The sequence below is a fragment of the Pseudokordiimonas caeni genome, from assembly GCF_026719705.1.
Classification (GTDB): domain Bacteria; phylum Pseudomonadota; class Alphaproteobacteria; order Sphingomonadales; family Kordiimonadaceae; genus Gimibacter; species Gimibacter caeni.
In genome coordinates, this window is record NZ_JAPPRR010000001.1 from 1,634,536 (window position 1) to 1,749,878 (window position 115,343).

At 59.6% G+C, this 115,343-nt stretch carries 103 protein-coding genes (2 of these 103 only partly in view); 44 read left to right on the forward strand and 59 right to left on the reverse strand.

Annotated features, from left to right (window positions below; translation table 11 throughout):
- The 3 genes in view from OU694_RS07410 to OU694_RS07420 are tightly spaced (each overlapping or abutting the next) and all read left to right on the forward strand, a layout consistent with a single transcriptional unit that may run on beyond the window.
- Positions 1 to 2,526, forward strand: the 3' portion of a protein-coding gene (locus OU694_RS07410; RefSeq protein ID WP_308910341.1) for an efflux RND transporter permease subunit. Its footprint begins 564 nt before the window's first position; the window shows 2,526 of its 3,090 coding nt (coding positions 565-3,090); its start codon lies beyond the left edge, outside the window; the stop codon is at positions 2,524 to 2,526.
- On the forward strand, positions 2,523 to 2,834 hold the full coding sequence (locus tag OU694_RS07415) for a DUF3240 family protein (RefSeq protein WP_308910342.1): 312 nt from the start codon (positions 2,523 to 2,525) through the stop codon (positions 2,832 to 2,834). The genes OU694_RS07410 and OU694_RS07415 overlap by 4 nt, the downstream gene beginning before the upstream one ends.
- Positions 2,831 to 4,078 (forward strand): TolC family protein, encoded by a 1,248-nt coding sequence (locus OU694_RS07420; protein ID WP_308910343.1) that lies wholly within the window; start codon positions 2,831 to 2,833, stop codon positions 4,076 to 4,078. The genes OU694_RS07415 and OU694_RS07420 overlap by 4 nt, the downstream gene beginning before the upstream one ends.
- Positions 4,079 to 4,499: 421 nt before the next feature.
- Here OU694_RS07420 and OU694_RS07425 read toward each other — a convergent pair whose 3' ends face one another.
- Complete coding sequence (locus tag OU694_RS07425; RefSeq protein WP_308910344.1) at positions 4,500 to 6,977, reverse strand: ABC transporter permease; 2,478 nt, start codon at positions 6,975 to 6,977, stop codon at positions 4,500 to 4,502.
- On the reverse strand, positions 6,974 to 7,633 hold the full coding sequence (locus OU694_RS07430) for an ABC transporter ATP-binding protein (protein WP_308910345.1): 660 nt from the start codon (positions 7,631 to 7,633) through the stop codon (positions 6,974 to 6,976). Before OU694_RS07430 ends, OU694_RS07425 begins: the two co-directional genes overlap by 4 nt.
- A gap of 138 nt (positions 7,634 to 7,771) precedes the next feature.
- On the opposite strand from OU694_RS07430, the gene OU694_RS07435 reads away from it, so the two are divergent.
- Genes OU694_RS07435 through OU694_RS07445 form a run of 3 tightly spaced genes read left to right on the forward strand, consistent with a single transcriptional unit; the run spans position 7,772 to position 10,513 of the window.
- On the forward strand, positions 7,772 to 8,443 hold the full coding sequence (locus OU694_RS07435; protein ID WP_308910346.1) for a response regulator transcription factor: 672 nt from the start codon (positions 7,772 to 7,774) through the stop codon (positions 8,441 to 8,443).
- On the forward strand, positions 8,440 to 9,675 hold the full coding sequence (locus OU694_RS07440; protein WP_308910347.1) for a sensor histidine kinase: 1,236 nt from the start codon (positions 8,440 to 8,442) through the stop codon (positions 9,673 to 9,675). Before OU694_RS07435 ends, OU694_RS07440 begins: the two co-directional genes overlap by 4 nt.
- Before the next feature lie 52 nt (positions 9,676 to 9,727).
- Positions 9,728 to 10,513, forward strand: coding sequence for an alpha/beta hydrolase (locus OU694_RS07445; protein ID WP_308910348.1), 786 nt, complete (start codon positions 9,728 to 9,730; stop codon positions 10,511 to 10,513).
- Between the two features lie 239 nt (positions 10,514 to 10,752).
- Here OU694_RS07445 and OU694_RS07450 read toward each other — a convergent pair whose 3' ends face one another.
- The 5 genes from OU694_RS07450 to OU694_RS07470 all read right to left on the reverse strand — a co-directional run bounded on the left by OU694_RS07450 (position 10,753) and on the right by OU694_RS07470 (position 19,451).
- The gene (locus OU694_RS07450; protein ID WP_308910349.1) at positions 10,753 to 12,411 is read right to left on the reverse strand and encodes a carboxylesterase/lipase family protein; all 1,659 of its coding nucleotides are present in this window, start codon (positions 12,409 to 12,411) and stop codon (positions 10,753 to 10,755) included.
- Entirely contained in the window at positions 12,408 to 13,730 is a 1,323-nt protein-coding gene (locus OU694_RS07455; RefSeq protein ID WP_308910350.1) for a spinster family MFS transporter, read from the reverse strand. The genes OU694_RS07450 and OU694_RS07455 overlap by 4 nt, the downstream gene beginning before the upstream one ends.
- A 24-nt stretch (positions 13,731 to 13,754) precedes the next feature.
- Positions 13,755 to 15,752: an acetoacetate--CoA ligase gene (locus tag OU694_RS07460; RefSeq protein ID WP_373460274.1), complete on the reverse strand. Its 1,998-nt coding sequence runs from the start codon at positions 15,750 to 15,752 to the stop codon at positions 13,755 to 13,757.
- A 209-nt stretch (positions 15,753 to 15,961) separates the two neighbouring features.
- Positions 15,962 to 18,199, reverse strand: a complete 2,238-nt coding sequence (locus tag OU694_RS07465) for a TonB-dependent receptor (RefSeq protein ID WP_308910352.1) — start codon at positions 18,197 to 18,199, stop codon at positions 15,962 to 15,964.
- Positions 18,200 to 18,353: 154 nt separating this feature from the next.
- Positions 18,354 to 19,451, reverse strand: coding sequence for an AraC family transcriptional regulator ligand-binding domain-containing protein (locus OU694_RS07470; RefSeq protein ID WP_308910353.1), 1,098 nt, complete (start codon positions 19,449 to 19,451; stop codon positions 18,354 to 18,356).
- Positions 19,452 to 19,618: 167 nt separating this feature from the next.
- Here OU694_RS07470 and agaR point away from each other — a divergent pair, with 167 nt between their 5' ends.
- Positions 19,619 to 20,404, forward strand: coding sequence for a transcriptional repressor AgaR (agaR, locus tag OU694_RS07475; protein ID WP_308910354.1), 786 nt, complete (start codon positions 19,619 to 19,621; stop codon positions 20,402 to 20,404).
- Positions 20,405 to 20,415: 11 nt separating this feature from the next.
- On the opposite strand, the gene OU694_RS07480 is transcribed toward agaR, so the two are convergent.
- From OU694_RS07480 to OU694_RS07510, 7 genes are all read right to left on the reverse strand, one after another.
- A complete protein-coding gene (locus OU694_RS07480; protein WP_308910355.1) occupies positions 20,416 to 21,396 on the reverse strand; it encodes a BadF/BadG/BcrA/BcrD ATPase family protein in 981 nt (326 codons plus the stop codon).
- A 9-nt stretch (positions 21,397 to 21,405) separates the two neighbouring features.
- A complete protein-coding gene (locus OU694_RS07485) occupies positions 21,406 to 22,599 on the reverse strand; it encodes an SIS domain-containing protein (protein WP_308910356.1) in 1,194 nt (397 codons plus the stop codon).
- Entirely contained in the window at positions 22,596 to 23,888 is a 1,293-nt protein-coding gene (locus OU694_RS07490; RefSeq protein ID WP_308910357.1) for a D-tagatose-bisphosphate aldolase, class II, non-catalytic subunit, read from the reverse strand. Before OU694_RS07490 ends, OU694_RS07485 begins: the two co-directional genes overlap by 4 nt.
- A 2-nt stretch (positions 23,889 to 23,890) precedes the next feature.
- Positions 23,891 to 25,246, reverse strand: coding sequence for a Gfo/Idh/MocA family protein (locus tag OU694_RS07495; RefSeq protein ID WP_308910358.1), 1,356 nt, complete (start codon positions 25,244 to 25,246; stop codon positions 23,891 to 23,893).
- Positions 25,243 to 26,157 (reverse strand): EamA family transporter, encoded by a 915-nt coding sequence (locus OU694_RS07500; RefSeq protein WP_308910359.1) that lies wholly within the window; start codon positions 26,155 to 26,157, stop codon positions 25,243 to 25,245. The genes OU694_RS07495 and OU694_RS07500 overlap by 4 nt, the downstream gene beginning before the upstream one ends.
- A gap of 20 nt (positions 26,158 to 26,177) precedes the next feature.
- Positions 26,178 to 27,473, reverse strand: a complete 1,296-nt coding sequence (locus OU694_RS07505) for a glycoside hydrolase family 27 protein (RefSeq protein ID WP_308910360.1) — start codon at positions 27,471 to 27,473, stop codon at positions 26,178 to 26,180.
- A gap of 102 nt (positions 27,474 to 27,575) precedes the next feature.
- A complete protein-coding gene (locus tag OU694_RS07510; protein WP_308910361.1) occupies positions 27,576 to 30,320 on the reverse strand; it encodes a TonB-dependent receptor in 2,745 nt (914 codons plus the stop codon).
- 237 nt (positions 30,321 to 30,557) lie between these two features.
- Between OU694_RS07510 and OU694_RS07515 the strand changes: the two genes are divergently transcribed.
- Complete coding sequence (locus tag OU694_RS07515; protein WP_308910362.1) at positions 30,558 to 31,319, forward strand: M15 family metallopeptidase; 762 nt, start codon at positions 30,558 to 30,560, stop codon at positions 31,317 to 31,319.
- 218 nt (positions 31,320 to 31,537) lie between these two features.
- On the opposite strand, the gene OU694_RS07520 is transcribed toward OU694_RS07515, so the two are convergent.
- On the reverse strand, positions 31,538 to 31,735 hold the full coding sequence (locus OU694_RS07520) for a hypothetical protein (protein ID WP_308910363.1): 198 nt from the start codon (positions 31,733 to 31,735) through the stop codon (positions 31,538 to 31,540).
- Between the two features lie 140 nt (positions 31,736 to 31,875).
- Between OU694_RS07520 and OU694_RS07525 the strand changes: the two genes are divergently transcribed.
- Together OU694_RS07525 and OU694_RS07530 are read left to right on the forward strand one after the other, a co-directional pair.
- Positions 31,876 to 32,196, forward strand: a complete 321-nt coding sequence (locus OU694_RS07525) for a hypothetical protein (protein ID WP_308910364.1) — start codon at positions 31,876 to 31,878, stop codon at positions 32,194 to 32,196.
- A 37-nt stretch (positions 32,197 to 32,233) separates the two neighbouring features.
- Positions 32,234 to 33,340 carry a baeRF3 domain-containing protein gene (locus tag OU694_RS07530; RefSeq protein WP_308910365.1) on the forward strand — a complete coding sequence of 369 codons (1,107 nt, stop codon included), beginning with the start codon at positions 32,234 to 32,236 and terminating at the stop codon, positions 33,338 to 33,340.
- Between the two features lie 35 nt (positions 33,341 to 33,375).
- On the opposite strand, the gene OU694_RS07535 is transcribed toward OU694_RS07530, so the two are convergent.
- The 5 genes from OU694_RS07535 to OU694_RS07555 all read right to left on the reverse strand — a co-directional run bounded on the left by OU694_RS07535 (position 33,376) and on the right by OU694_RS07555 (position 36,711).
- The gene (locus OU694_RS07535; RefSeq protein WP_308910366.1) at positions 33,376 to 33,639 is read right to left on the reverse strand and encodes a hypothetical protein; all 264 of its coding nucleotides are present in this window, start codon (positions 33,637 to 33,639) and stop codon (positions 33,376 to 33,378) included.
- 39 nt (positions 33,640 to 33,678) lie between these two features.
- Positions 33,679 to 34,191, reverse strand: a complete 513-nt coding sequence (locus tag OU694_RS07540; RefSeq protein ID WP_308910367.1) for a Dps family protein — start codon at positions 34,189 to 34,191, stop codon at positions 33,679 to 33,681.
- 58 nt (positions 34,192 to 34,249) lie between these two features.
- Complete coding sequence (locus OU694_RS07545) at positions 34,250 to 35,503, reverse strand: Glu/Leu/Phe/Val family dehydrogenase (protein ID WP_308910368.1); 1,254 nt, start codon at positions 35,501 to 35,503, stop codon at positions 34,250 to 34,252.
- 103 nt (positions 35,504 to 35,606) lie between these two features.
- The gene (locus OU694_RS07550) at positions 35,607 to 36,206 is read right to left on the reverse strand and encodes a response regulator (RefSeq protein WP_308910369.1); all 600 of its coding nucleotides are present in this window, start codon (positions 36,204 to 36,206) and stop codon (positions 35,607 to 35,609) included.
- A 166-nt stretch (positions 36,207 to 36,372) separates the two neighbouring features.
- Positions 36,373 to 36,711, reverse strand: coding sequence for a CBS domain-containing protein (locus tag OU694_RS07555; protein WP_308910370.1), 339 nt, complete (start codon positions 36,709 to 36,711; stop codon positions 36,373 to 36,375).
- A 166-nt stretch (positions 36,712 to 36,877) separates the two neighbouring features.
- Here OU694_RS07555 and pdhA point away from each other — a divergent pair, with 166 nt between their 5' ends.
- The 7 genes from pdhA (at position 36,878) to OU694_RS07590 (ending at position 43,556) form a co-directional block, all read left to right on the forward strand.
- Positions 36,878 to 37,978 carry a pyruvate dehydrogenase (acetyl-transferring) E1 component subunit alpha gene (pdhA, locus tag OU694_RS07560; RefSeq protein WP_308910371.1) on the forward strand — a complete coding sequence of 367 codons (1,101 nt, stop codon included), beginning with the start codon at positions 36,878 to 36,880 and terminating at the stop codon, positions 37,976 to 37,978.
- Positions 37,971 to 38,954 (forward strand): alpha-ketoacid dehydrogenase subunit beta, encoded by a 984-nt coding sequence (locus OU694_RS07565; protein ID WP_308910372.1) that lies wholly within the window; start codon positions 37,971 to 37,973, stop codon positions 38,952 to 38,954. The genes pdhA and OU694_RS07565 overlap by 8 nt, the downstream gene beginning before the upstream one ends.
- Positions 38,955 to 38,963: 9 nt before the next feature.
- Positions 38,964 to 40,304 (forward strand): dihydrolipoamide acetyltransferase family protein, encoded by a 1,341-nt coding sequence (locus OU694_RS07570; protein WP_308910373.1) that lies wholly within the window; start codon positions 38,964 to 38,966, stop codon positions 40,302 to 40,304.
- Between the two features lie 10 nt (positions 40,305 to 40,314).
- A complete protein-coding gene (locus tag OU694_RS07575) occupies positions 40,315 to 41,001 on the forward strand; it encodes a cysteine hydrolase family protein (protein WP_308910374.1) in 687 nt (228 codons plus the stop codon).
- A 96-nt stretch (positions 41,002 to 41,097) separates the two neighbouring features.
- Positions 41,098 to 41,772 carry a DUF4136 domain-containing protein gene (locus tag OU694_RS07580; protein WP_308910375.1) on the forward strand — a complete coding sequence of 225 codons (675 nt, stop codon included), beginning with the start codon at positions 41,098 to 41,100 and terminating at the stop codon, positions 41,770 to 41,772.
- Complete coding sequence (locus OU694_RS07585; protein WP_308910376.1) at positions 41,772 to 41,918, forward strand: hypothetical protein; 147 nt, start codon at positions 41,772 to 41,774, stop codon at positions 41,916 to 41,918. Before OU694_RS07580 ends, OU694_RS07585 begins: the two co-directional genes overlap by 1 nt.
- Positions 41,919 to 42,011: 93 nt before the next feature.
- A complete protein-coding gene (locus OU694_RS07590) occupies positions 42,012 to 43,556 on the forward strand; it encodes a BON domain-containing protein (protein WP_308910377.1) in 1,545 nt (514 codons plus the stop codon).
- Positions 43,557 to 43,585: 29 nt separating this feature from the next.
- Here the strand turns inward: OU694_RS07590 and OU694_RS07595 are convergent, their stop codons facing one another.
- Positions 43,586 to 44,065 carry an MgtC/SapB family protein gene (locus tag OU694_RS07595; protein WP_308910378.1) on the reverse strand — a complete coding sequence of 160 codons (480 nt, stop codon included), beginning with the start codon at positions 44,063 to 44,065 and terminating at the stop codon, positions 43,586 to 43,588.
- Complete coding sequence (locus OU694_RS07600; RefSeq protein WP_308910379.1) at positions 44,058 to 44,522, reverse strand: hypothetical protein; 465 nt, start codon at positions 44,520 to 44,522, stop codon at positions 44,058 to 44,060. Before OU694_RS07600 ends, OU694_RS07595 begins: the two co-directional genes overlap by 8 nt.
- Before the next feature lie 146 nt (positions 44,523 to 44,668).
- Between OU694_RS07600 and OU694_RS07605 the strand changes: the two genes are divergently transcribed.
- Positions 44,669 to 45,250, forward strand: coding sequence for a DNA polymerase ligase N-terminal domain-containing protein (locus tag OU694_RS07605; protein WP_308910380.1), 582 nt, complete (start codon positions 44,669 to 44,671; stop codon positions 45,248 to 45,250).
- Positions 45,247 to 46,143, forward strand: coding sequence for a non-homologous end-joining DNA ligase (ligD, locus tag OU694_RS07610; RefSeq protein ID WP_308910381.1), 897 nt, complete (start codon positions 45,247 to 45,249; stop codon positions 46,141 to 46,143). Before OU694_RS07605 ends, ligD begins: the two co-directional genes overlap by 4 nt.
- Here ligD and OU694_RS07615 read toward each other — a convergent pair.
- Complete coding sequence (locus OU694_RS07615; protein ID WP_308910382.1) at positions 46,113 to 46,643, reverse strand: pyridoxamine 5'-phosphate oxidase family protein; 531 nt, start codon at positions 46,641 to 46,643, stop codon at positions 46,113 to 46,115. The two genes, ligD and OU694_RS07615, sit on opposite strands and share 31 nt — an antisense overlap.
- 134 nt (positions 46,644 to 46,777) lie before the next feature.
- On the opposite strand from OU694_RS07615, the gene OU694_RS07620 reads away from it, so the two are divergent.
- Positions 46,778 to 47,380, forward strand: a complete 603-nt coding sequence (locus tag OU694_RS07620) for an HdeD family acid-resistance protein (RefSeq protein ID WP_308910383.1) — start codon at positions 46,778 to 46,780, stop codon at positions 47,378 to 47,380.
- Between the two features lie 9 nt (positions 47,381 to 47,389).
- Here OU694_RS07620 and OU694_RS07625 read toward each other — a convergent pair whose 3' ends face one another.
- The gene (locus OU694_RS07625; RefSeq protein WP_308910384.1) at positions 47,390 to 48,001 is read right to left on the reverse strand and encodes a superoxide dismutase; all 612 of its coding nucleotides are present in this window, start codon (positions 47,999 to 48,001) and stop codon (positions 47,390 to 47,392) included.
- A 71-nt stretch (positions 48,002 to 48,072) separates the two neighbouring features.
- Positions 48,073 to 48,555 carry an RNA polymerase sigma factor gene (locus OU694_RS07630; RefSeq protein ID WP_308910385.1) on the reverse strand — a complete coding sequence of 161 codons (483 nt, stop codon included), beginning with the start codon at positions 48,553 to 48,555 and terminating at the stop codon, positions 48,073 to 48,075.
- 236 nt (positions 48,556 to 48,791) lie between these two features.
- Here OU694_RS07630 and OU694_RS07635 point away from each other — a divergent pair, with 236 nt between their 5' ends.
- Both OU694_RS07635 and OU694_RS07640 read left to right on the forward strand, forming a co-directional pair.
- Complete coding sequence (locus OU694_RS07635) at positions 48,792 to 49,259, forward strand: CBS domain-containing protein (protein ID WP_308910386.1); 468 nt, start codon at positions 48,792 to 48,794, stop codon at positions 49,257 to 49,259.
- A 167-nt stretch (positions 49,260 to 49,426) separates the two neighbouring features.
- Positions 49,427 to 49,837 carry a CBS domain-containing protein gene (locus tag OU694_RS07640; RefSeq protein ID WP_308910387.1) on the forward strand — a complete coding sequence of 137 codons (411 nt, stop codon included), beginning with the start codon at positions 49,427 to 49,429 and terminating at the stop codon, positions 49,835 to 49,837.
- A gap of 83 nt (positions 49,838 to 49,920) precedes the next feature.
- Here the strand turns inward: OU694_RS07640 and OU694_RS07645 are convergent, their stop codons facing one another.
- The 6 genes from OU694_RS07645 to OU694_RS07670 all read right to left on the reverse strand — a co-directional run bounded on the left by OU694_RS07645 (position 49,921) and on the right by OU694_RS07670 (position 52,693).
- The gene (locus tag OU694_RS07645) at positions 49,921 to 50,316 is read right to left on the reverse strand and encodes a hypothetical protein (protein WP_308910388.1); all 396 of its coding nucleotides are present in this window, start codon (positions 50,314 to 50,316) and stop codon (positions 49,921 to 49,923) included.
- The gene (locus OU694_RS07650) at positions 50,267 to 50,638 is read right to left on the reverse strand and encodes a phage holin family protein (RefSeq protein WP_308910389.1); all 372 of its coding nucleotides are present in this window, start codon (positions 50,636 to 50,638) and stop codon (positions 50,267 to 50,269) included. The genes OU694_RS07645 and OU694_RS07650 overlap by 50 nt, the downstream gene beginning before the upstream one ends.
- 58 nt (positions 50,639 to 50,696) lie before the next feature.
- Positions 50,697 to 51,086, reverse strand: a complete 390-nt coding sequence (locus OU694_RS07655; protein WP_308910390.1) for a hypothetical protein — start codon at positions 51,084 to 51,086, stop codon at positions 50,697 to 50,699.
- 54 nt (positions 51,087 to 51,140) lie between these two features.
- Positions 51,141 to 51,323, reverse strand: a complete 183-nt coding sequence (locus tag OU694_RS07660; RefSeq protein ID WP_308910391.1) for a DUF1328 domain-containing protein — start codon at positions 51,321 to 51,323, stop codon at positions 51,141 to 51,143.
- Positions 51,324 to 51,414: 91 nt separating this feature from the next.
- Positions 51,415 to 51,981: a type 1 glutamine amidotransferase domain-containing protein gene (locus tag OU694_RS07665; protein WP_373460276.1), complete on the reverse strand. Its 567-nt coding sequence runs from the start codon at positions 51,979 to 51,981 to the stop codon at positions 51,415 to 51,417.
- 16 nt (positions 51,982 to 51,997) lie between these two features.
- Positions 51,998 to 52,693 carry a gamma-glutamyl-gamma-aminobutyrate hydrolase family protein gene (locus OU694_RS07670; RefSeq protein WP_308910393.1) on the reverse strand — a complete coding sequence of 232 codons (696 nt, stop codon included), beginning with the start codon at positions 52,691 to 52,693 and terminating at the stop codon, positions 51,998 to 52,000.
- A gap of 165 nt (positions 52,694 to 52,858) precedes the next feature.
- On the opposite strand from OU694_RS07670, the gene OU694_RS07675 reads away from it, so the two are divergent.
- Together OU694_RS07675 and OU694_RS07680 are read left to right on the forward strand one after the other, a co-directional pair.
- The gene (locus OU694_RS07675) at positions 52,859 to 53,845 is read left to right on the forward strand and encodes an amidoligase family protein (RefSeq protein ID WP_308910394.1); all 987 of its coding nucleotides are present in this window, start codon (positions 52,859 to 52,861) and stop codon (positions 53,843 to 53,845) included.
- Between the two features lie 35 nt (positions 53,846 to 53,880).
- On the forward strand, positions 53,881 to 54,498 hold the full coding sequence (locus OU694_RS07680) for a malonic semialdehyde reductase (protein ID WP_308910395.1): 618 nt from the start codon (positions 53,881 to 53,883) through the stop codon (positions 54,496 to 54,498).
- Between the two features lie 3 nt (positions 54,499 to 54,501).
- Here OU694_RS07680 and OU694_RS07685 read toward each other — a convergent pair whose 3' ends face one another.
- On the reverse strand, positions 54,502 to 55,269 hold the full coding sequence (locus OU694_RS07685) for a glutaredoxin family protein (RefSeq protein ID WP_308910396.1): 768 nt from the start codon (positions 55,267 to 55,269) through the stop codon (positions 54,502 to 54,504).
- 193 nt (positions 55,270 to 55,462) lie between these two features.
- The gene (locus OU694_RS07690) at positions 55,463 to 57,244 is read right to left on the reverse strand and encodes an SLC13 family permease (RefSeq protein WP_308910397.1); all 1,782 of its coding nucleotides are present in this window, start codon (positions 57,242 to 57,244) and stop codon (positions 55,463 to 55,465) included.
- A gap of 858 nt (positions 57,245 to 58,102) precedes the next feature.
- On the opposite strand from OU694_RS07690, the gene OU694_RS07695 reads away from it, so the two are divergent.
- The 3 genes from OU694_RS07695 to OU694_RS07705 all read left to right on the forward strand — a co-directional run bounded on the left by OU694_RS07695 (position 58,103) and on the right by OU694_RS07705 (position 64,793).
- A complete protein-coding gene (locus tag OU694_RS07695; RefSeq protein WP_308910398.1) occupies positions 58,103 to 59,368 on the forward strand; it encodes an efflux RND transporter periplasmic adaptor subunit in 1,266 nt (421 codons plus the stop codon).
- A complete protein-coding gene (locus OU694_RS07700; protein ID WP_308910399.1) occupies positions 59,365 to 62,478 on the forward strand; it encodes an efflux RND transporter permease subunit in 3,114 nt (1,037 codons plus the stop codon). The genes OU694_RS07695 and OU694_RS07700 overlap by 4 nt, the downstream gene beginning before the upstream one ends.
- A gap of 140 nt (positions 62,479 to 62,618) precedes the next feature.
- Complete coding sequence (locus OU694_RS07705; RefSeq protein WP_373460278.1) at positions 62,619 to 64,793, forward strand: copper-transporting P-type ATPase; 2,175 nt, start codon at positions 62,619 to 62,621, stop codon at positions 64,791 to 64,793.
- 256 nt (positions 64,794 to 65,049) lie between these two features.
- On the opposite strand, the gene OU694_RS07710 is transcribed toward OU694_RS07705, so the two are convergent.
- The 13 genes from OU694_RS07710 to OU694_RS07770 all read right to left on the reverse strand — a co-directional run bounded on the left by OU694_RS07710 (position 65,050) and on the right by OU694_RS07770 (position 79,433).
- Positions 65,050 to 65,970: a sulfotransferase family protein gene (locus OU694_RS07710; RefSeq protein WP_308910401.1), complete on the reverse strand. Its 921-nt coding sequence runs from the start codon at positions 65,968 to 65,970 to the stop codon at positions 65,050 to 65,052.
- On the reverse strand, positions 65,967 to 66,806 hold the full coding sequence (locus OU694_RS07715) for a glycosyltransferase family 2 protein (protein ID WP_308910402.1): 840 nt from the start codon (positions 66,804 to 66,806) through the stop codon (positions 65,967 to 65,969). Before OU694_RS07715 ends, OU694_RS07710 begins: the two co-directional genes overlap by 4 nt.
- Entirely contained in the window at positions 66,803 to 67,933 is a 1,131-nt protein-coding gene (locus OU694_RS07720) for a glycosyltransferase (RefSeq protein WP_308910403.1), read from the reverse strand. Before OU694_RS07720 ends, OU694_RS07715 begins: the two co-directional genes overlap by 4 nt.
- Positions 67,930 to 69,204, reverse strand: a complete 1,275-nt coding sequence (locus OU694_RS07725; protein WP_308910404.1) for an O-antigen ligase family protein — start codon at positions 69,202 to 69,204, stop codon at positions 67,930 to 67,932. The genes OU694_RS07720 and OU694_RS07725 overlap by 4 nt, the downstream gene beginning before the upstream one ends.
- Positions 69,201 to 69,842, reverse strand: coding sequence for an acyltransferase (locus OU694_RS07730; protein WP_308910405.1), 642 nt, complete (start codon positions 69,840 to 69,842; stop codon positions 69,201 to 69,203). Before OU694_RS07730 ends, OU694_RS07725 begins: the two co-directional genes overlap by 4 nt.
- 55 nt (positions 69,843 to 69,897) lie before the next feature.
- Positions 69,898 to 71,151, reverse strand: coding sequence for an oligosaccharide flippase family protein (locus tag OU694_RS07735; RefSeq protein ID WP_308910406.1), 1,254 nt, complete (start codon positions 71,149 to 71,151; stop codon positions 69,898 to 69,900).
- A 31-nt stretch (positions 71,152 to 71,182) separates the two neighbouring features.
- Positions 71,183 to 71,947 (reverse strand): metallophosphoesterase, encoded by a 765-nt coding sequence (locus tag OU694_RS07740; RefSeq protein ID WP_308910407.1) that lies wholly within the window; start codon positions 71,945 to 71,947, stop codon positions 71,183 to 71,185.
- A 148-nt stretch (positions 71,948 to 72,095) separates the two neighbouring features.
- Positions 72,096 to 72,761: a hypothetical protein gene (locus OU694_RS07745; protein WP_308910408.1), complete on the reverse strand. Its 666-nt coding sequence runs from the start codon at positions 72,759 to 72,761 to the stop codon at positions 72,096 to 72,098.
- A 130-nt stretch (positions 72,762 to 72,891) separates the two neighbouring features.
- Complete coding sequence (locus OU694_RS07750) at positions 72,892 to 73,674, reverse strand: hypothetical protein (protein ID WP_308910409.1); 783 nt, start codon at positions 73,672 to 73,674, stop codon at positions 72,892 to 72,894.
- Positions 73,643 to 75,883, reverse strand: a complete 2,241-nt coding sequence (locus OU694_RS07755) for a GumC family protein (protein WP_308910410.1) — start codon at positions 75,881 to 75,883, stop codon at positions 73,643 to 73,645. Before OU694_RS07755 ends, OU694_RS07750 begins: the two co-directional genes overlap by 32 nt.
- A gap of 64 nt (positions 75,884 to 75,947) precedes the next feature.
- Positions 75,948 to 76,520, reverse strand: coding sequence for a polysaccharide biosynthesis/export family protein (locus OU694_RS07760; protein WP_308910411.1), 573 nt, complete (start codon positions 76,518 to 76,520; stop codon positions 75,948 to 75,950).
- Between the two features lie 76 nt (positions 76,521 to 76,596).
- Positions 76,597 to 77,877 (reverse strand): outer membrane beta-barrel protein, encoded by a 1,281-nt coding sequence (locus tag OU694_RS07765; RefSeq protein WP_308910412.1) that lies wholly within the window; start codon positions 77,875 to 77,877, stop codon positions 76,597 to 76,599.
- Between the two features lie 377 nt (positions 77,878 to 78,254).
- Positions 78,255 to 79,433 (reverse strand): DUF1972 domain-containing protein, encoded by a 1,179-nt coding sequence (locus OU694_RS07770; protein ID WP_308910413.1) that lies wholly within the window; start codon positions 79,431 to 79,433, stop codon positions 78,255 to 78,257.
- Between the two features lie 132 nt (positions 79,434 to 79,565).
- Here OU694_RS07770 and OU694_RS07775 point away from each other — a divergent pair, with 132 nt between their 5' ends.
- Both OU694_RS07775 and OU694_RS07780 read left to right on the forward strand, forming a co-directional pair.
- Complete coding sequence (locus OU694_RS07775; RefSeq protein WP_308910414.1) at positions 79,566 to 80,588, forward strand: MraY family glycosyltransferase; 1,023 nt, start codon at positions 79,566 to 79,568, stop codon at positions 80,586 to 80,588.
- 109 nt (positions 80,589 to 80,697) lie between these two features.
- Positions 80,698 to 82,092, forward strand: coding sequence for an O-antigen ligase family protein (locus tag OU694_RS07780; protein ID WP_308910415.1), 1,395 nt, complete (start codon positions 80,698 to 80,700; stop codon positions 82,090 to 82,092).
- A gap of 460 nt (positions 82,093 to 82,552) precedes the next feature.
- On the opposite strand, the gene OU694_RS07785 is transcribed toward OU694_RS07780, so the two are convergent.
- Genes OU694_RS07785 through ligK form a run of 3 tightly spaced genes read right to left on the reverse strand, consistent with a single transcriptional unit; the run spans position 82,553 to position 85,153 of the window.
- Positions 82,553 to 83,434 carry an amidohydrolase family protein gene (locus tag OU694_RS07785; RefSeq protein WP_308910416.1) on the reverse strand — a complete coding sequence of 294 codons (882 nt, stop codon included), beginning with the start codon at positions 83,432 to 83,434 and terminating at the stop codon, positions 82,553 to 82,555.
- Positions 83,431 to 84,486, reverse strand: a complete 1,056-nt coding sequence (locus tag OU694_RS07790; protein ID WP_308910417.1) for a 4-oxalomesaconate tautomerase — start codon at positions 84,484 to 84,486, stop codon at positions 83,431 to 83,433. Before OU694_RS07790 ends, OU694_RS07785 begins: the two co-directional genes overlap by 4 nt.
- Complete coding sequence (gene ligK, locus OU694_RS07795) at positions 84,479 to 85,153, reverse strand: 4-carboxy-4-hydroxy-2-oxoadipate aldolase/oxaloacetate decarboxylase (RefSeq protein WP_308910418.1); 675 nt, start codon at positions 85,151 to 85,153, stop codon at positions 84,479 to 84,481. Before ligK ends, OU694_RS07790 begins: the two co-directional genes overlap by 8 nt.
- Positions 85,154 to 85,256: 103 nt before the next feature.
- Here ligK and OU694_RS07800 point away from each other — a divergent pair, with 103 nt between their 5' ends.
- The 8 genes from OU694_RS07800 (at position 85,257) to OU694_RS07835 (ending at position 92,764) form a co-directional block, all read left to right on the forward strand.
- A complete protein-coding gene (locus OU694_RS07800; protein ID WP_308910419.1) occupies positions 85,257 to 86,417 on the forward strand; it encodes a LysR substrate-binding domain-containing protein in 1,161 nt (386 codons plus the stop codon).
- A 61-nt stretch (positions 86,418 to 86,478) separates the two neighbouring features.
- Positions 86,479 to 87,342 (forward strand): NAD(P)-dependent oxidoreductase, encoded by an 864-nt coding sequence (locus OU694_RS07805; RefSeq protein WP_308910420.1) that lies wholly within the window; start codon positions 86,479 to 86,481, stop codon positions 87,340 to 87,342.
- On the forward strand, positions 87,339 to 88,364 hold the full coding sequence (locus OU694_RS07810) for an amidohydrolase family protein (protein WP_308910421.1): 1,026 nt from the start codon (positions 87,339 to 87,341) through the stop codon (positions 88,362 to 88,364). Before OU694_RS07805 ends, OU694_RS07810 begins: the two co-directional genes overlap by 4 nt.
- Positions 88,361 to 88,765, forward strand: a complete 405-nt coding sequence (gene ligA / locus OU694_RS07815; RefSeq protein WP_308910422.1) for a protocatechuate 4,5-dioxygenase subunit alpha — start codon at positions 88,361 to 88,363, stop codon at positions 88,763 to 88,765. Before OU694_RS07810 ends, ligA begins: the two co-directional genes overlap by 4 nt.
- Entirely contained in the window at positions 88,765 to 89,613 is an 849-nt protein-coding gene (locus tag OU694_RS07820) for a class III extradiol dioxygenase subunit beta (RefSeq protein WP_308910423.1), read from the forward strand. Before ligA ends, OU694_RS07820 begins: the two co-directional genes overlap by 1 nt.
- Positions 89,614 to 89,615: 2 nt before the next feature.
- Positions 89,616 to 90,563, forward strand: coding sequence for a Gfo/Idh/MocA family oxidoreductase (locus OU694_RS07825; RefSeq protein ID WP_308910424.1), 948 nt, complete (start codon positions 89,616 to 89,618; stop codon positions 90,561 to 90,563).
- Between the two features lie 2 nt (positions 90,564 to 90,565).
- Positions 90,566 to 91,744, forward strand: a complete 1,179-nt coding sequence (pobA, locus tag OU694_RS07830; RefSeq protein ID WP_308910425.1) for a 4-hydroxybenzoate 3-monooxygenase — start codon at positions 90,566 to 90,568, stop codon at positions 91,742 to 91,744.
- Between the two features lie 12 nt (positions 91,745 to 91,756).
- Complete coding sequence (locus OU694_RS07835; protein ID WP_308910426.1) at positions 91,757 to 92,764, forward strand: aldo/keto reductase; 1,008 nt, start codon at positions 91,757 to 91,759, stop codon at positions 92,762 to 92,764.
- A 48-nt stretch (positions 92,765 to 92,812) separates the two neighbouring features.
- Here the strand turns inward: OU694_RS07835 and OU694_RS07840 are convergent, their stop codons facing one another.
- The 7 genes from OU694_RS07840 to OU694_RS07870 form a co-directional block, all read right to left on the reverse strand.
- The gene (locus OU694_RS07840) at positions 92,813 to 94,954 is read right to left on the reverse strand and encodes an acetate--CoA ligase family protein (protein ID WP_308910427.1); all 2,142 of its coding nucleotides are present in this window, start codon (positions 94,952 to 94,954) and stop codon (positions 92,813 to 92,815) included.
- A 4-nt stretch (positions 94,955 to 94,958) separates the two neighbouring features.
- Positions 94,959 to 95,789, reverse strand: a complete 831-nt coding sequence (locus OU694_RS07845; protein ID WP_308910428.1) for a p-hydroxycinnamoyl CoA hydratase/lyase — start codon at positions 95,787 to 95,789, stop codon at positions 94,959 to 94,961.
- 26 nt (positions 95,790 to 95,815) lie between these two features.
- On the reverse strand, positions 95,816 to 97,234 hold the full coding sequence (locus tag OU694_RS07850; protein ID WP_308910429.1) for an aldehyde dehydrogenase: 1,419 nt from the start codon (positions 97,232 to 97,234) through the stop codon (positions 95,816 to 95,818).
- Between the two features lie 52 nt (positions 97,235 to 97,286).
- Positions 97,287 to 98,609 (reverse strand): MFS transporter, encoded by a 1,323-nt coding sequence (locus OU694_RS07855; protein ID WP_308910430.1) that lies wholly within the window; start codon positions 98,607 to 98,609, stop codon positions 97,287 to 97,289.
- Between the two features lie 142 nt (positions 98,610 to 98,751).
- Positions 98,752 to 99,204, reverse strand: a complete 453-nt coding sequence (locus tag OU694_RS07860; protein ID WP_289502946.1) for a MarR family winged helix-turn-helix transcriptional regulator — start codon at positions 99,202 to 99,204, stop codon at positions 98,752 to 98,754.
- Between the two features lie 163 nt (positions 99,205 to 99,367).
- Positions 99,368 to 101,710, reverse strand: a complete 2,343-nt coding sequence (locus OU694_RS07865; RefSeq protein WP_308910431.1) for a TonB-dependent receptor — start codon at positions 101,708 to 101,710, stop codon at positions 99,368 to 99,370.
- Between the two features lie 321 nt (positions 101,711 to 102,031).
- Positions 102,032 to 103,093, reverse strand: coding sequence for a Rieske 2Fe-2S domain-containing protein (locus OU694_RS07870; RefSeq protein ID WP_308910432.1), 1,062 nt, complete (start codon positions 103,091 to 103,093; stop codon positions 102,032 to 102,034).
- 154 nt (positions 103,094 to 103,247) lie between these two features.
- On the opposite strand from OU694_RS07870, the gene OU694_RS07875 reads away from it, so the two are divergent.
- Positions 103,248 to 103,940, forward strand: a complete 693-nt coding sequence (locus OU694_RS07875; RefSeq protein WP_308910433.1) for a GntR family transcriptional regulator — start codon at positions 103,248 to 103,250, stop codon at positions 103,938 to 103,940.
- A 160-nt stretch (positions 103,941 to 104,100) separates the two neighbouring features.
- The gene (locus OU694_RS07880; protein ID WP_308910434.1) at positions 104,101 to 105,099 is read left to right on the forward strand and encodes a LacI family DNA-binding transcriptional regulator; all 999 of its coding nucleotides are present in this window, start codon (positions 104,101 to 104,103) and stop codon (positions 105,097 to 105,099) included.
- Between the two features lie 5 nt (positions 105,100 to 105,104).
- On the opposite strand, the gene OU694_RS07885 is transcribed toward OU694_RS07880, so the two are convergent.
- On the reverse strand, positions 105,105 to 106,007 hold the full coding sequence (locus OU694_RS07885) for an ROK family protein (RefSeq protein WP_308910435.1): 903 nt from the start codon (positions 106,005 to 106,007) through the stop codon (positions 105,105 to 105,107).
- 118 nt (positions 106,008 to 106,125) lie between these two features.
- Between OU694_RS07885 and OU694_RS07890 the strand changes: the two genes are divergently transcribed.
- The 5 genes from OU694_RS07890 to OU694_RS07910 all read left to right on the forward strand — a co-directional run bounded on the left by OU694_RS07890 (position 106,126) and on the right by OU694_RS07910 (position 112,110).
- Positions 106,126 to 107,370, forward strand: a complete 1,245-nt coding sequence (locus tag OU694_RS07890; RefSeq protein ID WP_308910436.1) for an MFS transporter — start codon at positions 106,126 to 106,128, stop codon at positions 107,368 to 107,370.
- A gap of 15 nt (positions 107,371 to 107,385) precedes the next feature.
- Positions 107,386 to 108,465: a glycoside hydrolase family protein gene (locus OU694_RS07895; protein WP_308910437.1), complete on the forward strand. Its 1,080-nt coding sequence runs from the start codon at positions 107,386 to 107,388 to the stop codon at positions 108,463 to 108,465.
- Positions 108,466 to 108,495: 30 nt separating this feature from the next.
- A complete protein-coding gene (locus OU694_RS07900; RefSeq protein WP_308910438.1) occupies positions 108,496 to 109,512 on the forward strand; it encodes an alpha/beta hydrolase in 1,017 nt (338 codons plus the stop codon).
- A 70-nt stretch (positions 109,513 to 109,582) separates the two neighbouring features.
- On the forward strand, positions 109,583 to 110,677 hold the full coding sequence (locus OU694_RS07905; RefSeq protein ID WP_308910439.1) for an alpha/beta hydrolase: 1,095 nt from the start codon (positions 109,583 to 109,585) through the stop codon (positions 110,675 to 110,677).
- Between the two features lie 77 nt (positions 110,678 to 110,754).
- Positions 110,755 to 112,110: a hypothetical protein gene (locus OU694_RS07910; protein WP_308910440.1), complete on the forward strand. Its 1,356-nt coding sequence runs from the start codon at positions 110,755 to 110,757 to the stop codon at positions 112,108 to 112,110.
- Positions 112,111 to 112,119: 9 nt separating this feature from the next.
- Here OU694_RS07910 and OU694_RS07915 read toward each other — a convergent pair whose 3' ends face one another.
- Together OU694_RS07915 and OU694_RS07920 are read right to left on the reverse strand one after the other, a co-directional pair.
- On the reverse strand, positions 112,120 to 113,841 hold the full coding sequence (locus OU694_RS07915; protein ID WP_308910441.1) for a carboxylesterase/lipase family protein: 1,722 nt from the start codon (positions 113,839 to 113,841) through the stop codon (positions 112,120 to 112,122).
- 131 nt (positions 113,842 to 113,972) lie between these two features.
- On the reverse strand, positions 113,973 to 115,343 hold the 3' portion of the coding sequence (locus tag OU694_RS07920) for a TonB-dependent receptor (RefSeq protein WP_308910442.1). The gene runs 843 nt beyond the window's last position; 1,371 of the gene's 2,214 nt are visible here — the last part of the coding sequence; the start codon falls outside the window, past its right edge — the gene reads right to left on this strand; it ends in the stop codon at positions 113,973 to 113,975.

Below are 115,343 nucleotides of genomic sequence, written 5' to 3' on the forward strand. Positions count from 1 at the left end.
CCTGATAATGACGCCCTCGTGGCCGCCGGCCTGTCCGCATCCGACCTCCGGCGTGCGATCGAGGCAGCCAATAGCAATGACGGCGCCGGCCGCATCAGTGAAGGCGAGGAAGGCCTGATCGTTCGCTCGGTCGGGGCCATTGCCTCACTCGAGGACCTCGGGGCAATCGTTGTTGCCGCCGACGAACATCGCACACTGCGGGTGGCAGACCTCGCATTGGTACGCACCGGTGCGCTTACCCGCTACGGGGCCGTCACGCGAGACGGCAAGGGTGAAGCGGTTGAAGGGCTGGTGATTGCCCTGCGCGGCGCCGATGCCCGTCAGGTGGTGGATGGCGTCAAGGCGCGCCTTGCAGAACTGGCCCCGAGCCTGCCCGAGGGCGTGACGATCGACGTTTTCTACGACCGCTCGGAACTGATCGACCGTGCGGTTGGAACGGTGACGAAAGCACTGATGGAAGCCACGGTCCTTGTCGTCCTGCTGCTGCTCGTATTCCTTGGCAATGTGAGGGCCGCTGTCGTGGTGGCCGTGACCCTGCCCTTCGCTGCCCTCATCACCTTCCTGATGATGAAGGCCACCGGGCTGACGGCCAATCTCATGAGCCTTGGCGGACTGGCAATTGCCATTGGCATGCTCGTGGACGCTGCTGTTGTCGTGGTTGAAAACACGGTGGAACAACTGGCCCATCATGACGAAAACAGCCGGGTGCCCGTCCTGCACCGCGTATACCGTGCCGCCAGCGAAGTGGCGTTGCCCGTGGCTTCCGGCATCGCGATCATCTGCCTTGTCTTCGTTCCGCTCCTCACCCTGCAAGGCCTTGAAGGCAAGCTGTTCGCGCCGGTAGCCCTCACCATCGTTTTCGCGCTTGCAGGATCGCTTCTGTTGTCCTTCACGCTGATCCCGGTCCTGTCGTCGTTTGCCCTGAAGGCAGGTGCTCATGCCGATCCATGGCTGATGCGCAAACTGCTGCCCCTATACCGCAAGCTGCTTGACCGGGTGCTGGACCGTCCGCTGCCGATCTATATCGTGGCGGGCGCGGCCATCCTGTCTGCCGTGCTGGCTTACGGCGCTGTCGGCAAGACCTTCATGCCGACCATGGACGAAGGCGCCATCCTGTTGCAGACAGCCAAGTTGCCATCGGTGAATGTCGACAAAAGCACACGAGGCGATCTTGCGGTCCAGCAAGCCCTGCTTGCCAACGTCCCGGAGATTGACAGTATGATTTCGCGACTTGGATCGGACGAGCTTGGCCTCGACCCGATGGGCCTGAATGAAACCGATGCCTTCCTTTCACTCAAACCGCGCGAGGAATGGCGGGTGCAGGACAAAGCATGGCTGACCGACCAGATCCGTGCCGTGATGCACGACTTCCCGGGCTTCGACATTGCCTTCACCCAACCCATCGAGATGCGCGTATCGGAGATGTTGACGGGCAGTCGCGGTGATCTGGCGATCAAGATTTTCGGCCCCGATCTCGACACGCTTGGTGCACTTGCCGAGAAGATCAGTGCGATTGTCACAGGCGTGCCCGGTGCCGCTGAAGTGATCACCGTCGCCAACGACAGTGTCGAATATCTCGAAGTCGACCTCGACCGGATTGCCGCCGGCAGCCTTGGCCTCGGCCTTGCCGACATTCAGGAAGAAATGCGCGCCCAACTGGAAGGCGTCCCGGCCGGGTATGTGATCGAACCCGGCCGCCGCACGCCAATTGTCATCCGCGGGGACGACAGCCTGACTGAACGCCCCGAACTTTTCGGCGAACACCGGCTGGCCACCCCGGATGGTGGCTCCGTCCGACTGGCGGATATTGCCGCAATCACCATGCCCGAAGGCAAGGTGAAGATCGACCGCGAGAACGCATCCCGCTTTGCCGTCATTCAGGCCTATGTCAGTGGCCGCGACCTCGTCGGCTTCGTAGAGGAGGCGCAGGCCGCGGTCGCGAGCGGGGTTGAACTCCCCGCCGGATACCGGCTCGTATGGGGTGGGCAGTTTGAAAACCAGGCGCGGGCGGCGGCCCGGCTTGCCATTGTGATACCACTGGCCCTAGCCCTGATCTTCTTCGTGCTTTTTGCCACGCTGCGGTCGGTACGCCAATCCGCCCTTATCCTTGCGAACATCCCGTTCGCCCTCGTCGGCGGGATTTTCGGCCTCTGGGTTGCTGGTGAATATCTTTCTGTCCCCGCATCGGTCGGTTTTATCGCTCTCCTCGGCATTGCGGTGCTGAACGGGCTGGTGCTGGTCGCCCATTTCAACCAGCTTTCGGCCCTTGGTCTTGGGGCGCGCGATGTTGTGTTCGAAGGCGCCCAGCGCCGCCTCCGGCCCGTACTGATGACAGCCAGCATCACGGCATTCGGCCTTATCCCGCTTCTCTTTGCCACGGGGCCGGGCTCTGAAATCCAGCGGCCGCTCGCCATCGTGGTGATCGGCGGGCTCCTGACCTCGACCCTTCTCACCCTTTTCCTGCTGCCGGTCCTGTTCCGCCGGTTCGGTCAGGAAAAAACCAAGCCGGAAGGAGGCGCAGCATGAGCACCAAGCTGCTGAAACTCGTTCTCGTATGCCCGGCAGAGCTTGGCGATGCGATGGCGGAAACACTGCTCGACCATCAACCCGCCCTGCCCGGCTTCACCACCTTCACAGCGGACGGCCACGGCCTGACCTTCGATACCGCCAGCATGGCCGAACGGGTTCGGGGCCGTGTCGAGCGCCGCGTTTTCTGGCTGGTCCTGAAAGCCGACGACGTGCCCGCCCTCATCGAATGGCTTTCCGGCCGCATCCGCCATCCGCAGCTTATTCACTGGACCGAACCGGTTCTGGATTTCGGACATCTGTCATGAAACGCATCGCGCTTATCCTCGCCCTCGCAGCATCCACCAGCCCCGCCTTTGGTGACGACCGGCTGGTCGCACCCTTCCTGCCACCCGAACATCTCGTCCTCGAGGTCATCGCCAACCATCCCATGGTCACGGCAGCGGAAGCCCGCTTCACCGAATCACGGGCCGAAGCCAAGCTCAGGAAGGTGGGCGATCACGATACGCTGGTGTCGGCGTCCTTCGCGCGGCGTGATACGAGATACGACGGCAATTTCACCGAGTGGGACAGCACGATCAGCCGCGGCATCCGCCTGCCCGGCAAAGCGAAGCTGGACCGCGAGATCGGCGCGCTCGGCATCGAGGTTGCCGACAACAATCTGGATGACGCCCGGCACCAGACAGCGCTTCTCCTGAAGAACCACTGGTTCGAGTGGCTGGAGGCTGCTTCAATGGAAGCAATCGACCGCGCAGCCCTTGCAACATGGCAGCAGGAGCTTGCTGCCGTTCGGCGCAAGGCTGAAGTCCGGGAAGCAGCGATGCTCGACATTCAGGAGATAAGTGCGGCCTTGGCCGGCGCGGAGGCCGAACTGCTGGCAAGCAGCGCCCGGCTTGAGGAAACCCGTTCGGCCCTTCTGTTGATGTTCCCGAACCTGCCACTTCCAGCGACCGCACCTGAACTTACCTCGCCCCAGGCTGTTCCTCTTGATAGCGGCTACTGGCGCGACCTTATCCTCAGCCGCAGTCACGAACTCAAGGCCGCGGAGCGGGAAGCAGCCCGCCAGATGACGGTGGCGCGCCGCAGCAAGCAGGACCGGCTGCCCGATCCCACCGTCGGCGTCCGGCTGTTCAGCGAGCGCGGCGGCGAGGAAAGCGGTGTTGGGCTCGTCGTCTCCATGCCCTTCGGCTTTGGCCGCCGGGCGGCGATCAGCGACATCGACCGGGCTCGCGCCCTGACGGCGGAGGCACAATCACTCCAGGTCCGGCGGGAAATCGAGCTCGTGGCTGACCGCGATGTAAGGCAAGCGGCCTCGGCTTTCACCGTTTGGGAACGCGCAGCAGAATCGCTCGGCATGGCGCAGGCCGTGACCGCCAAGATACGCCGGGCCCGCGAACTCGGCGACCGCTCGCTCACGGATGTCCTACGAACCGTCCGCCAGGAGCAGATGGCCGCCCGCACCGAACTTCTCGCCCGCGCCCGCGCCCACGACACCCGCACCCAACTGATGATAGACGCCCACGAACTCTGGATTACGCCACACGAGGAATGACAGAAAAGAAACGCAGGAAATGCCCGTTGACCATGGTCCACCCCGCCTCGTCAAAGGCTCACGAAAGAAGAATGCCTCAACAAAATTAGTAATTTAAATTGATTGACGCCCGCGGCCAGCGCCGGATTCTTAATGATATCAATGCATTACAAGCGATTGGCACAAGTTTGGCGCCAGAATTTTGTAACTATTTGCGCGACATCTGAGACAACGACGCACCACATACTATCCTTTATGAGATATGTCAGTTCAGTTCGCGGGCCAGCTATCAGCGTTAGAAGCACAATATCCTCCCCAAGCAGGCTGCCTTGCAGTGGAGTAACCTAATCCCAGGCTCATCGGCTGACGCGAGTTTTGGTCTGATCTGACAGGACCACAACTTCTTGAATCTGATCATGCGGTCGCTGCCACCCAACAAGATTCAACCGCCCAGAAGATCGCGCACCGATGCTTTCAGGCTTTGGCGGCAGGCCAAATAGCCCACCAGGCACACGATTGCCACCATCAGCACAATCGTGCCCGCCACCCACAGCAGATCTGGCCGGTAGGTCATGCCGAATTGCCCCTCATAGATCATCAGACCGGCGGCCCATGTGCCGGCGATTGCCCCAACGGCTGAGATCAGTGCGGTCACGACCCAGTCGTGGAAATTCAGCCACAGGCAATCTCCGTCCTTCAGTCCCATGCTCATCAACAGGCCGTTCTTCTGACGGTCATCGGCGCGGAACCCGCTGACACTGGCCGCAAGTACAAAAAGCGCCAGCAACAGGATCATGCCTGCATATCCGCTGGTAACTTTGGTGACGATGGCAAGGGTTTCGTCAAATCGCTCGGTCAGTTCCCGCAGTGGCGCCAGCTCCAGCGTCGGGTGCTGTTGCCAGAGCAGCGCCAGCTTGTCCCACGCGGCCTCCGGCAGTTCCATGCTGCCCATGAAACGGCTCGGGGCTTCAATATGCGCGCGGGCTGACATCGGCATCTGGAACCAGAAGGTGATCGACCCGCCGCCGGCCTGGAAAGCATGGCTTGCGACCAGCGTGAAATCATGCCGCTGCTCACCGATCTGATATGTCAGCGTATCGCTGTAGCTGAAACCCATATCCGTCATCACTTCCGGCTCCACCGAAATCTGGTGCCAGTCATCGGTGCCGGGTTGCCAGAAGGTGCCACCCGCCAGGCGATTGTTGGCGGGCAGCCTGTCGGTCCATGTAAGACGAATGGGTTCCTGCAACGTGGCGAGCGTATCGCTGGGTTTCTGCATATAGTCGTTCAGGCGCTTGCCGTTCACCGAGATAAGCTTCGCATAGATGAAGGGCCTGAGAGCGAGGACCTTTGCACCGTTTTCCCTGGCCCAGACATGAAGGGCTTCCACATGGCTTTCCTGTGCCTCGCTAACAATCAGGTTGCCGTCATGCGTGCGGGCATAGCCTTCCATCATCGTGCCCAGATCGCGCATCAGCATCAGGGTGAACAGAAGCAGAAGCCCGCACAGGCCCAATCCCATCACCTGCGCCGACTTGGTGAAAAGCCGCTGGCGCATCATGAAAAAGGCGAAGGGCAACAGCCCCGCCCTGCGACGCCCCCACACATCGCCCAGCCGAACCGCGCCCCAGGTAAGCACCATCATCAGAATGAGCGCCACACCGATGGCAGCGAGCGTCATACCGGTCAGGAGCCAGTTATCGGAATAAACTGCCGCCAAAATCGACACCGGAAGCAGCCCGCACAGGAGGCGCAGCCAGACATAGCGGCCTTCGCCAACATGTCGGATCAACGCCAACAGGGACGCACGGGAAAGCTGCAGGATGCTTGGCAGCTGAAGCGCCAGCAAAAGCACGAGGAGCAGCCCGACAGTCTTCAGCATTGCCGCCATGTCCCAGCTTACCTGCGCGCCGGGGAACACCGTTTGCAGCTCCGCGATGATGGCGACATGCGCAATAGCCGCGGCGATGATTGCCACCAAAACAGCGATCACGAACATCATAAACCAGCCGCCGAGCGCCATGGCGATGCCTGTGCAGAGCGGTGTACCAAGGCTGCTGTAGATAGCTAGACGGTAGCGCATTTTCGCCAGCCAGCGGCGGTTGGTCATATCAAGCGCAACGGCACCAAGGAAGAAGAGGATCACTGACGCCAGCCCGAGGAAGTTTTCCGTACGCTGCCAGAAGGTCGCCAGCGGATGCCGGCCGCCGTATTTTTTGATAATGCGGGCAGCAGGCAGGGCTTCCCCTGCCCAGGCTTCAAGCTCCGCCAGTTCTTCGGGCGTGCCGGAGACCAGATAGCGCGTACGATCCTTGCCGCCGACGGGCATGGTGTGGCTCAGGCTGTCTTCATGCACCATGGCGCGCAGCGCCACGCTATGGCCTTCCATCAGGCGGTCAGGCTCATGCAGCAGGATCGCCGAAACCACAAGCGGTGCCTCGTGAAGCGTCAGCGTTTCACCAACGCGGGCCTGCAGCTTGGTGGCAAGACGTGCGTCCAGCCAGATTTCGCCCGCCGCAGGCCCCCGGCTGGCCGCATGCTCGGGCGCTGCCGGGTTCTCTCCAATCCCGAGCGTTCCCTCAAGCGGATATCGGTCGTCCACAGATTTGAGCTGAACCCTCGCCCAGACGTCCCCATGCGTCAGCGTGATGCCGGACAGGCGAGTTCTGGACACGCCGTCTACTAGGCTTCGCAGGCTGCCCTCCTCGGCAATCGTAAGGGGCGCGTGGGTTTCCAGCACCATGTCCGCGCCCAGCATCTGATCCAGATTGGTGGCCAGAAATTTCTGGATAGACGCACTGGTGAGCGTCAGGGTGATCAGGAACACCAGAAGCGCTGCCTGTGTTGCCAAGCTGATACGGCCATCACCGTCTTTCAGGTCATTCAGGCTGTTTTCAAGCGTGAGGCGAAGCTTGCTCATGCGGCCACCTCCAGCCGTCCGGCTTCCAGATGCAGGCGGTTGTCGGCAAATGCTGCCAGACGCCTGCTATGGGTGACGATCACGAGGCCGCAACCGGTTTCTTTCGCGCAGTCGAACATCAGGGACGTCACGCCTTCCGATGTGCGGGCGTCCAGGTTGCCCGTGGGTTCGTCGGCAAAGATGAAGTCGGGGCTGGATATGAAGGCGCGTGCCACGGCGATGCGCTGCTGCTCACCCCCGCTCAACTGATGCGGCCAGTGCCGGGCACGATCCTTCAGGCCCATTTTTTCAAGCCAGTCCGCTGCCACGTCGAACGCGCGCCGATCACCCTTGAGCCGAAGCGGCAGTGCCAGATTGCCGATGGCATCCAGTTCCGGCATCAGATGGAAGTGCTGAAAGATGAACCCGCTGTGGGCTCGAAGCGTGCGGGCATCAACAGCCGTGCCTTTCAGGAAGAAACGCACACTACCACCCGTGGGCGCCTCAAGCCCCGCCGCGATGGACAGCAGGCTGGATTTCCCGGCACCCGACGGGCCGACAATGGCCAGACTGTGGCCTGTGCGGATGGTCAGGCTCAGATTGTCAAATAGCCGGATGCTTTCCCCGTGCGCGGCAAATTCATGGCTGATGCTCTCCAGCTCGATGGCGGTTTTCATGGTCCTCTCCTGCCGTTATTTTTGCGGACAATGCCTCCTCGAGTGTCAAACGAAGGTGAAATGGCAGGATGGGGTGGCTTGACGTCTGTTTGACATTGGCGGTGCGATACTCTCTGATCGCCGAATGAAGGGCCCGCAATGCGCATTCTGATCGTGGAAGACAATCTGGATATTCAGGCCAATATCGCCGAGTACCTGGAAGATAGTTACAGCCTGGATTTTGCCTATAGCGGTGATCAGGGGCTGTCGCTTGCCCTGCGGAATGAATATGACGTCATCGTGCTGGACCTGATGTTGCCGGGCCGGGACGGGCTGGACGTATGCGCGTCCTACCGCCGCGCGGCAGGCTTGCAGGCGCCCATTATCATGCTGACGGCTCGCGACACGATCGATGACAAGGAAGCCGGTTTCGACTCCGGTGCCGATGACTATCTGGTAAAGCCATTTTCGCTGCGCGAACTGAAGATGCGGATCGAGGCACTCGGCCGCCGCCCGAAGGTCCGCCGGTGTGCCCCGCAGGCGTTCGCGGGGCTCAGCCTTGATATCGAGGCGTTCACTGTTTCAGCAGGGGGGCAAGCGGTCGTGCTGCATGAAAAGGAAGCCCACATCCTGGGCCTGTTGCTGGAGGCAGCACCCGCCCTCGTCACGTCATCCACCATCAGCTATGCTCTGTGGGGTGACGAGCCGCCCGAATCCGGCGCGCTCAGAACCCATATCTACAACCTGCGCAAAGCCTTGGCGACGCTTGGCATGGAGGCGATTCTGCAAACCCGCCGGGGCAAAGGCTATGCGCTGGAGCCCATATCATGACCCGGTCTTCGCGCCGTGTCCGCAGTATGGTCATGCGCCTTTTCATTGGCGCGATGGTGACAAGCTTTGTCGTCTTCACCCTGATGGTGGTGATATTCGGCTTTTCGCTGGAAGACGAGATTTTCGATTTTCAGGTGCGGGAAGCCGCCGAAGCCTTTCTGGCTGAAAACCCGCCCCCCACCGAAGCCAGTGGCACGATTACCGGCCTGAAGATGACCTACTATATCGGCACCGAGGCGATGCCGGCCTGGCTTCGGGACAAGATAGACCCCGATTACCGCAACAGAATGTTTGAGGTATTCGGGGAAGAGCACGGCCATTTCCACGCGATGGTTCAGACATTGGAGGACGGTCAAAACCTGTATGTTTTCTTCAATGCCCGGCGCTTCATCCGGTCAACGCCCCAGATAAAGGGGTTTCTGGCGGTGATCGGCGGCATGGCGCTGCCGGGACTGTTGATATCGCTTTTCTTCCTGGCGCGCATGAGCCGCAAACTATCCGGCCCACTCGAACATATGGTGGAAATCCTGGGTGACGGCGGCAGCGTGGCGGGCCGGATGACGATCCCCAGAAGCGCGCCGCGGGAATTGCAGGCGCTGGCTAAGGCGATTGAAGACAGGGACGCCCGCATCCAAGAACTGATCGAACGGGAACGCCAGTTCAACCGTGACGCCAGCCATGAACTGCGCACTCCGCTTGCAGTGGCATATGGCGCAGTGGAAGTTCTGGAAGACAAGGAAGGCGGCAACAGCCGGACCCTGAGGCGGCTGAAGGCTGCGATCAAGGATATGCAGCAGTTGACAGAGGGCATTCTGTGGCTCGGGCGCGACCCTGGGCGCAGGCAGGCTTGCGACGTCAGCGCTGTTTGTGCGAGCAGCATCCGCGCTTACGAACATCTTGTCGGCGACCGGCCCGTGACCATCCGGCAGGAAGGAACGGGTGTGTCCATGCCAGTGCCGGAGGCCGTTGCCCATGTGATGGTCGGCAATATCCTCAGGAACGCCCTTTCCTACACGGAACAGGGGGTGGTTATGGTGTCCGCAACTGCGGGAAAGCTGGAAATCATCGATACAGGCGTGGGCTTTGGCCATGCCGATCCGGCACGCGAGGGCTTCGGTGTCGGGCTGACGCTGGTGTCGCGCCTCTGTCACCATTTCGGTATCACTTTCGAGGTTGCCGCGCGACCGGATGGCGGCACTTCGGCCCGCCTGACATGGCGGGCCCCGGTTTGACGCAAGTTTGACATCCGCCTTGTTAGAAGCGCTCCAACAAAGGAGACTTCTGATGAAACCGGCCATTTCAAAAATTTTCGCCCTGCTTCTGGTGATCACGACAGCCACAGCGTCAGGCGTGGCTGAAACCCATGTCCAGCAGTTTGGCTATGACGCGCCGGACGGCAACCGCATCACAGGCTTCCTGTATCAATCGGAAAGTGCGGCCAAAGACGCGCCGCTGGCGGTATTGATGCATGGCCTGATGGGCTCCAGCCTGTATTGGCTGGCGAACGACAACCCCATGAACGGCGATGACGTGACAGCAGGACTGATTGCGCGCGGCTATCGGATACTGGCGCTGGATGCCCGGTTTCACGGTGGCCGCATTGTGGACGTGAAACCGATCGAACATGTGCTGAATGCGCGCAAGGGAAATGCCGCCGCCTATGAAGGCATGATCCAGAAAACCGTGGATGACTATCGCTTCGTACTGGACAAGGTGCTGGCAACCTATGCCGACACGTCGCAGGTACTTGTGGTGGGTTATAGCATGGGCGCACAGATGGGCACCTTGCTCGCAGCCCAGGATCCCCGGGTGACCCACCTGGTGACAATGGTGCCGCCCGCTGTGCGAAACGTACCGACGGTATCGCCTATCGCCTTCGCCCCCAAGGTGATTGTACCTTGGCTCCTTCTGATGGCTGAGAACGATCAGTATTCGACCAAGGCGCAAAATGCCGAACTCGTCGCCGCTGCCGGCCGCACGCCGGAGACGCACCGTTTCGACAGCGGTCATGTTTTACCGGAAAGCTATGTCGGTGCCATAGAAAGCTGGCTTGATCGGCCGGCCAATTAACAGGGCAAAGCGATTAAAATCGCTCGACCCCTACATTCTAAAATATAACAACAAAATCAATAAGTTAAACCAATTTGCGCCCGCTGCCGGCACCAGAGTTATAATTATATCAACCAGTTACAAGATCTTGGCGCAAATTTGGCGCACGGAAATCCATCATTTTGAGGCCCCGCTTCTCGCTGCCCTTCCCCACCAGAATGCATGCATCTGTCATCAGCGATGACAGATGCAGCCGTCTTTCAACGGGGCAAAGTGCACCCCGGCACTGGTGTTGGCAGGACGGGTGCTATCCAGCCTATCCGCCAGTTCCATGTTTGCACACCACTGTGCCGACGACGGCACATGACTTCCTCATGCAATTCATACATGCCGGAGAAAAGGTTCCGGGAAAGTTCGGGTTTGTCGCCGAATTCCATATAGGCCTTCTCTTCTCCAAATGCCTTCCATGCCGGTCCGTTTGCCGTTTTCGGTTCTGCGTTGCGGGCAAAGCTTGTCCAGTAATCGAGCATGGCATCCGCGAGCGCCCGTTCTTGTGTCGTATCGGGGATTGCCGGCCAATAGGCCGGTGTGTTTTCAAAGGTGCCGAACACGAAGGGCACCTCGCTCGCATGGAAGGCAGCAAGGCCCGCTTCTGTCGCAGCTGGGTATGTATGACTGAAGAGATAGAGGAAGGAGGGCTGCCCAAGCGCGGCCTGCTTGCGCACCAGTCGCTCGGACGCCCAGCCGAACACGGCGTCACGGGTGCCGTCAAGGAGCGTCTGTTCAAAGTCCTTTGGCGGATAGAGCCTGAGGTAAGCATCGGCCAGATTGCCGTAGCGCGACTTGATATCCGCCACATAAGCCTCGGGCGATACCGGCATCGGCGGCATCAGGAAGCGCAGGCTGCGGATTTCGCCGCTGTTGAAGCCTACCATCAGGGGAACAGGCGCCTGTTCGCCCCTGTCGAATGTATCAACAAGCTGACGGGGCAGGATCTTGCCATCGATCGTGCCATAGGGCGCATAGCCGGTCGTGGCCGAAAGGTCGATCAGACTGCGCGCGTCCAGCGCCCGCATGCCGGCGATATCGAGCGCTCCGAGTTTGGCCGCAAGCGCCAGACCATTTTCCTCGGCCGATCGTTCCTCGTACCGGGCTTCCCTGAGTTCCGGCATGGTGAACAGATAGCCGCTCTGGACAATTGCCTTATCGAAAAGCCCCCGGGCTTTCGGTGAGGCAAGAAGATATTCAACGCTCAGCGCCCCGGCAGACTCCCCGAAGATCGTCACGTTTTTCGGATCTCCCCCGAACGAGGCGATATTCCTGCGAACCCATTCGAGCGCCGCGACCTGATCAAGCAGGCCATAGTTGCCGGAAATATTATCCGGCGATTCCGCGCTGAGCTCGGGATGGGCGAGATAGCCCAGGACCCCGAGCCGGTAATTGATCGAGACAAGAACGATCCCGCGTTTGGCAAATTCGCGGCCGTCATACATTTTGGACTGCGCCGTCCCCCATATCAGGGTGCCGCCGTGGATCCAGACCATCACCGGGGCGTTCTCGGCGTTCACCGGGGCAGTCACATCCAGAGTCAAACAGTCCTCATTCATTTTCTGCTGGCCGCGATTATAGGGTCCGGCAGCCATCGGCGGCTGCATGCAGGCCACGCCGGCTGTTTGCACATCGCGCACACCGCTCCATGCCGGCATCGGGGTCGGCGGGCGCCAGCGAAGGTCACCTGTCGGCGGCAGGGCATAGGGAACAGCGCGGAACACATGCGCACCGCCTTCCTGCACCCCGCGCATGATACCGGCAGGGGCTTTCACAACAGGCGCGTCACTGGCTGCCACAGTTGCCGACATGCCGATGGCGAGGACGCAGGCAGCCACACGGGCTGCAATGAGACGGGCAAGAGTTTTCATTTCGCAGGTCCTCCCTTGGTGGCTTGCGAGCGGTGGATAAAACGTGAAAGGCCGAAGTAGAGAAGTGCGGCAATCCCATACATCGGTGCCAGCGCATAGAAGGCGGCCTGCAACGAGTGCGCCCCGTGGCTGGCGCGGAAGAAGTCGCTGGCCATACCCACATAGGTGGGCCCGAGGCCAAGCCCGATGAAATTCATCACAAGCAGCAACAATGCCCCTGAAATCACCCGCTGATCCGGGCGCACTTCCCCCTGAACGAAGGTGACGGTGGCCGACAAGAAGAAGGAATTCAGGAACATCGGGACGATCAGGAAAAGCAGCGCGGCTTCCCACCGGGCGGCCCACACAAAACCAAGGAAGAAGGGCAGCGCCACCACAAGCGAGATGGCAGGGATAAGGGCATAGGCCGAACGGCTGCGCGCCCCGAACCTGTCAATCAGCCGACCGGATACAAAAATGCCCGCACTCATCCCGATGCCGACAACAAGCGCATACCAGACCGCCACATCGCCAAGCGCCATACCCTTCTCGCGCATCAGGAAGAGCGTGGCGAAGTTGGCGAGGCCATAGGTGATGAAGTTGGCAGCACCGCTGGCAACAGACGCCAGCAACAGGACCGGGTTGGCGAAAAAGCGCGTGATAATGGTGAAAAAGCCCTCAGGCGCCGACGTCGGCGATGGAATATCTGCCGCATCATGCCCGCCTTTTTCCGGTTCAGGGATGAGGCGATACACTGCAACTGCCGCGAGGATGCCGATCGCGCCGATCACATAAAAGGGCACCCGCCAATCAAAGGCCGTGGCAAGGGACGCACCGAAGGCCACCCCGAGCGCGGAGCCAAGCGGTGGCCCCAGATTGAAAATTGCCATGGCCGTGCCACGCCGTTCTCGCGGGAAATAGTCCGAAATAATCGCGTATGAGGGGGGCACGCCGCCCGCCTCACCAACGCCGACCGCCATGCGGGCGACGACAAGCTGGCCATAATTGTTGGCCATGCCGCAGGCGGCCGTTGCCGCGCTCCAGATCGCGCAAGCGCATGACAGCACTTTCACGCGGTTTGTCCGATCCGCCAACCAGCCAATCGGAATGGCGATGAAGCAGTAGAAAAGCGCGAAGTAGAAACCGGTGATCAGGCCAAGCTGCCCGTCACTGATCCCCAGCTCGTCCTGCACCGGCTTCGCAAGGATGGACAGGAGCTGCCTGTCCAGAAAATTGAGGACATAAACAAAGCACAGCATCCCGAGCACCAGTCCCGTGCGAACCGGTGTCGACGCGGCATGGACCGGCGCCTTTCCCTCGACTGAAGTCTCACCATTCATCCGCATTACCCCCTATGTTTCCCATCATGCCAGCGTCCCCTGCCCGCCCGGCGCACCATCCAGCCAGCTTTTCGCGCAGGCCAGATACCAAGGCAGGATATCGGGGTTTGCGATGACGTCCGGGTTGACGACTTTGGCCGCCGGCCACCCCTGGAAGAGCCGCTTGACCGGCAATTCCTGCTTCTTGCCGGACAGGGTTCGCGGGATGCCGGGCGCCTGAAGGAAAAGGTCGGGGATGAACCGCGGCGACAGGCTGCTGCGGATGGCGGCGGCCAAGGCGGCTTTCAACGCTTCGTCCAGCTCGCGCCCCTCAGCCGGCACCACAAACATCAGAAGCTTGCTATCCCCTTCCCCATCGTCAAGGTCGATGACAAGGCTGTCAGCAACATCCGCAAGCCGCTCGACAGCGGCATAAATATCCGCCGTTCCCATCCGCAAGCCGTGGCGATTGATCGTCGCGTCGCTGCGGCCGGTGATCGTGCAACTGCCATCCTCATCGATGCGCAACCAGTCGCCGTGTCGCCATATCCCCGGCCATTCGCTAAAATAGGATCCCCTGTACCGGCTGCCGTCCGCATCCCCCCAGAAATAGAGGGGCATGCTGGGCATCGGGCGCGTACAGACAAGCTCGCCAACCTTGCCGACAACCGGCTTGCCGTCCTCGCCCCACGCCTCGACGGCCGCACCGAGATGACGGCACTGAAGCCGTCCGGGCGTGGCGGCGAGATCGCGGTTGCCCGCCATGAAGCCGGCAAAAAGGTCTGTCCCGCCACTGATATTGCACCACCAGATGTCCGGCCTGCCAAAAAAGGCAAACTCGTCATTCCCCCACAGCTGCACATCGGGCGGCAGCGGTGACCCCGTGCTGCCAAGGGCGCGGACGGCGCTCAAATCCCCGATCTCAGAAAGCGATATCCCCGCCTTGCGGCAGCTGATGAAGAAGGCGGCACCGCCCCCGAACCATGTGATCCGGTGCCGGGCGGCAAATGCCCACATCACGCCCCAGTCAGGCGTCTCCTTCGGGCCGCTCGGCGAGCCGTCGTAAAGACAGATGGTTGTCCCGGAAAGGAGCCCGCAAACCTGCTGGTTCCACATCACCCAGCCCGTCGCACTGTACCAGTGGAAACGTTCGCCAAAGCTGTTTGGCGCATAGCTGGCGCCGATATCGAGATGCAGGTGCCCCGCGCAGGCAAGCGCAATGATGCCGCCATGGCCATGGACAATGGCTTTGGGCAGGCCGGTTGTGCCGCTGGAATACAGGATCCATAGCGGATGGTCGAAGGACACCCAGTCGGGCTCGAACGCCGCCACCGCGTCATCATCGCGGGTCAGGATGCCGGCGAAATCGATGGCCCCTGCGACAGGTGCGTCACCATAGCCGCTTTTAACAACAAGAAGCGCCTCAACACTTGGAAGGGCGGCACGCATGTCTTTCACCACCGTGCAGCGATCCATGGCCTTGCCGGCATAGAAAATCCCGTCAACAGCAATCAGCACCTTCGGCGACGTTTGCTGGAACCGGTCCAGAAGGGCCGGTGTGCCCATATCGGGCGAACACAGGGTCCAGACGGCACCGATACTGGCGCAGGCGATGAAGGCGATCGTGGCCTCCGGAATATTCGGCAGATAGGCCGCCACCCGATCCCCCGGCTTCACACCCAGGCGCCGCAGTTCAAGCGCGAGGGATGCGCTCTTGCGCCGAAGCTCGCTCCAGCTGATTTCGGTGATTTCGCCCTTTTCATTCTCGGCGATGATGGCCAGCTGGCCGGCCGCTTCCGCCGGGGCTATATGCCGGAAGATATGGCGGGCGAAATTGACCTGTGCGCCTTCAAACCATGCAACGTCGGGCATGCCATTGTCGCGCACCACCGCCCTGAAAGGTGTTGGCGATTCAATACGGTAATAGTCCCAGATACTGCGCCAGAATGCATCAAGATCGGTCGTCGACCATTCCCAGAGCGCCGCATAGTCCTCGAATGCCAGACCCCGTTCGCGCTTCAGCCATTCCTGATACAGCCGCATCTGCGGGACAGGTTCGTCATAGGCGCGCCTGGGCTGCCGGGAGGATTTATGTCGACTGAGGCTGGTCAATTTGTATTCCTTGCTCTTCCCCGGTGGCCTGCACTGCCATAGCCGGGCTGGTGGGAGAAGCCAGAGCCATGCTCGGCTTCTCCGCGATTGCTTTCCAGATTGACGGCAAGGTCATCACCGTCAGATTGGAGGGGATGGCTTCAGAAGCGGTGCAGCAGCGTTACACCATACATGCGCGGCGCCCCCAGCTGCCCGACCCGCGAAGGAGTCGTGTCGCTCGCCGCCGTCAGCGATTGTCCCACATAGCGCTTGTCAAATGCGTTGCGGGCATAGGCCGTGAGCGACCATTTCGCGTCCGTCGTGCCAAGCGTGAGCGAGGCATTCAGGAGACCATAGGACTTCTGGGTATTGAGCTCGTTATTGAAGAGGTCGAAATACACATCGTCCTGCCATTTGTAGTCGGCACGGGCGATAAGCTCGAGATTACCCGAAAGCTCGTAGGTATATTCGCCGGACGCGCTGAACTGCCAGTTGGGGGCCTGCGGCAGGCGGTTGCCCGTCAGGTCCTTGATACCGAGCTCCGGATAGATCGGGTCGATACTGGTGAACTCACCAAACTTGGCAAAGAGGCGGGTTCCCGAGAAAACAACCCGCAAACCGGCCGTCGGAATTGCCTCAAGCTCCAGCTCGATACCCTTGATCGTGGCGGTTGCCGCATTCTCCACCCGGGGATAACGCACCCCGGTTTGCGGGTTGATGCGGAACAGGGTTTGTTGCAGGTTCGAATAGTCGGACGCAAAGCCCGTTACGCCCATCCGAAGCTTCCTGTCGTAGAACATCCCCTTGAAGCCCGCTTCATAGTTCCAGACAAATTCGGGATCAAACAGGTTCACAGGCTGGGACACGTCGCCGAATGTATTGAAGCCGCCCGACTTGAAGCCGCGGGAGGCGCTGGCATACAGGAGGATTCTGTCATCCGGGATATAGTCGATCGCAAACCGTGGCGTGAATGCCCCCCATGAGCCGGACGCTTCATTGTTGAAAGGCGTGCCGATAATCGACGCCGCCATCGTGAAGTCCTTGTCGTCATAGGTATAGCGGCCGCCGGCGGTGATACGCAGCCGGTCTGTCAACTTGTAGCGCATCTGGCCATAAAACGCATACGAATCAAGCCCTTCATACGGATCGTAATTGAAGGCATTGATAAGCGTCGGCGGCACGCTGAGAATGAGCGGCTGGGTGGACTCGCCGTTCATATAAAAGGCGCCCGCTACGATGTCGGTCCGACTGCTGAGATCGGCAGCGAGCGTTAACTCCTGCGTGAACTGCTTCACATGGATGGCAACGAGCGGGAAGTCGGAGAAATCTCCGCTAGTGCCGTCGTTATCGGTGTCGGTCAGCACCAGATCGTGCTTGATATAGCCTGTCGTCGAGGTGAGCGAGACATCCGGGCTGATGTCCCAACGCGCAATCCCGATCGCCTTGAGATTTTCGGCGTCGCGCTGGTCCGTGTGGTTCATATAGACAGTCAGATTCTCGATGTCATTCTTCGGCAGGTCGAGCACGTCAATGATCGTCGGCTTGTCCGGGCGCGCCTGACCAAGCACGGTGGCAAAAGCCGGATCGGATTTGTTTTTCGTATATTCAAGGATAGTCCGGACCGAGAAATTCTCGGTTACTTCTCCCAGAAGCGATGCCCGCACCTGCGTCAGGTTGGTGTCGTTCTTGTCGGTATCGAGAAACGCATTCTTCATCCAGCCGTCAGCGCGGTCGGCCTGGAACGCGATACGCCCCTTCAGGCGGTCGGACCCGAGCGGGCTATTGACGAAGCCCCTGATGCCGTACCGTGAATAATTGCCGAAGGTCAGGGCAACTTCGCCCTCCGGTGTGTCGGTCGGCAGGTTGCTGTGCACATTGATCGCACCACCGGTGGCGTTACGCCCTTCAATGGTGCCCTGCGGCCCGCGCAGCACTTCAACACGCGACACATCAAGGAAAGTGCCATCCATCATGAAGTGGTTCAGGAAGGGCACGCCGTCCTGAGAAACGGTGATGCCCGCCTGGCTTCCGATGTCCTGCCCTGCCTGCCCGATGCCGCGCAGGGCAATGAAGATGTTCCCGAAGCGCTCGCCGAACTGGAGGCTCGGCGTGATCTGCACGAGGTCACCCACACTTTTCAGGCCGGCCTTCTGCAGCGTTTCGCCCGACAGCGCCGTGATCGCAATCGGCACGTTCTGAAGGCCTTCGCGGCGCTTCTGTGCGGTGACGATAATGTCTTCGATCTCACCGATGTCAGCCGGTTCGTCGGCCTCGGCGGCACCCGCCGGCGGCTGGCTTTGTGCGACCGCTTCGGCGCTCATCAACCAACCCGAAATCAGCGCAGACGCGCCAAGCAGCATGCGTGCACGAACGATGCGTGCCTTACTATTCTCTAGCATTTCCCTCCCCTTCCCAAAATCGAGGTCACGCCCGGCCGGTTCCCCAACCGGCGGGCATGAAGGGAAATTATCACCCGCCCAAATGGACTCCATGACGGGACTGACACACAGATTTGGCAGAAGTGACAAGGGCGCCTCAGCGCGTCAAAATCGCCTAGGATGCACGCCGGTCATTGAGCAATGCCGTCGCTGCCGCGACCATTGCCGCATCGGAAACATGGGTCGACCGGTATACCGAGGGCGCCACGCCGGCCCATGAAATGAAGTGGCGAGAGAAGCTGCCGGGTTCGCTGAAGCCCAGTTCAAATCCGATAGCCGTCACGGGCAGATCGCTTGCCAGCAGATAGGCACTTGCCAGCTCGCCGCGCAGGCGCGTCTTGATATCCTGAAAGCTCTCGCCCTCAAGCGCCAGATCATGGCGCAGCCGCCGGGGCCGGGTACGCAGACGTGCAGCCACGACCTCAATCGGCGCCGACCACATGCCTGCTTTCTGCAGTTCGATCAGGACCTGCTGGGTGCGCTCACGCCAGCTCTGGCTTTGGCCGAGCGGTACATACCAGTCGGGCTCGCTGGCATAATAGTCGTCATATTCCTTGATCGAATTGTGCACGAGACGAACCGTCAGGTCGTTACGGTCATAGCTCAGGGCATCGACTGGCGCGTCATATTTCACCGGGCAATGAAACAGGCCAAACCGGTCAAATCCGTTCAGCTGCACCGGCCGCGGGCCGCGAACCGAAATTTCGCGCAGCGCCAAAGGGCGACCGATCAACCAGCTGAAAAGATGATAGATCCAGACAAACCTGATCCAGACGAAAATGTCCCGGTCGACACCCGGGATCGTCGTATATTTGCAGATATGCTGCAGTCCGGTGCCATGCTCCTCGGAGATGCGGGGGCCTGCGTCGATCGACATGGCATCGGTGAAACGGATGCTCACCCGCAGCGCCTCGCCGAAGCTGCTGCAGCTCAGGAACGAGAGAAGCCGTTCGGTTTCAAGCGCCAGACGACAGCCCTGCGCAAAGAAACCGAGATAGACATCATCAAGCGCAAACTGGATGGCCCGGACGAGCCGAACCAGCGACGGCCCGTCAATCGCGGCATGCGGATTGCCATACACATCCGGCGCAATGCCGGCCTTTTGCATGATGGCCTGCGGGTCGTGGCCCTTGAGGACTGCCCCCTGAAGCAACCCTTGCACGACCAGGCCGTCAACGCCCTCTGCAGCTTTGCCCTCCCCGAACACCGCCACAACACTCCCTGATTCCCGATCCTTTTTTCATGGGATAACGTAAAGCGTATGGATTGCCAATGAGGAGCATGCCTTCGCGCGACAGATTGAAGGAAGCTGCCCTTTATCTGTTGAACTGGCGCAGGAAAACCGTACCGTGGCAGATGATTGAACGAGGGGATTTCAACTTGCGCGACACAAGCAGCAGACGCGAACGCATCATCGATATGTTGCGTCGTCAGGGGAGCGTTCAGGTCCTGACGCTGTCAGAAACCTTTGCCGTTTCAACGCAAACCATCCGCAAGGATCTGGAGTTTCTGGCCAAACGTGGAATTGCAACCCGGTCATACGGCGGCGCACTCCTGAATGACCGGCACGGCCCCCATAGCGAAGCGGCGCTTGAACTGAAACAGCAACGTCATACCGATGAAAAGGGCATGATCGGCAAACTGGCCGCGAGTTACATCAATGCTGGCGAAAGCGTGATCCTCGATTCCGGCACCACGACCTTCCAGATCGCCGCGAATATCGACAGCGATATGGAGATCGTGGTGGTGACAAATGATTTCGGCATCCTGTCGGAATTGACGCGCTGCGAGAAATTGCAGCTGATCATGCTGGGCGGCAGCCTGCGTCGCAAGAACATGGCCTTCTATGGCGCGCAGGCCGAATATGCGATGAAGAACATACTGATCGACAAGCTGTTTCTGGGCGTTGACGGCTTCCACATGGAAAAGGGTATCACCACCCATTTCGAGCCCGAAGCCTCGCTTAACCGCATGATGTGCCAGGCTGCGAACGAGGTGATCGTGGTGACCGACAGCTCGAAATTCGGTCGCATCTGCCTGCACAAGATCGCGGACCCCATCGGCATCACAAGGCTGATCACGGATTCGAACATCCCGCCAGAAATGGCGAGCCACCTGCGATCGCTCGGTGTTGATGTGGTGACAATCGACCGGCAAGAGGAATGACGAAACGCGCTTCAGCCCACCAGACGCTCGCTATCGTAGGCGAGAAACGATAATGCACTTTCATCCAACCGGACACCCGCGAGCCGGGCTGCATAGATTGCGGCACCAAGTGCTGGCGAGAAGCGCGGCACCGCAAGTTCATAGTGGCCGTAACGTTCAGCAAGGGCCAATTTGAACGGCTTGAAGACAATCTCGCCCGCCGCAAATACGCCGCCGGAATAGGAAACCGCCACCACCTGCCCTTCTTTGAACGCAAGGGTGCGGCGGGTGCTGTCCACGATATCGGCAAGCTCTGCCGCCGCTTCGTTGAAGATTCCCTGTGCGAGCAGGTCACCGGCCTCGGCTGCGATTGAAACTTCCTGACAAAGGGCCGCAATCCTGTTGCGCTCCCCCTTCCATTCGCCAAGCACCACGCCGGAGATATCGAGATCGCTCGCGCGGCCGAAATAGTCCCGAAAAATGGTGTAAAGCTGGGAGCGCGGCACGCGCCCGTCGCTCATCTTGGAGAAAAGCGCCAGGCCCGCCCGGCCAATCCAGTAGGCCGAACCTTCATCGCCGAAAAGCTCGCCCCAACCGCCGCAACGAGCCCCACGACCGGCGTTTTCGCCGTAGGTCATCGAGCCCGTACCCGCGATAATGTTGATCCCGTCCTGGCAGCAAAGCGAGCCCGCCCAGGCGTTGATCATGTCGTTGTCGCAGCGGTAATTGCCAAGCGGAAAGAGATCAATCGGCAGTGCATCAAGAAGCGGCGTCACCGCGCTGTCTTCGCCGTAGGTCGGTAGGCCAAAGAAGGCGTGGGTCACTTTGGCGAGCGGCACATGGGCACGCGCCAGCAAGGCCTTCACCCCCTGCTCCAGCACGGCCTTGGCACCGTCGAGCCCCACGCTCAGGTGCGAGCATGTGGCCGCCGTATGGGTGGCCAGAAGCCGGCCTTCGGCGCTTACCAGCGCAAAGGCCGTTTTCGTGCCGCCGCCATCAACACCAATATACACGCGCAACCCCTACCCGGCTTTGGAGACAGGCTTTGCCTCGCCCTTGCCGCGATGGTCGTGGATTGTGACGCCCTTGACAACCCGGTTCACAGTACCGGATGCGCTTGGGCTGTCCGGCGCATTGCCAAGCCGCAGCGCGCGGTAGAAAGCGTAAACCTGCGCGAACATGATGTAGGGGAAGAGAAGCAGCGAATCCTTTGCGCCTTCAAGGCCTTCAACCAGCATATAATCGCCGTTCGTCACCCGCGAGCAGGCCTCTGCCGTGACCGCGACAATCCGGCCGACCTCGCCGTCGCGGCGCAGCTCTTCCAGAAGGTCGAGATCATACTGCCGGGTGTAGGGGTCCGCCGACACGAACATCATCACCAGCGTCTGGTCGTTGATGATGGTCTTGGGGCCATGGCGGAAGCCAAGCGGGCTATCGTAGGTGGTGACAACCTCGCCGTCCGTCAGCTCCAGAAGCTTCAGTGATGCTTCGCGCGCCAACCCCTTGAAGCCTTTGCTGCCAAGATAGACGACCCGGGCGAAATCGTCGCCCGCCAGCGCCTCAAGACGGCCCGTGAAGGTTTCAAGCACAAAGCGACCGGCATCCGCCACCTGTGCGGCGGCACCCGCTTCCCGCACCAGCGGCGTGAAGGCATCAAGAGCTGCCAGCATCATTGAGGAGAAGCTCGAGGTCATCGCAAAGCTGCGGTCATGCGTTTGCTCAGGCAGCGCCAGCGCGAAGCAATTGTCACGTTTTTCGCACAGGGTGTAGAGCTCGCCCGAGGCATTACAGGTAATGACCAGATGATAGCTCTGGTTCAGGCACTGGTCAGCGAGCGCAACCGCTGCGACGCTTTCAGGACTGCTGCCCGATCGCCCGAAGGAAACAAGAAGGGTCGGCACGTCAGCCTGGAAATAGTCCTCGGGGCCGGAGACGAGATCAGTCGTCGCAATCGCCTCCACCCGCTTGCCAAGGGTTGAGGTCAATACCGGCTCGAGGCATTCACCGATGAAGGCAGAGGTGCCAGCACCTGTCAGGATGATGCGCAGGCGCGGATCGGCATGGAGCGGCTTCAGGAACGCATCCAAAGCGCCACGATTGGCAGCAAGCAGCGCGGCAGTTTCGAGCCACGCTTCGGGCTGCTGGGCAATTTCCTTCGCTGTCCAGAAGCCGTTTCGGTCCTTCAGCACGGATTCCGCGATATTCAGATACATCATGATTCAATGGTCTCCCCGACCTGGGCAGCGCCCGAATACATTTTCAGAACCGCTTCGATGCGGTGGATGATGAGATCTTCTGCCGAGTTGCGGATGCGCCCCTCGCGCACGGCCCAATATTCCTCGGGCATATACTGGCTGAGCATGGTCAAGGGCGGCGGCGAGGCCTTGAGATTGGCGATCAGGCGGCTGACGGCTTCCTCGACCTGCGGCTGCGCCCAGTAATAACGGATGCGGTCGCTGTAGGAATATTCGAGGTCCAGCCGCTGCTGCAGGCCGCTTTCGGCATAATATTTCCGCCAGTGAACGGGATTATCCTGCATGGCCTGCTGCACCGTGCGACGCACATGTGAGGCACCATTATCGCCGAGGAGCTCCCGTTCGATCGTATCGAGCGCAAGGATCGCCTCGCGCAGGGCATAGGTCAGCCCCGGCCCCACCTTCAGGATCGCGAAATGATCGCGCACCAAAGCCTTCAGAGCGGAGGGCGTCTGATAGTCGGTCGAGTGCGCCTCGAACACCATCGTGGGGTAACGCTCGATAAAGCGGCTGAGGCTGGTGGCGGCTTCCGGCACATAGTCGACCACCTTGTGATGGTCGAACTCGACACCCGGCTGCACCACAAGGCCGATCACACGAGGCCAGACAGCACCGAGGCCCGCGGCCTCGAACGCCCGCTGATGCTCCAGAATGGTGGCCTCTGCCGCCTCGGGCGAGGTAACCGCAAGGGTCTCAAGGTCTTCGGTCGCACCGCCCGGCACCGGCACTTCGGTGCCGATGATATAAACCGGCGGTTCGCCGCCCACATCCTTCCACGCCGCTTCCGCCACCGCGCACAGTCGCACGGCGCGGGACGCCACGATGGCATCGGTCAGCGGCACCGGGTCATCCGCGCAGGACATGGAGCAATCCAGATGGATCTTGCGGAAACCGGCGCGAACATACTGATCGATCATCACGTCAGATTTGGCCATGGCCTCGTCCGCCGCCAGATGCTGCCAGCAATTGGGGCCAAGGTGATCGCCGCCAAAGAGGATATCGGCCCGTTTGAAGCCAACCTGATCGGCAATCGCATGGACGCGCGCCACGAAATCAGCAGGGCGCATACCCGTATAGCCGCCGTCCTGATTGACCTGATTGGAAGTGGCCTCGATCAGTACCATGCTGTCGGTTGCCTCGCCGTGGCGAAGCGAGGCTTCGATCACCAGCGGATGGGCGGAACAGACGGAATAGATCCCGACCGGCGCCCCTTTCTTATGCGCGGACACAATATCCTGCATGACTTGCATTCTTAAACTCCTGCGACACCGAGCGGTGCGGCCGTCTGCCAGCCACCACGGGTGAAATCCGGTATATCGATACTGTTGCTGCGTGCCGCGACACTGGCGGCAGACAGGGGCCCGATGGCCGACCATGCAGCAGCGTCGTAAACGCTCTGGTCCAGCGGCTCGCCGTTCCGAAGGCACCAGATGAGCCGCCACATCATCACGAAATCCATGCCGCCATGCCCGCCGTGCTCGCTTGCGAGATCGGCTGTGGCACTCCAGAGCGGATGATCGAACCGCGCCTGCCACGGCGCCATGTCGGTTTGCCATTCGGGATGCTCGCCCTCCTCCCGCTCGAACGCATCAAGGGCGATGCGGTCGGGGAAACCGGCGAAGACGCCGGCCGTGCCCTGAATGAGATTGAGGCGGCTGTAGGGGCGCGCGGTTGTGGTGTCATGCTGCACCATGATGCTGCGGCCCTTCACCGTCTTGATCAGAGTGGTGTTTATGTCGCCCGCAATATAGTGCGCCTTGTTGCGGGCATGCGCGGGCCGGAATTCCGCCCTCGCATAGGCCGCACGGCCAAGGGCGGGCGAACTGACGGATGTCAGGTAATCGAACCGGTCACCCCGGTTGATATTCATATATTGCGCGATGGGGCCAAGCCCGTGGGTCGGATAGAGGTTCCCGTCCCGCGTGGTGTGCCACGGCGTGCGCCATGAGCCAGTGCCACGCTCGATATCCTTCATTTGCCAGCGCAGATCGTGGATATAGGCGCCTTCGCCGTGGGTCAGTTCGCCAAAGAGGCCCTGACGCACCATATTCAGCACCATCAGCTCCGACCGGCCATAGCAGCAGTTCTCTAACATCATGCAGTGCTTGCCGGTCGCCTCGGCGGTCTCCACCAGCTGCCAGCAGCCTTCCACTGTTTGCGCGGCGGGGACTTCAACAAAGGCATGTTTGCCGCTTTGCATCGTCTCCACCGCCATCGGCACGTGCCAGCGCCACGGCGTGGAAATAACTACGGCATCGATATCGTCCCGCGCGAGCAGGTCACGGTAGGCTTCCTCGCTGCCGGTGATCAGCACGGGGCGGTATCCCCGTGCGGCTTTGACGTGGGCCGCAGATTTCTCAAGCGCATCTTCATAGAGGTCGGCAATCGCCACGATGCGAACGCCATCAATCATTGTGAGGCTGCGGACATGTTCATAACCGCGGTCGCCCACGCCGATGAGCCCGATGCGCACTTCATCAAGCGACTTGGTTCGAAGGGCCGAGACATCCGTTCCCTTGGCGCGAGCCGGCATTGCCGTGGCCGCGACGGCACCGGCTGCCGCCACGCCCGCCAGAAACTGGCGGCGATTGGGCGAAAGGCGGGTCATGCCTTTTTCCCTTCAGGCAAGGATACAGCTTCGTCTTCAGGTTCTGCCGCCAGCAAGCCTGCGGCGAGAAGCGCAAGTACGATACCGGCCAGCCGGTAACCACCCGGCACCACACCGAGAAGAGCGAGCGAGAGGATCGCTGTTGTAAGCGGCGCGCCCGCGTTCGTCATGGGGGAGACGACCATTGCCTTGCCGAAACGGAAGGCATAGACGAGACACAGCGCACCGATGGAATTCAAGATCTGGATCATCGCGGCGAAGTACGGCCCGCCCATACCCCAGCCCCAGTCGATGGGGGCCGAGAAATCGGTCATCATCAGGGCGACGGGGATAAGCGCGAGGCCCGTGATCATCATGTAGAAGAAGATGCTTTCGGCATGCATGCTCTCGTTCGAAAGCTTCATGAAGAAGGCCTGCACACCCCACGCCCCAAGCACGATGAGCGCCATGGCATACCAGCCGCTGCCATAATCGCCCGCGCCTGCAGTGCCCGAATAATCGAAAAGCGGCAGGGCAACGAGCGCGAGGATGATGCCCAGAAGCCCGAGCTTCGTGGTGCGTTCTTTCAGGAAGAAGAAGGACAGCACGATGGTCACGATGGGCGACAGCGAGATCACCGGGAAGATCAGGTAAGCCGGGCCCGTTTTCACGGCATGGAACAGCACCATCTGCCCTCCGCTGCCCAGAAACCCGATGATGCAACCATAGACAATCGACCTTGCATCATACTGCAGTTGCCAGTTGATGCGGGAAAGCGCCCAAATCGCCGGGGGCACCATGGTCACCGCCCACACGCAGTATACGAGCGTTTCAGGGAAGCCATGCTCCGATGAGACACCGGCGAAGGCGCCCCACAGGCCCCAGAAAACCATGGTGACAAGCGCATAAAGGAGCCAGGGTTTGGAAGTCATCGTCAATCGTCTCCGCTGGCTTATTCAGCCGGCTTGCTGATACGCAGCACTTTGGCTTCGTGGCCGATCACTTCGACCGTGTAGGGGATGTCGTAGGTGCCTTTGTCCTCGTGATCCCAAAGGTCGCGGATAGCAGCCTTTGCCCAAGGCAGTCCCAGATCGCGCTTCCAGTTGATCGTCATGTCAGCCGTCGTGCCGTTGCGGTTGAGAAGGGCTACCGCCCAGCTGCCATCGGAAAGCTCGCGGGCATAAATCTCATAGTCGCCTTCATCGCGGACCTTCTCGGCCTGAAGCCCGAGCGGGTCCTGACTGATGGCGATCACCTCAGCGTTCGTGAGCGTTTCAAGCGTGTAAGGGTCGAGGTTGCGCACATCCGAGCCCACCAGAAGCGGCGACGCCAGCATGGCCCACAGGGAGAAGTGGGTGCGATATTCAACGTTCGACGCCCCCGCCCCGACAAGCTCCTTGCTCTTGCCGTCAAGACCGACGATCAGCATGTCGAAATCGTTCCACTGGCCCGGCTTGGCATAGCGGGAAAGCTCCACCCCGCGGTCGATCATGTCGAGCACATCGAAATAATATTGTTCACGGTTTTCGGGATAATCGAAATCGTCCGAAATATCCTGCCCGATGCGCCAGTGGTTGGCGCCGATGTCCCCGGCCCACTCCCAGATGTTGGTCCAGCCGCAATGGCAGGTGTGATAAACGATATCGCGTTTCTCGCTGATCAGTGCTTTCGACATTTTCAGGAAGTCGCGGCGCACCACGTCGGCCGGTTCCTTCACATGCGAGCAGCAGGCGTCGTATTTCAGGTGATCGATGCCCCACGAGGCGAACATGTCGGCGTCTTCGGCTTCATGGCCCGCACTGCCGGTGTAGCCCGCGCAAGTATCCTTGCCAGGGCCGGAATAGATGCCGAGCTTCATGCCATTCTTGTGAGCATAATCAGCCAGATACTTGATCCCGCGCGGGAATTTCTCAGGGTCATATTCAAGCGGATGATCCGCCCGGCTGCCCTTATAGCGCTGCCAGCCGTCATCCAGATTGACATAGACATAGCCCGCGTCGCGCATGCCGTTCTTGACCATCGCATCGATGGTCTCGATCACCAGCTGCTCGTTGATTTCCACACCAAAGCCGTTCCAGCTGCTCCAGCCCATGGGCGGGGTCTTGGCGAGGCCGTTGCTCATATTGAGCGCTTCGAAATGCGTCACCTTTTCAGGCGAAGCGGGCTCCGTGGCCGCAGACGGCAGCGCGCAAGCCAGCGCCATCAGCCCGGCCATGGTTCCTGCCTGTACTGCTTTCAGAAATGTCATCCTGTTGCTCCTGCTGATCTTTCAACGGGCGAACCGGCGCCGGGGCGCCGGTTCGGGAATTGGAAGGCGGCAGGCGTGAGGGTGGCTGCCACCGCGCGAGCCCTAGAAATTATAGCTCGCACCCAGGAAGAAGCTGCGCCCCCAGCTTTCAAAGCCGGAAACAAGACGCGGGTCGCCAAGATAGGAGCGTTCCTTCGCGTTCGTCAGGTTGTTGCCCTTGGCATAAATGTCGATATGGTCGGTCAGATGATAGCTGAGCGATGCGGACACCCAGGTGACAGCCTCACCCGTTGACGGCACGCCCTCAATCGGGCTGAACAGCGACACAATCGTCTTGCCGCTATAATCTGCCGAAATCATCGCCTCGAACTTGTCGTTCGCATAGATACCGGCAAGCGAATAGGCGTGCTTCGATACACCCTCGAGCCCTTCTTCAACCCCGCCGATCTTCGCCTTCGTATCCGTGTAGGTATAGTTGGCGATGATACCAAAACCGTTGTCGAAGAAATATTGAAGGCCGACCTCGAAGCCCTTCACCTTGGCGCTTTCGCCGTTCACCGGTGCTTCAACGTAAAACTCCTGACCGGCAATCGGCACGTCATAGCTTGCCTGTGATGTCACGAACCCGCTGATATCCTTCCAGAAGAGGGCACCGGTAAGGGCCGAACCTTCCTTGAAATACCATTCTACAGCCAGATCCATCTGGTTGGCCTTGATCGGCTTGAGGTCGACGTTGCCGTCCACATAAATCGAGAAGTCGCCGTCATAAGCATAGTCTTCGCGGGTGGGTGCCAACTGGTTGAGCGAGGGCCGCGCCATCGTTTTCGCGGCGGCGAAACGCAGGATCAGGTCTTCGCGCATCCAGTAACCGAAATTCATGCTGGGCAGGAACTTGGTGTAGCTGCCGCTGCCCGATTTCGGCACCGCTTCACTGTAGGTCACGTCATAGTGGCTAGTTGCCCCGCCGCTATCGACGAAGACAATGCTGGTGATTTCGTTCACCGCATAGTCGACGCTTGTTTTGGAGTGGATGAGCCGACCGCCGACGTTGGCAAACCAGTTGTCGCCTTCAAAATCGGCCTGCACATAACCGGCCCAGGTTTCTTCCTTTACGCCGTAGGATTTGACCGGGTTGCGCACCGGGGTCATCAGGTCCGAGTAATTTTCAGGATAGGTGATGCCGTTGATCGTCTGGCCGTCCGAGGCACGAAGGGCTGCCCAATAGGCATCCAGATCGAAGACAACAAATTCGCGCGGGAAATCACCGTCCACGCCGGACATGAAATTGTCGACCGGCAGCGGGCGCACCACATCCACCCCCACATCCCCGAAGGTGAAGGGATAATCGCAATAGTTACAGGCATTGTCGAGGTTATCGACGGTGTCGCGCTTCTTCGTGCGCTTGGTGTAAGCGCCGCCGAACTTGATGGCTGAAACCAGCCCCATATCCGGATTCGCTTCAAAATCGAGCGTCGAGCCGAAGACTTCATCATGCACATCGGTGCCGCCAAGCTCGGCCCAATGGACGCCGTAATCGTCGTTGCCAAGGTCGGCAAGGGAGCGGCCGTCTTCCAGTTCAATCGTAATGTTGGGCAGGCCATTCTCATTCAGGCTGAAATGGCCGGTATGATCGCCGGCAGCACCTGCCACCACCCAGCTATCCTTCCCGCCGGACAGGCGCTTGGCCTTGGAGTAGTAAATATCACCGACGGCGCGGAAGGATTCGTTGAAATCGTATTTGCCGTTCCAACCAACCTGATAGGTATCGACCACACGATGCTCCACCCGCGTGACCTGTTCAGGGACCAGCCCGTGTACGGTCATGCCGGTGACAAGGCCGTTGTCGATAACGATGTCGCTCCAGTTCCCGAACTCACCGGCGTCGCTTTCATCGTAATATTCTACATAGAAGGCTTCATTATAGCCGGATGCCGGGGAATCGAGCCGGGTAAAAAGGCCGTCCAGCGTCATTTCGAATTTGTCGTTCGGGCGGAACTGCAAGGCACCGGAGACCGCCCAGCGCTTTTTCTGCTCAAGCCAGGTCCCGATGGAGTAGCAGCACGGCGAGGTCAGCACGTCAGCGGAGCCAAGCTGGCCCTCCGCACCGATATCCGCGGCAGACGGCCAGTCCTGATTGAAATGCATTTCACCAAGGCCATCCGACCGCACGCTGCGGTCAGCGTAAGTGACGCCGAGCTGGACGCCCACCGTATCATCCTTGAAGGTCTGGCTGATCACGCCCGAAAACTTGTAGCCAAGGTCTTCCGACAGGCTGTTGTAATCGCCCTCGCCACGCACGGACGCGTTGAAGCCGGGACGATCCAGCGGGCGGGCAGAACGCAGGTTCACAGAGCCACCGATGCTGCCTTCAAGCGCGCTCGCAACCGGCGACTTGAGGACATCCGCTCCCGAAATCACTTCGGAGGGCAACACATCAAAGGCGAAGTCCCGGCCATCATCGTCCGTGGCCAGGATGCGGTTGTTCAGCGTTACAATGCTATATTGCGGCGGCAGGCCGCGCACGGTGACATATTGCCCTTCCCCACCGTGCCCGCGCGAGATGGTGATCCCGGTAATATGCTGCAGAGAGTCGGCGACGTTGGCATCCGGAAACTTGCCCAGTTCTTCCGCCGAAATGGAATCAAGCACACTGCGCGCTTCGCGCTTGGTCGCCAGCGACCGCTCAAGACTGGCGCGTTTGCCGGTTACGACGATTTCGTCAAAAACGGCATCCTCACCCCCACTGGCGGCTGGCGCATCCTGCGCCAGCAACGCCTGACTGAAAGCACCCATACCAAGGATGCCGCACAGGGCAGTCCTAGAAGCAAAAATCAAAGCTCGGTTCATCGCAATCCCCACCTGTTTCCGGTGTTTCCTGACATGGAGACCCTCTGACGTGCATTTGACCGTCTAACACGGCCCGCACAGCGCCTCCTCCCAGAAACGAATGGTAATGAAACATTCACGGAGCACAAACATTATCGCAATGAAACGTTATGAAATTTTAAAATGATACAAAATGAAATATTCATGCCTGCGATTGAAACACCGACACCACAAAAGCGCAATCGGAGGGTATGCAGAATGCCAGAGAATCAGCGGGTGCCCAAAGGCGGTCCTTCCTATATCCTTCCCGCAGCTAATTCACGAAACCGGACTTTGGGGACTGACTATATGAAACGATTGCTTTCCGGCATTCCTGTGCTTTTGATATCGGCAACGGTCGGGGCCGGAGCAGAACGGTCTCCCATGATTGATTTGCAACGCGATGTGCCCGGGATTGTCTGCGACGCGCGATACGCGGGCACGGAAAATTTCACCGGTCGGCCGCTGACCGGATATGAGAAGCCCGTGTGTCTCGGAACACCCGAACTCGCATCAGGCCTCGCTCATGCGCAGGCGTCGCTCGCCCCTTACGGCCTTAAACTGGTTATTTTCGATGCCTATCGGCCGCAGTCTGCGGTGGATGGGCTGGTCAAATGGGCGGCCGAAGAAAAAGACACCCTGCGCAAGGCCGACTATTATCCCGAGGTTTCGAAAGATCGCCTCATTCCGGACGGCTACATTGCCGCCAGATCAGGCCATTCCCGCGGCGGCACTGTGGACCTTTCCATCTCCGACAGCAAGACAGGCGCCTTGCTGGACATGGGCACGGGCTTCGACTTCTTCGGCCCCGCATCGGGCATTTCGGCGACAGGTCTTTCTGCACAGCAAAAGGCCAACAGGGCTTTGCTGGCCTCCGTGATGCAGGCTGCAGGCTTTGTCCCCTACGAGGCCGAGTGGTGGCACTTCCGCCTGAAAGACGAACCCTGGCCCGATACCTATTTCGATACGCCGGTAAGGTAGAAGGCTACGCCAGGCGTCAAAAGCATGACCTCACAATCGCCTCAAATGGAACACAAAAACCAGATGCCACAAAATTCGAAGGTCAAATAATATTGTGCGATATCAATTAAATAATTGAATCTTACTCACCATTGAATCCGAGAAATTTTTCACGAGAACTTGGCGCACAAATTCTCTGTCACGTATTCTGCATAAAAGCAGGCATTGAACTTTTCACCCTAGGACGGTGCTGCATACAGATAGGCAAGGACGAACACCAGCAGCGCCGCGCCGACCACCCAGTAATAGCGCCGCCGCTTTTTCTTCGTATCGAACACCACCTCAGCTTGCCGGGCTTCGGTTGGCTGCAGTTTCGGCGCGCCTTCACTGGTGGTTTCGAAGGGCTTCTTGTCGGGCTTGTGCTCTGGTGTGGTCATGGCCGGTCACTGCTCCTGATTGCTGAACCGGATTAACGCCTGACCCGCGTGCCAGTTCCCCGGCGAAAGGGAACCGGGCCCGGCCCCGCAGCGTTATTTTCAGCTAGAAATGCCTGGTTCGAGGCGGGAGCTGAAATCCGATGCCCACATTCTCCATACTGCCCTTCTTGCCGCTGCTGCTGTTGCTGGCGTGGCCGTATGTGCAGAAGGTGAAACACGAGGATACCAAGCCCCTCGCTGCTTTTCTGGTATTCACCAGCATCCTGATCCTGATCACCTCGGCCATCTATTATGTCGCCCTCTGGGTCACGATATGGATGGCCCCTGCCGAAGCGCAGCAAGTACCTGCCTTTGGTGGATGGCTGCTCGCCCTGATCAGCCTGATGGGCTTCCTTTTCGCCTTCTGGATTGCTGATCGCATCGTGCGCCGCCGGCCACGGCATAGAAGGCCGCCGAACTGAGCATCAAACCCTTGCAAACGCACTGAGGAGTGAAGCCATGATTTCCCGATCCGACCTGCAATCCATCATCCTTGCAACGCCTGACGCTGCCGTTTCGCTTTTCATGCCGGTTTATCAGGCACCACCCGAGGACAGGCAGAATCCCATTCGCCTGCAGAATCTCATGCGGGAAGCCGAGAAAAAACTGAAGGAACGGGACGTCAATCCTGACGCCCTGATCGCCCCGGCAATGAAAAGGATCAAGGACGACAACATACTGGCCGAGCCTGACACACGCGGCCTCGCCCTCTTCTTCTCGCGGTCGGATTTCCAGCATTTTTCCGTCCCCCGGGAAGTGGGGGAGCGGGTGTTTGTCTGCGAACGCTATGTCATCCGCCCGCTGCTGCCGTTTCTGGAGCAAGGCGGGCAATATTTCCTGATCGGCGTCACCCAGCAGAATTCCACCCTTTATTGCGGTGACAATAGCGGTATCGCCGTCTGGAAACGTGACGTACGGGAAGAGACGTTGAAGGAAATTCGCGAACGGACCGAACTGCCCGCTGATGTGGGTTTCCACCCGTCCGGCACCGCAACCCGCGGCGGCAAACCGGCCGCCCGGTTCCACGCACAAGGCGACAGCCCCGAGGACTATAAGCAGATCCAGCTTGACCAGTTTGTGGCCGGTGTCGCCCGCCAGACGGACCGTATCCTGAAGGACGAAACCGCGCCGCTTGTGGTCATTGCCGATCCGACCATGCTCGGGCTCTTCCGCAAGCATTGCACCTATCAGGGCCTGGAAAACGAAGGCATCGACAAATCCCCTGAAGACAAGAGCCTTGCCGAATTGCACGCGGAAGCATGGCCCATCGCCGACAAAGCCATCAACTGGCAGAAGCGCGAGGAGATTTCACGTGTTCTCGCCAATGTCGGGCGCGGCGACGACAGGGCCATTCTCAATCAGGATGAAATCTTGAAACGAGCCCGCGAAGGCCGGGTCGACACCCTGCTGCTGGCGGCCGACCGGCTGGAATCAATGGACCGGGCCAACCGGGATATGGGTGACCTTCTGGCGCGCGAGACACTCTCGCACGGTGGCAATACATTTCTTGTGAAAGCGGCGGACCTGCCGGGCAAGGCCGCGGTTGCGGCCCTTGTCCGGCACTAGGTCAGGTCGATCATTAGCCAAAACGGAAAGAAGTGTCAGGCGAGTTTGCTGCCGCCCTTGTGTCTGGCGCTTTCTTCCACCAGTTCAGGATCAAGTTCGCGCAGCGCCTCCAGAATATCGTGAAGATCAAGCTGTTCGCCGTCACCGAGATTTTCCTCGGTGGCGACGGCAAGGTCTCGGGCATCATGCTCCATGGTGCGCAGTACACGGATTTTTTCATCCTTGCTGAGGATAGGACTGCGAACCACATCGATCGGCGCCTTGAAATAAAGTGCGGGGTCACGAAGAACGTCCGCCATTTTCTCTTTCGTAAATTTCCCGGACATCGGCCCGTCCGTTCATTTCGCAAGCAGTGATCGAAGCATCCAGGCTGCTTCTTCATGCGCACCGACGCGGGCAATCAGCATGTCCGCCGTATAGACATCGTCCACTTCCTCGGCGGCCGCAACGGCGCGGCGCATGCGATCAGCGATCTTTTCATTCGCGGTGACGAGATCCTGCAGCATCTTTTCAGCGGAAGATGCTACGGGTGCACTCGTCAGGATCGACAGCTCCTCGAATTCCTTGAAGCTTGCGGGGGCAACGTGGCCGATGGCGCGGATGCGCTCGGCGATGCTGTCGGTTGCCTTGGCAAGGGCCTTATACTGCTTGTCGGTCAGCTTATGCAGGCTGTAGAAAAGCGGCCCGACCACGTTCCAGTGGGCGCCTTGCGTCTGCAAATACAGGATATAGGTGTCCGCAATCGCATGCGAAAGATAGCGCGCGAGCTTCCCGGTATCCCGGTCGGCAATACCGGAGCCGATCGTTTCTTCATGCGGTTTGGGTTTGAGGACCGTCGGTGTCTTGCTCATCTCTACAGCTCCTTTTCTGTCTTCCATCAGACAACGTCCATCCCCGGCAGCGGTTCCCTCAATTTGACAGGCTATGCCCGCGCAGGCGGGCGACGCGCTCAAGCTCGCGGATCGCCAGGGCGTGGCAAGCAACCCTCAGATCCACTTCACTTTTCTCGTGAAGGCGCCAGGCGCGCTCGCTTGCCTGCTCGATGATTTCGTCGAGGCGCTGTTCGACAATTGTGGCGATCACTTCCTTGCCCGCCTTCCCGGCAAGCCATTCATGATAGGACGCAACCACCCCGCCCGCATTGGCGAGGATATCCGGAATAACCCTGATCCCGCGCTTGGCCAGCAGCTTGTCGGCATCATCGCAGACCGCCGAGTTGGCGAGTTCCAGGATGACCTTCGCCTCGACCTTGCCTGCCACTTCCTTCGTCACCTGATGGCCGGTTGCTGCAGGGACAAGAAGATCGCAGTCAACGCCGAGAATAACGTCGCGGTCGTGCCACTCGGCGTCCATTTCGCCTTTGAAGTTGCTGAGCCTGCCACGTTCGGGCTTCAGCTCCAGAAGCTTGTCGACATCGAGGCCTTTCTTGTTCAGAAGGCAACCCGAAGAGTCGCTGACTGCCACGATCTGGAATCCGTTCTTGCCGAGCCGCCTCGCCATTTCGCCGCCAACCTTGCCAAGCCCCTGAATGGCGATACGCATCCCGTCTATATCAAGGCCGCATTTCGTCCCGAGCGTTTCGAGAACGCGCATGCCGCCTCGCGCAGTGGCACCCTCGCGGAGCTTCAGGCCGCCAAAAAGCGGCGGCTTGCCCGTCACGATATGGGGTACCGAACGGCCTTTGATCATTTCATATTCGTCCCGGAATAGCGCCATTTCAGCTTCGCCATTGCCCATGTCCGGGGCAGGGATATCTTTGTCAGGGCCGATATAATCAGCGTAAGCCTTGACCCATTCGCGGCAAAGCCGTTCGCGTTCCTTGTCAGACAGGGTCGAAGGATCAACCTGCACGCCGCCTTTGGCGCCCCCCATGGGCAGCGCGACAAGGGCAGACTTCAGCGTCATCAGAAACGCCAGGTTCTTCACTTCCTCCTCGCCCACTTTCGGGTGAAAGCGCACGCCGCCCTTGGCCGGACCCAGCAGGAAGGAGTGCTGGCAACGCCAGCTTGGCAGATACTCGAAAGTGCCGTCGTCACGATCAAGCCGCAGCCGTCGCGCGATCAAGACTTCAGGAATTTTCAGTCCATCAAGGAAGGTGGGGTCGATATCGAAAAGCGAAGCAACCGCTTTCAGGCGGCTGTGGTCGGGGAAAGGGCCTTTCATCCAGTGTCTCCTGTCGAGGATCAAACGGACGACACGGCGCGCCCGGGTTTCGAACCATCAACGATTTCAGGAGACTAGAGGTTCCGGCAGGGACTGTGCCCAATCACCCGAGCCGCTCTTTGGCGCCTTGGGCAACGGTGGCAAGCATCCCCGTGACAGCGGACGGAAGGTTAGCGGCCACATCGCGTTTGTCGATGACAGGAGAAGACCAAAGCCGCTCGGGCAGGACCCGCCGCAGGTCACTGGTCGTGCAGAAGAGATAGGGAATATGTCGGCGCGCCAGTTCATCGGCAAGTTTGTCGGTACGCTCTTGTCCGATTGTGGTTTCAAGCACCGCAGCAATCGGGTTCGCTTCCCGGCACTGGATGATAGCTTCATCTGTTGTGGTAACGGGTCCGATGACCTTGTAGCCCATATCCTCCAGCATGCTGCCGATGCCCCGTCCGGTCAGAAAATCGTCGTCAGCCAACAGGATTACAGGACGGCAGTCAGGCTTGATGGCTGCTTCCACGGTCGGAGCATTGTCCACAATACCGATCTCACCGGAGGAAATGGGGCGATAGAGGAGCGCTTCCTTTGCGTCTTCACTGCGCTGGACGCTCAGCCCCAGGTTCATCAGCGCGCGCGCAGCAGCAGACCGAGACGGCATCCTGTTTTCAAAACGCCATTCATCAACCGCATGAACCTCTTCCTGCGTCAACATTACCTGAAGACGTTCGGCTCTTTTTTCCGACATTCTATGTAATATTTCCCATTGATTGTTGCCGAGAGCTTATCACAAAAAGTGTGGCAACCATAGGGCACCCCAGCGCACGCCTTATTCTTTTAAAAATCAATATGTTGTGTGATTTTCATAACAACCAGAATGATCAAGACAAGTCCTTCGGAGCAATCCAGCCGCGCAGTTGCCGTCGGTTGTCCACCACGAAAATGCACCGCAGCCGGTAACGCTCGACAAGGCTGAGAATATCCTCGCTGCTGTCATCCGGTCGGCAGTTGCCGATGCGGGATTCCATCACATTGCCGACCATTTCATCGCCAACGGTTGCGGTGTCCGTGTCGATTTCCTGCATGATGGTATCATCAAGCAGCCCGACCGCCTCGCCGTCATCCAGAACGATCAGTTCATTGCAATCCTGATGGTTAAGGCAGGCCAGCGCCTCGCGCAGCGTCTGCTCCACACTGATGGTCGCCGTTGCCGGCCGCATGATGTCTTCAGCACATTTCAAGCGTAATTCCCCTATCGGCCTGTCCTGCACAGACTGAAACGTCGAGGCAACAGATTGGTTCCTGCAAGCCTGGCAGTAACGAGGGAACGCCGAGAGAACCCTGCCGTTGATCGCATACGAATTATCGATATCACGAGGAGACGAGATGCCGAGGGCACGCATGAAAGAGCTGGAGCCAATCGAGATTCTGTCCGTTCTCGATGAGGACGGCAATTTCGACAAGGAGCTCGCCCCCGATATTGCCGACGAAAAGTTGATCGCCATCTTCCGGGCGATGGCCAAAGCGCGGCTGTTTGATGAACGTCTGCTCAATCTTCAACGGCAAGGCAAGCTTGGCACCTTTGCGCCAGTCCGGGGGCAGGAAGCCGCGCAGGTTGGCGCTGTCGCAGCGATTGAAGCCAGCGACTGGCTTGTCCCCTCCTTCCGGGAAACGGCTGCCATGTTGTGGCGCGGGGCATCGCTTGAAGACATCTTCATTTTCACGGCGGGCTATAATGAAGGCCTCGCCATTCCTGATGACAGCAACGACCTGCCAACGTGCGTGCCAGTGGCAAGCCAACTGCCACATGCCGTCGGCATCGCCTATGCCCAGAAATATCGCCAGACCGGCAGTGTCGTCATGGCCTTCTTCGGCGACGGCGCCACCTCGGAAGGTGATTTTCACGAAGCCCTCAACTTCGCCGGCGTTTTTGAAGTGCCTGTCGTGTTTGTCTGCCAGAACAATCAATGGGCCATATCGGTACCCCGGGCTAAGCAGACCCGCGCCCACAGCCTCGCCCAAAAAGCAATCGCCTATGGCTTCCCCGGCATCCAGGTGGACGGGAACGACGTGCTTGCCGTCTTGAAAGCAGCGCGCGATGCCGTCACCCGTGCCCGCGAGGACTGCCTGCCCACCCTGATCGAATGTGTGACCTACCGCATGGGCGTGCACACAACCGCCGACGACCCGACCGTCTACCGTGACGAGGAAGAAGTGGAGGAATGGGAGGACCGCGATCCTATCGAACGGCTCCGCCTGCATATGCGCTCGCGCGGGCTGCTGGATGACAAAGCGGAAGACGCGATGGCGGAAGAACTGAAAGACGAGATCGAAAGCGCCTGGAAATCGGCACGCGATACCATGGAAGGCCTCACCGACCCGTCCATGATGTTTGATCACCTGTTCGCCGAACCCACAACGCCGCTGCGGGCCCAGCGCAACGCGTTCGAAGCACTGCGCGACGACAGAAAGGCTGCCAATGAGTGACGAACGGACCATGGTCGAAGCGCTCAATCTGGCGCTCCGCGAGGAAATGGACCGTGACGACAATGTCATGGTGCTTGGGGAGGATGTGGGTGCCGATGGCGGCATCTTCCGCGTGACCAAAGGCCTGATCGACGATTTCGGAGAATCCCGGGTGATGGACACGCCCCTTGCCGAAGCCGGCATCGTCGGCGTCTCTGTCGGCATGGCGCTCGCCGGGCTCAACCCGGTTGCCGAAATGCAGTTTTCCGGCTTCAGCTACTTTGCTTTTCACCAGATCGAGGGACATGTCGCGCGCATGCGCTGGCGCAGCCGCGGCAGGTTCACCCTGCCCCTTGTGATCCGCATGCCGTTTGGCGGCGGCGTGCGCGCCCTTGAACACCATTCGGAAAGCCGCGAGGCCTATTTCGCGCACACACCGGGCCTGCGCACTGTCATCCCCTCCGGGCCGCGCAACGCCTGCACGCTTCTCAAGGCAGCGATCCGCAGCCCCGACCCCGTCATTTTCCTTGAGCCGAAGGCCGCCTATCGCGCCTTCCGCGAAGAGGTGCCCGAGGGGCTTGATCCCGCCCAGCTCGACAAGGCCGACATCCGCCGCAAGGGCGCCGACATCACCATGATTTCCTACGGCGCCATGCTGCGGCGAACACTGGAAGCCGCTGAAACACTTGCCGAAGAAGACGGGGTGGAAGCGGAAGTTATCGACCTGCCGACCCTCGCCCCCCTTGACGCCGAGACCATCGGCGCCTCCGTGCGCCGCACCGGTCGGGCCGTCGTTGTTACCGAAGCGCCGCTGAGCTTTGGCCCGGCCGGTGAGATCGCCGCCCGCATCGCGGAGGAAGCCTTTGTCTATCTTGAAGCCCCGGTCAACCGGGTAACCGGCTGGGATGTCCCGATGCCCTTCTTCGCACGCGAGCAAAGCTATCTGCCGGACGCCCGCCGGATTACCAACGCCGCCCGCGTCACCCTAGCCTATTAGGAGCCGTTCATGAGCCACCAGTTCAAACTGCAGGACCCCGGAGAGGGCATCCATGAAGTCGAAATCCATGAGGTTCTCGTCAGCGTGGGAGACATCGTGAAGGAAGGACAGGATGTCCTTGTGGTGGAATCCGACAAAGCCGCCATCGAGATCCCTGCGCCCGAAAACGGCAAGATTGAGAAAATCAATGTATCCGAGGGCGATATCGTCACGGTCGGCGATGTGCTGATGGAAATCGGCGACGAAACGCAGGACGCGAAAGCCGACGATGACGACAAGAAAGAGAAAAGTACGAAGACCGGGAAGAATAAACAGCCCGCGGAAACATCGAAGGATAAAGACGAGGACGACGCGCCTGAATCGCAAGGCAAAGCCGGAAAAGCGACGGAAGAAAAGGAAAAGCCGACCCGCAAGGCGGAAAGCGCTAAAGCGCCAAAAAAGCAGACTTCCCGACCCGAGCAGGAACCGGAACAGGAAACGGATGAACCGGACGGCGTCAAGGCCGTGCCTGCCGCCCGCAAACTCGCGAAGGACAAGGGGATTGATCTTGCCAAGGTGAAAGGCACGGGATCGGAGGGGCAAATCACCCGCAGCGACATATTGCTGGCAGCCAGCGAAAGCACCGAACGCGAGAATTGGGAAGAATGCGTGCCCCTGCGTTCTGTCCGGCGAGCAACGGCCCGTCATATGGCTCGCGCCTGGGCAGAAATCCCTCATGTCACCCATCAGGAAAAGATCGACATCACGGAACTGGAGACTTTCCGGCAGCAGCTTGTCGATGACTTTGGCGAGACGGCGCCGAAACTGACCCTGACCGCGTTCGTCCTCAAGGCTCTTGCCCTCGTATTGCCGCGCTATCCGCGCCTCAATGCCAGCCTCGATATGGACAAAGAAGAAATATCGCTGAAACGCTATTACGATTTTGCCGTCGCCGTCGATACCGACCGCGGGCTGGTGACCCCGGTGCTGAAGGCGGTGGACCGGCATTCCATCATGGAAATCGCCGCGATGCTGGAGGATACGGCGGAGAAAGCCCGTGCCCGCTCGCTGAAAAAGGACGCGCTTACAGGCGGCACCTTCACACTCACCAATATAGGCGGCCTTGGCGGATCGTCCTTCACGCCGATCATCAATCACCCGCAATGCGCGATCCTCGGCATGGCCGCAGCCCGCCGCGAACCGGTGGTGTCTGAAGGGGGCAAAGGCGAAGAGATCACCATCCGCCTGATGCTGCCGCTCATTCTGGCATTCGATCACCGTCTGGTCGACGGGGCGGAGGCCGCACGCTTCATGAATGACCTGCGTGCAAGACTAAGCCGCCCTGCCCGCATGCTGGCAGAGTTGCAGTGACCTGGCCATCATGAACAGACGGTTCGAGCCGGCCCTGCAGGCCACGGGATGCAAACCGGCAACAGGCGGATGCCCGGCCCTTCTGTGTATTGACCTTCAATATCTTGGCACCGTCGAAGGGCATGGTCTTTTTGAAAACCACCGTAAGCTCGGCGTCCCGGAACGCCTGATCCAATATTATCTGGACCGTGTCCGCGACAAGGTCCTGCCGACCGTCAAAACGCTGCAGGAGGCATTCCGGGCACGCAACATGGAAGTCATCCATGTCCGCGTACAATCATTGACCGCCGACGGCCGCGACCGAAGCCCCGAGCATGTGCGACTTGGCATCCATGCACCGCCCGGCAGCGAACGGGCCAGCTTCCTGCCCGAGGTCGCACCACAAGGGGACGAGATCGTCATCAACAAGACGGCCAGCGGCCTGTTCACCGCCACCAACATTCACTATGTCCTGCAAAATATGAATATCACCGACCTTTATGTTGTCGGTGTCTATACGAACGAATGCGTCAGCAGCGCGGTCCGCAGTGGCGCCGACCTCGGCTATCGCATGACGCTGATTTCCGATGGCACCGCGGCCATTTCCCCCGAACTTCACAAGGCAACGCTCCTGACGCTCAAGGGGCGCTTCGCCGCCGTTCTGGAGGCTGACGAGGTCATCAAGGCGCTTGAACGGACGCACGCGCTGGAAACCTGAGAACTTTCCGGGCCTTGAAGCGTTGATCCGCCACATTCACGTGGCCCGGCCCGAATGGTGCAGGTACGCGTCTCAAGCCATATGGGAGACATCATCATGAGCAATCAAATGATTATCCAGCGGTTCATGCATGGGGCGGCCATTGCCGGCCTCTTGGGACTTGCCGCCTGCAGCGGCCGGGATACGACAAGCGAGGTTACCCGCATGCATGATCCCGCCCTGCCGGAAACTGGCAAGGTGGCGATCAGGCCAACCGTCATGATCAGCGAAAGCGACGATGGTTTTACTGAATTCGCCCGGTTGATTGCCACTGAACTCCGGGAGGAAGGCTACAGTGTCGTCGATGACCCAAGCGACGCCGACCTGATCGCATTCGTCGACTATGAAGTCAGCACCGAATACAGGAACTGGCGCCAGCACTGGTCGCCGCCTTACAGCGGATACTGGTTCCGCAGGGGAGTTTATTCGCCCTACATCTATCCTTGGGAGGAAAGTTTCTACAATTTCGGCCCGTCCACACGGGTTTATGTAACGGACGACATCAAATATGCCCGTTCGCTGGAGCTTGATATCGTCAAGCCGCTTGCCGGGCCGGACAGGACGGTTTTTGAAGGCCATGCTGTCAGCCTTGGACGCAACGCCGACCTGAGCGAAGTCATGCCGTATCTGGTCGCTGCCATGTTCTCGGATTTCCCGGGCGAAGGCGGCACCAAGGTGATTTCCATCGAGGACGATGGCATCGCCAAACCCAGCAGTATTGAAAACTACTGATGGAACGCGGCCCCTATAAAAACCTGCCACCGGATGGGTCGGAAGACCGACCCAGATGGCCCCGCTCCGGGACCAGCCGGGCAGCCCGCTTCATCGTCTATATCGTGCTGGGCATCATTCTTTTCTGGGTGATTTTCGGCTTCTGAATGCCGCATCCTCTTTTCGGAACCCCAAGTGTTTCCTCACGTTTTTCAGGTGGAAGTGACATTCCGACTGACTGAAACGAAAGGGATATGACAATGACTGGTTCAACGACCAACTATTTCCACTTCAAACATGCACTGCTTCGATATTCGGCTCTGGCCGCTCTTGTCGCAGGCCTGTCTGGCGCTTCTACGGCTGCCGAAATTACCGACATCGGTATCGTTGATGCCGTGAAGGACGAACTGACGTACGACCCGGCCGTCTATTCGACATCGGTGGATGTCAGCTCGGTCGATGGCATCGTCACCCTCAGTGGCAGGGTCGGCGATATTCTGGCGAAGGAACGTGCGGTGCGGCTGGCTGGCACCATCCGCGGTGTCCGTGCCATCGTCAACCAGATCGAGGTTGATCCCGTTCTGGACGTACCACCTGCCAATATCGAGCGGAATATCGAGCTTGCCCTGCAGGAAGACGCTGCGACCGACGACCTGAAGATCAAGGCCAAGGCCAATCAGGCCGGCTTTGTCACCCTGAACGGAACGGTGGACAGCTGGGCGCAGGTCAATCTCGTCGAGACCGTCGCTAAGGGTGTCTACGGGGTCACTGGCGTCGATAACAGGATCGACTTCAATTACACCGATGACCGTAGCGACGAGGACATCAAGGCGGATGTGAAGGCCCGGATGGACTGGAACCCGCTCATTGATGCAAAAATGGTCGAGGTCGACGTCGATGACGGGGTCGTCAGCCTTGACGGCAAGGTCGGCAGTGTCGCCGAACGCAGCAAGGCCGTCGGTCTTGCCTATGTTGCGGGCGTTTCCAAAGTGAATCTCGACGATCTTGAGGTCGACGAATGGGACGATGATATGCGCCGGCGGGAGGGCTCCGACATCGTCCGTTCGAACGAAGAAGTCACGAACGCGGTGAATGATGCCCTCTTCTATGACCCGCGTGTCTCCTATTTCAAGATTGATGTCGAGGCGGACCGCGGCGAAGTGACCCTCCGCGGGAGTGTCGACAATCTGGCTGCCAAACGTGCCGCAGGGCAGGATGCCCGCAACACCACGGGGGTCATCCGCGTGAAGAACCGGCTTGACGTGGTATCACCCATGACAGGCAAGCCCGAAAACGTGATAGCCAAGGTCGAATCCGCCCTCGAACGCAACCCCTACACCTATGACGACGATATCACTGCCGCCATGTTCGGTGGCGTCGTCCGGCTTTATGGTGATGTGGACAGTCTGTATGAAAGGGCTGAAGCCGACCGCGTGGCCTCCCGCGTTGTGGGGGTCGAGAAAGTGGTCAATCTGATCGATGTGCGCGACGACAACCTGCCGCTCGCCTATGATCCCTATCTCTATGATTTCTGGCCGAATTATGCCTGGTATGACCGCTCGCCGATCACCACCATGAAGACCGATGCCGAAATCGCCGATGATATCGAGGATCAGCTCTTCTGGAGCATAGCTGTCGACAGCGATGAAGTGAATGTCAGCGTCGACAACGGTGAAGCCACCCTTACGGGCACGGTCGATAGCGAAAGCGAACGCTATGCGGCCATCAAGAATGCCTATGATGGCGGCGCCGTCGACGTGATTGATGACCTGGAGGTCGAAAGGGTGGACGGCAGCGGCCGCTAAGCGAGACCCGCGCCTGATCATGCCTTGCCCTAGTCGTCGGCATCCAGCCAGCGTGCTTCGGCAAGGCCGATCAGTGACACGATGATCGCAGCCAGAACGGCAGCGAGCCCGGTGATCAGGTAGAGCCCGAACCCCACGCCAAGCCCCACGCCGGTAGAGAGCCAGAGGCCAATACCCGTTGTAACGCCGCGCATGTCGCCATGCCGCGCGATCATAGTCCCGGCAGCAAACACGGCAGCGGCCTCAGCCACGGCCTTCATCACAGCAAAAGGATTGCCGCCGGATGCTGCATTTATTTTGGGATCTTCCAGGAGCGCCAGCGTGAGCAAGGCAAAAACGCACCCGCCAAGCGAGGCCAGCATATAACTGCGCAGGCCAGCGGCTTTCGACCGGATTTCCCGGTCGAGCCCCAGCGGCAGAACGAGAAGGCATGCAAGCCCCAGCCGCAGGATCAGGGTTGGTGTTTCGATCGTATGACTGGCCGACAACAGATGCTCGATGTCAAACATGATCGCCCTGCAGGTCTGACCGGCGCTTGGGATCGTCCAGCACCTCAACGAGCCCGGCCAGTTCCCTGAGGCTTTGGGCCCGAACGGCAGGGTCGATTGAGACGGCGCGGCGAACCCCGCTCAAGGCGGCTCGCTCGGCCTCACACATCTGGGCTTGCCTGTCGCGCACGGACTCGTCCATCTGGAGCGCCCGGATGCGCTCCCGTGAAGCATCAAAGTCCCGTATCACGAGATCATAGGAGGCTGGCTCGCCGTCAATCTGCTTCGCCGGTGCTGCAACACGGGCAAGGATCGTCTGGTTGGCGTGTGCCAGCGCCCGGTAGGAGTCGCATTCGTTCTTGGTGTCCGCCCTGTCGGCCAGCTTCTGGGCTACGAGTGCTGCATTTTCGAGGGCAACACAGGCCCGCTCGAACAAGGGGTTGGCCTCATCCGGCCTGTGGTCGCCTCGACCGCTCATCGCATCCTCCATATGGGAATTCCTGAAAGGAACGGAATTAACGAGACGGCGAACGATGCGTTCCCGGAGAGGCGCGCAGATGCAACGTCCATCCTCCGGCATCGTTTATATACGGAGACCTTCCTTCACAACTTCAAGGAAACCCGATGGGCCTGACCCGATATTTTGAACGACGCAACCTGAAGCATTCCGGCGAACCGGGTGACGATGCCAAGGAGTATGACGCGCCGATTTTCGTGATCCATGAACACAAGGCATCGAACCATCATTTTGATTTCCGCCTGGAATGCGACGGTGTCCTGAAAAGCTGGGCTGTCCCGAAAGGCCTTTCCACTGACCCCCGTGAAAAGCGGCTGGCAGTCCAGACCGAGGACCATCCGCTTGCCTATGCCTCCTTCGAAGGTGTGATCCCGGAAGGCGAATATGGTGCCGGGCCTGTGCTTCTGTGGGACGAAGGGCCCTTCGACAATGCCACCCGGCAGGAAGGACGCCCCGTCACACTCACCAGGGCCCTTGAAGACGGCTTCGCCGAGATCCGGCTGCACGGCCACAAGCTTTGCGGCGGCTATGTCCTGAAAAAGTTCGATAGCGCGGAAGGCGATGACAAATGGCTGATCATCAAGAAGGCCGACGACGAAGCCGATGCCCGCCGCAATCCGGTTTCCACCGAGCCGCAGTCGGTGAAGTCCGGCCGCAAGATCGACGAATTGAAGGAGCAGGATCAATGAAACTTGCAGAACAGATTCCGGAAGATGTCGAATTCACCAATCCCCGCAAGCTCCTCTTCCCCCGCGACGGCTTCACCAAAAGCGACGTGATCAGCTATTATTGGCGGATCGCAGACCGCATGCTACCCTATCTGCGGGGCAGGGCCATCACGGTTCGCCGTTTTCCCGATGGTATTGGTGAGGATGGCTTTTTCCAGAAGAACGCCACAGACGACATGCCGGACTTTATCCAGACAAAAGAAATCGCAACGGCAGATGACACCATGCAGGCGATCTTGGTGAATGAAGCGGCTGAGCTTGTCTGGCTGGCGAACAAAGGCGCGATCGAATTTCACGCGGCCCTTGCCATGGCAGAAACGCCCAATCACCCTGATCAGATCATCTTCGATCTGGACGCTACATCGGACGAATTTTCAAAAATCCAGCAAGTGGCAGAGGCATTGAGGGCATGGTGCACCGAGAATGACATCCGGCCGTTTGTGAAAAGCACCGGGTCACGCGGGCTTCATGTGCATATCCCCATCAAGGATATCCAGAATGGCGATTTCGACACCATTCGGGCCTGTGCGAAGCGGATCGCCCAGCATGTGGTCGATGAATGTCCGGATATCGCCACCCTCGAGCAGCGGAAAGAAAACCGCGGTGACCGCGTTTACATCGATGTGCAACGCAACGGTTATAACCAGACCGCCATCGCCCCCTATTCGCTACGCGCCCGGAAAGGCGCACCGGTCGCCACGCCGCTTGACTGGGAGCGCGCCGTCCAGCTTGAGACAAGCGGCAACCGGTACAAGCTGAACACGCTTTTCAAACGGCTTTCGCAAACCGAAGACCCGTGGAAGGACTTTGTCCCGCACGCCGTTCAGCGTGGTGCCTTCGGGCTGACATTCTGATGACGCGTCATTGAAACCTTGTCGGTTTCCACAAGGTCCGGTTTCTCGCCCGCAACCCCGGCCCTTGCCATTTCCCACATCCGGCTCATGGCCCGCGCTTCCTCGTCCCAATATTGACCCTGCACCAGCCTGACCCGCACAAGGCGCGTATCGGGTGCGTCCACCTTCAGATGCGCATACCAGCGGCTGATCTCCGGCGACCAGAGCTGCGCCATCTTTTCGCGATCGTTGATAACTTCGGCGTTGCCGGAAAGGGATACATAGTTCGACTGCTCCTCGTCCTGCAGGGCGATGTTAACATCATTGGCGCGGCGCACCTCGTCCACCAGATGATCGTCGGTGGATGTGAAGAACCATAGCGCGTCATAGTGACGATCAGGATGCAGGAACATCGGGCGGCTGCGCAGCACATTACCGTCCCGCGTGGTCAGCATTGCCACCTCATGTTCGCCGATCATTTCCCAAAGCTTGTCGCGTTCTAGCTGTTCGGTGGATGCCATTTGATCTTCTCCTCATGTTCGGGTTTCAGGGGCATATCTCGCCAACGCTCAGGAACCATGCGGGTTCCCGCAGGAACCCCGCACAGGCACCGCCGTTATTCGGACAACTGACATACCCGGCAAGGACGAGAAAGATGAATGACAGACCACCGGTCATCGAACTGGTAACCCCCGGCGAGTTGAACGCAAAGGCAGCCAGGTCAATCCGCGAAAACAGGGGCTTCTACAGGGTCATCGGTTTCGTGGCGATCATCATGGGGCTGGCGGCCATCGCGCTTCCGGGTCTTGCATCCGTTGCTGTCGAATTGATGCTCGGGGCCATTCTTGCCATTGGCGGGCTCGCGCAAATCATCAACGCCTTCATGGCACGGCGTGGCACCGCCAAAGTGACAAGCTCGCTGCTCCTCGGCCTTATGGGGCTCATCGCCGGCGGCTTGCTGCTCGCTTACCCATGGCTTGGGCTCATCACCCTCACTCTTGTGATGTCGGGTTATTTTCTCGCGTCAGGCTTCACCCGGCTTTATTTCGCGACAACCCTGCGGCCGACAGACCGCTGGGGTTGGTTGCTGGCCAGCGGCGTTGCCTCGTTAGCCCTTGCCCTACTCATCCTGACCGGGCTGCCGCTGACCGCCACCTGGGCCGTCGGGATCCTGTTCGCAGTTGACAGCTTTTTCTATGGCATGGCGCTTCTGGGGATCGTGTCGGGATCGCGCGCCTATCTGGGCAGCGATATCTGACGCCCGGCCTTACCGGCTGTGCGCGTCGATATCGGCCGTATAGTTGCCCATCGCGAATTCCCAGTTGATATGACTGTCGACAATCGCCTTCAGATAGGCACCCCGGTCATTCTGGAAATCCAGATAATAGGCGTGCTCCCACAGGTCGATGGTCAGCAGCGGAGTCTGGCCATGCACCACAGGCGTATCGCCATTCGCGGTTGTCACGATTTTCAGCTCACCCCCGTCACGCACCAGCCAGAGCCAGCCACTGCCAAAGTGGCTCACACCCTTGTCGACGAACTTTTCAAGAAATGCCTCAACCCCGTTGAAGTGGACGTCGATATCGTGGGCAAGCTCGCCCGAAACGCCGCCTGTCCGGGGCGACAGGCTGTACCAGAAGAACGTGTGGTTCCACGCCTGGGCCGCCTGATTGAACAGGGCCGTGTCTTTCTGTTTGTACGCGGCCTGAACGATAAGTTCGAGCGGCCGTTCGTCAAGGTCGGTACCCTTGATCAGGGCGTTTGTCTTGTTCACGTAGGCTTTGTGGTGTTTGCCATGGTGATACTCGAACGTCTTTCTCGAGATATGGGGCTCAAGTGCGTCCGGTGCGAATGGCAGGTCGGGCAGTTTGATCGGCATGGAACATTCCTTCTCGGTGGGCGTTGGTCGATTGCCCGATCAACGGCAGCGCCAAAGTGTGGTTCCACACATCAACCAGCATGCAGGTTGCGGCGCGCCCGGGAAAGCCGGCTTTTGACCGTGCCGACGGCGATCCCCATCTGGCGGGCGATGCGGTCATGCGGCCAGCCGTTGAAGATGCTGAGCTGGATCACCCGTTGCTCCTCGCGGCGCAAATCCTTGAGGCGGGAGACTACCTCAAGAAGCTCGATGCGCTTCTCCTGCGAGGGGGCACAGTGCACTTCGTGATACCAGTCTTCGATGGGTACATGATGACCGCGGCGGGCAAGCTTGCGCCGGTTGTCGATATGGGCGTTCCGCATGATTGTGAACAACCACCGCCTGAGATTGGTGCCCGGCGCAAACCGGTGCTGGTTCCGCACCGCAAGCTCAAGCGTTGTCTGGAGGAGGTCGTCACTGCCATCCCCGTCTCGGACAAGGGAGCGCGCATAACGGCTCAGATGCGGAATTTCTTCATCAAGATTCTCAAGACTACATGCTTCACGTTCACTCATGATCACCTCCGTTTAAACAAAGAAGATCATACAGAGAAGAGCATGTATTTATATTTCAATCTGTGAAACAAATTAACTTATTACACTACATGATATGTTGAATTATAAACACCTACACTATGATGCTATACTTAAAATTACGCATCATACTCAACATACTCATTTTACACATCAGCACCTCCGGAACCGCAATCGCCCGTCAGCGTTGGTCGCTCACAGGAGGGTTTGAAGTTCCGATGAAGACTGCCCAGGATGTGATGCGCCCGGCAAACAGGGTCATTCAGATCGACCAGCCGATCACCGAAGCCCATGCCCGGTTCAAAAATTGGAACTGCGATCATTTGATCGTGGTGGACGGCGACAGGTTCAAGGGCGTGCTACACCGGTCCCTCGCCTTTTCGGCACAGGAGGGACAGACGGAACCCGCGGAAACCGTCGGCGACCTTAAGTCGCTCTTGCTTCGTATATGCCCGCTCGATGCGAATATCAGCGACCTCCGCCACATATTTGAACGGTTCGCGGTTTCCCTGATCCTGATTGTCGATGATGAGCGCCAGGTGTGCGGCTATGTGACCCCGGAAGACGTGCATATGGTGCATCCGGTCGGCGGTCGCGCCCATCTACCAACAGCATCGGTGATGGGCACCTCGCTCCCCCGCGACAACAGAGAACCCTACACGATGAACCCCCACCTCGAGCTGTAGCCAGCAGGCACAGTCCCTTCCGTATGTGCGCCACTGATGCCCCGCAGACGGCCGCGGACCGGGCGGTGCCCGCCTTCGCGCCAAATTCTGCGAAGCGCGGAAACCGCACTGCCCGGATGGCGTTGATCCACCGTCACTGCGACAAACAAGAACAAAGGAGAAGGACCATGAAAGTTGAAAAAGTCATGACACGCGAAGCCGAATGGGTCGGGCCCGATATCACGATCCCGGAGGCTGCGAAGCGTATGAAGGAAAAAGGCATCGGCATCCTGCCGATCGGCGAGAACGACAAGCTTATCGGGATGCTTTCCGACCGCGATATTGTCATCAACTGCCTGGCAAACGGGCTGGATATGACATCCACCAAAGTGCGCGACGCAATGTCGAAGCAAGTGCTTTATGTCTATGACGACCAATCGGTCGAGGAAGCAGCGAAAAGCATGGCCGACAATCAGGTTCGCCGCATGCCGGTACTGAACCGCCAGAAACGCCTCGTTGGCATGGTCACCATCGCCGATATTGCCGGCAGCGGTTCAGCAAAAGCCGCTGGCGAAGCCTTGGGCATGATCTCCAGATAAATACCATTGTATCCCGCAACGCGACAGGGCCGCCCCTCGATTGGGGGCGGCCCTGTTTTGGTTTGCACACGAGCAGGCAGGCCTTAACGGCCGATATGCCGGTCGGCCCTTTGCATGCTGATGGCCGCAACGCCCGCGCCAATCGCAAGGGCTGCTATGCCACTCATCACCGGATGCTCGCGGATCGTATCGGTCAGGGCATCCGCCCGGTCGCGGGCGATGCGGGCAGCCTCGCGCGAGACTTCCTCGGCTCGGTGACCAGCACGCGTCAGCCCATCTGTGGCCTGGTCGGCTGCGTGATTTACGGCATTGTCACCGTTGGCGATTGTGCGGGCGGCCAAAAGCCCGGCGCCCACCGCGACCATCGTCAGCGGTACCGCATTGTCCTTGATGAAGTCGGTGGTGGCCTCCATCGCGGGCCTGTTGTCATCAATCGCTTTCGCGATCTTCTTTGCTGTTTTGGATTTCTTTTGAGCCATTTTCAAACTCCTTTCTGTTTGTTTCCGAAGACGTGGCACCATTGCCATCGATACGTACCGGCCAGATCATCAGCGCAACGGCGAGAAGGGTGAATATAAGCGCCACTGCGAGGCACGCTGCCCAATCCGGCATCATGGTTTCAAGATAGGCAGACAGCCCGAGCGACAACCAGATCAGCGCCAGTATCGCTGCCACCAGCCCCAAAGAGCGGACGGCCATTCCTTTCAGGTAACCGCGGGCGCGGTCGGTCAGCCGGTCGCTGACCATGTCGGCCGCATGCGAGGCGATCACATCAAGGCCTGATGTCAGGGCCGTCGCCATGCTATCGAGGAACCCGGCATTCCGGGGGCGAGTGTCAGACGGCCGCGGGGCCTCCCAGTCAGTCGCCTGATCCGGCATGTCCGGCCCTGTTCAGATAATGGGCGAGTGCGGCACCGGCGATGGCAGCCCCTCCCAGATACAGCCAGGGATAGCGTTCCGATCCTTCCTGCACCTTGCAGAGAAGATCATTGGCATCGAGCTTCAGCATGTCGGACGACCAGCGACCGACCCCTTCCGCCGCTGCGGCGGTAAGGTTTGCGGCACTCTCGTGCCCTGTCTGCTCGAGACTACCGGACGCGGCCTTCATCGCCATCGTCAGATCGTCGACCTGAATGGCAAGCGCCTTCTGCTGCTCTGCCAGAAAGGCATCGATTGCCAGGCGAATAACATCTTCAGGGCGTTTCGCCCCGCCGTTTGCCTTGCGTGTTGTCTGTACTGGCTTTGCCATGGTTTCACTCCTTCCGGTCAGCCGTTTTCAATCGTCAAATGCCACAGATTGCCATCAAACCGGCGGCGGCGGACGGCGCCCGCTGATCAGGCTGGCGACCAGCGTGATCACAAAGAGCACGAGGAAGATAAAGAACAGGAATTGCGCAATTTCCGTGGCCGCAGCCGCGATACCGCCAAAACCGAACACGGCGGCGATAAGCGCAATGATGAAAAACGTGATTGCCAGGCGTAGCATTCGGCATCTCCTTCTTTTCGCCCCAACTCATGAACGAGTTGTGATCAAAAGGGTTGCAATCATTGCTGGAATGCCCGATGCGCGGTCGCCTTCATGTCGCCTGGCCGGGATGGCGGCCTTCCGAGAATTCCTCCACCATCTTCGCGCAGAAGATATCAAGGTCTGCGGGCTTGCGGCTTGTGACGAGCCCTTCATCGACCACCACTTCGGCATCAACCCAGCTGGCCCCGGCGTTGGTGAGGTCGGTCTTCAGGCTTGGCCACGAGGTAACCTTGCGGTTCACGAGGACGCCTGCCTCCGCCAGCATCCATGGTCCGTGGCATATCGCGGCAACCGGTTTCGATTGTTCGAAAAAGGCCCGCGTGAAGGCAACGGCCTTCTTGTCGAGCCGCAACTGGTCGGGATTGCGAAGGCCGCCCGGCAGGACAAGGCCGTCATAATCCTCCGCCTTTGCCGAGGCAACGGCGCGGTCGACCTTGAAGGCCTCGCCCGGCTCGCCATGTCGTTCAGCCCTGATCGAACCGAGCGTCGGTGAGATCAGGTCGATCTCCGCCCCCGCTTCCCTTGCGGCATTCCATGGTTGTGTCAGCTCCGTTTCCTCAACGCCGTCGGTCGCGAGGAAAGCGATCCTTCGTCCCGAAAGTCTCTTTTTACCCATCATCTTTCTGTTCCTTTCATGCTGTTGTGACACAACCGCCCTGTTCCACCGCTTGCCGGCAGAGAAACCTGAAAAGGCCCAGCTGGCGGCTGTCCCAGGGCAGATATTCCGGGTGCCATTGCACCCCGACAAGGCAGGGCCGGGAGGGATCTTCCACCGCGAGGGTCATGCCGTCCCGGTCATGTGCCGTTGCAACGAGCCCCTGCCCGAGCCGGTCGACAGCCTGCCGGTGCAGGCTATTGACGCGAACCGACTGCCTGCCGAGAATGCTGCCAAGCCTGCTTGCCTGATCAATCATCACACGGCGGCGCGGCAGCAGCACCCGGCCACGAGGCGCCCGTTTGTAAACCGCGACAATGTCCTGAATGAGCGTTCCGCCGAGATGCACATTGATCATCTGTGACCCCCGGCAAACCCCCAGCACGGGCATCTCCCGCGCCAGCGCCTTGTCGATCAGGTCACGCTCAAGGGCATCGCGCTTGGCGTCGAAACGCACATTGGGCCGCAATTCGCCACCATAGATTTCAGCCCCGATATCATCACCGCCGCCAACCACAAGGCCGTCCAGACGGTCGATATCAACGGGGTCCGAAGGAGTGATCCTGACCGGTGTGCCAGCGCTCCTGAGGACCGCCAGACGGTTGAAAGTCCAGCTGAACCAGGCACCCTGATCCGAGCAGGTAACACCGATGACGGGGCGGGTTCTGAGCACCGTATCTCCTTGTTGCAGTTTGCGGTTATAAGAGAACGTCCTCCACGGTGCGGACGTTCCGAATGACTGACCTGCGGGAACGGCAAAGCGAACCTACCGTTAAAATGTCGGATTTGGCTGCGACGATCAGTTTCACGTGCCAACAGGAAAAGGAGACGACGAACAGTGACAAAACCCCAGATGCCCCCGATTGAAACAACCGCCGGGAGCGACGCCCGGCGCGTCGGCGTTGAAATCGAATTTGCGGGGCTTGCCCCCGGGGATGCGGCCGGCGTGGTACAGGATTGTTTCGGCGGATCACTGTCGCAGGTCGATCTTTACCACTGGAAAGTTGCGGGTTCCGCCCTTGGCGACTTCAACGTCAAGCTTGATACGCAATATGTGGAAAAGGGCAGCAGCGAACTGCAGCGCATGATCGAGAAGGCGGACGAAGACCTCGGTGTCAGGCTCAGGCAGTTTGTCGGCCAGCTTAGCGAAAATCTGGTACCGACCGAAGTTGTCGGCCCACCAATTGCCATGGCCGATATCGGCGAGATGGACCGCCTGTGCAATCAGCTTCACAAGGCGGGCGCCAAAGACGGCCACCGCAACCCCTTGCATGCCTTCGGATTGCATCTGAACCCCGAAGTCAGCGGCACAGAGGTGGGCGATATCCTGCCCACCCTGCAGGCCTATCTCTTCCTGTCGCCATGGCTGCGCGAAAAGGTCGGGCTTGATCTGTCCCGCCGCCTGTTACCCTTTATCGACCCGTTCCCCGACGAATACGGCTCCTTGGTGGTGCGCGCCGACTATGAGCCTTCGATGGAGGAACTGATCTGCGACTATCTTGACCATAACGACACCCGCAATCGGGAGCTCGACCTCCTGCCCCTTTTCGCTCATATCGACCGGGACCTCGTTAGCAGCCGGATCGACGATCCCCGGATCAAGTCGCGGCCAACCTTTCATTACCGGCTGCCCGAAGCGCGGCTTGAAAGTGAAGACTGGTCCGTTGCCATCGAATGGAACCGCTGGGTGCTTGTCGAGCGACTGGCGGCAGACGACAAGGCCATGGCCGACCTTCTGGCAATGGGTGATTATCCGAAGGCGCCCGAAGAAATTGCGAATTTCATCGGCACCGTTACAGGAACCGGGCTTGCACCAACGCGTTGATCGGTAAATTTCCCCAACGATGGAGATGCACCGAAATGACCAGCATGGCAGACTTGCGCGATCCCGATACCCCCTTGCCCGCCCCGGCGCTTGATCAGTTGTTCCGAGAGGCCAGAACCTACGCCGAATGGCGCGACAAACCGGTAAACCCGGAAACGCTGCAAACACTCTATGATCTGCTGCGGCTTGGCCCCACCTCGGCCAATTGCTGCCCTGCCCGCTTTGTCTTCGTGGCAACACCGGCCGGCAAGGAAAGCCTGCGTCCCCATCTTGCCAAAGGCAATGTCGAGCAGACGATGAGTGCACCTTGCACCGTTATCGTCGCCTATGATCCGCGCTTCTATGAGAAGATGCCGACCCTGTACCGACAGGCCGACATGAAAGCCTATTTCTCGAAAGATCCCGATTTCACGTATGAAAATGCTCTCCGGAACGGATCGCTGCAGGGCGCCTACCTGATCCTTGCCGCCCGTTCGCTCGGGCTCGATTGCGGCCCGATGTCGGGCTTCAACAACAAGACGCTGGACGAAACCTTCTTCGCCGAGACGGGTTGGAAATCCAACTTCCTCTGCAATCTGGGCTATGGCCGGAAGGACTCGCTCACCCCTCGCAACACGCGCCTTTCCTTCAAGGAAGCTTGTCGGGTCGCCTGACCCTCAAACGAGCCAGGAGAGACCCATCCAGAGCCCCATGCCCACCATGACCAGATTTTCCGTCAGGGAAATGAAACCGAGCGGCACATCGGAATCGCCGCCAACGCAGGCACATTTCAGGTCACGTTTCTCCAGATAAACGGCCTTGAAGACCGAAGCAACGCCGACACCGCCGATGAAGAGCGCTATCGGCGCCGCAAGCGTCCCGAAAACCCCGCCCGCAACCATCAGGACGCCCGCGCCGGCTTCCGCAAACGGATATACAAAGGCATATGGGACCCACCTGCGCGCCAGCAGGTCATACTGGAGAAACATTGTCGAAAAGCTCTCAAGGTCCCGCAGCTTCTGAATCCCCAGAACACACATCGAGAAGGCTGCGAACCAAAGGATTGTTTTCCCTGAAACAAGCAGCCCCGTGGCCGCTGCACTGGCCGCAATCGCCATCAGGGCACATGTGGAGAAAATGACAATGACCGGCCAATAGGACGTGCCGTTCTGCCTCGTCTCATCATCCGAAAACATTGCGCGAAGCTCATCGTAGCCGCCGACCCGCTTGCCCCTGATGAAGGTTTGCGGGGTTGTCTCGACATTGTGGCGACGCATGAAGGCCTCCGTCTCCTCCCGCGTCGTCAGGTGATGGTCTTCGACCTCAAAGCCATGGTGTCTCAACAGCCATCTGGACTTTAATCCGTAGGGGCAGAGATGGTCAGGCATGACCATCCGGTAGAGGACTGCTTTTTTGGCGATCTGATCATTATCCTGCTCGAACATGGATTTTCCCTTGGCTGTTATAACGAGCACAGGGGAACCAACGACTGGAAGCGGCAATAGCTCCGGATCATATCGAGCTCAAGAGGATGCAAGTGAGCTTTCGCAGACACCGCATGAGATACAACATGCGAGCGAAAATGCCTTGCAATGCGTTCTGGCTAGAGGCGGTACCTGCTCGCAGTCGGCTGCAGCTCTAAAGTGGCCAGACCCACAGGATCATCGGTATGGCAACGACAGTGATGAGCAGTTCAAGTGGCAGCCCGACACGCCAGTAATCCCCGAAGTGATAGCCCCCCGGCCCCATGACCAGCGCATTGTTTTTGTGTCCGATCGGGGTCAGGAAAGCGCAGGACGAGCCAACCGCCACGGCCATCAGGAAGCTGTCGGGGTTGACATCCAGCGCCGACGCCAGACCGATGCCGATGGGTGCCATCATCACCGCTGTCGCCACATTGTTCATCAGGTCCGATAGCGTCATCGTCGCAATGAACAGAAGCGTCAGGATGAAGGCCGGCGAATGGCTGCCCGACAGGCTCAAGATACTTTCGGTGATCAGAACCGTTGCCCCTGTTGTTTCGAGCGCCCCTCCGATCGGAATCATGGCAGCAACCAGCACGATCACGGGCCAGTCAATCGCTTCATAAATATCCCGGGCCGGCACTATAACAAACAACACCATTCCAAGCGCTGCAAGTGCAAGGGAAACGGTCAGGCTTGCGACGCCAAGCCCCGCAAGCGCCACTGCGCCCGCGAGCAAACTCGCTGCAATCCATGCATGGCTGCGTTTTCCCATCAGAAAGCCGCGCTCTGCCAGTGGCAAAATCCGAAGCCGCGCCATCGTGTCTGCAATGCCGTCGGCATCCCCCTGAAGCAGCAAAACATCGCCCGAACGGAAGACAACCTTGTGAAGACGTTTTCGGATGGTCTGGCCCTGGCGCGAAATCCCCAGCAGGTTGATGCCGTACCGCGACCTTAACCGCAGCTCACCACTTTCGCGGCCGATCAGGCGGCTGTCGGCCGAAACCACGGCTTCAACGAGTACCACGTCATCAGACGCAAAAAGGCCCTTGCCATTGTCGGCGCTGCCTTTTGTCTCGAGCCCAAGTTTGTGGACAAATTTGTCAAGTTCCTTCGGGCCCGTTTCCAGCAACAGAATATCCCGTTCCAGAATTGTTGCCGATTTGGGCAGCCGCAGCATGGGCTTGTGGTTGCGCACAATTCCGGCAATGCTGAGATCGCAGGCTTCGGCAATTTCTTCAAGCTCTGCCAGCCGCATGCTGACTGCTGACGAGCCTTCGGGCACCAGCACCTCGGCCAGATAGTTACCCACATCAAACAGCTCGTCCGGTGCCGATTTGGCCTGTCTTTCCCGAGGCAGCAGCCGCCAGCCGACAAGCGCCAGATAGACAATGCCCACTATGGCCACCGCAAGCCCGACCGGGGTGAAATCAAACATCGAGAAGGGCGCGCCGAGCGCGTCGTTCCGGAAATGACCGATCACGATATTGGGCGGCGTACCGATCAGGGTGATCAATCCCCCGAGGATTGAGCCGAAAGATAGGGGCATCAACAAGAGTGCTGGCGACCGGTTCGCCTTTTTCGCGCTTTCAATGGTGGCCGGCATCAGAAGCGCAAGCGCTGCCACATTGTTCATCACCGCCGAGAGGGCGGCGGCAAAACCCGACATGACGCCGATTTGTCCGGCGAGACTTTTGAGGGGCGGTACCACAATATGGGCGACGCGATCAATTGCACCCGAGTTGGCCAGCCCCTTGCTGATAATCAGGACGGCCGCCACCGTAATCACCGCCGGGTGGGCAAATCCCTCGAAGGCGGTGTCAGAGGGTACAATGCCGATCAGCACGCAGACCAAAAGGGCGCTAATGGCCACAATGTCGTAGCGCCAACGGCCCCATGCGAAAAACACGAAGACACCGGCAAGCACGATGAAAAGACTGATTTGATCCATGGACATGCGGCAAGCGTCGCATTCGTCTTGGGCGGTGTAAAGCCCTCCGTTGAGAGCCTCAACAACATATGTGTTGATACCCCAAAACCTCGTAGATAAGGCATCAGAACGGCACGCCACATCAACGTTCGAAGCGGTTAAAATCGCCAGAAGGGAACAACAGAAAATGTAAAATATATAAATTAAATCAATAACTTAAATTCATTGTCGCCCACTGCCGTCACCAGAGTAATAATTATATCAATCAGTTACAAGCACTTGGCGCAAGGTTGGCGCACGAAATTTGCTAGTTTCACAATGATTGTAAGCGGCAAATTAGCTGCGCCATGGCGCCGCCTTTGCGTCACTTTGCCCCATAACAGAATTGTCAGAAGACATGTGCGAAGCGTCTGGTACGATGTCGGCATGCGCAAATTCATTGCACATATCGGCAGCGGCCTGAGAGCTATTATGACTGCATGGATCATCCTTGCAGCGTCGCTCGTTATTGTGACAACCACCCCTCTTCCTGTTGCAGCTTCTAGCCCTGCGCCGACGCAGGATGCGCAGGTCATGACCATGGATGCATCTGACTGTACCCAGCCGTGCGGCGATGACTGCCGCATGGAGGACGGACGCTGCGTCATGGCTGTCCAATGCCCGACTGCGACTTCGTTCCCGAGTTTGCTACCGCAACCGACGCACCTGTATGTTCCCGCAAAGAGCGCTACCTATTCCCGCCTTTTGGCGCATGTACCCTTGGGCCATGCCACTTCCGGCTTAAAACGACCTCCGAGGATTGTCTGACATCATCCGCTGAAGCTTCCGTTGCCCTTGTGGCGTGAAGCTTCATCCCGTTTTGTCTGACGACCCCGGAGTCATTCCATGACCAGTTCCCATCAGCGGCCACGGCGAGCCGCGACCCTTGCCATTCTGGTGCTTGCCGGCATCGGTATCGGCCTCGCGCTACCGCACCTTCAACATGTTTTCATGCAGCATGATACTGCTGCAGACGGCGAGCCGCGATCCAATACCGGCTCGGACGGTGAACGCCGCATCCTTTATTACCGCAACCCCATGGGGCTACCCGATATTTCCCCCGTCCCGAAACAGGATGAGATGGGGATGGATTATATTCCTGTCTATGCCGATGAAGCCTCGGCGGAGGGCACCATCAAGGTCGCAGTCGAGAAAGTGCAGCGGGCTGGCGTGCGCACCGAACCTGTACGTACCACCATCCTGAGCCGCACGATACGCGGCGCCGGTACGCTTGCGATGAACGAGTCCGCTGTATCGGTGGTGACCGCCAAGTTCGACGGCTTCGTGAACAAGCTGAAGGTGCGCACAACGGGCGAGCGCGTTACGGCCGGTGAGCCGTTGATGACCGTCTGGATCGAAAGCCCCGATGTGCTAAGGAAAATGGCAGACCTCGCCTCTCTCAAGACGGGCAACCGTACAGCCAAGCTCGCCGCCGATAACCTGCGCCAGTTCGATATCCCTGACGCCGATATCGCCGCTATTGCCAAAAATGGCGGCAGCAGCCGGATCGTGACCCTGAATGCGCCCTCCGCTGGCACGGTGATGCAGAAGCCGGCAATGGATGGCATGCGCTTCGCGGCCGGTGCCCCGCTGTTCCAGATTGCCGATCTTTCCACGCTATGGGCCGAAATCGAGGTTCCAGAACAAGATCTTGGCCATATCCGCAAGGGCCAACCCGTTACCCTGCGGCTGCCTTCGCGCCCCGAAGAGGCGTTCGAGGGCAAGGTCAGCTTCATTTATCCCGATATCAATATGGCGTCGCGCTCGGGTCGGGTACGGGTCGTGGTACCGAATGCGGATGGTGCCCTGCAAACCGGCCTCTTTGTCCATGCCGGGATCGCCGTGCAACTGAGCACCAATCCGGTGCCCGCCGTGCCCACCGCTGCAGTCATTGATGATGGCAAGCGGCAGGTCGTGTTCGTGTCGCGCGGCGAAGGCGTGTTCGAACCCCGCGATGTGGCGCTCGGCGGACGGGCGGGTGACCTGATTGAAATCCGCGACGGGGTTGATGAAGGCGAAGAGGTTGTCACCCACGGCACCTTCCTCATCGACGCCGAAAGTAACCTGCAGTCGGCGCTCGCGGCCTTTTCCGCCAAGGGAGACGATCAATGATCGCGCGCCTCATTGCCTGGTCGGCGCGGAATGTCGTCCTTGTCCTCATCGCCACCTTCATGGCGCTCCTTGTGGGTATTTACGCCGTCACGCGCCTGCCGCTTGATGCGATCCCCGATCTTTCAGACACGCAGGTGATTGTCGTCACCGATTATCCGGGACAGGCGCCGCAGGTGATTGAGGACCAAGTCACCTTCCCGCTCAGCTCCGCCATGCTCAATGTACCAAAGGCGCGGGTGGTGCGGGGCTTCTCCTTCTTCAGTGTGTCGTTCGTCTATGTGATTTTCGAGGACGGGGTGGACCTTTACTGGGCCCGCAGCCGTGTTCTTGAATATCTGAACGGTGTATCGGGCAGCCTGCCGGATGGTGTCACACCGCGCATCGGGCCGGATGCCACGGGGGTCGGCTGGGTATATCAATATGCGCTGAAGGCAGACGACCTGAACCTTGCCGAAACCCGCTCGCTGCAGGACTGGCAGGTCCGCTACGGCCTCGCCCGCGCCGAAGGTGTGGCGGAGGTCGCCAGTGTCGGCGGGTTCGTACGGCAATATGCCCTCGTCGTCGATCCCGAACGCCTGAAGCAATATGGCATCACGCTGCAGATGGTGAGCGACGCTGTGAAGGCCAGCAACCGCGACGTCGGCGGCCGCACGCTGGAGCTTTCGGAAACAGAATTCATGATCCGGGGCCGCGGTTATCTGACCGGCCTTGAGGATATGGAATCCATCGTCCTTAGGGCCGCAGGCGGTACCCCGATCACCGTGGGTGATGTGGCGCGGGTGGAACTGGTGCCGGCCGAACGGCGTGGTATTGCCGAACTGAACGGTGAAGGCGAGGTCGCCAGCGGCATCGTTCTGCAACGGCAGGGCGCCAATGCGCTTGATGTGATCGAGAACGCCAAAGCCGAGCTTGAAAGCATCGCCAAAAGCCTGCCCGAGGGGGTCGAGATCGTCAGCGTTTACGACCGCTCCAGCCTTATCGAGCGGGCAATCCAGACACTTGTCTCCACGCTGACGGAAGAAAGCATCGTGGTGGCCCTCGTCTGCTTCATCTTCCTGTGGCACGCCCGGAGCGCCCTTGTCGCCATCATCACCCTGCCAGTGGGCATCCTGATGGCGCTCGCTGCCATGTATTTCCTCGGCATCCCGTCGAACATCATGAGCCTCGGCGGGATCGCCATCGCCATCGGCGCGATGGTGGATGCGGCGATTGTCATGATCGAAAATGCCCATAAGCGGCTAGAGCATGCCCCCGAGGGCACGCCGCGCATCGAAACGCTTGTCAGGGCCGCGCAGGAAGTTGGACCCGCACTTTTCTTCAGCCTCCTGATCATCACCGTTTCCTTCCTGCCCATCTTCACCTTCGAGGCGCAGGAAGGCCGGCTCTTCAAGCCGCTCGCCGCCACCAAGACCTTCGCGATGGCGGCAGCGGCCATCCTGTCGGTCACTCTGGTACCGGCCCTGATGGTGCTGTTCATCAGGGGCCGCATCGCCCCGGAAGGCGAAAACTTCCTCAACCGGGCCATGATCGCGGTGTACCGGCCCGTCATCCGGCTGGTGTTGAGGGCGCGGTTCGTCACGATCCTTGCCGCACTCGGCATACTCGCCGTAACCGCCATTCCGGCCGGGCGGATCGGCTCGGAATTCATGCCCAACCTGAATGAAGGCACGCTCCTTTACATGCCCACCACCCTGCCCGGTATCTCGGTGACAAAGGCAGCCGAGCTGATGCAGACGCAGAACCGCATCATCAAAACCTTCCCGGAGGTGGAATCGGTATGGGGCAAGGCGGGCCGGGCCGAAACGGCAACGGACCCAGCGCCCATGGAAATGTTCGAGACCGTCATAAACCTGAAGCCACAGGATGAATGGCGTGAAGGTCTGACCCTTGATGACCTGATCGCCAAGATGGACAATGCCCTGCAGTTCCCCGGCGTGTCGAACGCCTGGACGATGCCGATCAAGGCGCGGATCGACATGCTGTCGACCGGCATCCGCACGCCCGTCGGTGTCAAGGTCTTCGGGCCGGATCTCGCCACGCTCGAACATCTGGCAACCGAAATCGAAGGAGCACTGCGCAAGGTGCCGGGCACGACCTCAGCCTACGCTGAACGGGTCAACGGCGGCTACTTCATCGATATCCGGCCGGACCGCCGGAAGATGGCGCGTTATGGCCTCAGCATGGATATGGTGCAGGGCACGATCGCGATGGCAATCGGCGCCGAGGCGCTGACCACGACAGTCGAGGGCCGGGAACGCTACGATGTCGTTCTTCGTTATCCTCAGGCACTGCGCGGTGACCCCGACGCCATCGCGCACAATGTGCTTGTCAGCCTGCCGAATGGCTCGGCCATTCCGCTGGGCGAGATCGCGACTGTCGAGCGCTCGCGCGGCCCCACGATGGTCCGTACTGAGGACGGTCAGCCTGTTGTTTATGTTTATGCCGACCTCAGGGGCCGCGATCTTGGCGGCTATGTGACTGAGGCCCGCCAGACAGTTGCCGCGATGGTCGACATGCCGGCGGGGTACAGCGTGGTCTGGAGCGGCCAGTTTGAATATCTGGACAGGGCCGAAGCGCGGCTTGCCTGGGTGATCCCCGTTACGCTTCTCATTATTTTCGTGCTCTTGTACCTCAATTTCAAACAGCTCACCGACGCGCTCATCGTGATGCTTTCGCTCCCCTTCGCGCTCGCCGGGGGCCTGTGGATGATGGACATGATGGGCTTCAACATGAGCGTGGCAGCAGCCGTGGGCTTCATCGCACTCGCCGGGGTCGCGGCCGAAACCGGGGTTGTGATGCTTCTCTATCTCGATCAGGCGCTCGCCGAGGCGAAAGAGTCGGCGGCCAAGGCCGGACGCCTGCTGAACCGGTCCGAACTCGACGGCGCCATCATGGAAGGGGCAGCCGGTCGTGTGCGGCCGAAGATGATGACGGTTGCCACCATCATGGCGGGCCTTTTGCCCATCCTCTGGTCCACTGGCACAGGGGCCGAGGTGATGCAGCGGATCGCCGTGCCGATGATCGGCGGGATGGTGTCCTCAACCCTTCTCACCCTCATCGTCATCCCCGCCATCTATGCCGCCGTTCATGGACGGCGGCTCCGGGCCTGAAAAACCGGCGCGCGGATGGTATGCTATGCCCGATCCGCGCGCTTCCATCAGCCATCAATGACCTGACGGAGACCAGAATGACCAAGCAGCAGGACCACACCGAGCACCACGGCCATCATAGCCACGATAGCGATCATGGAATGCATGCCCACCATGGCCACGGAAGCCGCAATGCTCCATCCGAAAGGGAGGTGCCACCGGGAACAATCTGGACCTGCCCGATGCATCCGGAAATCCGTCAGGATCATCCCGGCGCATGCCCCATCTGCGGCATGGCGCTGGAGCCGGATTTGAGCACCGGAGAAGCGAGAGAGAGCGAGGAACTCAAGGACATGACCCGCCGCTTCCGGATCGGGCTCATCCTCGCCCTGCCGGTTTTCATTCTGGAGATGGGCGCTCACCTGGCCCCCGCGCTGCATGATCTTGTGCCACCTCATATGTCGGTCTGGATCCAGCTCGCCCTTGCCACGCCTGTCGTCCTCTGGGCAGGCAAGCCTTTCTTCGAACGCGGATGGGCGTCGGTCCGCACCCGCAACCTCAATATGTTCACCTTGATCGCTATGGGAACCGGCATTGCCTGGGCCTACAGCCTTGTCGCGACGGTTGCACCGTCCGCCTTTCCAGCGGCCTTCCGGAATGCGGACGGCACGGTTGCCGTCTATTTCGAGGCAGCAGCGGTGATCACCGTCCTTGTCCTTCTCGGACAGGTGCTGGAACTGAAGGCGCGGGAGCGCACCTCCGGGGCGATCCGGTCCCTTCTCGACCTTGCCCCCAAGACTGCCCGTCGTCTGCGCGCCGACGGCTCGGATGAGGAAGTGGCGGTTGACGCAATCGAGGTGGGCGACCGGCTGCGTATCCGCCCCGGCGAGAAAGTCCCGGTCGATGCCACGGTCGAGGAAGGCCGGTCTTCCGTCGACGAATCCATGGTGACGGGCGAATCCATGCCGGTTGCCAAGGAAGCCGGAGCCAAGGTCATCGGCGGCACCATGAACCAGACAGGTGCCCTTGTGGTGAAGGCCGAAAAGATCGGGCACGATACCATGCTCGCCCGCATCGTGCAGATGGTGGCCGAGGCCCAGCGCTCGCGCGCGCCGATCCAGCGCCTGGCGGATCAGGTGGCAGGCTGGTTTGTGCCTGCGGTACTTCTGATTGCCCTTCTGGCATTCGCCGCGTGGGGCCTTTGGGGTCCGGAACCGCGCATGGCCCATGGCCTGATCGCCGCCGTTGCCGTGCTGATCATCGCCTGCCCTTGCGCGCTCGGGCTCGCCACACCCATGTCAATCATGGTCGGGGTCGGCCGCGGCGCGGGGCTTGGCGTCCTGATCAAGAATGCCGAAGCCCTTGAGCGGATGGAGAAGGTCGATGTCATTGTCGTCGACAAGACCGGCACACTCACCGAAGGCAAGCCCAAGGTCACGCGCATTGTAACTGCAGCAGGCTGGAACGAAGACGAACTTCTGCGCCTGGCTGCCGGGGTTGAACGCGCTTCGGAGCATTCCCTCGCCGCGGCCATCGTTGCGGCTGCGGATGAACGCGGGCTTGACCTGCCCGGTGTCAGTGATTTCGACGCACCAACCGGCAAAGGGGCGACTGGCAAAGTTGATGGGCGGCGTCTTTGCCTCGGCAATAGCCGTTTTCTGGGCGAACAGGGCGTCAGCACGGGGGAGCTTGATGGTGACGCAGACAAGCTGCGCAGCGAAGGCGCCACCGCCATCTTTATCAGCGTGGACGGCGAACCCGCCGGAATCATCGCCGTCGCGGACCCCATAAAGGAAACCACGCCGGAGGCGGTAAGGGCACTTCAGAAGGAAGGTATCGCGATCGTCATGCTGACCGGCGACAACAGGACCACAGCCGAAGCGGTCGCAAGGAAGCTTGGCATTCAGGAGATTGAGGCCGAAGTGTTGCCCGACCAGAAAAGCCACGTGATCAAGCGATTCAAGAAGGACGGGAAGATCGTCGCGATGGCGGGCGACGGCGTAAATGACGCCCCTGCCCTTGCTGCCGCCGATGTTGGTATCGCGATGGGATCGGGCACCGACGTAGCAATCGAAAGCGCCGGCGTCACCCTCCTGAAGGGTGACCTGATGGGGATCGTTAAAGCCCGACGGCTCAGCCACGCGACCATGTCGAACATCCGCCAGAATCTGTTCTTTGCCTTCATCTATAACGCCGCCGGTGTGCCTGTGGCGGCCGGCATCCTGTATCCGGTATTCGGCATCCTGCTGTCACCAATGATCGCAGCAGCGGCAATGGCACTTTCATCCCTCAGCGTCGTCGCGAACGCGCTGCGCCTGCGCAAAACAAGCATCTGATGAAGCCAAACTGATCTGATCAACATATTCAGCGATGATCCTTGACAGACCGACCGCGCCTCAACAGGCACAAGGAAAAACAAAAATACTTCAATATAATAAACAACTTAAATTCATTGGCGCCTGCCACCGGCACCATGCCATTAATTATCTCAATCTGTCATAAGCACTTGGCGCAAATTTGGCGCACAATCTTATTGCTCTGACATCTAGTGTTTTCACGGTCTAATCGACCCAGTTGCTCAGGAGCGCCGGCCTAAGCTGCGCTTATGCGACCTCGCAAATCGGCCAGCCAGTCAGCGAGATCGAGCCCGGTGCTTTCCTGTACAAGCGTCAGGTCGTCAGCCATGGCACGAAGCACCGAAACCGGTATAGTCGCAGCCCTTGCGTCCGGTTGGCCTTCAATGCTTCTTTCGTTCAACCTGTCGATTTTCTTGAAAACCCACCACTTCACCCGCGTGGGGACAAGCCGCATCACAGCTTTTCGCAAAGCCGATTTGCCCCCGGGCGCATAAAGAATATCCCGCAAGACCTTGCTGCGCGGTGCGCTGGCGATGTTGGCACGCAGGGACGCCTGCCCGGCCGTCCGATGTGGATTTGTACCGATGAAAGAACATATGCGATCATATCCGCTCGAACTGAGCGTATCTGAGCGAAGGAACAGAAAATCCCCGTCCGGAAAGGCATCCCGAAATCGCTGGATTTGCGGGTGATAGAGGCTGCGTGACGCATAGCTCCAATTATCATGCGCGAATAGGGCGTCGCTGCCAGCCAGCCTGCCTGCCTCATTGCTGAGGGCGGTATGGAAATCCGACGTTTCATACCCCCGGCGTTGGCTCATGAGAAAATGAGAATAGGCCCTCTCGACAGGATGACGCAGGATGAACACGAATTTTCGCACACTGCTGCCCGCCCGAATGGCAATGGCTGCTTCGGGCCAATACATATATTCGGGGTCAATTTCGCCAACCAAACGTGTCGCCGCCGACCGATTGAACTGGCTGAGATACCAGTCGCGTCCAAGAGTTGCGCGTTCAGCATGGCTGAAAAAGTGCGTTTCCTTGATCTTCGGCAATGCAATATCCGGGTGGGCGCCCAGCATTTCGTGCAGCGCCGTCGTCCCGGCTTTCTGGGCACCGACTACTAGGAAATCGAGCTTGATCGCACCTTCCATCATGCACCGCGCCTTTCAGCCAAGGCCTTTGCGAGATAGTCGACCCGGACCGCAAGACTTGGCCGCAAACGTGCCAGGACCTGCATCGTGGCAAGACGGCGATGTGGCAGGTCGGGCTTTCCGATAATCTCGCTATAAAGGATGAGACTGCGGGCTTCTTCCCTGAGCATGAAGTCGACCGAAGGATTGCTGGCACCGCCTTCATGCAGAATTTTCACGTCCCGACAAAAAAGCGGCGGCCCGAATTTTTCGACAAGCCGGCGGCTCAGTTCGACTTCTTCATAATAAAGGAAAAACCGTTCATCAAAGCCCCCGACAGCATCGAACGCGGCACGAGAAACCACAAACAAAGACCCGACAGGATAGGCGAAGCGAAGGAGCGGCGGGCACCGGTGCATCCAGCGGTGCGGCCGCGCAAGATCAGTCAGGAGTGTCCTGTATTCAGGTCTAAGGTCAAACGTGTTCACGCCGCGCTCATGGGATATCTGCAACGCCGTTCCCCAACGATTGCCAGCGAAGGATTCCGCGAGGGGGGCAAGCGAGGTCTGGAAGGCGACGTCAGGATTGATAAAGGCGATCGTTTCGCCCTTCGCCAGCGCCACACCTTCATTACAGCCGGCTCCGAATCCGCGATTCTCTGCCATTTTCACGGTCACCGTGAATCCGGCTTGCCGCAGTGCCTCGGCATGGTCTTCGGTGCTGATATCTCCCGAATTTTCGATGAAGATGAACTCGAAAACGTCTCGACCTGCCAGCGAAGCATGATGATCAAGAAACGAGGCGACATACCCGTCGAGCCGGGACGCTGAATTATGGCAAACGGTCACAACCGAGATCATGGCTTGCCTCCAGTGAGCCAGAGGATCATATCCGCATAGGCCCCGGCCGCCTCATCCCATGAATAGTCAGTCCCTATCCGGGCTCGCTTTGCTGCCGCTTCAGCACGCAATGTTTTAATATTTTCGGAAGCGGAATGAACTGCCGCAAGAAAAGCCTGATTGTCGTCTGCCGGGAATGTATGCCCCGCGAACTTGCTCCTGAAGTCGGCAAGGGCGCCGCCATCGGAGATAATCGCCGGAAGCCCGGCGGCAGCAGCCTCGATGACCGGAATGCCAAACCCTTCAGCTTCCGACGGGAACAGGAGAAGGTCGCTACTGGCATAAACGGCGGCGAGATCAGCGGACGACAGACCAGCGCGAATATCGACCTTCAGCCCTACGGAGCGGGCCTGGGCGACCTCTGCGTGCAACTGCGCAGCATACTCCCCGACGCCACTGCCGATGATCGTGTATTCGCTGTCGATCCCGGTATCCGTCAGCATCTGCTGCGCCTGGATACCCCATTCGTGACGCTTGCGCCGTTCCAGCCGCGACACAGACAGAAGTCGCAAGGGTCCTGCATCTGCCTCCACCACCCTTGGGGTTTGCAGAAACACCGGGTCAACAGCATTCGCGATAACGGCGATAGTATCTGCCGAAACCCCGAAATGGTGTTCGATGCGGCCCGCAGAATAGCGCGACACGGTGGAGACACGCGTTGAATGCCGGGCGGACCAGCCGAAGAGCAGACGGCGCAGCGTGCGATAGCTCCATGAAAAGCTGTTCGGGAAGTCAAGGAACAGGACGTCATGGATGACACTGATCGTCGGGCATGGTGCCGCGAAAGGCCGGATATACTGGCTGAGGACAACATCTGCCCCGGTCCGGCGAAGCGCACGTGGGATATCGACCGCGTTCCGCCATAAAAAACCGGTGCGGATTGGGGCAAATTCAAAGGGCACCGTCAGGAACCGGTGGATATTGTCTGCACTTTCAGCGGCACAAACGAGCCTCAGCTTTATATCCGGCATCTTTGCGGCCATCGCACCCGGCAGCGCGTTCAGGATACCGGCAAGATAGGTTGTCGTACCCTGCCACCCGGCGTCAAACGTATGACAATCCACAAAGACAGTGACGGACCTGCTCATCGAGGCCGCGCTCCACGCCCCGAACCGTCGGCAATAGGCCCTGCCGCCCGTTCCTGAGCCTCAGCTGTGACCATCGCTGCCCGTCGGCTCGCGTATCGGGCCGCCAACATCATCCGTATCAGCGCCCCCGAGCTCCAACCCCACACCAGCAGCACCCCATCCAGGCTTTCCCGGTTAAGCGGGCCCGAAATCAGTACGGTGGTGATCAGCAGCGTTACTGCAGAGGCGCGCGCAAGCTGAGAAAGAACGTAGTCGTGGCCCGTGTGCGTCAGATAGGGCAGACGGAAGGGATAGATCATGAAAACAATGATCGCGACGACACCGACAATCCCGGTTTTCACGAGCAAAGTAAAATAGGCATTGTGAATGAAAGGCAGCGACCGGACGTCTTCGGAATCGCCGTAAGCGACGGAATGCCCAAGGTCGATCGCTGTCCCGAAGCCCATCCCGAAAATCTGTTCCGGCAACGATCCTGATATCCAGGTCTGGTAGGCCCGGTAGGCTTCGAACCCGCGCCAGTTGGCATACATCCGCAACCGGTCGTCGCCCGTTTCAAACGTGATTTCATTGAGGGCATTCTGAATTTTGCCCAAGAAGGTGATATTTGCGAAATCATACTGCGGCAGCAACGGCACCACGAGGAACATGAAAATGCCAAGCGCCAGTGTCGTCACCAGGAAGCGCGACTGTGTGTGCAACACATGGTTCACGGCCAGATAAGACACCAGGAGGATAAGCACACCAGTGCGCGAGCCGCTGAGGACGATCATCACCAGAACCAGTACCAGCAGGGACATCCTGACCACCTGCTCTAGGATCCCCCTGCCCTGATAATAGCGCCATATGAAGGGGGTCAGCAGAACAGCCACATAAGAAAGGTGCCGCGCTGTCTCAATGTTCCGGTCAAGGACCGCCAGAAACACATTGACCGCGGACAGCACCAAGGCAACCCGGGTGAATTGCCTGAGCCAGTTGCGGTCCACTGCCAACAGAAGTCCGAGCAGGAGGCCGACAAAAGCGACAAGCATGACTTTTGAAACGTACCAGACGTCCTTGAGAACGTCATATGATGCAGGGCCCCAATCAGCGAACAGGAAACCCGACAAAGCAAGCAGCGCAAGCGGCGCGAGAGGCCGGAAAGCCGGGACCGGCAGCTTTCCACCCCGCAGGAGAAAGAGCCCGACAGCAACCGCAATCAGCACAGGGAAATAATAAGCGCTCGGAAACAACCCGATGATCAGCAACAGCCCGGGTAGAAGCAGGCGGTTCATACGGGGGTCCCTTCGTCAGCCATTTCCCTCTGCCGCAAGAAGCGCGCAGGAATGCCCACGTAGATACAGTTCGCGTCTGTCTGGGCACCCGCAAGAACCGTATTAGCGCCAAGGACCGTACCGTCGGCAAGGTCAGAACCATCCAGCACGGTGGATTTGGCCCCAAGCCAGCAATCATTGCCGATACGGATCCCGCGCCCCCGGATCGCCTGTTCCCGTACGGGCCGGTCAGTCGCAAGGCCATGTTCTTCAGGATGGACCGACACATAAGGACCGGCAATCACATCAGCCCCTATCACAAGGCCGAAGCCGCCACCGATATTGCAGTAGGGCCCGAAAGTAACATTCTCGTCGATCTCGACATTCTGGCAAGTGAATGCCGGGCTCCCGGATGCGCGGAAGATGCTGTAATCCCCAAGCGAAAAGCCGGACCGGATTATCCCCTTTGCCGTATAGCGCAGGTCGAGCTTTGCAAAGTCGCCGATTTTCACGATGCCCTGCAGCTTTACTTTCCGGTCGATCCAGATGCGCGCGCCCCGGCCCTTCAGGATGATGGCATCGAACCGCAGGTGAAGCACCTGCCAGATCAGCCCCCGGACAAGCATGGCGATATGTTCTGGCCTAACCCGGCGTTTCATTTGTGGCGTCCCCTTCGGGCCTGCGGCCCGACCTGCCGTTCATTATATTTCGCCATCAAATCACCCCCGGCAGAAAGCCAAGATCTCGCCGCACGGCCAAAACAACAAGAAGCTTCGTCATGACCAGCCCGATCGCGATACCGACGGCTGCGCCGTCTGCGCCGAAAAGTACCGCAAGTACGGTAACCGACACCATCATCATGGATAGGCCGGTGGCTTGTGCCCTGACACCGAGCCGCTCATGTCCCGTCATCATAAGAATAAGCGCCGGCGACCCGAAGGCGACGCCGAGCAACTGCCCCACGCTCAGGACCACCAGCGGCAAATAGCCACCTTCAACATAATCGTCCCCAAAGGTCAGCCCGATCAGGGGCTTGCCGAGGGAAATGAGTATAAGGGCAACGGGCAGCGCAAGTGCAAGTGTCAGCCGTGCAGACTGCCGCGACAGCGCCTGAAGCGCCGGGCGCCCTGCCCGGTTGGCTTCAACGATCCGCGGGCCGATGATGGCGTTAATGATCATCAAGGGAAAGGCCACCAGCAGCGCGCCCCGCTCGGCCACCCGCAAATAGGCAACGTGTTCATCATTGCCTAAGAGGCCAAGAAGCAGCGTGGCGAACTGGGTACTGAGAATGGTCATGCCACTGATCAGCGCGAATGACAGCATTGCCGGCCCCCAGGCTTGCAGGTGCGCCCGGCCCGGCAATAAGGGGCGTACAGGAAACTTCGAGACCTGCATGACGATCCATAAACCGGCAAGGCCGACAAACAGATAGGCCAGCAGATTGAACTGCAGCATGACGCCTGCTTCGGCGACTGCGCCCTGCAATAGCCAAAGTGCCGCAACGATCAGGATCGACGGCACGGCAAGTTGCCGGGTGGCCTCTGCCAGAGCCGGGAACCCGGCCCCTTTCAGGACACCTTCCCCCACAGCCATCAGACCCAAGGCCGGGACCATGAGTGCCGCCATCATCAGCAGTGACGAGCGCCCCGGCATTATATACGTCCCGAAGATGAGTGCCCCGAGGATCACCACCAGCGACGCGCCCCCCACCCACACCAGCGACGTGGTCAGGACCCGTTGAAAGACTGGCGCGTTCCCGGCCAGCAAGCTTGTCGAAACTTCCCTCGTCAGGAGAAGGGGCAAACCGCCTGAAACAGGCACGGCCAGAAACGTCGCCGCTGCGATCGCAAAGCTATATTGCCCGAATTCTTCCACGGGCAACCACCGGGCCAGCACGATGTTGACGATGAGCGCGAGCGGAACGCCAATCACATACACAGCCGAAACGGATGCGAGCGCCTTCATCATAGGAAATGCCCACCCACCCGACGCACGCCGATCATGCAATGATCCAGCGTTCGGTGCCCATCAGGCCGACCGCGCTTAACTTGCCCGTGGCGAAGGCGCCCGTGTCGACTGCAATCCGCCCGGCTTCCATCGTTACTTCATTGACACCCGTGTGCCCGTGCACGACGCACAGGTCAAACCCGTGATCACCTTGCGTGAAAGCATCGCGGATCATCAGCTTGTCGGTGACTTTCTGGTCCTCAAGCGGCACACCGGGGCGCAGGCCCGCATGGACGAAATAATAGTCACCCAACCGGAATTCGAGCTGCAGGCTGAGGAGGAAGTCTGTATGCGATCTGGGAATAGCGGCCTTCAGTGCCTTTGCCGTATCCGCCAGCACTGCATCTGGCACTTCAACCGGCACCGGCACCCCATAGCTTTGGCACGCTGCCCTGCCCCCCACGGCAAACCAGCGCGGGCCTGTTGCGGGGTCACGCAGGAAATCGAACAGCATCAGTTCATGATTGCCGACAAGAGGGACCAGCTTCAGCTTCGGGTGACTGTATGCCGCGAAAAAGTCGATCACTTCGCGCGACTGAAAGCCGCGATCAATATAATCCCCAAGGGGGATAAGATAGGCTTCCTTCACCCCCTCGGCATAGTCGAGGTCGGCCTCGATCTTGGCGATCAGCGGCAGCAGCAGGTCCAGCCGTCCGTGAATGTCGCCGATTGCATAGGCAATCACACCATCAGGCAAGGCCCAGTCACGCGGCGGTATAGTTTTCTTCCGGCTCAAACGACCCCAGAAGGTTTTCATTCGGGCTCCCCAATGGCCTGTCGATCAGTTACTGAAACCTTTGTAAGGCTTCATATGTCCAACCGCAATCGGCTGCACCGCACCCTTCCGATGAAAAACCCCGGCACATACCGGGGTCCACATGAGTTTCGCAATCTTTGGCGCCAGGTCAGGTCGGCGAACCACTCTGATCAGGATTGGGCTCGGGGACTACCGGCACTGCCGACGTATTGGGCCGCGGCTGCGTTACCACCCGAACAACTCTAGCTACCGTCTGCTGCGTATTCTGCGCAGTTTGCACAGTCTGCGTATTGCTGCCACCACCGACGTTCGCATTGACGTACGCCATCTGCAATGGGCCGTTGTTAATCGAAGCCACAAGAGTCTGAATGCGCGCTGCACTTTCCGGATTGGTGTTTGTCATTGCATAGGCAGCGTTTGCAGCGGCTGCCCCCACGGCATCTGAAAGTGTTGGATCCGCGCTGGCAAACGCGCTGGCAAGAGCCGGGTCGCTTGCAAGCGTCACAGCCATAGAAATCAGTGCTACCGAACCTGACGGGTCAACTGTCGCAAGGTTTTGCCCCATTGTGGCGATAGCCTTCACCACGCTCGCAACCATCGCTCCTTTGCCCTGCGCAATCTTGGAACCAACGAGCTGCTGGATCGCGGCAGTGTTGCCCGATTGGGCAAGCGCAATGAGCTGCGCCTGCAACTGCCGCTCTTCCATACTTGCAGAGGCAGCTTGCGCCATCGCTGCAGGCGTTATAACAGGTAGCGCACCAAGGGAGGTAAGCGCAAAGCCGAATGCGACGGCGATAGAATAGGTAAGTTTCATGACTTTCCTCCCGACAGGGTGCTCAGACCAGCGTATAAAACGTCGATACCAGTTTTATTCCAGAATCTGTTAAGCATCAATATCTTAAAACTGCGGGCTGCCTGCAACACAACATTCCTTGCGCGGCACCTTATTCCCGAACGAATTCCTCCAGAAATGCCTCTTGGACTTTCGGGTCATCACCAAGCAGGAAGGAAACCCAGTCAAGCCGTCCCATTCTGACGACATACAGCCGGAGCGTATCGTTATGCGCCTGGTAGAGCCGCATCGTCTGTTGCCTCAGAAGATCAAGGTCACCCGGAGCCAAGGCCGGCAGAAGGGTTCGTCCCAATTCAAGCCGCGGTACCATCAGGTCATACGCCAGAGGACCTGTCAGCAACGAGCTGCGCAGCGCTTCGACCGCCTTGCCCTCCTGCCCCAACAGGACCGACCGGGCAACCGCCAGCCTCGTCCAGCCATAGGAATATAGGGGCCGGAGGGCGAGACCGGCCTCAAGTTCGCTCGCCGCTTCTGATGCAATGATACGCCGGGTCACAGAATCTTCCTCGCGAGCCAGTTCGGCAACATAGAGCGCGCCCAGATTCATGTGCGGCTCAGCGAGCGGCGCCCATTCCAGGGCCGCCCGGCTGGCTTCGACCAGGATTGCACGTTCATCGGACGACAGCACTTCGCCCCTATTGACCATTTCGATATAGGGCTGCGCAGTCGCAAGGTTCAGGTGCGCCAGCAATCGGGGAGCGGTGGCCGCAAGCGCCCAGAAGGAAAGCCCGATACAGGCGATGAAGAGAACCAAACCGGTTCGTCCCGTCGGCTTTGCGGAGTTCTGCCGGAGCTTTTTACGGTGCGGAGACGCTTTGTGCATCCGCGTTTCGCCGCCCGGCTCAGTTTGTGTAGTAGGCTTTATGCTTGCCATAATAATGCCCGTACTCGCCATAGCCGTAGCCCACGTGCTTTTTCACATTAACTTGTGAAATCACCGCACCCGCCACATCGACCCCGGTATCGGACAGTTGTGAAAGGCCGGTACGGACCGACTCCTTCGCTGTCTTGTCCCAATGGACGACATAGACGGTTTTATCGACAAGCTTGCTCGTCAGGATCACATCCGAAACGGCAAGCACGGGCGGTGTGTCAATGATGATAAGGTCAAACGTCTGACGTGCCGCCGTGATGAACTGCTGCAGTTTTTCATCCACAAGATAACGCTGGGGTTCCGGCGTATGACCGCCGGCGATGAAATAGCATCCAGACTTTTCGTCGCGCGCAATTGCATCCTTGATGGAAAGATTTTGCTGCAAACAGTCCAGAAGCGTCGGGCTTCCCGCTATCTCGGGCACACGACGCTGAAGCGTCGGCCGGCGCAGATCGGCCTCGATCAGAAGGATTTTGCTGCCCGACTTTGCAAGGAGCCGAGCAAGGCAAAGGGCAAAGGTTGACTTGCCTTCGCCTGACACGGACGACGTTACCTGGATCACCTTGGGGGCAAGACTGCGATCCTGCGAGAACATCAGGGTTGCAAACACATTTCGATGCGCTTCAGCAAAGGATGACGTGCTTTTGTCCAGGATATATTGTTCCGGCTGGCTCTGGTTGCGACCAAAAAGGTGCGGAATGAGGCCCAGACCCTTGATATTCACATCATCCGTCAGCTGCTCGAGCGTATGGTAACCGTTTTCAAGCGTCTCCAGCAGGAACGCGATACCAATACCGGTCGCGATAGACCCGAAGAAGACGACCAGAAGCGTCAGCCCCTTGCGCGGGAAGGATGCTTCGGTGGGCGCGGTCGCGACAGACAGGATACGGGCATCCGCTTGCTGCAGATCCTCCTGATTACTGGTTTCACGGAACCGGGTCAGGAAGGTCTCAAGAAGGACGCGGCTTGCCTCGGCTTCCCGCTCCATCTCGCGCAGTTGCACGAAGGCGCGGTTCGCCTCGACATTCTCGCTCTTCAGACCATTGAGGCTATCTTCAAGGGTGCGTACTTTTGCCTGGGCAATCCTAACTTCGCCCTCGAGGCTCGACACGATCTTGCGCATCTCGAGCCTGACTTTCGTCTGGAGGTCCGCAAGTTCGGCTTCAACCTTGATCATGTTCGGGTGCTTCGGGCCGTATCGCGTTGCCAGTTCGGCGCGGCGACGCAGTACTTCGCTTTCCTGCTGTTTCAGGCTCTGGATCAGCGGGCTCGTCAGCACCTCGGCAAGAGTTTCTTCAGAGGCGATACTGTTCCGCGCAAGTTTATCGAGCTGCTGGAAGCGTGCCTCAGCTCGGGCAAGCTCTGTCCGCGCGGTGATCAGGCTTGAGTTCACCTCAGACAATTGCTGTTCATTCACAAGCCCTTGACCGTGTGTCTGAAAGAGCTGGTTGTCTTCGCGAAACCGCTGAACTGCCAGTTCGGAGACCCGCACCTTCTCGCGCAGGGTGCTGATCCGTTCATTCAGCCAGTTGCTGGCCCGCGACGTCGCTTCGTATTTATATTCCAGCTGGTCGGTCAAATAGAGTTCGGCGAGCGTGTTCGCCAGCAGCGCAGCCTTTTCGGGATTGTGCGACTTTACAGTCACTGCGATCGAGTATGAACGCGCCGGATTGTGCACGCTCAGAGCCTCTATGACATTATTGACCACCAGATTATAGTCCTGCGCGGCGGCGGCCTCAGCGGACAACGTCTGTTCATCGCCGAGGAGCATGCGTTTCCATTTTTCCGGCACCCAGTTGACCGGGTTTAACGGGTCTTCCTCGCGAAGTTCAAAGTTGAATTCTGGATCCTTTGTCAGGTCCAGCTTGTCGACCAGCTTACCGACCAGACGTCGGGACCTTAGGACGTCGACTTCCGTGGTGATCGCGGCGACGTCAGTGCCAAGCCCCGTCAGAACCGCATCCATATTAACGATATTGTTCTTGCGGGATTCGATCGCCATGAGCGTGGAGGCGGAATAGACAGGCCGCAGCTGGAAGAGAATGATCAGTGTCGCAATGCAAAGCAGCGCCACCGTATTGATGATGACATAGCGTCGGCGCCACAACAGGCGGCCGAATGCCCGCAGGTCAAACCCCAACTCCGGTGCGTCGCTCAGGATCGGATCAATTGCAGATTGCTGTGACGCCGTGGGCCTGACGATATTCATCTAACTCGTTCCTGATAGAGCGGATAACGCATGGTTCGGATTCTTATCGAACAGCGGCATCAGGTCAAAACAGTCTCTGGGGAATACGAATAATATCCCCCGGCAAAACCTTTGCTGTGATCGCCGACTGCAACTTGATTTCCTTGTCGCCATTCTTGCGGGTGACTTCAATTTTCTTTTCCTGGGCGCGCGGCGTAAACCCGCCAGCAAGCGCCACGGCATTCAGTATGGTCATGCCATTCACATAATCATAGCTGCCCGGCTGCTTGACTTCCCCAAGGATGTAGAAGGGGCGATAGTTCATGATCTCGAGGCTGACCTGCGGATTGATCAGGAACCCATTGGCCAGTTTGTTGCCGACCTGGCGTTCAACTTCCGTCACGGTCAAGCCGCTGACTTTCAGCGTACCAATAAGCGGCAGGCTGATCTGTCCGGTCCCATCCACCTCGAACTCACCCGAAAGGTCCTGTTCGTTATAGACAAGAACCCGAACCTTGTCGCCGGCACCAAGGCGATACTCGATATTGTCCTGATCCCGCGTTTCTTGGGCGGAGAGGGGCGCAGCCTGTGCGACGGCAATAACTCCGAAAAAACTGATAGCCAGAAGGATCGCGAGGGACTTTAGCTGACGCAACAAACCGGACTCCTTTAGATCACAAGATGCAAAGCGGGCGAGATAATCAAATCTCGCCCGCCCCTACATAGTCAAACGATTACCACTGCAGCTTCAAGCTTGCCATGATCTTGTTCCGCGAGAATTCACCACGGCCGACTTCGTTGCTCTTGTCGCTATAGTCATAGCGGAGTTTGAGGCGGAGGTTCCTGTTGATAAGATACTCCCCGGCAAGGCCGAAACCAAGCACATCGTCTTCGCGAACGGTGCCGATGAATTCCTGCCGCGCATAGCTTGCGATGCCCGAAAGGATCAGGTTTTCCATCAGCTCATGCTCGATTGTGAAGTCGACACCGGTGTTGAGGATACCGGCCACGGGGACGAAGGCGCCAAGCGCATTCTCATCCGATACCGATGTCTCGACCACATCCTGCGAGACACCGAGTTTCATTGAGGTGAGCTCGGTCGGGCTCCACTCAATGGCCGCACCATAAGTGAACTTGCCGACATCCTTCAGCGCGCTCGAATCGTAATCATGGTTCAGATAGCCAGCGTAAACGTCAATGCTGGTTGTACCGGTGATATCAAGCACACCGCCGACCACAAGGCGATAGCCATTCCCGTCACGCAGCGGGCCGCCATCTTCCTGCGAGTTGTCGTATTCCACCTTGTTGCGGGTGCCGAGGACATAGGCTTCGGTGCTGTCGCCGATTTCATACCCGAGGCGCAGGCCAACATTGTAACGCTTGCGGTCGCGATCATCGTTGTTGTTGATGCCACCACCGACAAGGTCCGCATCCTTGAAATTTCTCCGCGTGTAATCAGCAAAGAGCTTCATGGACAAGAGCGAAAGATCCCGCGTGAAAGCTACGTTCGCCTTGAAGACATTGTACTCGGTCGGATCGGCAACTGCCCCGAGGCTGTCCGGTGAACCGCGATCCTCATGCAGCTTCGAATAGTCGACCCCCGCGTCGAAGTATGTACCTTCCATAACTTCAAGCGTGCCGTAGGACGTGAGGGTGTAATCCTCGTAGTCTTCGCGGGAATTCTGGTCGTAATAACCAAGGTCTGCGCTTGCGATAACAGCGAAACTGTTGTTGTTCCAGTTCGAGTACAGCCCGACTTCGGGTTTCACATTGAAGATTGTGTCATCAACCTTACCGGTGTCCGTCGCATAAATATTGTCATCGATGGTCACGCCACCGACCGCGCTCGGCATCAGATAGAAGCTGCCGACACTGAGACCGAGTGCATCATAATCCTGCCGCGGCTTCTTCGACACCTGCACGACGGACGATTCCGCAAAAGCAGGGGCCGAAATGGCGCCGGCGAGCACGGTGGATGCCAGCATGCCGCAAAGCGTATACTTGAAAGACTTCATAATCAGACCTCACTTTTATACATGAAGGCGGAACAAACAATATTTGCCCATGACTTGATGGTATGAATTCGGTGCCGTCATCACAACCTCCCCCGGGCTGGGGCATTTCGCCCATAAGACTTTGTACTTTCGGCAATTCGCGGGAACCTTATGCTACCGCCCGGCCACGCTCAATCGAAAAAATGCCTCCAGAAATAACCGCCGGGCAAGACACCCGACCCGTCGCTGGCGCACATTCATTCGTCCACCGGTCAACGGTACATTTGTTCCGTTGAATACGGAAGCAATTGATTGCAAAGAGCCACTGGCGTTCGTCATTTAAAATCGCAGACTGACAGCAATGCCACAGAGGCCCGACCAAGCTCAAGCCTGCCCCGTCAGAAGCGGAACAGATCGAAATAGGCTTTTCCTACGAGGGTCCAGCTATAGCGTCGCTCCGCGATTTCCCTCATCGCTCGTCCAACCGCGTTGCCATCCGCCGCACCGAGGCCACGGGCCAGCAGGGCCAAATCGTTGGCGCTCCTGAAAAAAAGCGCTTTATCTTCTGTTGTGTGCCGGTTGAACGCACAGTCGAAGGCGAGGACCGGAATCCCGAAATGCATCATTTCAACCAGTGAAGGGTTTGTCCCCCCGGCCGAATGGCCATGCAGATAAATCATCGCACGATCACGGATCGCCCGCAGCACGCCGGGCTCGTAGATCGGGTCCAATAACGAGATGTCGGGGTTGTCTGCATAGGCCGCTTTTAGCCTGCGGCCATAACTGCTTCTGTCCCAGTTACCAATGAAAACAAGTGGGATACCGAGACCGGACCCTGCTTCAAGGATCATCTCCACATTGTTTTCAGGCTCTATTCTGCAAATCGCGAGCGCATATCGCGCGGGCAATTCTTTGCAATTTTCCACATGGGGCGTTGCCGAAACAGCATGATCACCACCGTAAGGGATCGTCACGCAAGGGACGCCGTATCGCGCCTGAACATATTCAGCAACCGCCTTGTTGTCGGCGACCACCACATCTGAAAAACGAACGGCGGCCCATTCCGAGACTTTAAGCACGGCGCGCGCCAGAGGGCTCCACTTGTCGCGGCGCCACTCGATGCCATCAATGTTCGTGACGATACGAGGGCGTCCGAGCACCTTCCGCGCAATTCGAATTAAGGGCAAAATCAAAGCGCCGGAAACACCCAGAAGGAGAATGTGACTGGAGCCCCGCATCAGGGCATCAAGCATCGACCAAGCGTCATAGACCATGCTGGATGCGCCGTTTGCCCGCAGAGGAACGAACCGGCGACGCGCACCCCTGAAACAGGGCGCCCGGTCTTCAAACGCGGGTGCAGAGCAGTAAACTGTAATCCCGGCTCCGCCCTCTGCCCGTTCGGCATATGTCACCAGATTTTCGGCGAGGGTTTCGAAGCCACCATAGCTGCCCGGAACCCCGACCGTGCCTATGATCGCCACATGGAACGCAGACTGGATGCCATCTTTTTTCTTTTTCTTCGACTTTTGAGACAATCGTCGCCAGCCCCCGCATCCCCGCTTGCATTCGCCATTCATGGCGCCTCCGGACCGCACCCTCCAACAGAGCAGACGGTGCTGGACGACACCCGATCAACCCCATATATTCTGCTGAACCGTCTCAGACAATCTCGTTCCAAACGTGTTGGACACTCAGCGGGCAGTACATCCATGAGCCTTATTATTGCCTACCTTGGCATACTGACGGTCCTCGTTATAGCCCTGAACGCCCGGTTCCTGGGCGAGGCCCTCGGCGTCATGGATGACCCGGAGCTCGAAAAACACAAGCGGCATACTATCTCCACGCCACTGATCGGCTCATTGCTCGTCGGGTCAATCGCCGTCACTATCGTCATAAATCAGATGGTCTTTGAGCTGAGTGATCGCTGGGGTGGCGTGAGCACCTGCGTCCTTCTTGTCGCAGCCTTGGGCTTTCTGGATGATCGCCACAATCTCAAATGGCAGCTCAGGCTCGCCCTTATTGTGGCCATCTGCGGCCTGCTCGTTTGGCTGGTGCCGGAAATCCGGCTAACCAGCCTCCACTGGTCCTTCGGCGAGACAATCGTTCTCAGTCATTGGGTCAGCATCCTCCTGACCGTCGCCTGCCTTGCCACCCTCGTCGTCTCGTTCAACATGATGGATGGATATAATGGCGGCGTGATCGGGATCAGCCTTATCCTGGTTCTTGTCATGGCGCTGCTGTCCGTCAGCCCGCACCGGCAGGCGATCTGCCTGTTCCTCGCCTCGGCCCTCGGCATCATGTTCGTTTACAACATGAAGGGGAAATTCTTCCTTGGAGACGGCGGCGCCTATGCGCTTGGCCTTCTGGTGGGTTCACTTGCGCTGATGACCTATAACCTTGGCAGTGCAACCGTGCCCGTCTATGCGGATACTGTGGGAATTTGGCTTATGTTGCCGGCTGTTGACTGCCTGCGCGTTACGCTCGGTCGCAAGCTCCGGAAGCAGAGCCCTTTCAGTGCCAACCGCGACCATCTTCATCATATCCTCCTCGACCGTTTCGATGCCGGGACCACTCTGGCAATCATAATGTCGATTGTCGGGGCAACCGTCAGCTTGTCGCTCTTCACGGCGTCCTACAGCTTCATCCTGTTCGCTGCCTGTTTCTGCCTCTACTTCTTCATCCTGCCCATCATCGACAGCACCTTCCCTGCCAAAGCAGAAAACCCATTGTAGGAACCGGCATTCCGACGGACCCTTTTGGTTCCATTGGCCGAACCGCCGTCAGCTGGTGTAAGAATTGGCATGAGTTCAGCATCATTCGAGGAGCCCAGAGCAAAACCCCGTGCATAAATTCCTGATCTATTTTCTGATTGCCTTTTCGCCCCTTCCTTTTGCGAGCGCCCGCCCGGCGTGGCAATTGTTATGGACCGGGCTGATCTTATTCGCTTCGATTGCCTTTTTCGCAGAGCGTATCTGGCGGAAGCGTTGGCTTTTCCCCGGCACGCATTTGCGCTCGATCCCGAAGGTTCCCCTTGTTAGTTTCGGGGTTGTTACCCTGTGGGCATTTATTCAGCCCCTGAGCCTCGGCATTGCTTCCGGCCAGTATCCTTTTGATTCCACGTTTGCATTTGCTGAAGTTGCGGGCGCGCCAACATCAATTGCGGTCAATACGGAAGCAGGCTTTTTCGGGGCCCTGCAGCTCCTGTCACACCTTGTGCTTTTCGTGCTTGTCTTCGCTTATGCACGCAGCCCCGAGACTGCCAACCGGCTGATACGCTTCATCGCCATAACAACGACCTGTTATGCAGCATACGGATTCATCACCTATATTTCCGGCAACGAGAAGATACTCTGGTTCGACAAGTGGGCGAGCCTCGACAGCCTGACTTCCACCTTCGTCAACCGAAACAACTACGCAACCTATGCCGGGATTGGCATCATCTGCTGCCTTGTCTGGTGCTCGGATATCGTGATGCCTGAAAAGACAACGGCGCTGAACCGCCGGGAACGTTTGGGCCAAACCATCAACCTCATCCTCGGCAGAGGCTGGGTTCTCGGGCTGATGCTGCTTGTATCCTTCTCGGCACTCATGCTCACCAACTCGCGGCTTGGAACAGCGGCGAGCATACTTGCTATACTGTTATTCCTGACAACAGCCTTTGTCCGACATTGCCACCCCGGCTTTCGCAAACTGGCGGTCTTCGGAACTGCGCTCCTTGCATTGCTGTACGTCGGCTACAATCTGAGCGGCGATATGCTGCAGGAGCGCCTCCTGGCCGACCCGCTTGAGGATGCCCGCTTTGAAATCTATCCCGGCGTCATCGACGCCATCGGACAGCGCCCGCTCACAGGGTACGGACTGGGCAGCTTTGCCGATATCTTCCAGATGGTCCGGTCGCCCGAACTACCGGATCGGGTGAATTTCGACCAGGCGCACAGCGACTATCTGGAAATGGCCTTCAGTCTCGGCATTCCGGCATCCCTGATTGCGCTCATCGGGTTCATCTCTTGCCTCATCGCGCCGCTCAGGACACTGACGGCAAGCGATCGGCTTTTCCATACGAAACTCGGGATTCTCGCCGCCTCGTTCCTGGTTGCCGTGCATTCAACACTCGATTTCCCGCTCAGAATTCCGGCGATATCATATGTCCTGACCTGCCTTCTTGCGCTCGGCGTCAGCTCTGGGACGTTCGCGCCGAGCATTTCCGGCAAGCACCAGCGCACGTCCGGTCGATAACCAAGGACTGTCAGAGGCAAATTTGGCGCACTCAGGCGCACTTTCCAGGGAATTCCCGGGAAAATGATATGAGCGAGAAATCGCAAAAATCAAGCGTTTCCAGTGTCTTGGGAAGATTGGGGAATTGTGGGGAAGTGAGAAAAACCACCCCTTGGTGCCCGCTGCCGGCACCAGAGTTATAATTATATCAATAAGTTACAAGCACTTGGCGCAAATTTGGCGCACGATTTTTTCCGCGACCTCCCCCTTTTCCGCCCCATGCCTTCTATAATTCTACTTGGATTTGGCGCCAATTATTGAAGGAATTCGTATAAAGGAGGCTCCACAAGACGAGGATACTTGGGAAGCCCTCATGTTTCATCTTTAAAAAGTTGGGTGGTGAGGACCATCTCTAAGCACCACCCTTTGAGTTAGGAACAACACAAATTTAATACGATAAAAAACCTTATATCATATTGATTCATATATTATAATCCGCCCAATAAAGCTTCATTGGGTTGGCAACCAGCAGCCTGTGCTGCAGGTCGGCGATGGGGGCGATGCGCGGGATCATGTCGACAAGGTGGCCGTCATCGGGGATGGCATCCTGCATGTTCGGATGCGGCCAGTCGGTCCCCCAGAGGCACCGGTCCGGATAATCGGCAACAAGCGGCGCAACTGCCTCGGCGAAGGCGTTCCACGGGGCACCCGACGGGTCCAGCCTGTCAGGGCATGTGGCCTTGAAATGGATATCATCGCGGCTGTCCAGAAGGCGTCGGAATGCCTTCATGTCGGTACCATCAGGCCCTTGGCTCACATCCGGGCGTCCCATGTGGTCGATCACGAGGGGTACGGGTATGGCATCGAGGAAAGGCCGCAGTTCTTCCAGAATGTCGGCCTCGAAATAGACAACGACATGCCAGCCCAGCCGACCGATCCGGCCCGCAACCTCCAGAAACTTGTCCTTCGGTGCATCGTCCACCAGCCGTTTCAGGAAGTTGAAACGAATGCCCCGAATGCCGCCAGCATGGAGGCGGTCCAGCTCGGCATCGTCAATTGCCGGATCCACCACCGCCACCCCGCGCGCCTTGCCGCCTGAAGCTGCGATGGCATGCAGGGTCGCCGCATTATCGGTACCATGGCAGCTTGCCTGCACGATCACATTGCGCGCAAAACCCAAATGGTCGCGGAGCGCGAAAAGCGCGTCGGCACCAGCATCTTCGGGCAGATATTTGGCCTTCGGGCTGAAGGGAAACTCGGCCATTGGGCCAAACACATGGCAATGCGCGTCCACCGCGCCGGCCGGCGGTGTGAAGCGCGGCTTCGATGGGCTGGCGTGCCAGCTGACGATCCGTTCACTCATCCGAAAACTACTCCATCCATCAGTTTGCGCGCCGTGCGCAGAAGGGCCGCCGTCCTGACCGCACCGGCATCATCAAGTTCCATGACGCAGCTCATTTCGCCTGTTGGGTGCTCGACAGACAATGTCTTCACCCTGCCTTCAGGGATGCTCGCAACCTCCGCCGCTGGCGAACCCTCGATAAGGCAGGCGGTGGCAACCGACACAGCCCCCAGTACCCCGATCGAAGCATGTGCCCGGTGCGGGATAAAACTGCGAACGGTAATTGCCCCTCCCTGCCGCGGGGGCGCCACCAGCATCATCTTGGGCACCGATTTTTCGCGGACGTCGCCAAGGTTCATGCGCGGTCCGACCGCCAGCCGGATGGCCTCGATCCTCGCTTTGAGGTCGGTATTGACGTCCAGTTCCTCGCGGCTTTCAAAGCCCGTGGCACCAACATCCGTCGCTTTCATCACCACACACGGCATGCCGTTGTCAATCAGGGTCAGAGGAACGCCATTCACGGTTTCAGCCGCAAGACCGGTCGGCAGCAGCGCCCCGCACGATGACCCTGCGGTATCGCGGAATTCGAGCGGCACTGGGGCATGCGTCCCCGGCACACCATCGATGGCGGCGCTGCCCTCATAGGTCACCCGCCCATCGGGCGTCTGCACCGTGGCAACAGCAATCTGGCCCGTGTTTTCCATGAAGATGGTGACTTTCGTCTCGCCTTCAGATGCGGCGACAAGCCCGCGCTCCAGCGCAAAGGGGCCTACGCCTGCAAGGATATTACCGCAGTTCTGCGCGTCCGAAACAATGGCCTGATCCACAAAAACCTGCAGGAACAGATAGTCGACATCAACACCCGTACGACTGGACTTTGAAACGACCGCCACCTTGCTGGTCAGCGGGTCGGCGCCGCCCATGCCGTCGATCTGGCGAGGGTCTGGGGATCCCATGACGCGAAGGAGGAAAGCATCGCGCGCTGCCCTGTCGGCGGGCAGGTCGTCCTTCAGGAAGTAGCCCCCTTTCGACGTGCCACCGCGCATCCACATGCAGCGCACGCCGTCAGACATATTTCAGGCCCGCCTTCTCGAGCGGCTCGCGCATTTTGTACATATCAAGGCCCAGAATGCCGGACGCGAGCTTGGCGCGCTTGTCACCTTCATTGGCTTCCCGGGCCTGCGCCTTGGCAAGTACATCGGCCGCTGTGGCGCGCGGCACCACGCAGACGCCGTCATCATCAGCGACAATCACATCGCCCGCCTGAATGGCGGCCCCCGCACAGACGATGGGCACATTCACCGACCCGAGGGTCGCCTTGACGGTGCCTTGCGCCGAAATGGCCTTCGACCAGACGGGGAATCCCATTTCCGTCAGGTCGCGCACATCGCGCACGCCGGCATCGATGATGAGGCCACGGCAGCCGCGCGCCTGCGCCGAGGTTGCCAGAAGGTCGCCAAAATAGCCGTCGGTGCAAGGGCTTGTCGGCGCCAGCACCAGAATGTCGCCGGCCTTCAACTGTTCGATGGCCACATGGACCATCCAGTTGTCGCCGGGCGGCGCAGAGATGGTGACCGCCGAACCCGCAATGCGGGCGCCCGTATAGATGGGCCGCATATAGGGCAGCATCAGGCCTGTCCGCCCCTGCGCTTCATGCACAGTCGCAACACCGCAGGCCGCGAGCCCATCGATGACTGCGGCGTCCGCCCGCTCGATATTTTGAACCACGATGCCGGACATGACGATCCCTTCCTTTCCTGTTTCAACCCCAAGGGTCGCCCCGGCCCGATGCCAAGACAAGACGGAATGGTGGACAAGCCATAAATTTTTGCTAAGAAATGCTATGAACCTTTGGCATTTCAACATCAGGCACCTGCGTGCCCTTGTCGCCATATCCCGCCACGGGACGCTCTCGCGGGCTGCCCGTGCGGTCAGCCTTACGCAGCCAGCGGTGACACAGGCGATCAGCAAGCTCGAACGCCAGTTCGGCCTGCCGCTTTTCGTCCGCCGGCCCGATGGCATGGACGCGACGGAAGCGGCCCTGATCCTGCGCCCGCGTATCGAGAAGGCCCTTTCCCATATTGGATCGTCGCGGGTAACCACGACCCAGATGCGGGCGCTGGTTCTGGTCGCGGAAGCCGGCAGTTACAGCGAGGCAAGCCGCAAGGCCGGATTGACCGAAGCCTCGCTCCACCGCGCCCTCGCGGATCTTTCAGTGGCGACGGGTGAACGGCTGGTTGAACGGCGCGGCCGGGGCATCATGCTCACGGCGAAGGGCTTGGCCACTGCGCGGGCCTACCGCCTCGCCAACGTGGAAATTATCGCCGCTCTTTCAGAACTCGACGCCCTGAAAGGGTATGAAACCGGCCGGATTGCGATTGGCGCCATGCCACTTAGCCGAGCCAAATTACTGCCCGCAGCCATCGCGCTTTTTCACCAACGTTTCCCCGACGTCGACATAGTGGTCGCGGAAGGATCCCACAATGAACTGGTCGGCCCCTTGCGGGACGGCGAGCTGGATTTCATGATCGGCGCCCTGCGCACGCCCGATGCATTCAACGACCTGACACAGACCCATCTGTTCGTGGACCGGCCGGTCATTCTGGGGCGCAGCGGCCATCCGCTTACCGGCACCAGGCCTGACGCCGCGACACTTGCCGGATATCCCTGGATCGTGGCAGGCCCCGGCGCCCCGCTCCGCGCGCAGTGGGAGGAAATTTTCACCCACGCCGGCATCGCACCGCCCCATGTACCCATTGAGTGCGGGTCGGTGATCACGATCCGCCAACTTCTGATGACCGGCGATTTCCTGACCCTGCTGTCGCCCGATCAGGTGGCCGTGGAACTCGAAGCCGGATGGCTCGAAAGGGTCGCGCCGCCGCCTGTTGCCATCAGCCGCAATATCGGTGTGACGACGCGCCTCGACTGGACCCCGACCCCCAGCCAGCAGGCTTTCATGGAACTACTGATCGAACAGGCCACGCTCCATAACACTTCACAATAACTTATGACTAGAGCGACCTTCCGATTGGAAGCCTCAGCCGGCCTCGGCCTATGGTGTTTCCATGAAGCAGGATCTTGCCATCATTGGGTTCGGGGAAGCCGGCGAGACTTTCGCCGCTGCGGCCAATTGGCGCACCGACGCGCGGGTTTTTGATATTGCCACAACAGAGGCCGCATCTGCGGGCGCTATGCAGAACCGCTACAGCACTGCAGGCGTGCATGGCTGCACGAGCCTTGAAGACGCCATTGCAGGCCGGGCGGTTATCCTGAGCCTCGTGACGGCGGAATCATCGCTCGCTGTCGCCCGCAAGGCCGCAGGCCACATGGCTGCCGGCAGCCTGTATTTCGACATGAACTCGGTTTCGCCCGGCACCAAGCGGGAAGCTGCCGCCTTTATCGAGGGGGCGGGGGGCCGCTACGTGGATGTGGCGATCATGGCGCCGGTCAACCCCGCCCGTCTTGACGTCCCGCTTCTCGTGAGCGGCGACTGGGGTGCGGAAGCCGAAGCAAAGCTCACGGGCCTTGGCTTCAGGGCCGTCCGCCGCGTGGCAGGTGGCGTGGGCCGCGCCTCCGCCATCAAGATGGTCCGTTCGGTGATGATCAAGGGCATCGAGGCGCTGACTGCCGAATGCATGCTCGCCGCCAGTGCCGCAGGCGTTGTCGACGATGTCCTTGCCTCGCTTGGTGCCGAATGGGCAGACAAGGCGAATTACAATCTCGACCGCATGCTGGTGCATGGCCTGCGCCGCGCCGCCGAGATGGACGAAGTGGTCCGCACCCTTGACGAACTTGGCGTCGATCCCCTGATGACCCGCGGCACAGTGGTGCGCCAGCGCGCCCTTGGCAGCATGGGGCACAAAAAGCCGCCACAGAATCTGACCGCCAAACTGGCCCTAATCACCGGAAAGAAGGAGGCGGCTGAATGACCCTCGTCATTGATTGCCACGGCCATTACACCACAGCACCCGAACCGCACAATGAATGGCGTGAGGCCCAGAAGGCTGCCTTCAAAACGGGTGGGAGGCCCCCCGCCTACCCCGATATATCGGACGCTGAAATCATCGAGACGATCGAAAAGAACCAGTTAAAGCTGATCCGCGAGCGCGGCGCCGATATGACGATCTTTTCGCCTCGTGCATCCGCCATGGCGCACCATGTGGGCGATCAGGCGGTAAGCCAGGCTTGGTCCGAACACTGCAACAACCTGATCGCGCGGGTGGCGGGGCTCTATCCCGAGGTTTTCGCCCCCGTCTGCATGCTGCCGCAGTCGCCGGCGGCTGACCTGACAGCCTCCATCGCCGAGCTTGAGCGCTGTGTGACACAGCATGGCTTCATCGGCTGCAATCTCAATCCCGATCCGGGCGGCGGTCATTTCAACCACCCGCCGCTGACCGACCGCTACTGGTATCCGATCTACGAGAAGATGGTGGAGCTGGACGTACCCGCCATGATCCATGTCTCGGGCAGTTGCAACCCCGGCCTTCACGCCACCGGCGCCTTCTATATCGCCGCAGACAGCATCGCCTTCATGCAGCTGTTGCAGGGGGACCTGTTCAAGGACTTCCCGACGCTTCGCATGATCATCCCGCATGGCGGCGGCGCGGTGCCCTATCACTGGGGCCGCTATCGGGGCCTTGCCGACATGCTGAAAAAGCCGGCGCTTGATGGGCACCTGATGAACAATGTCTTTTTTGACACCTGCGTTTATCACCAGCCGGGGATCGACCTGCTGGCAAACGTGATCGACACCAAGAATATTCTTTTCGGATCCGAAATGGTTGGTGCGGTGCGCGGTATCGACCCGACCACCGGCCATTATTTCGATGATACCAAGCGCTATATCGATGCGCTTGATATACCGGATGCCGACCGGCACGCGATCTTCGAGGGCAATGCCCGGCGCGTCTTCCCGCGGCTTGACACGCAGTTGAAAGCGAGGGGCCTGTGACAACCGACATCCACCAGTATCTGGCGTCTTTCGACGATATCCCCGGCACGCGGGTCTATACGGCTGCCCGCGCACGTCAGGGCTACCAGCTCAACCAGTTTGCCATGAGCCTGATGAAACCGGAAAACCGCGCCCGCTGGAAAGCGGATGAGCGCGCCTATCTGGCGGATTGGCCCATGACCGACGAGCAGAAGCAGGCAGTCCTCGACCGCGACTACAATCGCCTCCTCGATCTTGGCGGCAACATCTATTTCCTCGCCAAGATATTTTCCACCGACGGGCTTTCCTTCGTGCAGGCGGTCTCGACCATGACCGGCATGAGTGTCGAAGATTATCAGGCCATGATGCTGGCGGGCGGGCGCTCCCCCGAAGGCTTGCGCTCGAAGAAGGAGAAACGTTGATGGCGCGGATAACAGCAGGCGTGGGAACCAGCCACGTGCCCGCAATCGGTGCGGCAATCGATCTGAAGAAGACCGGTGAAGAATACTGGAAACCAGTGTTCGCGGGCTATGAATGGTCAAAAAGCTGGATCGGGACCGAGAAGCCGGACGTCGTCGTCCTCGTCTACAACGATCATGCATCCGCCTTCGACATGAAGATCATCCCGACCTTCGCCATCGGCTGCGGCGAACGCTTCGCCCCAGCGGATGAAGGCTGGGGGCCGAGGCCGGTGCCCGATGTGATCGGCCATCCCGACCTTGCCTGGCATATCGCCCAGAGCCTGATCCTCGACGAATTCGACATGACCATCATCAACGAGATGACGGTCGACCACGGACTGACGGTTCCCCTTTCGCTGATGTTCGGCGAGCCCGATGCCTGGCCCGTAAAGGTCGTCCCGCTTGCGGTCAATGTTGTCACCTACCCGCCGCCGACCGGCAATCGTTGCTGGGCACTTGGCGAAGCGATCCGGCGAGCTGTGAAAAGCTTCCCCGAAGACCTGAATGTGCAGGTCTGGGGCACAGGCGGCATGAGCCACCAGTTGCAGGGCCCCCGCGCCGGCCTCATCAACGCCGAATGGGACAATATGTTCCTCGATGGCCTGATCGGGGAAAGCGACGCGCTGCGCCACATTCCTCATATCGAATATCTGCGCGAAACGGGCTCGGAAGGCATCGAGATGGTCATGTGGCTGATCATGCGCGGCGCGCTCGGTCCCGCCACACGCTGCCTTCACCGCCATTATCATGTGCCCGCCAGCAACACGGCGGTCGGCCATATCGTTCTAGAACCAATCACAGGAGACTGACAATGCGGATCGCCCTCGCCGGTGCCGGCGCCTTCGGAGAGAAGCACCTTGACGGCCTCAGGAAAATCGACGGCGTAACCGTCACCTCGCTCGTTGGCCGCCGGCTGGAGCCGACCCAGGCCATTGCCGAGAAATACGGCATCCCCCATGCGACCACTGACCTTGCTGAAACACTGTCCCGCGACGACGTGGACGCGGTGATCCTGTGTACGCCGACACAGATGCATGCCGCACAAGCCATCCAGTGCATGGATGCCGGCAAGCATGTGCAGGTAGAAATCCCCCTCGCCGACAGCTGGGCGGATTCGGAAGCAGTGATGAAGAAGCAGCAGGAAACCGGCCTTGTCTGCATGGTCGGCCATACCCGCCGCTTCAACCCGTCGCACCAGTGGGTCCATAACCGCATCAAGGCGGGGGAACTGAATGTCCAGCAGATGGACGTGCAGACCTATTTCTTCCGCCGCCAGAACATGAACGCCAAAGGCGAGCCCAGAAGCTGGACGGACCATCTGCTGTGGCACCATGCCGCCCACACGGTCGACCTGTTTGGCTATCAGGCGGGGCCGGTGGTTGCCGGCAACATCCTGCAGGGGCCGATCCACCCCGAGCTTGGCATCGCCATGGATATGTCAATCCAGTTGAAGGCTGAAAGCGGGGCGATCTGCACCCTGTCGCTCAGCTTCAACAACGACGGGCCGCTTGGCACCTTCTTCCGCTACATCTGCGACAATGGCACCTATATCGCCCGCTATGACGATCTCGTCACCGGCCGAGAGGAAGCAATCGATGTGTCGAAGGTTGATGTCTCGATGAACGGGATCGAGCTGCAGGACCGCGAATTTATCGCCGCCATCCGTGAAGGGCGGGAACCCAATTCAAGCGTTGCCAAGGTCCTGCCCTGCTACAAGGTGCTACACGACCTTGAACAGCAACTGCGCAACGGAGGCTGATCATGGCCGGGGTCAAGACACAGGTTGCAATCATCGGCGCCGGGCCAGCCGGTCTTCTTCTGGCGCATCTCCTGAAAGCCGAAGGTATCGATTGCATCGTCGTCGAGCGGGTCAGCGGCGACTATGTGCTTGGCCGCATCCGGGCAGGCGTTCTGGAACAGGTAACGATCGACCTGATGGAACGGCTTGGCCTCGATACCCGCATGCAGGCAGAAGGCCTGTATCACGAAGGCTTCAATCTTGCCGATGGCAAGCGCCTGATCCATATCGATATTGCGGGCCTGACCGGTAAGCGGGTCATGGTTTACGGCCAGACGGAACTCACCCGCGACCTGATGGATGCCGCGAGCCCGCGAGGCGTCGAGATCATCTATGAAGCTGCCAATGTGGCACTCCATGATATCGAAACCGACACACCGTACATCACCTACACAAAAGACGGCCTCAACCACCGGATCAATGCCCGGTTCATCTGCGGCTGCGACGGGTTCCACGGCCCTTCCCGGCAGGCCATCCCGAAAAGCGCCGGAACGGCCTACGAGCGGGTCTATCCCTTCGGCTGGCTCGGCATCCTTGCTGACGTGCCGCCATGCGAGGCCGAACTTATCTATGCAAACCACGAACGTGGCTTTGCGCTCGCCTCGATGCGGTCGACAACCCGCAGCCGCTATTATATCGATGTGCCGCTCAGTGAAACAGTCGATGACTGGCCGGATGAAAAGCTGTGGGACGAACTCGCCATTCGACTTGGCCCGGACGCCGCAGCCCATATCACGCGGGGGCCTGCCCTTGAAAAGTCCGTCGCGCCGCTCCGGTCTTTCGTGTTTGAGCCGATGCGATACGGCAGCCTGATGCTGGCGGGAGACGCCGCCCATATCGTTCCGCCGACCGGCGCCAAAGGGCTCAATCTGGCTGCATCCGATGTTGCCTATCTGTCCGATGGGCTGATAGCTTATTTCAACAGGCAGGACAGCACGCCGCTCGCCTCCTATTCCGAAAAGGCGCTTGCCCGTGTCTGGAAATCCGAACGCTTCTCCTGGTCCCTGACCCGGCTGATGCATCGCTTCCCGGAAGACGGGTCTTTCGAACGTGCCATGCAAGTGGCAGAACTTGATTATATTGCCTCATCAAAAGCGGCGCAGACCGCCATCGCGGAGAATTATGTCGGCCTGCCGCTCTGAGAAAGGAACAGAATGACCTCTCTTCCCATCCGCAAGATCGGCCCCTACCCCGTTTCCGCCATTGGCCTTGGCTGCATGAACCTGAGCCACGCCTACGGCATTGCGCCGCCCGAGGCAGATGGAATCCGTCTGCTGAACCACGCGCTTGACGCGGGTGTCACCTTTTTCGATACCGCAGCACTTTATGGCATGGGCGCCAACGAGCGGCTGGTGGGCAAGGCCATCATGCACCGCAAGGCCGAGTTTACCCTCGCCAGCAAATGCGTGCTTGATGTCTATGATGGTAAACGCGGCCTCAATGGGCGGCCGGATGCCATCCTGAAAACACTCGATCAGGCGCTTGTCCGGCTCGGTACCGATCATATCGATCTTTATTATCTGCACCGGCTGGACCGGAACGTACCGATCGAGGAATCGGTCGGCGCCCTTGCGCGCGCCAAGGAGGCCGGCAAGATCGGCGCCATCGGTGTATCCGAAATGTCGGCTCCGACCATCCGCCGCGCCCATGCGGAGCATCCGCTGGCAGCCGTACAAAGCGAATATTCGCCGTGGGTCAGGAATGTCGAGGTGGCGGTGCTGGATACCTGCCGGGAGCTTGGCATCGGCTTTGTCGCCTTTTCCACCGTTGCCCGGGGGTTTCTGGCCGGTGCCGTCAGTTCCCTCGATTTCGTGGAAGGTGATATCCGCACCAGCATGCCCCGCTTTCAGGAGCCGAATTTCACCCACAATCTGGCGCTTTTCGACCGCTTCAAGAAGGTGGCGATGGCGGCGGGCGTCACCCCGGCACAATTGTCACTCGCATGGGTATTGTCGCGCGGGGACCATATCGTGCCGATCCCCGGCACTCGCTCCATCGCTCATCTGGACGAGGACATTGTTGCCGCGTCACTTAGCATCGATGCAGAGGCACTGGCAGCCGTGGACGATATCTTCGCGCCCGGTGCCGTCGCTGGCCCGCGCTATTCCCCCGCCATGCAGGCACAGATCGATACCGAACTGTTGCCGGAAGAAGAAGCATGAAGTTGAAGGGGCCGACACCATCTGTGGGCCGGCCCCTTCAGCCTCTGACTATTCGGGCCTGACCATCATCAGCGCGTCAAGCGCAACTGCGCCTTCGCCCTCGGGATAGGCAACCACGGGATTGAGGTCGACTTCGGCAATCCTCGGCTCCGCCGCCATCAGCCGGCCAAGGCGGGAAATGATACCGGCAACGGCCCCGATATCCAGCCGCGGCGACCCCCGATAGCCTTCAAGAAGCGGCGCCATCCTGAGTTTGCCGAGCTCGGCAACGATCTCATCCAAGGGCAGGTCCGGCACCAGAAGGCGCGTGTCCTTCATGATTTCAGCGGTCACGCCGCCGACACCAACGAGTACGACTGCCCCCCAGTCCGGATCGTTGCGGGCCCCGATGATCATTTCAAAGCCGCGCTTGCCCATTCCTTCGACGAGCACGCCATCCAGCCTGATCGACGCATCATATGCTTTTACGCTTGCCTGCATCCGGGCCCAGGCCTCACGCACCGCCGCTACGCTTCCGCAATTCAGTTCCACCCCGCCAGCATCGCTTTTATGGCTGAGATCAGCGGACTGCGCCTTCAGCGCAACAGGGAACCCCAAACGTTCGGCAGCCGCGACCGCCTCTTCAACGGTCGAGGCAAACTGGCCGGCAGGGAAAGCGATGCCGTGGGGCTTCAGTATCTCCTTCGCCTTGTATTCCGGGATCACACCGCCTTCAGGCGGCAGCGCAGAAGACGGTACATGCGTGGCCAGTGCTTGCGCAAAGCTTCTGGCAGCCAGGTCATTCAACCGCTTCAATGCCCGGAAAACCCTTTCCGTTGACGGGAAATAGGGAATTCCCAACCGGCGAAGATCGGCAATGAAGGCGGCCGGAATATCGCCTCCTTCATCAAGCCCCGCAAATATCACAGGCTTTTGCGGCTTCAGTTCGGATACCGCCTTCAATATCGGCGGCAACTTGATGCCCGAAGTCACAGGGTCTGTCTGAATGATGCCCACAACGATGCTGCCGAACCGGTCGTCATCAAAAAGTGCGGCGAGCGTGCGGAAATAGAGATCGGGGTCAACGAGCCCTTGGGCGGTCAGATCCAAAGGATTGCTGACCTCGACAAATTCGGGGAGTGCCGCCCTCAAGGCTGGCGAGTCTGCTGCCGTGGCCTTTGGCAGGTCGACACCCAGCGTTTCGCACAGATCGTAGGTCAGCGCCTTGAAGGCGCCGGACTCGCCAAGTACAGCGGCGCCGCCTTTGGGCATTGCCGGGCAGCGCACGATGATCTCGGCAATGTCCGCCAGTTCCTCGAGTGTTTCGGCGAAGATGACCCCGGCCCGTTCCACCTTCGTGCGCATGACGGCATAATCGCCCGCCAGCGCACCGGTGTGGGTCGCCGCAGACTCTCTCGCGGCACTGCTTTTACCGGGATGCAAGAGCACGATTGTCTTGCCGGCATCGCGGGCGCGGTGGGCAGCTGCCAGAAACCGCTGCGGTTTCCGGAACTGTTCCACCAGCATCACGATCACACGCGTGGCGGCATCGCCAACGAGATAATCGACATAATCTTCAACGCCGCTCGCCGCCTCATTCCCGGTGGAAACGGAGAAGGTGAGGCCAAGATCGCGGCTAGCTATCGTCGTGCCAAGGACCGCCGCCATGGCGCCGCTTTGCGACACGATACCGATCCCCGGCCGGTCACCGGGCGGCTTCGCCTTCGTCTCCACAAAGGTGAGCGGGATGCCATCGACATAATTGACAAGGCCAAGGCAGTTCGGGCCTTCAACGACCATGCCGGCGTCCCTTGCGATCCGCGCGATTTCGCGTTGCTCCGCCAGGCCTTCCTCGCCGCCTTCGGCAAAGCCGGCGGAAAAGATGACCACTGACCCGACCTTGGCGGCCGCGAGCGCCTTCATGCTGTCAAGAACGGCCGCACGCGGGATGGCGAGCACAGCGGCATCCACCCCGGACGGCAGCTGATCGATCGAGGCAAGACAGGGACGACCGTTGATTTCGTCCCTTTTCGGATTGATCAGGTGGATATCGCCCGCGAACCCGTTGTTATCGAGATTGGCGAGAACGGATGCCCCAAGCGCCCCGCGCTTTTCCGATGCCCCGACAATCACCACGGATCGCGGCCTGAGGAGGCGCTCGACCGCAGCGCGCGGCAACGCATCCTGTTCGAACTCTGAAATTTCAGGCATGCGGTTACCTGTTTTTATCGTAAGCGCCGAGGCCGGGCTTGTATGACTTTTCATCGATGAACTGACGAATCCCTTCCTTGCGGCCTTCGTTGTCGAAGCTGTTGGCAGCTTCCTGGGCACGAACAAGGAAATCCTCGGCATTATCGTAGGTCATTTCACGAACCCGGCGAATGGCATCCTTGGTGGCCTTCAGCGCGACCGGGTTTTTCCCAAGTAGCACCTTGGCAACCTCGGTGACCCGCGCCTTCAGGTTCGAAAGCGGCAGCGCCTCGTTCACCAATCCCCATTCGGCGGCCGTCTTGCCGTCGATATTCTCGCCCATCATGGCGTGGTACATGGCGCGGCGGAAGGAGACGAGCTCGGCAATCACTTTCGAGGCGCCGCCACCCGGCAGGATGCCCCAGTTGATTTCCGACAGGCCGAACTGGGCTTCCTCGGCCGCAAAGGCGAGGTCACAGGCAAAGAGCGGGCCGTAGCCGCCGCCGAAGCACCAGCCGTTGACCATGGCGATAGTCGGCTTCTGGTACCAGCGCAGACGGCGCCACCAGCCGTAGGATTCCCGCTGGGCATTCCGCACGGCACCAAGGCCTTTGGCCTCGTTCTCCCGGAAATATTCCTTCAGGTCCATGCCCGCGCTCCAGGCCGTTCCTTCGCCGGTCAGGACAAGCACGCCCACGTCATCGCGGAATTCCAGATCATCCAGCACCCGCATCATCTGGCGATTGAGTTTCGGGCTCATACAATTGCGTTTCTCGGGGCGATTGAAGCTCACCCACGCGATGCCGTCCTCGATGGTAACGGCGACTGTGTCTTCTTCCAGACGTTCGGTTGTCATTGTTTCAACTCCTTGGAAATCTTTGATCAAATGGGGAAATGGCCGGGTTGGGTTTCAACCGTGACCCAGCGAAGTTCTGTGAAGGCATCAATGCCTGCCTTGCCGCCAAAACGGCCATAGCCGGAGGCTTTGGTACCACCGAAAGGCATCTGCGCCTCGTCGTGCACGGTCGGCCCGTTGACGTGGCAGATGCCGGATTTTATCTGGCGCGCAACCCGGAGCCCGCGTGACGTATCGCGGGTGAAGACCGAAGCACTGAGGCCATATTCGGTGTCGTTGGCAAGCTCCACGGCGTGCGCCTCATCACGGGCACGCACCACTGCAACAACCGGCCCGAAGCTCTCCTCCCGGAACAGCCGCATCGCAGGCGTCACCTTGTCGACGACATGGGCGGGCATGATTACGCCGTTTGCAGCTCCGCCGTTGGCAAGCGAGGCACCTGCGGCCACCGCATCGTCGATCAATGACTGAACATGCCGGACCGTTTTCAGGTCGACCACGGCACCAAGGGGCGTTTTCCCTTCGCGCGGGTCACCCGCTGCCATGGTGGCGACCTTCGCCTTGAATTTCTCGACAAAGGCATCGGCAACCGCATCGACAACAATCAGGCGTTCCGTCGACATGCAAATCTGGCCCTGATTCATGAACGCCCCGAAGGCTGCCGCCTTCACGGCTTCGTCCAGATCGGCATCCTCCAGCACGATCAGGGGGGCCTTGCCGCCAAGTTCCAGAAGCACGGGCTTCAGATTTTCGGCCGCCCGCTTCGCGACAATGCGGCCGACAGCGGTAGAGCCGGTGAAATTGATGCGCCGGACCCCCGGATGGTCGATCAGGGTGCCAACCACTTCGCCAGCGTCCGCCGGCGCGTTGGTGACGATATTGACAGTGCCGTCCGGCAATCCGGCTTCGGCGAAAGCATCGATGATAAGGCTGTGGGTCCGCGGGCACACCTCGGAAGCCTTGAGGATCACACTGTTGCCGCAGGCAAGCGGCACGGCAATCGCCCGCACCCCGAGGATGATCGGCGCGTTCCAGGGTGCGATACCAAGCACGACCCCTGCAGGCTCCCGCAGGGCCATGGCGATACAGCCCGGCTTGTCGGACGGGATCACCTCGCCCGAAATCTGGGTCGTCAGCGCGGCGGCCTCGCGTACCATGCTACTGGCGAGCATCAGGTTGAACCGTGCCCAGCCCTCGGTAGCGCCAATCTCGCCCATCATCGCATCGACAAAGTCGTTTGCACGAGCATCGAGGGCTGCAGCCGCCTTCATCAGGAAGCCGCGGCGGGCGTTGGGGCCAAGGGTGCTCCATACCGGAAAGGCTTTTGCTGCCTTGTCGGCAACAGCGCCCGCCTCTGTGGCTGTCATCGCCTGAGCGGTGGTCGCCACCTCATTGGTGACGGGGTTGCGGCGCTCGAACGTCCTGGTCGCGCTTGTCTGTGTCATGTCGGTCCCCTCCAGGATCAATGTCTATTCTGTTGACGCAATGCTTGGTGTTTCATGGATCGGTGGATTGCCGGGCCGGCCGCAGGGCAAATATCGCGGCGGCGGCGATGAGCGACCCTGCCGCCATCGCGACAGAAACGCCTCCAAGGCCATAACCCAGCGTGAAAAGAAGCCCGGCAATCACAGGCCCGAGTGCTGCACCGCCACGGCCAATGCCGATGATGAGGCCGGTTCCCCCGGCCCTCAGCGAAGCCGGATAAGCCTGCGCGATCAGCGCATAGAGGCCAACGACGCCGGCGTTGGTGCAAAAGCCCACGACAGCGGCAACGAACGACAGGCCCGCAAGTTCGCTCTGCCCCAGCCCGAAATAAATCACCGCCAGAACCGATGCCGCCATCGCGCCGATCACCAGCAACCGCGTACTGATCCGCAAGCTGAAAATGCCAAGAAGGAAAGCCCCGGCGAGGCCGCCGATATTGGCCGCCACGAGCACGGCGCCCGCTTCCGAAGGTGCATAGCCCATATCGACAACGATCTTCGGGATCCATTTCAGGATGAAATAGAAGGTCATGATGTGGGTGAAATAAGCGAGCGTCAGCAGGATTGTCGGGCCGGCATAGGCACCGGAGAACAATGCCGTCACACCGCCGCGCTGGTTCGCGCTCGCCTGCGGCGGCGCCAACCGTGTCACGGTGGCATGGCCAAGCCGCTTCAGCACCGCATTGATGCGCGCAATCGGACGTTCCTGCTGCTTCTTCTGCATCAGATAGTCGATGGACTCCGGCAGCAGGAACCATGTCAGCGGCAACATCAAAGCCGTCATGATCGTGCCAAGCACGAAGACGTCCCGCCAGTTGCCATCCACGAGCAGCATGGAGGCGAGCGCACCGCCAACGATGGCGCCGATCGGGTAACCCGCAGCCATCGCGGTAACCGCAAAACTCCGCCAGCGATCATTCGCGAACTCTGCTGCCATCGCATTCGTGCTGGCCAGCATGCCGCCAATGCCCACGCCGGTTATCAGCCGGACAATCGACAGCATCAGGATACTGGTGGTGAAAATCGCACTGCCCATCCCGATGGTCATGATCACGAGACAGATCAGAATGGTCGGGCGGCGACCTATGCGGTCGGCAAAATGCCCGAGGGTGATCGATCCGACGGACATGCCGAACAATTCCATCGACAGCACAAGGCCAAGGGCCGCGCGGTCAATTCCCCACTCCGCCGCAATCCCCGGTGACGCAAAACTGATCGACAGAACGTCAAAACCATCAAGCGCTGTCAGCAGAACACAAAGCACCACGACAACGACCTGCATGCCCTTCATCGGCGACCTGGCAAGCACCGATCTCGGATCTTCATCGAAACTCATAAGTTATCCCCAACAGCAGGCACCGGCGCGGCCGCACACCTGTCTTTCCCATCCCGACTCAATTAGTATGCTTATGATACAATTGTGTCAACATACATAACCGATCTGCAACTATAGCCATATTTTCAAGGCTTTACTGGCTTCAGGCCTTCGGCTTGCTACGAACCGATGTCCGTACCTTGCTCAGCAAACGACGAAGCTCTGCCCGCTCGTCGGCACTCAGATCGCCGAAGGCGTGCTGGTCGTGAAGCGCCGTCGCCTGCTCCACCTTTTCCTGCAACACGAGGCCGGCGGGCGTCATGTGAAGCGCATTGCTGCGGCGGTCCCGCCCCGGCCTTCTTTCGACAGCGCCAAGGGCGACAAGCTGGTCGACAAGCTTCATTGTGCTGGCCCGGTTGACCCCGAGCGCACGCCCGAGCGCCACCTGGTCGCATCCTTCATGCAGCGCCACATAGAAAAGCGCCGTTGCCCTCGCGGGCGTCAGGCCATGCTCCGCCAGCTCCGCCGACAGAAGCGCCATGGTCGCCACATCGGTCTGGTGCAGTTGATAGCCAAGCCGCTTTGCAATGATGCCTAGTGAAGTTACGCCACTCATATTCTTGCCGGATCAAGTTGAAACCAAGCCCTGAACCTATGGACAATTGATGGCATGAACAAGTTTGAAATTGCGCCCTTGCGTGCACCGCTTCCCTTGTTCTCAAAGATCGGGATTGCTGCCCTTTCGGGCAGATCCCGATCTTTGATCCTTAGCCCTGCCGTCAGAACTCCAGACCGGCACTCAGGAACCAGGTGCGTTTCCGGGCATAGATGATTTCCGCATAACCGGTCGCCGTCGAGAGCGACGAGTTGCCCGCCACCGGATAAAGCTCGTCGGTCAGGTTCTCGATCCCGAACGTCAGGTTCCAGCCCCCCTCGCGCTCGGCAAGCCGGAGCGAGGCGTTGACAAGCGTTACACCCTTGTCCTGCGCGACCTCGATGCTGTTCGCAGCATCGAAGAACTGGGACGCGGTGTAGGACAGGTCAACCCGCGGGGTCAGTTCAAGATCGCCAGACAGCGGGAAGACATAGCTCACCCCGATATTGCCTTTCCATTTGGGCGTGAAGGGCAAGCGGTTGTCCGGGCCGACAGTCGCCGTGGTGCCGGGCACCTCGGTAATCTCGTCGATCTTGCTGTCCAGATAGCCGAGGCTGCCTTCGATCATGAACCGGTCGGTCGGCACGAAAGCCATCTCAAGCTCTGCCCCGTCGATCGTTGCCGAGCCTGCGTTGAACAGCAGCGGCACCACGCCAAGGCGGTAGATGAGCTGGATATCCTTGTATTTGGTGTGGAAAATCGCACCGTTCAGGCGGAAGACCCGGTTGACGTCTGCCTTGAAGCCTGCCTCCAGGTTGGTGGCGCGTTCCTCATCGAATGCAATCGGCAAAAAGCCCGGAGGCGGTGCGTTGTAGCGCTGGTTATAGCCACCGCTCTTGAAACCCTGCGACCAGCTTGCGTAAGTCATCAGCGAGTCAGACCAGCGATACTGTGCCTTGACCGTGCCCGTCATGGAGGAGAAATCCGTCTCGAACAGATCGGGCTCCACGAACAAGGTCGGCGTGCTGGATGGCAGCGGATCGGGATCCGGCAGGGTCGACGGGAAGATGTTGAAGGCGATGAGCTGCATCCCCTTCGTTTCCTCCGTATAGCGCAACCCGCCAGAAACCGAGAAGCGGTCGGACACATCATAAGTCCATTCCGTGAACCCGGCCCAGCTTTCGGTGCTGAGGTCCACAATCTGCAGGTCGCGTGAGCCTACACTTCCGGCAGCAACGGCACCCGGAGGGGCCCCGAGGAAGACTGTTACATAGTCATTGGTGTCTTCATCAAAATAATAGAGACCAGCCACACCGTGCAGCGCACCGAACTCGAACAGCGCCTGGAACTCTTGGCTAAACTGCTTGCTCACGCTCGAATAGTCGGTGGTCAGGATCGTGAACGGCGTGTTATCGGCATCCCGGACGCCGGACCAGGTAAGATCCCTGTATGCCGTGACCGACTTCAGCGAGAGATTGTCATTGACCGTCCAATCGATAACGCCGGAAAGGCCCCAGTTCTCGGTCTTGCTGCTCACATTTGCGTTGCCGCCGTTCGTGAACGGCCCGAGGTTCCAGAAATTGTTGGCGCACCGCGGATCATTGATCTCTGGCGTGCTCGGCGGCGGGAACGTTGCCCCCGGACACCCCGCACCAACACTGACGGCCGCGACGAACGCCGCATTGGGATTGATTTCCTTGAACACGAACGGCGAACCGTTCTCGTCGGCCTTGCTATAGTCAGCCCGAACGGTCACGGTGACATCTGCACTCGGCGTCCAGCGCAAAGCGCCCTTCAACGCCCAATTGTCGGTGTCACCAAGATCAAGGCCATCAACGAGGCGGGTGACATAGCCGTCGCGCGTACGTCGGCTTACCGACACGCGGCTCTTCAAAGTTTCGCCAAGCGGCAGGTCAGCCGCAACCGAAAACTCGCGCTGATCGTCACTACCGATCCGCACTTTCGCGCTGCCGCCAAGTTCATCACCCGGCGTGTTGGAGGTCAGAATCACAGCGCCGCCGATCGTGTTGCGGCCGAAAAGCGTACCTTGCGGCCCACGGAGGATCTGCACGTTAGCGACATCATTGAAATCCATCGCGCCACCGACCGACCGGCCCATATAGACATCGTCCACATAAATGCCAACGCCGGGATCAACGGCCCCTGTCGGGTCAACCTGCCCGATGCCGCGAATGAAGACCTGGGCCGCGGAGTTATTGCCCGAAAGCTGGCCGTAGCTTGTGAATTGCAGGCCCGGCGTGATGCGATCAAGGTCCGTCGTGCCGGTGATCTGCTGGCGCTCCAGCGCCTTTTCCGAGAAAGCAGATACGGCAATCGGCGTATCCTGCATGTTTTCTTCGCGCTTGCGCGCCGTCACCACGACTTCTTCGATCGTGATGACACCGGAATCTTCCTGCCCTGCCGCACTGGCAGCCGTTGCGGGCACCAGAAACGTGGCGGCCGCCATAACTGTGGATATGACATAAGTAGAACTGGCGCCGCGAAGGCGCGACTTGATGCTGGTCATGGACCCCTCCCCAATTGTTCCGCATCTCCCCTGCAGACCAGCCGGCTGCTATATTCCCTCAAAGCAACCATCGCCTGTCGAAGAGACCGCACCGAACACCCTCCCTGGCAGTCGGTTCGAAAATAGTATGACTAGGATACTGTCTGCATGCAATACTATTTATTGCATGCCTTGATCAGAAACGGCATGGATATGTACTGAATGGTCGCAATTGTGCGCCTGAACGACAGGAATCGGCCTTTTCCGACACTGGTGTTCGGCTTCCGAAACCAGCGCCGGTAACATCCCGACCGACATCAAGCCAGCAAGGAGCGTAACCCGTCAGGCACCAACAGCCGCTTTGGTGTCGCCGGCGGCAGCCTGTTCGGCCTTGAGCTTGCGGGACAGAATTCCCCGCGCACGCACGCCGCCGGCATCGATATTGAGCCCGAGAAGGCGACGATCCGGATAGGCCAGCAGGTTGGCTTGCTGGCGTTCGAGCATCTCGAGATCTTCGCTGAATATTTTGCCCTGCCCTTCGCGGATGCTATCGGTGATCGCCTGATCATCGGGCTTGAAGCGGCGCGCCATCCCCCAGAAATACCAGTGCGAGGTTTCGGTTTCCGGCGTGATGAAATCGACCACAATGCTGGACGCTTTGACATCATCGGGTGCGTCATAGCCCCCATGCCCGGCGTGGGCGACCCCGACCTCGATCATCACATGGCTTGGCGGGGTGAAGCGGCAGATTTGCCACCGGTCGACAGGCTTGTCATCAGCAAGGCCATTGGCCCGAAGCGCCATCCGCCAGAAGGGGGGCGCCATCACATTTTCCATGTGGCGGCTGGTGATGACCTGCTCCCCTTCGATGCTGGTCGTGGGTGCAGCTTCGTCGATCTCCTTCTGGCCGATGCTGTTTGCATGCACATAGGTCTCATGCGTCAGATCCATCAGATTGTCGATCATCAGGCGATAGTCACACTGGATATGGAAGCGCCCGCCACCATAAGCCCATGCAGGATCATCCGCCCATTCGAGATGATGGATAAGGCTGGTATCAGCCAGCTCGCGTTGGCCGGGCCACACCCAGATGAAGCCATAGCGTTCCTCTACAGCGAAGGACCGGATGCGCGGAAAGCCATCGACACGCTGCCCGGGCATCGCGAGCGTCGCGCCGTCGCACCCCATGGTCAGCCCGTGATAGCCGCACACAAGCTTCCCGTCCCGGACCGTACCGAGCGACAGGGGCGCACCGCGATGTGGGCAGAAATCCTCCACCGCCGCCACCCGGCCACCTTCACCGCGATAGAAGACGATCTTCTCGCCGCAGATCTGACGCCCCAAAGGCCCCTCGGCGATTTCATCCGGCGTGCAGGCCACGTACCAGGCATTCTTCAGGAACATCTTGTCTCTCCCATCCAAATTGGATCCAATATTTTGAATTTTTACCGATAGTCAACATATATTGACATTTTATGGATCCATTACAAAACTGGCCGAGACATGAAGCTTCGTATCGGGGCATCATCCCTTCCGGACAGGAAAAGCGGAGAAACACGTGCAAAAACCCGGCTCTCAGGTCATGGTGACGCTTCGGCAAATGATAGGTTCCGGCGAGCTCACTGCCGGCGAGAGGCTTGTCGAAACAGCGATTGCCGAACGGCTTGGTGTCTCGCGCATGCCCGTCCGCACGGCATTCCGCGAACTGGAGTCGGAGGGACTGCTGGTTCGTGCCGGCGTGCGCGGCTATATGGTCCGCCACTTCAGCTACAATGATATCGTCGATGCCGTTGAGGTTCGCGGCGTCCTTGAGGGGCTGGCCGTCCGCCAGCTTGGGGAACGCGGCCTTGATCAAGGGACAAAAAAGCAGCTGCGTGGATGCCTCGTGGAGGGCGACCGGCTCCTTGCCAAGGGCCATCTCGATGAGGGCGACGCTGAAGCCTATCATTCGATGAATGTCTGCTTCCATGAAACCATCGTCGCGGCGAGCGGCAACGCGGCAGTGGCAACGGCCCTCACCCGCAACGATCACCTGCCCTTTGCCTCGGTGAAGGCCATGACGATCAACACGTCCGAAATGGAGCGCGAGTTTCGCCGGCTCAGCTATGCCCATATGCAACATCATGCCATCGTAGACGCGCTTGAAGCCGGCCAGGCGGCCCGCGCCGAAGCCCTGATGCGGGAACATGCCGCCGCCGTGATCCGCTACACCGATTTGCTCCAGTCCGCTGATCCGGCCCCGAAGACCTGACCGCTGCAACGTGACCGCTGCAACGATCCGCCTTGTGCCAGAGCGTTAGGCTGTTGCTCTTTGTGGTTGGTCACACTAATGGTTATCAAAGGCTTGAGTTCAGCTTGGAAACCAGGATCTGCACGACGACCCTATGCACGCGCGCCGCACAAAGATGACGATGTCGGAACTGGCACGAATGGCCGGTGTGGATATCTCCACCGTGTCCCGTGCGCTCAGCGACAGCCCGCGGGTCAAGCCTGAGACCAAGAAATATATCCTCGAGGTCGCCGCTTCGACGGGATATGTGATCAACACCTCCGCCCGCAGCTTGCGCCGCCAGACGAGCGAGGCCATCGGCCTTGTCATCCCCTTGCGGCCGGAATCCGGCCAGACCATTTCCGACCCGTTCTTTCTGGAAATGATCGCAGCGGTCGGCAACGCGGCTTCGGACGCTGGATATGACCTCATCGTCAACATGCCGAAGGAAAAAGAGAAGATCGCAGAAAAGCGCCTTCTGGAAGCCGGCCGCGCCGATGGCCTGATCGTGATCGGACAAGCAGGCCTCAGCGCGCGCCTGCACGATCTCGGCCCCCTGAAGGACCGTGTCGTCGTCTGGGGCGGCAAGACGGAAGAAGACGAATATACACTCGTCGGCAGCGACAACCGCGAGGGCGGGCGGCTGGCAGCCGAACACCTTTTGTCTCTTGGCCGCCGCCGCATCCTTTTCGTCGGCAACATGGAATTGCCGGAGGTGTTACTGCGCTACTCCGGGCTGCAGGACGCCTATCGGGTTATGGGGTTGCGACACCCGTCAGAGCTGGTCCTGGGGCTTGATTTCGGGGCACAGAACGCATTCGAGAAAAGCCTCGAATTCATCGATAGCGGAAAACAGTTTGACGCTATCTTTGCCGCATCCGATGTGCTTGCGATCGCGGCCCTGCATGCGGTCAATGCGCGGGGCATGAGCGTGCCGCAGGATGTGGCGATTGTCGGTTATGACAATATCAGCCACTCGACCATGGTTGTCCCGCACCTGACCACCATCGACCAGAGCATCAAACAGGGCGGTGAGATCATGGTGGACCTGCTGCTGCGGAAACTGGCGGGGGAAGAGGTTCACTCGCAAGTGACCCCGACCCGCCTTGTGGTGCGCCAGTCAACCGTCGCCGCAGGCTGACGACATCAGCCCTCTGATCCACGCATCGCGAGCAGAATACCGCCCATCAGGCCAGCGTCATCGCCAAGCCCCGGCGTCGTGATCAGTTCCGCGGTTGCCCTGTCCTTCACATAGCCATTCATGAGCTTGTCGTAGGCTGTCCGAACCCTGTCGATCAGCCCCACCGCCAGAAGAATGCCGCCCCCCAGAATCACCCGCTCGACTCGAGCTGTCAGTACCAGCGCGAGGCAAGCCTGTGCCAGATAGTATGCCTCAATCTCCCACGCCAGATGGTCGGCCGGTAGTAGCCCCGGATCGCCGAAGCGGTCCTGAAGTGCCTTTGCGCTGGCCAGTCCTTCAAGACAGTCGCCGTGAAAGACGCAACTTCCGGGGAAGCCCGCATCCTGCGGGTGGCGCTGCAGGCGGATATGTCCGAATTCGGGATGAACAGGATGCCCGAGCAGGCGACCGCCTGTATAGATGCCCGCCCCGATTCCGGTACCAACAGTCACATAGGCGGCGCTGGCACATCCCCTGGCCACCCCCCACTCCATTTCCGCAAGCAAGGCGCCGTTCACATCGGTTTCGATATGGACCGGCACACCGAGGGCGGCATGCAACCTTCCCCGAAGATCGCAAAGTGCCCAGCCGGGCTTCGGTGTATCCAGAATAGTGCCGTAACTTTCAGATGCAGGGTCGATATCGACGGGCCCGAAAGATGCCACACCAAGCCTGGTCATCGTGGCATGGTGCGTGGCCATCGCCCCCCTGAAAAAGGCAGCCACCGCCACGATGGTCAGATCCGGCCCGTTCACCGGGACACGCTTGCGTGCGATAATTTTCCCGTCCAGCCCCGCCAACGCACATTTGAAGGTCGTGCCGCCGGCATCAATGCCACCGAGCACCTGTTTCCGCTCATCTTCGCTCAAATTCATCCCCTCCGGCCCCATATGGAAATATCAGCAAATGCCTTTGTACAATCGTTTGTATTATGGCATTGCAAACGTTTGTACAATAGTGCAATAGTCCTCCGGGGAGGGACCATACATGACGCACGTTTCCGCGCCGAGACCATCGGCCAATGCCACAATCATATCTGCATTAACCTATGGCATGTTCTTTCTGTTTGCCATGACGACCGATGCAGTTGGCGAGATCATCCGGATCGCCAAGGTGGAGATGGCCCTGTCGAACACAGAAGCCAGCGCCTTTCACTGGGCCAGCATGATCGCGATTGCGGCAAGCGGTCTGGGGCTTGGCTTCCTCGCGGATCGTTTCGGCCGCAAGCCCGTCATCATTCTGGGCCTCGGCGTCTATCTGGTGGCAAACGCCAGCTTCATGCTCGGCCAGTCGTTCTATCTCTATCTTTCGCTACTCTTTATCTCGGGGCTCGCAATCGGTGTTTTCAAGACCGCTGCCCTCGCCCTGATTGGCGATATCTCGCATTCCACTGAAGATCACACCGTGCGGATGAACAAGGTGGAAGGTTTCTTCGGTGTCGGCGCGATCATGGGGCCAATGCTGGTGGTCGTACTGACAGGACAGGGTTTTTCCTGGACCCACCTTTACGGGATCGCGGCCACGCTTTGTGCCCTCATGGTCATCATCGCTGCCCTCACCCGCTACCCCGAAAAAGCGGCTCCATCGGAAACGCCGGCTTCCCTGTCGCGCAGCCTTTCCTTCCTGCGCGACCGCTATGCGCTCGGCTTTTCGCTTGCCATCGCCCTTTATGTCGCATGTGAAGTTGCCATCTTCGTCTGGCTGCCAACCTTCCTTGACGGCTTCGTCAGCGACGGCCTCGCTGGCCATTTTGCTGCCTATGCCGTGATGATCTTCTTCACTTTGCGGGCGGCTGGCCGGTTCCTCGGCGCCTATGTGCTCCAGAAGGCCGACTGGACAATTGTCCTTCTGGTGTTCACCTCGCTCATCTTTGCCTGTTTCGCGCTGAGTGTGCTGATGGGCCGGGAAGTTGCCGTGTATCTCTTGCCCCTTTCCGGGCTTTTCATGTCGGTCATCTACCCGACCCTGAATTCGAAAGGGATCAGCTGTTTCCCGAAGGCCGATCACGGCGCCGTTGCCGGGCTCATCCTGTTTTTCACAGCGCTTTCGGCGGCTTTTTCGCCGCTCGCGATGGCCTTTGTCAGCGACAGCTTCGGCGCAGGCGACATGCGGATCGGCTTTGTTCTGGCAACGGCTTTCGCTGCCGCCCTTTGCGCCGGAGCCTTCTGGAACTGGCAGCGCAAGCCCGTGGAGACGGCGCTCGCCCAAGCCAATCGCCTTCAATATTCGTGATGGACAGGAACCTGCATGACCAGCCCATTCTACGTTGATATTCCCCCGCCCAGTCCCACCATTTTTGTCAATGGCATCTGTCATCCGAACCTCTGGCTGTGGGATTCATGGACGGCCCATGATCAATCGTCGTTGCATCTCTATTGCCTCGCCCTGAATCGTCAGGCCTGTGACGGCAGCGCGATCCTGCCCGGAGACCGGAACAACTACCCCTTCCATATCCGTCACTTCCTGTCGGAAGACGATGGCATCAGCTGGCGGGACCTCGGGGTTGTTGCCAAGCCCGGCGGTGCCGCGGACGGGGCCGATGGCCGCAATGTCTGGAGCGGCTCGGTGCTGCGCTCACACTCGGGAGCATGGCTCTATGGTTATACCGGCCTGCGCGTGAAGACGGATGAGCGGCAGTTCCTGCAAACCATCTGCATCGCTGATGGCACCACACCGAACGCCATCAGCGGATGGTCGCGCGAGGCGCTGTCCTGCCCTCTTCGGGACTACGACAGCATTCTCGCGGCCGGCTATTATCTTGGTGCCAAAGACAAACTCGGCAGCAACGCAGGAGAAGCCGGCGGCCCCATTCTGGCCTGGCGGGATCCGTTTCTTTTCTACGACAAAAGTGGCATCCTGAATGCCGTCTGGGCTGCCAAGCTTGGCCCCACCAAGCCAGCTGTCGCGCGCGCCACAATCCGCGAAACGGAAGACGGCTTCGTAATCGACAGGCTCTTTCCTCCCATCGCCCTGCCGGACGCCGCCGATTTCACGCAGGCTGAGGTTCCCAAAATCTATCTCGATGCGGCCAGCGGCCTGTATCTGATGCTGATTTCGGCCTGCGACAGGCTCTATGAAGGCCAGCCCAATGCGGAAGTGACAATGGAAATGCGGCTGTACAAGTCGCATGACCTGGAAGGACCGTGGCAGCCCTATGGCGGCGAGGGCAGCCGCCTGCCGGAGTTGCGGGATCTTTTCGGGGCGAGCATCATCTCCAGAGGTTTCAGCCCTGAAGAACTGGTCTTTCTCGGCCCCTACACCGAGAATGCAGGCCCGCTGAAGCAGCTTTCGTTTGCGCCGCCCGTGCGGATGAAACAGACAGCCTGAAAAGCCCGAGCAGAAAAAGGGAGCAGTCCATTGACCAAGTCCAGAAATGACCATGCATCCGTTTGGGACCGTCGCCGGTTCATGCTGGCGGCCGGTATCGGTGCGCTTGCTGCTGCCAACTTGTCCGCAGGCTTGCCCGCGAGCGCCGATGAAAGATTTCCGCCCCTGCCGCCGCGTTCCAAAGCATGGGACGACGCTCCTGTGATGCCGCTATGGCCGGGCTCGCCGCCAGAGACAGGATTTGAGGCGCAGAAATTGCCGGAAAAGTGGCCGGACATTTTCCTCCGCAACATCCACATGCCTGAACTGCGGATTTTCCGTCCCGCAAAGCCGAATGGCCGGGCGCTCCTCGCCATTCCAGGCGGGGCTTACAGGTTTGTCTCGATCCAGAATGAAGGCGTGGATCTTGCCGCCGAAATGACTGCGCGTGGCTACACCGTCTTTGTCCTTGTCTACCGTCTGCCGGGCGAAGGCTGGACCAACCGTTCAAACGTGCCGCTGCAGGACGCCCAACGGGCCGTCAGGCTGGTGCGGCATCATGCAGCCAAGTTCGGCTACGGCGCCGACAAGGTTGCCGTCGTCGGCTTCTCGGCCGGTGGTCATCTCGGGGCATCGCTGACAACCGCCTATGATGAAACCGTCTACCAGCCGGTGGATGCCGCCGACGAGCTTTCGGCACGGCCCGATGCCTCCGGCCTGATCTATCCGGTGATAAGCGTTGAGGCGCCGGTGACGCACGCTGAATCTGCCCTTTTGCTTCTGGGTGACAATCCTTCGGCTTCGCTGGTGGCCCACCGGTCGCCCGCGCAGCATGTCAGCCGCGACACACCGCCGGTGTTCCTGATGCATGCCGTGGATGACCCGGCCGTACCCATTGAGAACAGCCTGCTCATGATGGACGCCCTGCGGAAGGCCGGACGCCCGGTTGAGGCACATTTCTATGAAGAAGGCGGCCATGGCTTCGGGCTCGGATCGCCGGACGTGCCGGTTGGCACATGGCTCGCGGCTTTCGCCAAATGGCTGGATCGGCATTTGGGCAACAAGTGACCAACGATTTCGAGGGGGTAGGAAACGGATCGCCGTTTCCTGCTGTTGATTTCTACCGGGAGGACTATGGATGACGACCTTCAACAGACGCGATTTGATGAAACTGACAGGCACGGCCATGCTGGCGGCACTTACCGCCCCGAAGGCGATGGCCGCCATGGCATCTGAACCCGCCATGAGCCCGCCACCCGTCGGCGATCCGCTTCAGCCTATCGACCCCGAGCTGCGCCCGGCCGCAGAGCAGGTGCTGAAGTTCACGGCTGACATGCCACCCCTGACCATGGAGGGGTTGCCGAAACTGCGGGCGGGCGGCGCTGCCTTTGCGGCCCCGCACCTGCCGGACATTCCGGTAGAAGAACGCACCATCCCGGTCGGCAAGGGCATGCCGGACGTGAAGATCTTCATCGTCAACGCCAAGGCTGGGGCCAAGCGCCCGGGGATCCTGCACATGCATGGCGGCGGCTATATTGCCGGGGCAGCCAAGTGGGAAATCCGCTATGTACAGGAAGTCGCCCGCGACCTTGATTGCATCGTGGTGAGCGTTGAGTACCGGCTGGCGCCGGAGACAACCTATATCGGCTCTGTCGAGGACAATTATGCCGGCCTGCGCTGGATGTATGACCATGCAACAGAGCTGGGCCTTGACCCTGACCGCATCGCCGTGATGGGTGAAAGTGCCGGTGGCGGCCACGCCGCCCGCCTTGCCATCACAGCGCGCGACCGCGGCGAGGTGCCCCTTGTGCTGCAGGCGCTGATCTATCCGATGCTCGATGACCGCACGGGCTCGACCATCCATCCGCCCGCTCATATCGCCACTGTCGGTTGGGACGGACAGGCCAACAGGTTTGGCTGGCAATCCTTCCTCGGACAGGAACCGGGTGTGAAGGGCGTGCCGGCGGCGGGCGTACCGGCGCGGGTTGAAGACCTGTCCGGCCTTGCCCCGGCCTTTATCGCCGTCGGCGGCGTGGACCTGTTCGTTCAGGAAGACATTGCCTATGCGACCCGGCTGCTGGAGGCCCGCGTACCGACCGAGCTTCTGGTGGTACCGGGCGCCTTCCACGGCTTCGACCGCGTGGCCCCCGAAACCTACCCGGCGCGCCAGTTCACCACGGCCAAACTGAATGCACTGCGCCGCGCATTCGGTGAAACACTTCCCGCGGCCTGACCCTTGTCCGCGTTTGCCGCACCGGTCCCTCGCCGGTGCGGCACCCTCGATCATTGCACGACCACTCGGAGCACCCCATGAAACCAGTCCTGAAGTTTTTGGCGCTCGGCCTTTTCTCGCTGCCTGCCTATGCAGCAGATCACGTTGACTCCACCCTGAAGGCCGGGGCAGCAAAGGTAGAATTCACCCCGGACGCCACTGCGCTACCGGAGGGCTATCTGGGTATCCTCGATCCCGTTTATGTGCGTGCACTTGTCTTGCAAACGGGGAAAAGCAAGGCCGCCCTCGTCAGTGTCGACGCCGGCGCCATCCCCGATCAGGTCTGGCTGGCTGCAAGCGAAGCATCCGCAAAACTCGGCATTCCGAGAGAAGCGCTGCAGGTGACAGCCACCCATACCCATAGTGTGCCCCGCGATTTGGGGGCCGTGCTTTCAGCCAGGATCGCCGAAGCCCTGAAGGCTGCCGACGCCCGGCTGGAGCCCGCGAGGATCGCGTATGGCGAAGGCGTCTCCTTCATCAATGTGAACCGCAACATGATCGACCCCGAAACCCGCAAATGGTGGGAAGGGCCGAACTATGACGGCCCGTCGGATAAAACGGTTGCCGTTGTGAAGGTTGAAACCACGAACGGCCAGCCGATCGCGCTTTATTATAATTATGCCGTCCATGCGGTGATCACCGGCCAGCTTGATAAAGTGAGCGGCGACATTCCCGGCGCCACCTCGCGCTATATCGAGGATGCGCTTGATGACAGGGCGGTCGCCTTGTGGTCAGAAGGGGCAGCTGGCGACCAGAACCCGATCTTTTTCCAGCAGACCTATGACCTGCGCGAAATCCGCATCAAGGATTTTGCAGCACGCGGCATTGATATCAGCAATACGATGCTGCCGGGTGGCAAAGAGCTCGATCGCAGCAACCCTGCCGTCCTGAAGCTGATGAAACAGCAAGAGCAGATGATCGCATCGATGGGCCAGATGCTGGGTGAAGAAGTGCTGCATGTGGCGCGCAGCAATATGAACCGGGCTGAAACTGTCCCCGTGATATACGGCAGCCAGAAAGACATCACCTGCCCCGGCCGCACCCGCACCGATGAAGGCCGGGCGGGAGCCCCCGGCACTTATGTGGACGCAGATCCCGTGCCCATTCGCCTCAGCCTCCTGCGCGTGGGCGATATCGTGATCGGCGGGGTGAATGCCGAGGTGTTCAACCCCATCGCCATGAAGTTCAAGGCGCGTTCGCCTTTTGCCCGGACCGTGATGGCAACACTGACAAACGGCTATGCACCGTCGGGTTATATTCCCCACGATGCCGCCTATGCCCAATATACGTTCGAGGTGGTCTCATCCCGCCTGAAACCCGGCTGCGCGGAAGAGGCCATCGCAGAAGGGCTTCTTGACCTGATCGAAGGATCGGAAAAAGCCCGCCTGCGCTGACCCTGGCCGTTACCGCTTGATACTGCGCAGTTCATCCCTGTCAGGGGCGAACGCCAGCCTCGGCGCGTCATCCCAGATCATACAGGGCTCCTCTACAGGCTCATAGGGTTTCCAATCGGGGATGCCCGCATGATTGGGATTGCCTGTCCGGGCGAAGGCGATCCAGGCATCCGCCATCCGGTTGCCAAGCGCCTCGGCACGCGGGCCACCGCCTGTCATGGTGTCGCACCTGTCGGTGTTGGCGAAGACGAACGGAATATCCAGACAATGGAAGGCACGGGGCCGGCCATCCAGAACCGGGGGCTGCCAGTTGAACGAATAAAGATAAGCGGGCGCCTTGCCGAGCGCGGCCTTCGACGCCGCCTGATCAATCGCCGCCTGCCGGACGGGGGACGTGGCAATCCGTGACCACAGATCGAAGGGCGATGCATCCGGCGTGTGCGCCCTGAAAGCCTGCACGATCCGGCTGCCCTGCCCCGGGAACATGGCTTCAACCTTCGCAGCAAGGCCTGCCTCGTCCATGCCTTCATCCCCGGGCGTCATCACCCCGTTGATGAATTCGTTGAGCGTGGTGCCGATCATCATCGGCACATCAGCGGTTATACCGGGTGCCGTCGGCCCGAAAGGAGCCGCCGGGATAACGGCGCCGTCCGCCACCGGCGCAAAATTCAGATTGAGGGCAAACTGGCGCACATCCACATAACCGGGGAATGGCGCATTCTCGCGCTGCATCACGGCATCGCATGCCAGCCGGATGTGGTCATACGGCATGGCTTGAAGCTCATCCACCGTTTGCCGGTTCAACCCCAGCTCGGCCACCAGCAGATCGGCGAGGCGGCGCGACATATCCTGCGAAATCGCATTGGTGAACGAGCCGCTTTGCACCACGGCCCTGTGGAACAGGCCTTTTGCCGCCGGCATGCCCATGAGGGCGCTGACCTTGGCACCGCCGCCCGATTGGCCGAAGATCATCACCCGGTCCGGGTCACCGCCAAATTCAGCGATGTTATCGCGCACCCATTCAAGCGCTGCGACGATATCGAGCATCCCGACATTGCCGGACCGGGCATAGCGGTCGCCGTAGCCGGAAAGATCGAGATAGCCGAGAAGATTGAGCCGGTGATTGAGCGTGACGACCACCACGTCACCCCGGCTCGCCAGATTTTCGCCGTCAAAGGCCGGCAGGTCATGCCCGGATCCGGCAACAAAGCCACCACCATGCAGCCAGACCATCACGGGCCGGCGACCATTATCCCGGATACCGGGCGTCCAGACATTCACCCGCAGGCAATCTTCGCCCGCGACGCTGTCGTTCCACTGGAAGATGAAGGCGGATTCGTCATGAAAGCGCCCCATGCCCTTGTCCTGCGGCGCAATCAGTCCGTAATGCAGGGAGCTGCGCACCCCGGCCCACGGCTGTGGCTTTTCGGGCGCACGGAAGCGGTTCTCGCCACCTGTTGAAGCGCCATAGGGCATACCCTTGAAGGTGAAGATCCCGTTTCGGATATAACCGCCAACCTTGCCATACTGTGTTTCGACGATTGCCGCACCGGTCTTTGCAACGAGCCGGTCACGTCCGGCCTTTGCTTTTTCATAGGCAGGTTCGGCGGCTGTAACCCCGCCCATGCCCGAAGCCGCCCCTGCGGCCGCCCCTGCGAGAACGGCCGCACCCTTCAGAAAGGCCCGCCGCCCCATGTGATCATTTGAAGTGTCGTCTGGATGTTTGGTCATCAAAGCCTCCCCTATATATCCTTGCCCCTGGCGACCCTTCGCTTAGGAAAGCGCTACCCGATTGCCTGAAAAGAAAGAGGGCCAAGGTCTCTCGATACCCGGCCCTCTTCTTACTCGCTCAGACGGTTGCCTCAGTTCATATAGAGCCTGAAGGCAACACCGATCGTGCGGGGACGCGGTCCAGCAAGAAGGGTCGGGCCATTGGCCGAGGTAGGACCACGCAGATCGCTGAGGTTGCTGCCGAAAAGCCGGAACTCATATTGATCGCGGCGGAAAGCGACGCTCGCGTCATAAAGCTCGTAGGCATCAAGCGTGTCGACCGTCGCATCCTGATTCTTCGCTTCACCGTTGAAGGTGGCGGAGGCGTTTGCCGTCATTTCCCAGTCACCAAGCGTGGTGCTATAGTCCAGATCGAAGCGGACATTATAGGGCGGCGTGTTGAACAGCCGTTCGCCATTTGCAGCACGCGGCGTCGCCTCGGCAAAGGCCGGGATCACGTTGGTGAATTCCGACGAGTTATAGTTGGCAATCGCGTTGACCCGCAGCCCCTCGATCGGGGTCATCCACTGGATTTCGGCATCGATACCCTGTGTTTTGCCGTCCCCGAGGTTGGCGAATGCGGAAAGTCCGATCGAGGTGTTAAAGGCGCTCTGCAGGTTGGTATATTTGATATCATAGACACTGGCGGCAACCTGCAGACGGTTATCGAAGAGCGAGCCCTTGGCGCCGATTTCGATGTTGCGCAGCTTGTCCGGAGTCAGCGAAATATTGCTCGGCACACCGTCCGCGATCACGGCATCAGCCTGGGCCTGCGATTGCAGGATACTGCTGCGGAAGCCCGTACCCGCGTTGATGAAGAGCATCCAGTCATCGCTCGGGTGATAGGCAAGGTTCGCCCGCCATGTCCAGGCATCAAGCTTGTCGTCGCTTGCGGCCGGAACGCCGTTCGAAACGGAGTCCGAGCTACGGCTATCCTTGAAATAACGGAGGCCGAAAAGCGGCACCAGCTTGCCACCAAACATATCGTAGCTGATTTCCGAGAAGATCGAGCCGTTCTCGGTGCGCGTGATGGTCTCGCCGCCGAGGGCGAGTGTCGGGAAGTTCAGGCTGAACTCATAAACGCCCTTGGCATTCTGGTAGAACATGCCGCCAACCCAGTGGAACGGACTGTCATCCGATGAAGCAAGCCGGAATTCGTTCACGAAATTCTTGGCATCGCCCCCGTTGATCAGGATGCCGGTGCCAAGCGGCGCACCAAGGCCAAGACCCACACCAAACCCGCCGGGCAGCGAACGCTGATAGGAGGTCGCGTTGGTCAGGGTGACCGTATCGAAGTCATAGGTGATCGTGTTCGAGAAATAGTTGGCACTGCGCTTGTCATACCCCTCGAACGTGCCCTGATTGGCCGCATACGGCGGATCGACCGAGTCCATCACATTCAGATAGTCCTGATCGGTCGAGAAGTGCCAGCCGCGCATCCGCAACGTCAGCTGGTCGCTCGG

Bases quoted from the DNA above. Each gene is read 5' to 3' on its own strand.
- OU694_RS07615 (WP_308910382.1), bottom strand. From the start codon at position 46,643: ATGGCATCCACCGAACAGCTAGAACGCGACAAGCTTTGGGAAATGATC.
- OU694_RS07785 (WP_308910416.1), bottom strand. From the start codon at position 83,434: ATGAGTGAACGGATCGTCAGCTGGCACGCCAGCCCATCGAAGCCGCGC.
- OU694_RS07490 (WP_308910357.1), bottom strand. From the start codon at position 23,888: ATGCAAGTCATGCAGGATATTGTGTCCGCGCATAAGAAAGGGGCGCCG.
- OU694_RS07640 (WP_308910387.1), top strand. From the start codon at position 49,427: ATGAAAGTTGAAAAAGTCATGACACGCGAAGCCGAATGGGTCGGGCCC.
- OU694_RS07730 (WP_308910405.1), bottom strand. From the start codon at position 69,842: ATGAAACGCCGGGTTAGGCCAGAACATATCGCCATGCTTGTCCGGGGG.
- OU694_RS07500 (WP_308910359.1), bottom strand. From the start codon at position 26,157: ATGACTTCCAAACCCTGGCTCCTTTATGCGCTTGTCACCATGGTTTTC.
- ligD (WP_308910381.1), top strand. From the start codon at position 45,247: ATGAAACTTGCAGAACAGATTCCGGAAGATGTCGAATTCACCAATCCC.
- OU694_RS07655 (WP_308910390.1), bottom strand. From the start codon at position 51,086: ATGGCAAAGCCAGTACAGACAACACGCAAGGCAAACGGCGGGGCGAAA.
- OU694_RS07735 (WP_308910406.1), bottom strand. From the start codon at position 71,151: ATGATGAAGGCGCTCGCATCCGTTTCGGCTGTGTATGTGATTGGCGTT.
- OU694_RS07870 (WP_308910432.1), bottom strand. From the start codon at position 103,093: ATGTTCCTGAAGAATGCCTGGTACGTGGCCTGCACGCCGGATGAAATC.
- OU694_RS07650 (WP_308910389.1), bottom strand. From the start codon at position 50,638: ATGGCGACGGCCCTGACATCAGGCCTTGATGTGATCGCCTCGCATGCG.
- OU694_RS07600 (WP_308910379.1), bottom strand. From the start codon at position 44,522: ATGAGCGGTCGAGGCGACCACAGGCCGGATGAGGCCAACCCCTTGTTC.
- OU694_RS07880 (WP_308910434.1), top strand. From the start codon at position 104,101: ATGTCGGAACTGGCACGAATGGCCGGTGTGGATATCTCCACCGTGTCC.
- ligK (WP_308910418.1), bottom strand. From the start codon at position 85,153: ATGTCCGGCATCGTGGTTCAAAATATCGAGCGGGCGGACGCCGCAGTC.
- OU694_RS07620 (WP_308910383.1), top strand. From the start codon at position 46,778: ATGAATGACAGACCACCGGTCATCGAACTGGTAACCCCCGGCGAGTTG.
- OU694_RS07720 (WP_308910403.1), bottom strand. From the start codon at position 67,933: ATGAGCAGGTCCGTCACTGTCTTTGTGGATTGTCATACGTTTGACGCC.
- OU694_RS07420 (WP_308910343.1), top strand. From the start codon at position 2,831: ATGAAACGCATCGCGCTTATCCTCGCCCTCGCAGCATCCACCAGCCCC.
- OU694_RS07585 (WP_308910376.1), top strand. From the start codon at position 41,772: ATGGAACGCGGCCCCTATAAAAACCTGCCACCGGATGGGTCGGAAGAC.
- OU694_RS07415 (WP_308910342.1), top strand. From the start codon at position 2,523: ATGAGCACCAAGCTGCTGAAACTCGTTCTCGTATGCCCGGCAGAGCTT.
- OU694_RS07550 (WP_308910369.1), bottom strand. From the start codon at position 36,206: ATGTTGACGCAGGAAGAGGTTCATGCGGTTGATGAATGGCGTTTTGAA.
- OU694_RS07895 (WP_308910437.1), top strand. From the start codon at position 107,386: ATGACCAGCCCATTCTACGTTGATATTCCCCCGCCCAGTCCCACCATT.
- OU694_RS07775 (WP_308910414.1), top strand. From the start codon at position 79,566: ATGAGCCTTATTATTGCCTACCTTGGCATACTGACGGTCCTCGTTATA.
- OU694_RS07805 (WP_308910420.1), top strand. From the start codon at position 86,479: ATGAAGCAGGATCTTGCCATCATTGGGTTCGGGGAAGCCGGCGAGACT.
- OU694_RS07660 (WP_308910391.1), bottom strand. From the start codon at position 51,323: ATGCTACGCCTGGCAATCACGTTTTTCATCATTGCGCTTATCGCCGCC.
- OU694_RS07445 (WP_308910348.1), top strand. From the start codon at position 9,728: ATGAAACCGGCCATTTCAAAAATTTTCGCCCTGCTTCTGGTGATCACG.
- OU694_RS07525 (WP_308910364.1), top strand. From the start codon at position 31,876: ATGCCCACATTCTCCATACTGCCCTTCTTGCCGCTGCTGCTGTTGCTG.
- OU694_RS07430 (WP_308910345.1), bottom strand. From the start codon at position 7,633: ATGAAAACCGCCATCGAGCTGGAGAGCATCAGCCATGAATTTGCCGCG.
- OU694_RS07725 (WP_308910404.1), bottom strand. From the start codon at position 69,204: ATGAACCGCCTGCTTCTACCCGGGCTGTTGCTGATCATCGGGTTGTTT.
- OU694_RS07580 (WP_308910375.1), top strand. From the start codon at position 41,098: ATGAGCAATCAAATGATTATCCAGCGGTTCATGCATGGGGCGGCCATT.
- pobA (WP_308910425.1), top strand. From the start codon at position 90,566: ATGGCCGGGGTCAAGACACAGGTTGCAATCATCGGCGCCGGGCCAGCC.
- OU694_RS07520 (WP_308910363.1), bottom strand. From the start codon at position 31,735: ATGACCACACCAGAGCACAAGCCCGACAAGAAGCCCTTCGAAACCACC.
- OU694_RS07530 (WP_308910365.1), top strand. From the start codon at position 32,234: ATGATTTCCCGATCCGACCTGCAATCCATCATCCTTGCAACGCCTGAC.
- OU694_RS07915 (WP_308910441.1), bottom strand. From the start codon at position 113,841: ATGACCAAACATCCAGACGACACTTCAAATGATCACATGGGGCGGCGG.
- OU694_RS07630 (WP_308910385.1), bottom strand. From the start codon at position 48,555: ATGAGTGAACGTGAAGCATGTAGTCTTGAGAATCTTGATGAAGAAATT.
- OU694_RS07865 (WP_308910431.1), bottom strand. From the start codon at position 101,710: ATGACCAGCATCAAGTCGCGCCTTCGCGGCGCCAGTTCTACTTATGTC.
- OU694_RS07435 (WP_308910346.1), top strand. From the start codon at position 7,772: ATGCGCATTCTGATCGTGGAAGACAATCTGGATATTCAGGCCAATATC.
- OU694_RS07820 (WP_308910423.1), top strand. From the start codon at position 88,765: ATGGCGCGGATAACAGCAGGCGTGGGAACCAGCCACGTGCCCGCAATC.
- OU694_RS07710 (WP_308910401.1), bottom strand. From the start codon at position 65,970: ATGATGGAAGGTGCGATCAAGCTCGATTTCCTAGTAGTCGGTGCCCAG.
- OU694_RS07540 (WP_308910367.1), bottom strand. From the start codon at position 34,191: ATGAGCAAGACACCGACGGTCCTCAAACCCAAACCGCATGAAGAAACG.
- OU694_RS07890 (WP_308910436.1), top strand. From the start codon at position 106,126: ATGACGCACGTTTCCGCGCCGAGACCATCGGCCAATGCCACAATCATA.
- OU694_RS07450 (WP_308910349.1), bottom strand. From the start codon at position 12,411: ATGAAAACTCTTGCCCGTCTCATTGCAGCCCGTGTGGCTGCCTGCGTC.
- OU694_RS07910 (WP_308910440.1), top strand. From the start codon at position 110,755: ATGAAACCAGTCCTGAAGTTTTTGGCGCTCGGCCTTTTCTCGCTGCCT.
- OU694_RS07505 (WP_308910360.1), bottom strand. From the start codon at position 27,473: ATGACATTTCTGAAAGCAGTACAGGCAGGAACCATGGCCGGGCTGATG.
- OU694_RS07860 (WP_289502946.1), bottom strand. From the start codon at position 99,204: ATGAGTGGCGTAACTTCACTAGGCATCATTGCAAAGCGGCTTGGCTAT.
- OU694_RS07425 (WP_308910344.1), bottom strand. From the start codon at position 6,977: ATGAGCAAGCTTCGCCTCACGCTTGAAAACAGCCTGAATGACCTGAAA.
- OU694_RS07770 (WP_308910413.1), bottom strand. From the start codon at position 79,433: ATGAATGGCGAATGCAAGCGGGGATGCGGGGGCTGGCGACGATTGTCT.
- OU694_RS07495 (WP_308910358.1), bottom strand. From the start codon at position 25,246: ATGACCCGCCTTTCGCCCAATCGCCGCCAGTTTCTGGCGGGCGTGGCG.
- OU694_RS07515 (WP_308910362.1), top strand. From the start codon at position 30,558: ATGCCAGAGAATCAGCGGGTGCCCAAAGGCGGTCCTTCCTATATCCTT.
- OU694_RS07570 (WP_308910373.1), top strand. From the start codon at position 38,964: ATGAGCCACCAGTTCAAACTGCAGGACCCCGGAGAGGGCATCCATGAA.
- OU694_RS07800 (WP_308910419.1), top strand. From the start codon at position 85,257: ATGAACCTTTGGCATTTCAACATCAGGCACCTGCGTGCCCTTGTCGCC.
- OU694_RS07685 (WP_308910396.1), bottom strand. From the start codon at position 55,269: ATGTTCGAGCAGGATAATGATCAGATCGCCAAAAAAGCAGTCCTCTAC.
- OU694_RS07635 (WP_308910386.1), top strand. From the start codon at position 48,792: ATGAAGACTGCCCAGGATGTGATGCGCCCGGCAAACAGGGTCATTCAG.
- OU694_RS07465 (WP_308910352.1), bottom strand. From the start codon at position 18,199: ATGCTAGAGAATAGTAAGGCACGCATCGTTCGTGCACGCATGCTGCTT.
- OU694_RS07485 (WP_308910356.1), bottom strand. From the start codon at position 22,599: ATGATGTATCTGAATATCGCGGAATCCGTGCTGAAGGACCGAAACGGC.
- pdhA (WP_308910371.1), top strand. From the start codon at position 36,878: ATGCCGAGGGCACGCATGAAAGAGCTGGAGCCAATCGAGATTCTGTCC.
- OU694_RS07565 (WP_308910372.1), top strand. From the start codon at position 37,971: ATGAGTGACGAACGGACCATGGTCGAAGCGCTCAATCTGGCGCTCCGC.
- OU694_RS07545 (WP_308910368.1), bottom strand. From the start codon at position 35,503: ATGAAAGGCCCTTTCCCCGACCACAGCCGCCTGAAAGCGGTTGCTTCG.
- OU694_RS07690 (WP_308910397.1), bottom strand. From the start codon at position 57,244: ATGTCCATGGATCAAATCAGTCTTTTCATCGTGCTTGCCGGTGTCTTC.
- OU694_RS07755 (WP_308910410.1), bottom strand. From the start codon at position 75,883: ATGAATATCGTCAGGCCCACGGCGTCACAGCAATCTGCAATTGATCCG.
- OU694_RS07845 (WP_308910428.1), bottom strand. From the start codon at position 95,789: ATGACAACCGAACGTCTGGAAGAAGACACAGTCGCCGTTACCATCGAG.
- OU694_RS07855 (WP_308910430.1), bottom strand. From the start codon at position 98,609: ATGAGTTTCGATGAAGATCCGAGATCGGTGCTTGCCAGGTCGCCGATG.
- OU694_RS07850 (WP_308910429.1), bottom strand. From the start codon at position 97,234: ATGACACAGACAAGCGCGACCAGGACGTTCGAGCGCCGCAACCCCGTC.
- OU694_RS07665 (WP_373460276.1), bottom strand. From the start codon at position 51,981: ATGGGTAAAAAGAGACTTTCGGGACGAAGGATCGCTTTCCTCGCGACC.
- OU694_RS07835 (WP_308910426.1), top strand. From the start codon at position 91,757: ATGACCTCTCTTCCCATCCGCAAGATCGGCCCCTACCCCGTTTCCGCC.
- OU694_RS07790 (WP_308910417.1), bottom strand. From the start codon at position 84,486: ATGTCTGACGGCGTGCGCTGCATGTGGATGCGCGGTGGCACGTCGAAA.
- OU694_RS07440 (WP_308910347.1), top strand. From the start codon at position 8,440: ATGACCCGGTCTTCGCGCCGTGTCCGCAGTATGGTCATGCGCCTTTTC.
- OU694_RS07625 (WP_308910384.1), bottom strand. From the start codon at position 48,001: ATGCCGATCAAACTGCCCGACCTGCCATTCGCACCGGACGCACTTGAG.
- OU694_RS07680 (WP_308910395.1), top strand. From the start codon at position 53,881: ATGACCAGCATGGCAGACTTGCGCGATCCCGATACCCCCTTGCCCGCC.
- OU694_RS07695 (WP_308910398.1), top strand. From the start codon at position 58,103: ATGACCAGTTCCCATCAGCGGCCACGGCGAGCCGCGACCCTTGCCATT.
- OU694_RS07575 (WP_308910374.1), top strand. From the start codon at position 40,315: ATGAACAGACGGTTCGAGCCGGCCCTGCAGGCCACGGGATGCAAACCG.
- OU694_RS07535 (WP_308910366.1), bottom strand. From the start codon at position 33,639: ATGGCGGACGTTCTTCGTGACCCCGCACTTTATTTCAAGGCGCCGATC.
- OU694_RS07840 (WP_308910427.1), bottom strand. From the start codon at position 94,954: ATGCCTGAAATTTCAGAGTTCGAACAGGATGCGTTGCCGCGCGCTGCG.
- OU694_RS07555 (WP_308910370.1), bottom strand. From the start codon at position 36,711: ATGCGGCCGGCAACGGCGACCATCAGTGTGGAGCAGACGCTGCGCGAG.
- OU694_RS07595 (WP_308910378.1), bottom strand. From the start codon at position 44,065: ATGTTTGACATCGAGCATCTGTTGTCGGCCAGTCATACGATCGAAACA.
- OU694_RS07765 (WP_308910412.1), bottom strand. From the start codon at position 77,877: ATGAAGTCTTTCAAGTATACGCTTTGCGGCATGCTGGCATCCACCGTG.
- OU694_RS07905 (WP_308910439.1), top strand. From the start codon at position 109,583: ATGACGACCTTCAACAGACGCGATTTGATGAAACTGACAGGCACGGCC.
- OU694_RS07810 (WP_308910421.1), top strand. From the start codon at position 87,339: ATGACCCTCGTCATTGATTGCCACGGCCATTACACCACAGCACCCGAA.
- OU694_RS07745 (WP_308910408.1), bottom strand. From the start codon at position 72,761: ATGAAACTTACCTATTCTATCGCCGTCGCATTCGGCTTTGCGCTTACC.
- OU694_RS07740 (WP_308910407.1), bottom strand. From the start codon at position 71,947: ATGAAAACCTTCTGGGGTCGTTTGAGCCGGAAGAAAACTATACCGCCG.
- OU694_RS07460 (WP_373460274.1), bottom strand. From the start codon at position 15,752: ATGCGGCTGTATCAGGAATGGCTGAAGCGCGAACGGGGTCTGGCATTC.
- OU694_RS07705 (WP_373460278.1), top strand. From the start codon at position 62,619: ATGCATGCCCACCATGGCCACGGAAGCCGCAATGCTCCATCCGAAAGG.
- OU694_RS07825 (WP_308910424.1), top strand. From the start codon at position 89,616: ATGCGGATCGCCCTCGCCGGTGCCGGCGCCTTCGGAGAGAAGCACCTT.
- OU694_RS07645 (WP_308910388.1), bottom strand. From the start codon at position 50,316: ATGGCTCAAAAGAAATCCAAAACAGCAAAGAAGATCGCGAAAGCGATT.
- OU694_RS07715 (WP_308910402.1), bottom strand. From the start codon at position 66,806: ATGATCTCGGTTGTGACCGTTTGCCATAATTCAGCGTCCCGGCTCGAC.
- OU694_RS07750 (WP_308910409.1), bottom strand. From the start codon at position 73,674: ATGGCAAGCATAAAGCCTACTACACAAACTGAGCCGGGCGGCGAAACG.
- OU694_RS07590 (WP_308910377.1), top strand. From the start codon at position 42,012: ATGACTGGTTCAACGACCAACTATTTCCACTTCAAACATGCACTGCTT.
- OU694_RS07605 (WP_308910380.1), top strand. From the start codon at position 44,669: ATGGGCCTGACCCGATATTTTGAACGACGCAACCTGAAGCATTCCGGC.
- OU694_RS07455 (WP_308910350.1), bottom strand. From the start codon at position 13,730: ATGAATGGTGAGACTTCAGTCGAGGGAAAGGCGCCGGTCCATGCCGCG.
- OU694_RS07700 (WP_308910399.1), top strand. From the start codon at position 59,365: ATGATCGCGCGCCTCATTGCCTGGTCGGCGCGGAATGTCGTCCTTGTC.
- OU694_RS07510 (WP_308910361.1), bottom strand. From the start codon at position 30,320: ATGAACCGAGCTTTGATTTTTGCTTCTAGGACTGCCCTGTGCGGCATC.